Annotated in this window: 115 protein-coding genes and 2 pseudogenes (2 of these 117 only partly in view); 22 read left to right on the top strand and 95 right to left on the bottom strand. The window is 59.2% G+C overall.

Translation table 11 applies throughout. The annotated features are described in order from the left end of the window. From htpG to AC3IUE_RS08835, 3 genes are all read right to left on the bottom strand, one after another. A protein-coding gene (gene htpG / locus AC3IUE_RS08845) for a molecular chaperone HtpG (RefSeq protein WP_056744671.1) crosses the window boundary here: on the bottom strand, positions 1–1,456 show its 5' portion. Its footprint begins 449 nt before the window's first position; the window shows 1,456 of its 1,905 coding nt (coding positions 1–1,456); it begins with the start codon at positions 1,454–1,456; its stop codon lies beyond the left edge, outside the window. Positions 1,457–1,537: 81 nt separating this feature from the next. Continuing rightward, positions 1,538–1,990 (bottom strand): PaaI family thioesterase, encoded by a 453-nt coding sequence (locus AC3IUE_RS08840; protein WP_046048032.1) that lies wholly within the window; start codon positions 1,988–1,990, stop codon positions 1,538–1,540. Further along, the gene (locus AC3IUE_RS08835) at positions 1,987–2,463 is read right to left on the bottom strand and encodes a PaaI family thioesterase (RefSeq protein WP_223430800.1); all 477 of its coding nucleotides are present in this window, start codon (positions 2,461–2,463) and stop codon (positions 1,987–1,989) included. The genes AC3IUE_RS08840 and AC3IUE_RS08835 overlap by 4 nt, the downstream gene beginning before the upstream one ends. 159 nt (positions 2,464–2,622) lie before the next feature. Between AC3IUE_RS08835 and AC3IUE_RS08830 the strand changes: the two genes are divergently transcribed. Continuing rightward, positions 2,623–2,856, top strand: coding sequence for a hypothetical protein (locus tag AC3IUE_RS08830; RefSeq protein WP_056744000.1), 234 nt, complete (start codon positions 2,623–2,625; stop codon positions 2,854–2,856). A gap of 79 nt (positions 2,857–2,935) precedes the next feature. On the opposite strand, the gene AC3IUE_RS08825 is transcribed toward AC3IUE_RS08830, so the two are convergent. The 12 genes from AC3IUE_RS08825 to sdhC form a co-directional block, all read right to left on the bottom strand. After that, the gene (locus tag AC3IUE_RS08825; RefSeq protein ID WP_056743998.1) at positions 2,936–3,337 is read right to left on the bottom strand and encodes an MAPEG family protein; all 402 of its coding nucleotides are present in this window, start codon (positions 3,335–3,337) and stop codon (positions 2,936–2,938) included. After that, entirely contained in the window at positions 3,337–4,074 is a 738-nt protein-coding gene (locus tag AC3IUE_RS08820; protein ID WP_046048036.1) for a DUF599 domain-containing protein, read from the bottom strand. Before AC3IUE_RS08820 ends, AC3IUE_RS08825 begins: the two co-directional genes overlap by 1 nt. Positions 4,075–4,234: 160 nt before the next feature. After that, positions 4,235–5,548, bottom strand: a complete 1,314-nt coding sequence (gene brnQ / locus AC3IUE_RS08815) for a branched-chain amino acid transport system II carrier protein (RefSeq protein WP_056743996.1) — start codon at positions 5,546–5,548, stop codon at positions 4,235–4,237. Between the two features lie 431 nt (positions 5,549–5,979). Next, positions 5,980–6,861, bottom strand: a complete 882-nt coding sequence (sucD, locus tag AC3IUE_RS08810; RefSeq protein WP_008148605.1) for a succinate--CoA ligase subunit alpha — start codon at positions 6,859–6,861, stop codon at positions 5,980–5,982. Further along, positions 6,861–8,027, bottom strand: a complete 1,167-nt coding sequence (gene sucC, locus AC3IUE_RS08805; protein WP_008148602.1) for an ADP-forming succinate--CoA ligase subunit beta — start codon at positions 8,025–8,027, stop codon at positions 6,861–6,863. The genes sucD and sucC overlap by 1 nt, the downstream gene beginning before the upstream one ends. A 200-nt stretch (positions 8,028–8,227) precedes the next feature. Then, positions 8,228–9,664, bottom strand: coding sequence for a dihydrolipoyl dehydrogenase (gene lpdA, locus AC3IUE_RS08800; RefSeq protein ID WP_150655142.1), 1,437 nt, complete (start codon positions 9,662–9,664; stop codon positions 8,228–8,230). A gap of 110 nt (positions 9,665–9,774) precedes the next feature. Continuing rightward, positions 9,775–10,995: a 2-oxoglutarate dehydrogenase complex dihydrolipoyllysine-residue succinyltransferase gene (odhB, locus tag AC3IUE_RS08795; RefSeq protein WP_046048039.1), complete on the bottom strand. Its 1,221-nt coding sequence runs from the start codon at positions 10,993–10,995 to the stop codon at positions 9,775–9,777. A gap of 42 nt (positions 10,996–11,037) precedes the next feature. Next, positions 11,038–13,869, bottom strand: a complete 2,832-nt coding sequence (locus AC3IUE_RS08790) for a 2-oxoglutarate dehydrogenase E1 component (protein WP_095130078.1) — start codon at positions 13,867–13,869, stop codon at positions 11,038–11,040. Positions 13,870–14,131: 262 nt separating this feature from the next. Then, positions 14,132–14,836, bottom strand: a complete 705-nt coding sequence (locus AC3IUE_RS08785) for a succinate dehydrogenase iron-sulfur subunit (protein ID WP_056743991.1) — start codon at positions 14,834–14,836, stop codon at positions 14,132–14,134. An 11-nt stretch (positions 14,837–14,847) separates the two neighbouring features. After that, a complete protein-coding gene (gene sdhA, locus AC3IUE_RS08780; RefSeq protein ID WP_056743988.1) occupies positions 14,848–16,623 on the bottom strand; it encodes a succinate dehydrogenase flavoprotein subunit in 1,776 nt (591 codons plus the stop codon). 3 nt (positions 16,624–16,626) lie between these two features. Further along, entirely contained in the window at positions 16,627–16,995 is a 369-nt protein-coding gene (gene sdhD / locus AC3IUE_RS08775) for a succinate dehydrogenase, hydrophobic membrane anchor protein (RefSeq protein ID WP_008148589.1), read from the bottom strand. Beyond that, positions 16,989–17,363, bottom strand: a complete 375-nt coding sequence (gene sdhC, locus AC3IUE_RS08770) for a succinate dehydrogenase, cytochrome b556 subunit (protein ID WP_082555868.1) — start codon at positions 17,361–17,363, stop codon at positions 16,989–16,991. Before sdhC ends, sdhD begins: the two co-directional genes overlap by 7 nt. 363 nt (positions 17,364–17,726) lie before the next feature. Here sdhC and gltA point away from each other — a divergent pair, with 363 nt between their 5' ends. Then, entirely contained in the window at positions 17,727–19,016 is a 1,290-nt protein-coding gene (gene gltA / locus AC3IUE_RS08765) for a citrate synthase (RefSeq protein ID WP_008148584.1), read from the top strand. A gap of 541 nt (positions 19,017–19,557) precedes the next feature. Here gltA and AC3IUE_RS08760 read toward each other — a convergent pair. The 3 genes from AC3IUE_RS08760 to AC3IUE_RS08750 all read right to left on the bottom strand — a co-directional run bounded on the left by AC3IUE_RS08760 (position 19,558) and on the right by AC3IUE_RS08750 (position 22,583). After that, positions 19,558–21,216 carry a cation acetate symporter gene (locus AC3IUE_RS08760; RefSeq protein WP_046046329.1) on the bottom strand — a complete coding sequence of 553 codons (1,659 nt, stop codon included), beginning with the start codon at positions 21,214–21,216 and terminating at the stop codon, positions 19,558–19,560. After that, positions 21,213–21,524, bottom strand: coding sequence for a DUF485 domain-containing protein (locus AC3IUE_RS08755; RefSeq protein WP_008148580.1), 312 nt, complete (start codon positions 21,522–21,524; stop codon positions 21,213–21,215). The genes AC3IUE_RS08760 and AC3IUE_RS08755 overlap by 4 nt, the downstream gene beginning before the upstream one ends. A gap of 207 nt (positions 21,525–21,731) precedes the next feature. Beyond that, complete coding sequence (locus tag AC3IUE_RS08750; protein WP_129442276.1) at positions 21,732–22,583, bottom strand: glycine betaine ABC transporter substrate-binding protein; 852 nt, start codon at positions 22,581–22,583, stop codon at positions 21,732–21,734. Positions 22,584–22,881: 298 nt separating this feature from the next. Between AC3IUE_RS08750 and AC3IUE_RS08745 the strand changes: the two genes are divergently transcribed. Beyond that, positions 22,882–24,477, top strand: coding sequence for a glycoside hydrolase family 17 protein (locus AC3IUE_RS08745; protein ID WP_489266785.1), 1,596 nt, complete (start codon positions 22,882–22,884; stop codon positions 24,475–24,477). A gap of 114 nt (positions 24,478–24,591) precedes the next feature. Here the strand turns inward: AC3IUE_RS08745 and AC3IUE_RS08740 are convergent, their stop codons facing one another. Continuing rightward, positions 24,592–24,960 carry a hypothetical protein gene (locus AC3IUE_RS08740; protein WP_489266783.1) on the bottom strand — a complete coding sequence of 123 codons (369 nt, stop codon included), beginning with the start codon at positions 24,958–24,960 and terminating at the stop codon, positions 24,592–24,594. 224 nt (positions 24,961–25,184) lie between these two features. On the opposite strand from AC3IUE_RS08740, the gene AC3IUE_RS08735 reads away from it, so the two are divergent. After that, the gene (locus tag AC3IUE_RS08735; RefSeq protein WP_056745040.1) at positions 25,185–26,483 is read left to right on the top strand and encodes a serine/threonine protein kinase; all 1,299 of its coding nucleotides are present in this window, start codon (positions 25,185–25,187) and stop codon (positions 26,481–26,483) included. Then, positions 26,476–27,264, top strand: coding sequence for an MlaA family lipoprotein (locus AC3IUE_RS08730; protein WP_056745038.1), 789 nt, complete (start codon positions 26,476–26,478; stop codon positions 27,262–27,264). Before AC3IUE_RS08735 ends, AC3IUE_RS08730 begins: the two co-directional genes overlap by 8 nt. Positions 27,265–27,426: 162 nt before the next feature. On the opposite strand, the gene AC3IUE_RS08725 is transcribed toward AC3IUE_RS08730, so the two are convergent. Further along, positions 27,427–28,341 (bottom strand): DUF808 domain-containing protein, encoded by a 915-nt coding sequence (locus AC3IUE_RS08725; protein ID WP_056742048.1) that lies wholly within the window; start codon positions 28,339–28,341, stop codon positions 27,427–27,429. Positions 28,342–28,475: 134 nt separating this feature from the next. Here AC3IUE_RS08725 and AC3IUE_RS08720 point away from each other — a divergent pair, with 134 nt between their 5' ends. Next, positions 28,476–29,081, top strand: a complete 606-nt coding sequence (locus AC3IUE_RS08720) for a TetR/AcrR family transcriptional regulator (RefSeq protein ID WP_046046335.1) — start codon at positions 28,476–28,478, stop codon at positions 29,079–29,081. A 113-nt stretch (positions 29,082–29,194) separates the two neighbouring features. Here the strand turns inward: AC3IUE_RS08720 and AC3IUE_RS08715 are convergent, their stop codons facing one another. Next, positions 29,195–29,653: an REP-associated tyrosine transposase gene (locus AC3IUE_RS08715; protein ID WP_489266780.1), complete on the bottom strand. Its 459-nt coding sequence runs from the start codon at positions 29,651–29,653 to the stop codon at positions 29,195–29,197. 215 nt (positions 29,654–29,868) lie between these two features. Continuing rightward, a complete protein-coding gene (locus AC3IUE_RS08710; protein WP_008145573.1) occupies positions 29,869–30,309 on the bottom strand; it encodes a GlcG/HbpS family heme-binding protein in 441 nt (146 codons plus the stop codon). 266 nt (positions 30,310–30,575) lie between these two features. On the opposite strand from AC3IUE_RS08710, the gene gcl reads away from it, so the two are divergent. The 6 genes from gcl (at position 30,576) to AC3IUE_RS08680 (ending at position 38,237) form a co-directional block, all read left to right on the top strand. Next, positions 30,576–32,351, top strand: coding sequence for a glyoxylate carboligase (gcl, locus tag AC3IUE_RS08705; RefSeq protein ID WP_489266777.1), 1,776 nt, complete (start codon positions 30,576–30,578; stop codon positions 32,349–32,351). Positions 32,352–32,495: 144 nt separating this feature from the next. Beyond that, positions 32,496–33,278 (top strand): hydroxypyruvate isomerase, encoded by a 783-nt coding sequence (gene hyi / locus AC3IUE_RS08700; protein WP_046046339.1) that lies wholly within the window; start codon positions 32,496–32,498, stop codon positions 33,276–33,278. A 168-nt stretch (positions 33,279–33,446) separates the two neighbouring features. Next, positions 33,447–34,340 (top strand): 2-hydroxy-3-oxopropionate reductase, encoded by an 894-nt coding sequence (locus AC3IUE_RS08695; RefSeq protein ID WP_489266775.1) that lies wholly within the window; start codon positions 33,447–33,449, stop codon positions 34,338–34,340. Positions 34,341–34,490: 150 nt separating this feature from the next. Continuing rightward, positions 34,491–35,771, top strand: coding sequence for a glycerate kinase type-2 family protein (locus tag AC3IUE_RS08690; protein WP_461997458.1), 1,281 nt, complete (start codon positions 34,491–34,493; stop codon positions 35,769–35,771). Beyond that, positions 35,761–37,176: a pyruvate kinase gene (pyk, locus tag AC3IUE_RS08685; protein WP_095127745.1), complete on the top strand. Its 1,416-nt coding sequence runs from the start codon at positions 35,761–35,763 to the stop codon at positions 37,174–37,176. Before AC3IUE_RS08690 ends, pyk begins: the two co-directional genes overlap by 11 nt. Positions 37,177–37,322: 146 nt before the next feature. Further along, positions 37,323–38,237 carry an urea transporter gene (locus AC3IUE_RS08680; RefSeq protein WP_489266772.1) on the top strand — a complete coding sequence of 305 codons (915 nt, stop codon included), beginning with the start codon at positions 37,323–37,325 and terminating at the stop codon, positions 38,235–38,237. 17 nt (positions 38,238–38,254) lie between these two features. Here AC3IUE_RS08680 and AC3IUE_RS08675 read toward each other — a convergent pair whose 3' ends face one another. Together AC3IUE_RS08675 and AC3IUE_RS08670 are read right to left on the bottom strand one after the other, a co-directional pair. Next, positions 38,255–39,070 carry an alpha/beta hydrolase gene (locus AC3IUE_RS08675; protein ID WP_489266770.1) on the bottom strand — a complete coding sequence of 272 codons (816 nt, stop codon included), beginning with the start codon at positions 39,068–39,070 and terminating at the stop codon, positions 38,255–38,257. A 61-nt stretch (positions 39,071–39,131) separates the two neighbouring features. Further along, the gene (locus AC3IUE_RS08670; RefSeq protein ID WP_489266768.1) at positions 39,132–41,705 is read right to left on the bottom strand and encodes an autotransporter family protein; all 2,574 of its coding nucleotides are present in this window, start codon (positions 41,703–41,705) and stop codon (positions 39,132–39,134) included. A gap of 217 nt (positions 41,706–41,922) precedes the next feature. Here AC3IUE_RS08670 and AC3IUE_RS08665 point away from each other — a divergent pair, with 217 nt between their 5' ends. Together AC3IUE_RS08665 and AC3IUE_RS08660 are read left to right on the top strand one after the other, a co-directional pair. Continuing rightward, positions 41,923–42,747, top strand: a complete 825-nt coding sequence (locus AC3IUE_RS08665) for an ion transporter (protein WP_056742057.1) — start codon at positions 41,923–41,925, stop codon at positions 42,745–42,747. A 100-nt stretch (positions 42,748–42,847) separates the two neighbouring features. Next, entirely contained in the window at positions 42,848–43,846 is a 999-nt protein-coding gene (locus AC3IUE_RS08660) for a sulfate ABC transporter substrate-binding protein (protein WP_033056035.1), read from the top strand. A 191-nt stretch (positions 43,847–44,037) separates the two neighbouring features. On the opposite strand, the gene AC3IUE_RS08655 is transcribed toward AC3IUE_RS08660, so the two are convergent. Further along, a complete protein-coding gene (locus tag AC3IUE_RS08655) occupies positions 44,038–44,667 on the bottom strand; it encodes a hypothetical protein (protein WP_489266765.1) in 630 nt (209 codons plus the stop codon). Positions 44,668–44,903: 236 nt separating this feature from the next. On the opposite strand from AC3IUE_RS08655, the gene AC3IUE_RS08650 reads away from it, so the two are divergent. After that, complete coding sequence (locus tag AC3IUE_RS08650; RefSeq protein WP_489266763.1) at positions 44,904–46,109, top strand: MFS transporter; 1,206 nt, start codon at positions 44,904–44,906, stop codon at positions 46,107–46,109. A gap of 100 nt (positions 46,110–46,209) precedes the next feature. Here AC3IUE_RS08650 and AC3IUE_RS08645 read toward each other — a convergent pair. After that, a pseudogene (locus AC3IUE_RS08645) lies at positions 46,210–46,458 on the bottom strand (type II toxin-antitoxin system HicB family antitoxin); the annotation flags it as partial. Positions 46,459–46,546: 88 nt separating this feature from the next. Here AC3IUE_RS08645 and AC3IUE_RS08640 point away from each other — a divergent pair. The 5 genes from AC3IUE_RS08640 to AC3IUE_RS08620 all read left to right on the top strand — a co-directional run bounded on the left by AC3IUE_RS08640 (position 46,547) and on the right by AC3IUE_RS08620 (position 49,600). After that, the gene (locus AC3IUE_RS08640; protein ID WP_461997453.1) at positions 46,547–46,672 is read left to right on the top strand and encodes a hypothetical protein; all 126 of its coding nucleotides are present in this window, start codon (positions 46,547–46,549) and stop codon (positions 46,670–46,672) included. Positions 46,673–46,722: 50 nt separating this feature from the next. Continuing rightward, positions 46,723–47,442, top strand: a complete 720-nt coding sequence (locus tag AC3IUE_RS08635; protein ID WP_489266760.1) for an SDR family oxidoreductase — start codon at positions 46,723–46,725, stop codon at positions 47,440–47,442. Between the two features lie 146 nt (positions 47,443–47,588). Beyond that, positions 47,589–48,476: a LysR family transcriptional regulator gene (locus tag AC3IUE_RS08630; RefSeq protein WP_489266758.1), complete on the top strand. Its 888-nt coding sequence runs from the start codon at positions 47,589–47,591 to the stop codon at positions 48,474–48,476. A gap of 84 nt (positions 48,477–48,560) precedes the next feature. Continuing rightward, positions 48,561–49,028, top strand: coding sequence for a helix-turn-helix domain-containing protein (locus AC3IUE_RS08625; protein WP_489266756.1), 468 nt, complete (start codon positions 48,561–48,563; stop codon positions 49,026–49,028). Beyond that, positions 49,025–49,600 (top strand): VapC50 family PIN domain-containing toxin, encoded by a 576-nt coding sequence (locus AC3IUE_RS08620; RefSeq protein ID WP_489266754.1) that lies wholly within the window; start codon positions 49,025–49,027, stop codon positions 49,598–49,600. The genes AC3IUE_RS08625 and AC3IUE_RS08620 overlap by 4 nt, the downstream gene beginning before the upstream one ends. Before the next feature lie 39 nt (positions 49,601–49,639). On the opposite strand, the gene phnP is transcribed toward AC3IUE_RS08620, so the two are convergent. From phnP to ccmA, 23 genes are all read right to left on the bottom strand, one after another. After that, positions 49,640–50,389, bottom strand: coding sequence for a phosphonate metabolism protein PhnP (phnP, locus tag AC3IUE_RS08615; protein ID WP_489266752.1), 750 nt, complete (start codon positions 50,387–50,389; stop codon positions 49,640–49,642). Then, on the bottom strand, positions 50,380–50,949 hold the full coding sequence (gene phnN / locus AC3IUE_RS08610; protein ID WP_489266750.1) for a phosphonate metabolism protein/1,5-bisphosphokinase (PRPP-forming) PhnN: 570 nt from the start codon (positions 50,947–50,949) through the stop codon (positions 50,380–50,382). Before phnN ends, phnP begins: the two co-directional genes overlap by 10 nt. Beyond that, entirely contained in the window at positions 50,949–52,094 is a 1,146-nt protein-coding gene (locus AC3IUE_RS08605; protein WP_489266748.1) for an alpha-D-ribose 1-methylphosphonate 5-triphosphate diphosphatase, read from the bottom strand. The genes phnN and AC3IUE_RS08605 overlap by 1 nt, the downstream gene beginning before the upstream one ends. Further along, positions 52,084–52,803 (bottom strand): phosphonate C-P lyase system protein PhnL, encoded by a 720-nt coding sequence (phnL, locus tag AC3IUE_RS08600; RefSeq protein WP_461997447.1) that lies wholly within the window; start codon positions 52,801–52,803, stop codon positions 52,084–52,086. The genes AC3IUE_RS08605 and phnL overlap by 11 nt, the downstream gene beginning before the upstream one ends. Positions 52,804–52,831: 28 nt before the next feature. Beyond that, entirely contained in the window at positions 52,832–53,641 is an 810-nt protein-coding gene (gene phnK, locus AC3IUE_RS08595) for a phosphonate C-P lyase system protein PhnK (protein ID WP_452627637.1), read from the bottom strand. Next, the gene (locus tag AC3IUE_RS08590) at positions 53,638–54,510 is read right to left on the bottom strand and encodes an alpha-D-ribose 1-methylphosphonate 5-phosphate C-P-lyase PhnJ (protein WP_489266745.1); all 873 of its coding nucleotides are present in this window, start codon (positions 54,508–54,510) and stop codon (positions 53,638–53,640) included. Before AC3IUE_RS08590 ends, phnK begins: the two co-directional genes overlap by 4 nt. Then, a complete protein-coding gene (locus AC3IUE_RS08585) occupies positions 54,503–55,579 on the bottom strand; it encodes a carbon-phosphorus lyase complex subunit (protein ID WP_489266743.1) in 1,077 nt (358 codons plus the stop codon). The genes AC3IUE_RS08590 and AC3IUE_RS08585 overlap by 8 nt, the downstream gene beginning before the upstream one ends. Next, entirely contained in the window at positions 55,579–56,178 is a 600-nt protein-coding gene (phnH, locus tag AC3IUE_RS08580; protein ID WP_489266741.1) for a phosphonate C-P lyase system protein PhnH, read from the bottom strand. The genes AC3IUE_RS08585 and phnH overlap by 1 nt, the downstream gene beginning before the upstream one ends. Beyond that, complete coding sequence (gene phnG / locus AC3IUE_RS08575; RefSeq protein WP_489266739.1) at positions 56,178–56,639, bottom strand: phosphonate C-P lyase system protein PhnG; 462 nt, start codon at positions 56,637–56,639, stop codon at positions 56,178–56,180. Before phnG ends, phnH begins: the two co-directional genes overlap by 1 nt. An 11-nt stretch (positions 56,640–56,650) precedes the next feature. Further along, positions 56,651–57,355 (bottom strand): phosphonate metabolism transcriptional regulator PhnF, encoded by a 705-nt coding sequence (phnF, locus tag AC3IUE_RS08570; RefSeq protein ID WP_489266737.1) that lies wholly within the window; start codon positions 57,353–57,355, stop codon positions 56,651–56,653. Positions 57,356–57,391: 36 nt separating this feature from the next. Next, a complete protein-coding gene (gene phnE, locus AC3IUE_RS08565) occupies positions 57,392–58,174 on the bottom strand; it encodes a phosphonate ABC transporter, permease protein PhnE (RefSeq protein ID WP_461997441.1) in 783 nt (260 codons plus the stop codon). Positions 58,175–58,341: 167 nt separating this feature from the next. After that, entirely contained in the window at positions 58,342–59,358 is a 1,017-nt protein-coding gene (gene phnD, locus AC3IUE_RS08560; RefSeq protein ID WP_489266735.1) for a phosphonate ABC transporter substrate-binding protein, read from the bottom strand. 43 nt (positions 59,359–59,401) lie between these two features. After that, a complete protein-coding gene (phnC, locus tag AC3IUE_RS08555) occupies positions 59,402–60,235 on the bottom strand; it encodes a phosphonate ABC transporter ATP-binding protein (RefSeq protein ID WP_452627645.1) in 834 nt (277 codons plus the stop codon). Positions 60,236–60,546: 311 nt separating this feature from the next. Then, positions 60,547–60,951 (bottom strand): hypothetical protein, encoded by a 405-nt coding sequence (locus tag AC3IUE_RS08550; RefSeq protein WP_056742060.1) that lies wholly within the window; start codon positions 60,949–60,951, stop codon positions 60,547–60,549. Between the two features lie 14 nt (positions 60,952–60,965). Beyond that, positions 60,966–62,168 carry a c-type cytochrome biogenesis protein CcmI gene (gene ccmI / locus AC3IUE_RS08545; protein ID WP_489266732.1) on the bottom strand — a complete coding sequence of 401 codons (1,203 nt, stop codon included), beginning with the start codon at positions 62,166–62,168 and terminating at the stop codon, positions 60,966–60,968. Then, entirely contained in the window at positions 62,161–62,634 is a 474-nt protein-coding gene (locus AC3IUE_RS08540; RefSeq protein WP_008145552.1) for a cytochrome c-type biogenesis protein, read from the bottom strand. The genes ccmI and AC3IUE_RS08540 overlap by 8 nt, the downstream gene beginning before the upstream one ends. After that, the gene (locus AC3IUE_RS08535; RefSeq protein ID WP_033056022.1) at positions 62,631–63,167 is read right to left on the bottom strand and encodes a DsbE family thiol:disulfide interchange protein; all 537 of its coding nucleotides are present in this window, start codon (positions 63,165–63,167) and stop codon (positions 62,631–62,633) included. Before AC3IUE_RS08535 ends, AC3IUE_RS08540 begins: the two co-directional genes overlap by 4 nt. Beyond that, positions 63,164–65,152, bottom strand: coding sequence for a heme lyase CcmF/NrfE family subunit (locus AC3IUE_RS08530; RefSeq protein WP_461997438.1), 1,989 nt, complete (start codon positions 65,150–65,152; stop codon positions 63,164–63,166). The genes AC3IUE_RS08535 and AC3IUE_RS08530 overlap by 4 nt, the downstream gene beginning before the upstream one ends. Before the next feature lie 3 nt (positions 65,153–65,155). After that, positions 65,156–65,611 (bottom strand): cytochrome c maturation protein CcmE, encoded by a 456-nt coding sequence (gene ccmE, locus AC3IUE_RS08525; protein ID WP_056742064.1) that lies wholly within the window; start codon positions 65,609–65,611, stop codon positions 65,156–65,158. Beyond that, positions 65,608–65,784 carry a heme exporter protein CcmD gene (ccmD, locus tag AC3IUE_RS08520; RefSeq protein ID WP_008145547.1) on the bottom strand — a complete coding sequence of 59 codons (177 nt, stop codon included), beginning with the start codon at positions 65,782–65,784 and terminating at the stop codon, positions 65,608–65,610. Before ccmD ends, ccmE begins: the two co-directional genes overlap by 4 nt. Beyond that, the gene (locus AC3IUE_RS08515; RefSeq protein WP_111451896.1) at positions 65,781–66,536 is read right to left on the bottom strand and encodes a heme ABC transporter permease; all 756 of its coding nucleotides are present in this window, start codon (positions 66,534–66,536) and stop codon (positions 65,781–65,783) included. The genes ccmD and AC3IUE_RS08515 overlap by 4 nt, the downstream gene beginning before the upstream one ends. Before the next feature lie 74 nt (positions 66,537–66,610). Further along, a complete protein-coding gene (gene ccmB, locus AC3IUE_RS08510) occupies positions 66,611–67,279 on the bottom strand; it encodes a heme exporter protein CcmB (RefSeq protein ID WP_008155797.1) in 669 nt (222 codons plus the stop codon). Further along, positions 67,276–67,911: a cytochrome c biogenesis heme-transporting ATPase CcmA gene (gene ccmA / locus AC3IUE_RS08505; RefSeq protein WP_046046360.1), complete on the bottom strand. Its 636-nt coding sequence runs from the start codon at positions 67,909–67,911 to the stop codon at positions 67,276–67,278. Before ccmA ends, ccmB begins: the two co-directional genes overlap by 4 nt. A gap of 197 nt (positions 67,912–68,108) precedes the next feature. Between ccmA and fliK the strand changes: the two genes are divergently transcribed. Continuing rightward, a complete protein-coding gene (fliK, locus tag AC3IUE_RS08500; protein ID WP_489266727.1) occupies positions 68,109–69,683 on the top strand; it encodes a flagellar hook-length control protein FliK in 1,575 nt (524 codons plus the stop codon). After that, positions 69,680–70,009 carry an EscU/YscU/HrcU family type III secretion system export apparatus switch protein gene (locus tag AC3IUE_RS08495; protein WP_056742067.1) on the top strand — a complete coding sequence of 110 codons (330 nt, stop codon included), beginning with the start codon at positions 69,680–69,682 and terminating at the stop codon, positions 70,007–70,009. The genes fliK and AC3IUE_RS08495 overlap by 4 nt, the downstream gene beginning before the upstream one ends. A gap of 124 nt (positions 70,010–70,133) precedes the next feature. On the opposite strand, the gene AC3IUE_RS08490 is transcribed toward AC3IUE_RS08495, so the two are convergent. The 46 genes and pseudogenes from AC3IUE_RS08490 to pseG all read right to left on the bottom strand — a co-directional run. Continuing rightward, positions 70,134–70,526: a DUF2802 domain-containing protein gene (locus tag AC3IUE_RS08490; protein ID WP_056742068.1), complete on the bottom strand. Its 393-nt coding sequence runs from the start codon at positions 70,524–70,526 to the stop codon at positions 70,134–70,136. After that, entirely contained in the window at positions 70,527–71,012 is a 486-nt protein-coding gene (locus tag AC3IUE_RS08485) for a chemotaxis protein CheW (protein WP_008155806.1), read from the bottom strand. 88 nt (positions 71,013–71,100) lie between these two features. Next, entirely contained in the window at positions 71,101–71,985 is an 885-nt protein-coding gene (locus tag AC3IUE_RS08480; protein ID WP_489266723.1) for a CheW domain-containing protein, read from the bottom strand. A 1-nt stretch (position 71,986) separates the two neighbouring features. Further along, positions 71,987–72,775, bottom strand: a complete 789-nt coding sequence (locus tag AC3IUE_RS08475) for a ParA family protein (RefSeq protein WP_046046365.1) — start codon at positions 72,773–72,775, stop codon at positions 71,987–71,989. 43 nt (positions 72,776–72,818) lie between these two features. Continuing rightward, positions 72,819–73,709: a flagellar motor protein MotD gene (gene motD / locus AC3IUE_RS08470; RefSeq protein ID WP_008155811.1), complete on the bottom strand. Its 891-nt coding sequence runs from the start codon at positions 73,707–73,709 to the stop codon at positions 72,819–72,821. 15 nt (positions 73,710–73,724) lie between these two features. Further along, a complete protein-coding gene (locus AC3IUE_RS08465; protein ID WP_056742071.1) occupies positions 73,725–74,465 on the bottom strand; it encodes a flagellar motor protein in 741 nt (246 codons plus the stop codon). Further along, entirely contained in the window at positions 74,465–75,595 is a 1,131-nt protein-coding gene (locus tag AC3IUE_RS08460) for a protein-glutamate methylesterase/protein-glutamine glutaminase (RefSeq protein WP_461997435.1), read from the bottom strand. Before AC3IUE_RS08460 ends, AC3IUE_RS08465 begins: the two co-directional genes overlap by 1 nt. Before the next feature lie 49 nt (positions 75,596–75,644). Next, the gene (locus AC3IUE_RS08455) at positions 75,645–77,888 is read right to left on the bottom strand and encodes a chemotaxis protein CheA (RefSeq protein ID WP_461997434.1); all 2,244 of its coding nucleotides are present in this window, start codon (positions 77,886–77,888) and stop codon (positions 75,645–75,647) included. A 37-nt stretch (positions 77,889–77,925) separates the two neighbouring features. Then, a complete protein-coding gene (locus AC3IUE_RS08450; protein WP_046046370.1) occupies positions 77,926–78,714 on the bottom strand; it encodes a protein phosphatase CheZ in 789 nt (262 codons plus the stop codon). Positions 78,715–78,744: 30 nt separating this feature from the next. Continuing rightward, entirely contained in the window at positions 78,745–79,116 is a 372-nt protein-coding gene (locus AC3IUE_RS08445) for a chemotaxis response regulator CheY (protein WP_003183998.1), read from the bottom strand. Between the two features lie 167 nt (positions 79,117–79,283). Then, positions 79,284–80,024: an RNA polymerase sigma factor FliA gene (fliA, locus tag AC3IUE_RS08440; protein WP_007894214.1), complete on the bottom strand. Its 741-nt coding sequence runs from the start codon at positions 80,022–80,024 to the stop codon at positions 79,284–79,286. Continuing rightward, positions 80,021–80,851 (bottom strand): flagellar synthesis regulator FleN, encoded by an 831-nt coding sequence (gene fleN / locus AC3IUE_RS08435; RefSeq protein WP_008001746.1) that lies wholly within the window; start codon positions 80,849–80,851, stop codon positions 80,021–80,023. The genes fliA and fleN overlap by 4 nt, the downstream gene beginning before the upstream one ends. Positions 80,852–80,967: 116 nt before the next feature. After that, the gene (gene flhF / locus AC3IUE_RS08430; protein ID WP_033055998.1) at positions 80,968–82,296 is read right to left on the bottom strand and encodes a flagellar biosynthesis GTPase FlhF; all 1,329 of its coding nucleotides are present in this window, start codon (positions 82,294–82,296) and stop codon (positions 80,968–80,970) included. Positions 82,297–82,307: 11 nt separating this feature from the next. Next, positions 82,308–84,437, bottom strand: coding sequence for a flagellar biosynthesis protein FlhA (flhA, locus tag AC3IUE_RS08425; protein WP_056742074.1), 2,130 nt, complete (start codon positions 84,435–84,437; stop codon positions 82,308–82,310). A 236-nt stretch (positions 84,438–84,673) separates the two neighbouring features. After that, positions 84,674–85,327 (bottom strand): hypothetical protein, encoded by a 654-nt coding sequence (locus AC3IUE_RS08420; RefSeq protein WP_489266716.1) that lies wholly within the window; start codon positions 85,325–85,327, stop codon positions 84,674–84,676. Positions 85,328–85,504: 177 nt separating this feature from the next. Next, positions 85,505–86,644 (bottom strand): flagellar biosynthesis protein FlhB, encoded by a 1,140-nt coding sequence (flhB, locus tag AC3IUE_RS08415; RefSeq protein WP_056742076.1) that lies wholly within the window; start codon positions 86,642–86,644, stop codon positions 85,505–85,507. Between the two features lie 3 nt (positions 86,645–86,647). Next, positions 86,648–87,430, bottom strand: a complete 783-nt coding sequence (fliR, locus tag AC3IUE_RS08410; protein WP_056742077.1) for a flagellar biosynthetic protein FliR — start codon at positions 87,428–87,430, stop codon at positions 86,648–86,650. Between the two features lie 3 nt (positions 87,431–87,433). After that, complete coding sequence (gene fliQ / locus AC3IUE_RS08405) at positions 87,434–87,703, bottom strand: flagellar biosynthesis protein FliQ (RefSeq protein ID WP_007948918.1); 270 nt, start codon at positions 87,701–87,703, stop codon at positions 87,434–87,436. After that, entirely contained in the window at positions 87,700–88,458 is a 759-nt protein-coding gene (fliP, locus tag AC3IUE_RS08400) for a flagellar type III secretion system pore protein FliP (RefSeq protein WP_489266713.1), read from the bottom strand. Before fliP ends, fliQ begins: the two co-directional genes overlap by 4 nt. After that, the gene (fliO, locus tag AC3IUE_RS08395) at positions 88,458–88,904 is read right to left on the bottom strand and encodes a flagellar biosynthetic protein FliO (RefSeq protein ID WP_489266711.1); all 447 of its coding nucleotides are present in this window, start codon (positions 88,902–88,904) and stop codon (positions 88,458–88,460) included. The genes fliP and fliO overlap by 1 nt, the downstream gene beginning before the upstream one ends. Then, on the bottom strand, positions 88,905–89,363 hold the full coding sequence (fliN, locus tag AC3IUE_RS08390) for a flagellar motor switch protein FliN (protein WP_008151080.1): 459 nt from the start codon (positions 89,361–89,363) through the stop codon (positions 88,905–88,907). Positions 89,364–89,435: 72 nt separating this feature from the next. After that, the gene (fliM, locus tag AC3IUE_RS08385; protein WP_008024584.1) at positions 89,436–90,404 is read right to left on the bottom strand and encodes a flagellar motor switch protein FliM; all 969 of its coding nucleotides are present in this window, start codon (positions 90,402–90,404) and stop codon (positions 89,436–89,438) included. A 9-nt stretch (positions 90,405–90,413) separates the two neighbouring features. Next, a complete protein-coding gene (gene fliL, locus AC3IUE_RS08380; RefSeq protein ID WP_489266709.1) occupies positions 90,414–90,914 on the bottom strand; it encodes a flagellar basal body-associated protein FliL in 501 nt (166 codons plus the stop codon). Positions 90,915–91,147: 233 nt separating this feature from the next. After that, positions 91,148–92,509: a flagellar hook-length control protein FliK gene (locus AC3IUE_RS08375; protein WP_489266707.1), complete on the bottom strand. Its 1,362-nt coding sequence runs from the start codon at positions 92,507–92,509 to the stop codon at positions 91,148–91,150. Positions 92,510–92,592: 83 nt separating this feature from the next. Continuing rightward, a complete protein-coding gene (locus tag AC3IUE_RS08370) occupies positions 92,593–92,961 on the bottom strand; it encodes an Hpt domain-containing protein (RefSeq protein WP_150655104.1) in 369 nt (122 codons plus the stop codon). Between the two features lie 30 nt (positions 92,962–92,991). Next, entirely contained in the window at positions 92,992–94,698 is a 1,707-nt protein-coding gene (locus AC3IUE_RS08365) for an ATP-binding SpoIIE family protein phosphatase (protein ID WP_489266705.1), read from the bottom strand. Positions 94,699–94,703: 5 nt separating this feature from the next. Beyond that, on the bottom strand, positions 94,704–95,003 hold the full coding sequence (locus tag AC3IUE_RS08360; RefSeq protein ID WP_046046382.1) for an STAS domain-containing protein: 300 nt from the start codon (positions 95,001–95,003) through the stop codon (positions 94,704–94,706). A 206-nt stretch (positions 95,004–95,209) separates the two neighbouring features. Then, a complete protein-coding gene (gene fliJ, locus AC3IUE_RS08355; RefSeq protein WP_033055981.1) occupies positions 95,210–95,659 on the bottom strand; it encodes a flagellar export protein FliJ in 450 nt (149 codons plus the stop codon). A gap of 6 nt (positions 95,660–95,665) precedes the next feature. Further along, positions 95,666–97,024 carry a flagellar protein export ATPase FliI gene (gene fliI / locus AC3IUE_RS08350; RefSeq protein WP_056742084.1) on the bottom strand — a complete coding sequence of 453 codons (1,359 nt, stop codon included), beginning with the start codon at positions 97,022–97,024 and terminating at the stop codon, positions 95,666–95,668. Further along, positions 97,014–97,823, bottom strand: a complete 810-nt coding sequence (fliH, locus tag AC3IUE_RS08345; protein ID WP_056742085.1) for a flagellar assembly protein FliH — start codon at positions 97,821–97,823, stop codon at positions 97,014–97,016. The genes fliI and fliH overlap by 11 nt, the downstream gene beginning before the upstream one ends. A 7-nt stretch (positions 97,824–97,830) precedes the next feature. Further along, positions 97,831–98,850, bottom strand: coding sequence for a flagellar motor switch protein FliG (gene fliG / locus AC3IUE_RS08340; protein ID WP_007948903.1), 1,020 nt, complete (start codon positions 98,848–98,850; stop codon positions 97,831–97,833). Then, positions 98,843–100,630, bottom strand: a complete 1,788-nt coding sequence (fliF, locus tag AC3IUE_RS08335) for a flagellar basal-body MS-ring/collar protein FliF (RefSeq protein WP_056742086.1) — start codon at positions 100,628–100,630, stop codon at positions 98,843–98,845. The genes fliG and fliF overlap by 8 nt, the downstream gene beginning before the upstream one ends. Before the next feature lie 14 nt (positions 100,631–100,644). Then, on the bottom strand, positions 100,645–100,974 hold the full coding sequence (fliE, locus tag AC3IUE_RS08330) for a flagellar hook-basal body complex protein FliE (protein ID WP_489266702.1): 330 nt from the start codon (positions 100,972–100,974) through the stop codon (positions 100,645–100,647). A 250-nt stretch (positions 100,975–101,224) separates the two neighbouring features. Further along, complete coding sequence (fleR, locus tag AC3IUE_RS08325; protein ID WP_489266700.1) at positions 101,225–102,610, bottom strand: sigma-54-dependent response regulator transcription factor FleR; 1,386 nt, start codon at positions 102,608–102,610, stop codon at positions 101,225–101,227. A gap of 5 nt (positions 102,611–102,615) precedes the next feature. After that, positions 102,616–103,821 (bottom strand): sensor histidine kinase, encoded by a 1,206-nt coding sequence (locus tag AC3IUE_RS08320; RefSeq protein ID WP_489268768.1) that lies wholly within the window; start codon positions 103,819–103,821, stop codon positions 102,616–102,618. Positions 103,822–103,949: 128 nt separating this feature from the next. Continuing rightward, on the bottom strand, positions 103,950–105,425 hold the full coding sequence (locus AC3IUE_RS08315) for a sigma-54 dependent transcriptional regulator (RefSeq protein WP_056742090.1): 1,476 nt from the start codon (positions 105,423–105,425) through the stop codon (positions 103,950–103,952). A gap of 173 nt (positions 105,426–105,598) precedes the next feature. Next, a complete protein-coding gene (fliT, locus tag AC3IUE_RS08310; RefSeq protein ID WP_056742091.1) occupies positions 105,599–105,895 on the bottom strand; it encodes a flagellar protein FliT in 297 nt (98 codons plus the stop codon). Between the two features lie 10 nt (positions 105,896–105,905). Further along, positions 105,906–106,301 carry a flagellar export chaperone FliS gene (fliS, locus tag AC3IUE_RS08305; protein ID WP_056742092.1) on the bottom strand — a complete coding sequence of 132 codons (396 nt, stop codon included), beginning with the start codon at positions 106,299–106,301 and terminating at the stop codon, positions 105,906–105,908. Between the two features lie 130 nt (positions 106,302–106,431). Next, the gene (gene fliD / locus AC3IUE_RS08300; RefSeq protein ID WP_489266697.1) at positions 106,432–107,829 is read right to left on the bottom strand and encodes a flagellar filament capping protein FliD; all 1,398 of its coding nucleotides are present in this window, start codon (positions 107,827–107,829) and stop codon (positions 106,432–106,434) included. Between the two features lie 83 nt (positions 107,830–107,912). Then, positions 107,913–108,278, bottom strand: a complete 366-nt coding sequence (locus tag AC3IUE_RS08295) for a flagellar protein FlaG (RefSeq protein ID WP_056742096.1) — start codon at positions 108,276–108,278, stop codon at positions 107,913–107,915. Positions 108,279–108,351: 73 nt separating this feature from the next. After that, positions 108,352–109,206, bottom strand: a complete 855-nt coding sequence (locus tag AC3IUE_RS08290) for a flagellin domain-containing protein (RefSeq protein WP_489266694.1) — start codon at positions 109,204–109,206, stop codon at positions 108,352–108,354. 272 nt (positions 109,207–109,478) lie between these two features. Further along, complete coding sequence (locus tag AC3IUE_RS08285; RefSeq protein WP_056742098.1) at positions 109,479–109,748, bottom strand: hypothetical protein; 270 nt, start codon at positions 109,746–109,748, stop codon at positions 109,479–109,481. Continuing rightward, positions 109,745–111,037: a motility associated factor glycosyltransferase family protein gene (locus AC3IUE_RS08280; protein ID WP_489266692.1), complete on the bottom strand. Its 1,293-nt coding sequence runs from the start codon at positions 111,035–111,037 to the stop codon at positions 109,745–109,747. Before AC3IUE_RS08280 ends, AC3IUE_RS08285 begins: the two co-directional genes overlap by 4 nt. Positions 111,038–111,134: 97 nt before the next feature. After that, on the bottom strand, positions 111,135–112,061 hold the full coding sequence (locus AC3IUE_RS08275) for a ketoacyl-ACP synthase III (protein WP_056742101.1): 927 nt from the start codon (positions 112,059–112,061) through the stop codon (positions 111,135–111,137). 229 nt (positions 112,062–112,290) lie between these two features. Next, the gene (gene pseI, locus AC3IUE_RS08270; protein WP_489266690.1) at positions 112,291–113,343 is read right to left on the bottom strand and encodes a pseudaminic acid synthase; all 1,053 of its coding nucleotides are present in this window, start codon (positions 113,341–113,343) and stop codon (positions 112,291–112,293) included. Positions 113,344–113,413: 70 nt separating this feature from the next. Next, positions 113,414–113,549: pseudogene (gene pseG, locus AC3IUE_RS08265) on the bottom strand (UDP-2,4-diacetamido-2,4,6-trideoxy-beta-L-altropyranose hydrolase) (its annotated part continues 953 nt past the right edge of the window); the annotation flags it as partial.

Raw genomic sequence — 113,549 nt, 5'->3', positions numbered from 1 at the left:
AGCTCTTGCCGTCGAAGTCGCTGAGGTAGCTCATCAGCCACTCGTCGATGCGGTCGGTCAGCAGCAGCACTTCGATGCCTTTCTTGCGGAAGACTTCCAGGTGCGGGCTGTCTTTAACCGCCTCGAACTTCTCGCCGGTCAGGTAATAAATCTTATCCTGACCTTCCTTGGCGCGAGCCAGGTATTCGGCCAGACCCACCACTTGCTCGCCTTCTTTACCGTTGGTCGATGCGAAACGCAGCAGGCCAGCGATTTTCTCTTTGTTGGCGAAGTCTTCTGCCGGGCCTTCTTTCATGACCTGGCCAAAGTTTTTCCAGAAGCTCTTGTATTGCTCAGGCTCGTTCTTCGCCAGCTTTTCCAGCATGTCGAGAACGCGCTTGGTCAGCGCCGACTTCATGGAATCGATGATCGGGTCTTTCTGCAGGATTTCCCGCGACACGTTCAGCGACAGGTCGTTGGAATCGACCACGCCTTTGATGAAGCGCAGGTACAGCGGCAGGAACGACTCTGCCTGATCCATCACGAACACACGCTGCACGTACAGCTTCAGGCCTTTCGGCGCTTCGCGCTGGTACAAATCGAACGGAGCACGGGCCGGCACGTAGAGCAGCGAGCTGTATTCGAGCTTGCCTTCGACCTTGTTGTGGCTCCAGCTCAGCGGGTTCTCGAAGTCGTGAGCGACGTGTTTGTAGAACTCCTGGTATTCCTCGTCTTTCACTTCAGTGCGAGGACGAGTCCACAGGGCGCTGGCGCGGTTGACGGTTTCCCATTCAACGGCCGGTTGCTCTTCGCCTTCAACGGCGGCCACTTCTTTCGGCAACTCGATCGGCAAAGCGATGTGGTCGGAGTACTTCTTGATGATGTTGCGCAGACGCCAGCCATCGGCGAATTCGTCTTCACCGGATTTCAGGTGCAGGACGATACGGGTGCCGCGCTCGGCTTTATCAACGGTGGCAACTTCAAAATCGCCTTCACCCTTGGACGACCAGTGCACGCCTTCGCTGGCAGCAGCACCGGCACGACGGCTGAACACGTCGACTTTATCGGCGACGATGAATGCAGAGTAGAAACCCACACCGAATTGACCGATCAGGTGCGAGTCTTTTTTCTGATCGCCGGAGAGATGTTTCATGAAATCGGCAGTGCCGGATTTGGCGATAGTCCCCAGGTGGGTGATCGCATCTTCACGGCTCATGCCGATGCCGTTGTCTTCGAGGGTGACGGTTTTAGCGTCCTTGTCGAAGCTCACACGGATTTTCAGTTCGGCGCCACCTTCCAGCAACTCAGGCTTGGACAGGGCTTCGAAACGTAATTTGTCGACAGCGTCAGAGGCGTTCGAGATCAATTCGCGAAGGAAAATTTCCTTGTTGGAATACAGCGAATGGATCATGAGGTGCAGCAGCTGCTTCACCTCGGTCTGGAAGCCCAGGGTTTCCTTTTGAGTTTCCACACTCATGGTCATCAAACTCCAATCAGATGGCAGTGGCCGCGACCTGAAGGGTCGGCGGCGGGTTGTCATCAAAGTTGGGGGCTGAGTTCAGGATTTCAAGGGCTCTTCAATTTTGAAATGAGCGCGGGCTGTGGCAATCGGTTCTGCTTCAGTGCTTTGCCAGGCCGTAATCGCAACGTTGGCGACCCGGCGACCCTGCCGACACACCTGGCATCTGGCCCAGGTGTCGCGAAACTGCCCGGCGCGCAAATAGTCGAGGGAGAAATCGATGATCTTCGGCACACCCGGCGAACCGGTGAAAATCAGCAGGTGCAGCGCTGCGGACAGCTCCATGAACCCGGCAATCACACCACCATGGATCGCCGGCAATAAAGGGTTACCAATGTTGTCCTTGTTGGCCGGCAAGCGAAACAGCAGGTCATCCCCCACCCGCGAACATTCGACGCCAATCAGTTTGGCGTAGGGAATCAGGTGCAGCAGCGAGGCGTAGTCGCCCTGCTCATGTGCCTGCTGAAGTTGTTCCTTGAAGGAATCGGTCATTTCGCACCTCCGGCGATGACGCCGCCAAAGCCTTTGGTGCCTTTGATGGCTTTGCCCATGCGCATGAAGGTGCCCACTACATGGGCGATGGGCTGCTCGGGATCGTCCTGATAGGCGAAACCGCGAGCAAAGATCACATCTGTGGTCACCCGGTAGCACTGGGCAAAACCGTAGACATCTTTATGCGGCTCGGCGGCGTGCATGTAGTCGATGCGCAGGTCGAGGGTCGGACAAACTTCGAACTCGGGCAGCACGCAAAGGGTGGACATGCCGCAAGCCGTGTCCATCAGCGAGGTCAGCGCCCCGCCATGAATAACGCCGGTTTGCGGGTTGCCAACAATTTGCGGACTGTACGGCAGGATGACCGTTAGTCCATCACCGCTGGCGCTGTGAACCCGCAGCCCAAGTACCTGACAATGTCGCAGCGCGGATAGAAATCGTGTAGCGCGCTCAAAAACGGGGTTTTCGGCCATTTTGATAAAAACTCTTCTTAATGTTCAGGCAACGCACTAGGTGTTTTTAGTAAAAGTTCCCGTCGGAATAAACTTATATATCTGTATGAATTGAGGAACTTAACGCTATGGGTTGCGCTCGAAAGGCCAGTAGATAATATCCACCAGGAGAAACACCCCATGCGTAAGACTTTAGCTATTGCCTTGATGTTGACCGCTTCCCTCGGTCTCGCAGCCTGCGGTAAAAAATCCGAGGACAAAGCTCAAGATGCTAACCAACATGCCGAACAAGCTCAGCAAGACATGAGCAAAGCTCAGGATAAAGTGAACGACGCGGCGAAAGAAAACGCCGAAGCCGCCAAAGATCAGGCTGAATCGAACGAAGCAGCCACAAAAGAAGCACCTAAAAACTAAAACAGTTTTTAGCGTGATAAAGAAAACCCGCCACGTGCGGGTTTTCTTTTGCCTGATGTTTTTGTTTGCAATGCAGGCGCTACAGCAAAATAGTTCTAAAAGTCGGACTAATCATCAGCAGCAACGAACACACTAGTCCGACGAACCATACCAGGCTCCGCTGCCACGCCAGATCAACCCAATAGCACAGCAAATAAATGATTCGCGTGATCACAAAGATGATTGCCAGCAAGTCGATCAGCCACCCCGCCGTCTGCGTGGTGTGCGCCATCAACACCCCCACCGCGAACAGAATGAACGCCTCAAAACAGTTTTGATGAGCCGCCAACGCACGGGCACCAAAGTCAGTCAGTTGCGCCTGTTGCTGACGCGGCAGATGGTTGTCATAACCGCCCTGGTCATTCATCGCCCTGGCGACTGGAATCCTCGCCACATAAATCAGCAGTGCGCTGATAAATACACACCAGAACGGAATACTCATCAAACAGCCTCTTTAATCGCCTCGGGCAATGGCGCCTCTGTAGGTGTATAGACCATCACGTCGAGAACGTCGGAATGAAACTCCCGGCGATACAACACCAGCACCACGCCGGTACTCATCAACATGAACAACCACGGGCTGACGAACCAGGCCAGCATGGTCATGCCGAAGTAGTAGGAGCGCAGTCCGAAGTTGAACTGGTTGGCGGCCATGGAAATGACGCGGGCCGCCCGGGCTGCAAAGGCTTTGCGCTCTTGTTCGGAAACGTGACGCTCACCGACCATAGGCGCCGAGCCCACCAGAATGGCCGCAAAGTTGTACTGGCGCATGCACCAGCTGAACGTAAAGAACGCATAGACAAACACCAGCGCCAGGCACAGCAATTTGATTTCCGACATCCCCTGGGATGCCTGTTGCACCATCGGGATATCCGCCAACAACGACACCGCCCGTTCGGAGGCGCCGAGCACCGTGAGAATGCCGGCCAGGATAATCAGTGTGCTGGAGGCGAAGAACGAGGCGTTGCGCTCCAGGTTACCGATCACGCTGGCGTCAGCGATACGGTTGTCGCGCAACAGCATGCGGCGCATCCAGTCTTCACGATAAAGGTGCAGCACGCTGGCCAGGCACGCGGTGTCGCGGCCCTTCCACGTCGCATAACGGGTGTAACCGCCCCAGCAGATGACGAACCAGAGCGCGGCGAGGATGTGGATCATGTTGGCGTGGATGAACGACATGCAGGTCCTTGTGATGTGTTTGGCAAAAGCAATGTAGTGCTTCGACGTTAGCTCAAGGAAAAAGACACTGCACCGACTCCAAAAAAAATGCCCCGTATCGATTGATACGGGGCATTTCCATGTGTGTTCACAGCCCGCTTGTGGCGGGTCATGAAGCGGCTTAAGCCAGCGCTTCTTCGCGCTTGCCCAGCAGGCGATCGCAAGCCACCGCGACAACCAGAGTCATGACCGACGGCACCAGCCAGGCCAGGCCTTGTTCGCTCAGCGGCAGGTGAGACAACTGAGTCGGCATCCAGTCCGCCAGACCCGCGCCTTTGAGGGCGTCGATCAGGCCGAAAATGAACGACACCAGCATCACCGGACCGACGATGCGGCCCTGCTCATGCCAGAAGTCCTTGCAGAAGCTCAGGGCGACCAGGGCAATGCACGGCGGGTAGATCGCGGTCAGCACCGGGATCGAGAACGCAATCAGCTTGGTGAGGCCCAGGTTGGACACCAGCAGGGAGAATGCGGCCAGGATGATGACCAATGTCTTGTAGGACAACGGCAGCACACGGCTGAAGTATTCGGCGCAGGCGCAGGTCAGACCCACCGCCGTCACCAGACAGGCCAGGGAAATCAGCACCGCCAGAAAACCGCTGCCCAGAGAGCCGAAGGTGTGTTGCACGTAAGCGTGCAACACCGCTGCACCGTTGGTGGCACCCGCGGCCACTTCATGGCTGCCCGAACCGAGACGGAACAGGCTGACGTAAACCAGCGCCAGACCCACGCCGGCTATCAGCCCGGCGATGATCGCGTAACGGGTAATCAACACCGGCGATTCGACGCCGCGGGAGCGGATCGCATTGACAATGACAATGCCAAACACCAGCGCGCCCAGGGTATCCATGGTCAGGTAACCATTGATGAAGCCTTGGGAGAACGGTGCCGCCACGTATTCCGGGGTGGCCACGCCGACTTCACCGGCCGGCAATGCAAACGCTGCGATGCCGAGCGCGGCCAGGGCGATGATCTTCAGCGGCGCGAGGAAACGTCCTACGGTATCCAGCAGACGACCCGGATAGAGCGAGATGAAGAACACCAGTAGGAAGTACACCGAGCTATAGAGGAACAGCGCCAGCGGGCTCTCGCCGGTCAGCGGCGCCAAGCCGACTTCGAATGACACGGTGGCGGTGCGCGGTGTCGCGAACAGCGGGCCGACAGCGAGGTAGCACGCGGCCGCCAGCAGGCCACCGGCGACTTTGCCGATTGGGCTGCTCAAGGCATCCATGGCGCCACCGACCTTGGCCAGCGCGACGACGGTGATCACCGGCAGACCGACCGCGGTGATCAGAAAGCCCAGCGCCGCCATCCAGACATTTGGACCGGACTGCAGACCGACGATAGGCGGGAAGATGATGTTGCCAGCCCCGACAAACAGGGCAAACGTCATAAAACCAAGTGCCAGGATGTCCTGGCCTTTCAACACTTTCATTAAGGAAATACCACACTACTGAATCGGAATTTAGAGAGGGATTTCCCTGAGGGGTGAGGGAAATGCTGTCGGTCCGTATAGGACTGACCCGTTTAGCGCGTAGCAACCTTGTGGGCCGCGGACGCAAAAATGGCTGCTAGCCTAACGAATTTGCCCGACAAACGCACTGTTAGGGTGCGATCTATCCGATACGCGACATTTCCGTGTCGCGTTTTTGCATGTAATTGGTCAGCGTCTATAAGTCCGTCTTCGCGAGCAGGCTCGCTCCCACAGGAGATCTTCAATGGACACTCCATTTGTGAACACCCGAGATCAAGTGTGGGAGCGAGCCTGCTCGCGAAGGGGCCGGCACTAACAACACACATGCCGGAAACGACAAAGGCCACCCGAAGGTGGCCTTTGTTTGGTGAAACGTCAGATAAGCGCGAGGCTTACTTGATCGCCCAACCGGTCAGCTCGGACAAAGCCTTGCCGATGTCTGCCAGCGAACGCACGGTTTTAACGCCTGCGTCTTCCAGGGCAGCAAACTTCTCGTCTGCAGTGCCTTTGCCGCCAGAGATGATTGCGCCAGCATGGCCCATGCGCTTGCCCGCAGGGGCAGTCACACCAGCGATGTAGGAAACAACCGGCTTGGTCACGTGTGCCTTGATGTAGGCAGCCGCTTCTTCTTCAGCCGAACCGCCGATCTCACCGATCATCACGATCGCTTCGGTCTTCGGGTCTTCCTGGAACAGCTTCAGGATGTCGATGAAGTTCGAGCCTGGGATCGGGTCACCGCCGATGCCGACGCAAGTCGACTGACCGAAACCGGCGTCAGTAGTTTGCTTAACAGCTTCGTAGGTCAGGGTGCCGGAACGGGAAACGATACCGACCTTGCCTGGCAAGTGAATGTGACCTGGCATGATGCCGATCTTGCATTCGCCTGGAGTGATCACGCCTGGGCAGTTAGGACCGATCAGGACTACGCCCAGCTCGTCGCACTTGACCTTGGCATCCAGCATGTCCAGGGTAGGAATGCCTTCAGTGATGCAAACGATCAGCTTGATGCCGCCGAATGCTGCTTCCAGGATGGAGTCCTTGCAGAAAGGAGCTGGAACGTAGATCACGCTGGCGGTGGCGCCAGTGGCAGCTACAGCGTCTTTCACGGTGTTGAACACTGGCAGACCCAGGTGCTCGGTGCCGCCTTTACCAGGAGTTACGCCACCAACCATCTTGGTGCCGTATTCGATGGCTTGCTGGGTGTGGAAACTACCTTGCGAACCGGTAATACCCTGGCAGATAACTTTGGTGTCTTTATTGATCAGGACGCTCATTATTTGCCCTCCGCAGCTTTGACAACTTGTTGAGCAGCGTCGGTCAGGCTGGTAGCAGCGATGATGTTCAAACCGCTTTCTGCCAGTACTTTAGCGCCCAGCTCAGCGTTGTTGCCTTCAAGGCGAACAACAACCGGGATTTTCACGCCGACTTCTTTCACAGCGCCGATGATGCCTTCGGCAATCATGTCGCAACGAACGATGCCGCCGAAGATGTTGACCAATACTGCAGCGACGTTAGTGTCGGACAGGATGATCTTGAACGCTTCGGTAACGCGTTCTTTGGTAGCACCGCCGCCCACGTCGAGGAAGTTGGCTGGTTTGCCGCCATGCAGGTTGACGATGTCCATGGTACCCATGGCCAGGCCAGCACCGTTGACCATGCAACCGATGTTGCCTTCCAGCGCTACGTAGTTCAGTTCGAACTTGGCAGCGTGCGCTTCGCGCGGATCGTCTTGCGACGGATCGTGGAAAGTTTTCAGCTTAGGCTGACGGTACATGGCGTTGGCGTCGATGTTGATCTTGGCGTCGAGGCAATGCAGATCGCCGTCAGCCTTGATCACCAGCGGGTTCACTTCCAGCAGAGCCAGGTCGTGATCCTTGAACAGCTTGGCCAGACCTACGAAGATCTTGGCGAACTGAGCAACTTGCTTGCCTTCCAGACCCAGCTGGAATGCCAGCTCGCGACCCTGGAATGGCTGAGCGCCAACCAGTGGATCGATAGTGGCCTTGAGGATTTTCTCAGGGGTGTCGTGAGCGATTTTCTCGATGTCCACGCCACCTTCGGTGGAAGCCATGAACACGATGCGACGGCTCGAACGGTCAACGACAGCGCCCAGGTACAGCTCTTTAGCGATATCAGTGCACGATTCAACCAGGATCTTGGTGACTGGCTGACCATTGGCATCAGTCTGGTAAGTCACCAGACGCTTGCCCAACCACTGTTGAGCGAATGCTTTGGCGTCTTCTTTGCTGCGAACCAGCTTAACGCCGCCCGCTTTACCGCGACCACCTGCGTGAACCTGGGCTTTGACAACCCATTCGGTCCCGCCGATTTTGTCGCACGCTTCTGCTGCTGCTTCCGGGGTGTCTACGGCGAAACCCTGGGATACTGGCAGGCCGTATTCAGCGAACAGCTGCTTACCCTGATACTCGTGAAGATTCATGCTTATTACCGTCTTCGTTAGGTACTGCGCATTCGGTGCTGCACTTGTTCAAGTGCCGCACCACCTGTGACTGCTGCTTGCGTAGGTGTTCCGGATAACCGGTGAGACTACGCAAGGCTGCGTCCGGCGGACATTCCGCGGTGAGTCTTGCACGCAAGGCTCACGACGGGCCTTCCGCCGTGGTTTCTTATTGTCTTGTCTTAACGCTTCTTGCGGTTGGCAATGTGGATGGCGCCGCCATTCACAGCCAGAGCTGCTTCGTGCAAGGCTTCAGACAGGGTCGGATGGGAGAAAACCATCATGCCCAGGTCTTCAGCGCTGGTGCCGAATTCCATACCGATCGCGCCCTGCTGAACCAGTTCTGCAGCGCTCGGGCCAATCACGTGGACGCCCAATACGCGGTCAGTCTTGGCATCAGCGATGACTTTCACGAAACCGCCGGTATCGTTGGCTGCCATGGCACGGCCACTGGCTGCGAACGGGAAGGTGCCAACGTTAACTTCAACGCCTTCAGCCTTCAAGGTCTGCTCGGTTTTGCCGACCCACGCGATTTCCGGGTGAGTATAAATAACAGACGGGATCAGGTCATAGTTGATTTGGGCTTTGTGGCCCTTGATGCGCTCAACCACCATGATGCCTTCTTCGGACGCCTTGTGCGCCAGCATCATGCCGCGAACCACGTCGCCGATCGCGTAAACGCCCGGCACGCTGGTTGCGCACTGGTCGTCAACGAAAACGAAGCCACGTTCGTCGATGTTCACACCGCTGTCAGCAGCCAGCAGCTCGGTGGTCACCGGACGGCGACCAACGGCAACGATCAGCTTGTCGAACGTGATGTTCTGTTCGCCATTGGCATCGGTGTAGTTCACGACAACTTCGTTGCCGTTCACTTTGGAACCGGTAACGCGAGCGCCCAGCTTGATGTCCAGACCTTGTTTGGTCAGGGTCTTGTAGGCTTCTTTGGAAACGGCGTCGTCAGCTGCTGGCAGGAACTTCTCCAGCGCTTCCAGAACAACCACTTCGGAACCCAGACGGGACCAGACCGAACCCAGTTCCAGACCGATCACGCCAGCGCCGATCACGCCCAGACGCTTAGGTACGGCTTGAAATTCCAGTGCGCCAGTCGAATCGACGATCACGTTCTGGTCAACCGGAGCCGGTGGAATGTCGATCGGACGCGAGCCCGAAGCCAGAATCACGTTCTCGGCTTCGATGATTTCGACGGTGCCGTCTGGCTTGGTCAGCTCGACTTTCTTGCCGGCCAGCAGTTTGCCGTGGCCTTGCAGGGAAGTAACGCCGTTCGCCTTGAACAGGGTAGCAACGCCAGAGGTCAGGCCTTTGACGATGTTGGCTTTACGGCCAACCATTGCCGCCACGTCCATGGTCACGCCAGCGTGATTGATACCGTGGATCGCGAAGCCTTCTTTGGCTTCCTTGTACTTCCAGGAGCTGTCCAGCAGCGCCTTGGATGGAATGCAGCCGACGTTCAGGCAAGTACCGCCGAGGGCCAGTTTGCCTTCCTTGTCGGTGTATTTCTCGATGCAGGCAGTGGAGAGGCCCAGTTGCGCTGCTTTAATGGCAGCCACGTAGCCGCCAGGGCCCGCGCCAATCACTACCACGTCGAATTTCTGAGTCATGTGTCATTCCTTCTCGAATCAAACCGGACGGGCCCTTTTGAGGACCGTCGTGGGACGAAGCTGGTCATTACAGAAGGGCCGTCCATCACTGGGCGGCCCGTGCAACGAAATCAGATATCCAGCAGCAAACGAGCCGGGTCTTCCAGCAGGTTCTTGATGGTAACCAGGAAGGTCACAGCTTCTTTGCCATCGATCAGACGGTGATCGTAGGACAGAGCGAGGTACATCATCGGACGGATAACAACCTGACCGTTGATCGCCATAGGACGCTGCAGAATGTTGTGCATGCCCAGGATGGCCGCTTGCGGCGGGTTGACGATCGGGGTCGACATCATCGAACCGAAAGTACCACCGTTAGTGATGGTGAACGTACCGCCGGTCATCTCGTCCATCGACAGTTTGCCGTCACGAGCCTTCTTGCCGAAGGTGGCGATGCCGCCTTCGATTTCAGCCAGGCTCATCAGTTCGGCGTTACGCAGAACCGGTACAACCAGACCGCGGTCGCTGGAAACAGCAACACCGACGTCAGCGTAGCCGTGATAAACGATGTCAGCACCGTCGATCGAAGCGTTGACCGCAGGGTAGCGTTTCAGCGCTTCGGTGGCAGCCTTGACGAAGAACGACATGAAGCCCAGGCGCACGCCATTGTGGGACTTCTCGAACAGGTCCTTGTACTTCGAACGCAGCGCCATGACTTCGGTCATGTCGACTTCGTTGAAAGTGGTCAGCATCGCCATGTTCGATTGAGCTTCAACCAGACGCTTGGCAACGGTGGCCCGCACGCGGGTCATCGGTACGCGCTTCTCGATGCGATCGCCGGCAGCGAACACTGGAGCAGCAGCGGCAGGAGCAGCTGCCTTGGCTGGCGCGGCAGCCGGAGCGGCTTTCTTGGCAGCTACAGCGGCAACAACGTCTTCCTTGGTCACACGACCGCCTTTGCCAGTGCCGGCAACGGAAGCGATGTTGATACCGTTTTCTTCAGCCAGCTTGCGAGCAGCCGGTGCAGCAACAGGATCATCTTCGCCTTCAGCGGCTGGAGCAGCAGCTTGTGCAGCGGCCGGAGCAGCGGCAGCAGCTGGAGCGGCAGCAGCGCCGCCCGCTTCGATGGAGCCCAGGACTTCGTCGGACAGAACGACGTCGCCTTCGTTCTTGACGATCGCGCCCAGCACGCCATCAGCGGTGGCCAACACTTCCAATACGACTTTGTCAGTTTCGATGTCGACGATCAGGTCATCGCGCTTGACGGCGTCGCCCGGCTTTTTGTGCCAGGTGGCAACGGTGCCATCGGCAACCGATTCCGGGAAAGTGGGGGCTTTGATTTCGATAGCCATTATCTGTGGGTCCTTAAATTCGGTTTCAGGTGCGCGAAGGCGTTAAACAGTAAAGGCGTCTTGCAGCAGTTTTTCCTGCTGCTCAGCGTGCATCGATGCATAACCACAAGCAGGTGCAGCAGAAGCATCACGGCCCGCGTACTCGAGTACGAGCGACTTGTTGTGATTGCCAACGATGCGGCGCATGTGGTGTTGGCTGCAGTACCAGGCACCCTGGTTCATCGGCTCTTCCTGACACCAAACGATATGTTTGAGGTTGGTGTACGGAGCCAGGACTTCGTTCAAGTCGTCCTCAGGGAATGGGTACAGCTGCTCGATACGCACGACGGCGATGTCGTCACGACCTTCGGCACGGCGTTTTTCCAGCAGGTCGTAGTAGACCTTGCCGCTACACAGAACAATGCGCTCGACCTTTTTCGGGTCTTGAACATCGATTTCCGGAATAACGGTCTGGAACGAACCTTCGGCCAGATCTTCCAGGGTCGAGATGGCCAGTTTGTGACGCAACAGCGACTTCGGAGTCAGTACGATCAACGGCTTGCGCAGCGGGCGAATCACCTGACGACGCAGCAAGTGGTAGATCTGAGCCGGCGTAGTCGGGACGGCGACCTGGATGTTGTGCTCGGCGCACAGCTGCAGGTAACGCTCCAGACGAGCCGAAGAGTGCTCCGGACCCTGACCTTCATAACCGTGCGGCAGCAGCATGGTCAGACCGCAGAGACGGCCCCACTTGTGCTCGCCACTGGTGATGAACTGGTCGATAACCACTTGGGCACCGTTGGCGAAGTCGCCGAACTGGGCTTCCCAGATCACCAGCGCCTCAGGCGTGGTGGTCGAGTAACCGTATTCGAACGCCAGCACGGCTTCTTCGGACAGGAACGAATCGTACAGGTCGAAACGTGGCTGGCCCTTGTACAGGTTTTGCAGCGGGACGTAGGTACCCGCGTCTTTCTGGTTGTGCAAGACAGCGTGACGGTGCGAGAACGTACCGCGACCGATGTCCTGACCCGTCATGCGAATCGGGTGACCTTCGAACGCCAGGGTCGCGTACGCCATGGTTTCGGCGTAACCCCAGTTGATCGGCAGGCCGCCGGCTTGCATTTTCTGACGGTCTTCGTAGATTTTCGAGACCTGGCGCTGAACCACGAAGCCTTCCGGAATTTCCAGCAGCTTGGCGGACAGTTCCTGCAAGGTTTTCAGATCGAAGCGAGTGTCGTGACGCGCGGTCCAGGCGTGGCCCAGATACGGACGCCAGTCCACGAACAACTCTTTGTTCGGCTCTTTGACCAGGCTTTTTACAACATGCAGACCGTTGTCCAGCGCATTGCGATATTCGTCGACTTTCGCCTGAACACGCTCTGCGTCCAGCACACCGCCCTGAGTCAGACGATCGGCATACAGTTCACGGGTGGTGCGCTGTTTGGTGATCTGCTGATACATGATTGGCTGGGTGCCGCTTGGCTCGTCGGCCTCGTTGTGGCCACGGCGACGGTAGCAGACCAGGTCGATCACCACGTCACGCTTGAACTGCATGCGGTAGTCGATGGCCAGCTGGGTCACGAACAACACAGCTTCCGGATCATCACCATTCACATGGAGGATCGGCGCCTGGATCATCTTCGCAACGTCGGTCGCGTACTCGGTGGAACGCGAGTCCAGCGGGTTGCTGATGGTGAAACCGACCTGGTTGTTGATCACGATGTGCACGGTGCCGCCGGTCTTGAAACCGCGGGTCTGCGACATCTGGAAGGTTTCCATGACCACACCCTGACCGGCGAATGCCGCGTCACCGTGGATGGAGATCGGCAGAACCTTCTCACCGGTAGGGTCGTTACGACGATCCTGACGGGCGCGAACCGAACCCTCAACCACTGGAGATACGATTTCCAGGTGGGACGGGTTGAACGCCATGGCCAGGTGAACTTCGCCGCCAGTGGTCATCACGTTGGACGAGAAGCCCTGGTGATATTTAACGTCACCGGAACCCAGCTCGACCTTCTTCTTGCCTTCAAACTCGTCGAACAGCTCGCGCGGGTTCTTGCCGAAGGTGTTGACCAGCACGTTCAGACGACCACGGTGGGCCATGCCGATAACGATTTCCTTGGTGCCGTAGGAACCGGAACGCTGGATCAGCTCGTCGAGCATCGGAATCAGGCTTTCGCCGCCTTCCAGACCGAAACGCTTGGTACCCGGGTATTTGGTACCCAGGTATTTTTCCAGGCCTTCGCCGGCGGTCACGCGCTCAAGCAAGTGGCTCTTGATGTCGGCGGAGTACGTCGGACGGCCGCGCACGCTTTCCAGACGCTGCTGGAACCACTGGCGCTGCTCGGAATCGGTGATATGCGTAAATTCAGCGCCGATGGTGCGGCAATATGTCTGCTGCAACGCTTCGTGAATTTCGCGTAGGCTCGCCTCCTCTTTGCCGATGAACAGGTCGCCGGCACGGAAGGTCGTATCAAGATCGGCATTGGTCAAGCCGTAATGATTGATCGACAGGTCTGCAGGTGCAGGACGCTGCCACAGCCCCAGCGGGTCAAGCTGGGCTGCCTGGTGGCCACGCATACGGTAGGCCTGGATCAATCGCAGCACTTCAACTTGCTTCTTCTCGTGCTCACTGCTCACGCTGCCGGCGGAAACCGGTTGGGCGCGGCGCTGGTTCTTTGCCAGCAAGACGAAATGATCGCGAATTGTGGAGTGCGAAACATCGGTGGCAGTGTTGCCGTCAGCAGGCAACTTCTGGAAGTAGGTGCGCCACTCTTCTGGCACAGCGTTAGGGTCGTGCAGGTAGAGCTCGTAGAGCTCTTCCACATAGGCAGCGTTACTACCGGATAGGTAGGCGCTGTTCCACATGCGCTGCATCACGCTTTCTTGCATGCTTGGTCACCCTCGGTTAGGGGAACACCACCGGCGTCGACACCGAGCACGCTTGCAGAAGTCCGAATGCAGCGACTAAAACAAGCCACTTAGGATCACGCTGATAGTCCGGGTACCAGCCCGGATGCCCCTGCTTGTCTCATTTCTTCAAAATAAGAGCCGCAGCCTTATAAGCTGCTGCTCAGGTTAAAACTACGGCGCCGGTTGAAGCCTGCGCCGTAGCATCTACGGGTACAGCAGTCCTACGGGTACAGCAGCTGAATCACACGCCGCTTTGCAGCAGCATGTTACGTACGTGACCGATGGCCTTAGTCGGGTTCAGGCCTTTCGGGCAGACGTTGACGCAGTTCATGATCCCGCGGCAGCGGAATACGCTGAACGGGTCATCCAGCGAAGCCAGACGCTCGGCAGTCTTGGTGTCGCGGCTGTCTGCCAGGAAGCGATACGCTTGCAGCAGAGCAGCTGGACCCAGGAACTTGTCCGGGTTCCACCAGAAGGACGGGCAAGAGGTCGAGCAGCAAGCGCACAGAATGCACTCGTACAGACCGTCAAGCTTTTCACGCTCTTCAGGGGTCTGCAGACGTTCGATGGCCGGAGCCGGCGTGTCGTTCTGCAGGTATGGCTTAACCTTTTCGTATTGCTTGTAGAAGATGCTCATATCGACGACCAGGTCACGGATTACCGGCAAACCTGGCAGAGGACGAACGATCAGCTTGTTACCTTTTACGACAGCGGACAGCGGCGTGACGCACGCCAGACCGTTTTTGCCGTTGATGTTCATGCCGTCGGAACCGCAAACACCTTCACGGCAAGAGCGACGATAGGAGAAACCTTCGTCCTGCTCTTTGATCAGGGCCAGCACGTCCAGCACCATCAGGTCTTTACCACCGGTATCGACCGTAAATTCCTGCATGAACGGCGCAGCGTCCTGATCAGGGTTGTAGCGATAAACACTGACTTGCAACATGGCGGCCACCCTTAATAAGTCCGAATCTTAGGTTCAAAAGTCGGAACAGTCTTCGGCGAGAAGTTCACAGCACGCTTGGTAACGCGCTTGTCACCCGGGAAGTACAGGGTGTGGCACAGCCAGTTTTCGTCGTCGCGGTCTTCGTAGTCTTCACGGGCGTGAGCGCCGCGGGACTCTTTGCGGATCTCTGCAGCGATGGCGGTAGCTTCGGCCACTTCCAGCAGGTTCTGCAATTCCAGCGCTTCGATACGAGCAGTGTTAAACGCCTGGCTCTTGTCGTTGATCTTGACGTTGGCGATACGGCCACGCAGATCAGCCAACTGAGCAATACCCTTCTGCATGTATTCGCCGGTACGGAATACACCGAAGTAGTTCTGCATGCAGCTTTGCAGCTCTTTACGCAGGGTAGCGACGTCTTCGCCTTCGGTACGCGAGTTCAGGCCATCGAGACGTGCCAGGGCAGCGTCGATGTCGGACTGGCGAGCGCGGGTGTAGTCGACACCTTCTTTCAGGGTCTGTTCCAGGAACAGGCCGGCTGCACGACCGAATACCACCAGGTCGAGCAACGAGTTGCCGCCCAGACGGTTGGCACCGTGAACCGATACGCAGGCCACTTCGCCTACTGCGAACAGGCCCGGGATGATCTGGTCAACGCCGTTTTCATCCTGAGTGATTGCCTGACCGTGAATGTTGGTCGGCACGCCGCCCATCATATAGTGGCAGGTTGGAACGACCGGAATCGGCGACACGGCTGGATCGACGTGGGCGAAGGTCTTGGACAGTTCCATGATGCCTGGCAGACGGCTGTGCAGAACTTCTTCACCGAGGTGATCGAGTTTCAGCATTACGTGGTCGCCATCCGGACCGCAACCGTTGCCGGCGATGATTTCTTTAACCATCGAGCGAGCAACAACGTCACGACCCGCAAGGTCTTTGGCGTTCGGAGCATAACGCTCCATGAAACGCTCGCCGTGCTTGTTGATCAGGTAACCGCCTTCACCGCGGCAACCTTCAGTCACCAGTACACCGGCGCCGGCGATGCCGGTCGGGTGGAACTGCCACATTTCAATGTCTTGTACCGGCACGCCAGCACGCAGAGCCATGCCGACGCCGTCACCGGTGTTGATCAGGGCATTGGTGGTGGACGAGTAGATACGACCTGCACCGCCAGTCGCCAGTACAGTGGCGTTAGCGCGGACGTAGGAAGTTTCGCCGGTTTCGATGCAGATGACGATCATGCCGACAAAGGCACCATCTTCGTTCTTCACCAGGTCGACGCCGTAGTATTCGTTGAGGAATACGGTGCCGGCCTTGAGGTTGGCCTGGTACAGGGTGTGCAGCAGTGCGTGACCGGTACGGTCGGCAGCGGCGCACGTACGGGCAGCCTGGCCACCTTTACCGAAGTCTTTCGACTGACCGCCGAACGGACGCTGATAGATGCGGCCTTGTTCGGTACGGGAGAACGGCAAGCCCATGTGCTCGAGCTCGAAGACCGCTTCCGGGCCTACGGAACACATGTATTCGATAGCGTCCTGGTCACCGATATAGTCGGAACCCTTGACGGTATCGTACATGTGCCAGCGCCAGTCATCGTTCGGATCTGCCGAGGCGATGGCGCAGGTGATGCCACCCTGTGCGGATACAGTGTGCGAACGAGTCGGGAAAACCTTGGTAACTACGGCAGTCTTGTGACCACCTTGTGCCAGCTGCAGAGCAGCGCGCATGCCAGCACCGCCGCCGCCAATGATGATGGCGTCGAACGAAAGCGTATTAACTGTAGTAGACATGAATCAGATACCCCAAAGAATCTGCACACCCCAGACGAAGTAGGCGAACATCGCAACGCCGCATACTGCCTGGAAGAGGAAACGTACTGCAGTCGCGGACTTGCCGAACGCCATTGGCGTCAGGTAGTCGGTCGCGATGGTCCACATGCCGACCCAGGCGTGAGCGCCGAGGGCAACGAGGGCCAGGAGACTGAAAATACGCATCCAGTTGCTTGCGAACAGTTCATGCCATTGGGCGTAGCCGATGCCAGGATGGGCAACGACGTATCCGATCAGGAAGATGAAGTAAGCCGCGAGAACGACCGCAGACACACGTTGTGCCATCCAGTCATAGAGGCCCGAACGCGACAGGTTCGTGACGTTAGTTACCATATCCAAACTCCTGCCAGAACGATTACCACCACGGAAACGGCGATAACGATTTTCGAGCCCAGTTTGCCGCCTTCAAGCGACTCGCCGATGCCCATGTCCATCATCAAATGGCGCACGCCGGCAACCAGGTGATACAGCAAGGCGGACAGGATGCCCCAAATCACTAGCTTGGCTAGCGGACTGGTCAGACACGCTTTCACCTGACCGAAGCCTTCTTCCGAGTCGAGCGACTTGTCCAATGCATAAAGCATGATGGCCAGGCTGACAAAGAGGATGATTCCGGAGATTCGGTGAAGAATGGACGTGTAAGCAGTGACTGGGAGTTTGATGGTCCTTAGGTCTAGGTTTACAGGTCGTTGGCTATTCACGGCTTTTTTTCACACTGAAGAGCCCCTAACAATCAGGGCAAAGTTGTTGGGGAGTGCACTGGTCAGGTACCCACCACCCAGGGAGTGCGACCCCCAGTAAAGCAGGCCCAAAAGCCCCTGGCGGTCGGAGGCCGAGTATAGACAGTTAGGCTACTAATGACAACGCAATCGCCTTCCCCTAATAGCTCATTGCACAAGTCGTATAAAAGGCGTAAATGGCAGTCAATTTCGAGGAAAAAGTCCGGTTAAAGCCTTCTGGAGCAAGACTTTAGGCAAATTGACATTCGAATTTATCTCACTATAGTGGTGCGGGCCCTGCGTGGGGGGTCTGTCTGATGATTTCAAGCATAAATAGGAGGCCACATGGCTGACAAAAAAGCGCAGTTGATCATCGAGGGCGCAGCCCCCGTCGAGCTGCCCATTTTAACCGGCACCGTTGGTCCCGATGTTATCGATGTTCGGGGCCTGACGGCCACGGGCCGTTTCACCTTTGACCCTGGTTTCATGTCGACAGCTTCCTGCGAGTCGAAGATCACCTATATCGACGGCGACAACGGCATCCTGCTGCACCGCGGCTACCCGATCGAACAGCTGGCTGAAAAGTCGGACTACCTGGAAACCTGCTATCTGCTGCTCAACGGCGAATTGCCGACCGCAGAACAGAAGGCCCAGTTCGTCAGCACCGTGAAAAACCACACCATGGTTCACGAGCAGCTGAAGACGTTCTTCAACGGTTTCCGTCGCGACGCCCACCCGATGGCCGTCATGTGCGGCGTAGTCGGCGCCCTCTCGGCCTTCTACCACGACTCCCTGGACATCAATAACCCGCAGCATCGCGAAATTTCCGCGATCCGTCTGGTTGCCAAGATGCCGACCCTGGCAGCGATGGTTTACAAGTACTCGATGGGGCAACCCATGATGTACCCGCGCAACGACCTGACGTACGCGGAAAACTTCCTGCACATGATGTTCAACACCCCGTGCGAGATCAAACCGATCAGCCCGGTACTCGCCAACGCCATGGACAAGATCTTCATCCTCCATGCGGACCACGAGCAGAACGCATCGACTTCCACCGTACGCCTGGCCGGTTCTTCGGGTGCCAACCCGTTCGCCTGTATCGCTGCCGGCATCGCTGCACTGTGGGGCCCTGCCCACGGCGGCGCGAACGAAGCTGTTCTGACCATGCTCGATGAAATTGGCGATGTATCGAACATCGACAAGTACATCGCCAAGGCCAAGGACAAGAACGATCCGTTCAAACTGATGGGCTTCGGTCACCGGGTTTACAAAAACCGCGACCCACGCGCAACAGTCATGAAGCAGACCTGCGACGAAGTGCTGAAAGAACTGGGCATCACCAACGATCCGCAACTCGAACTGGCCATGCGCCTGGAAGAGATCGCCCTGACCGACCCGTACTTCATCGAACGCTCGCTGTACCCGAACGTCGACTTCTACTCGGGGATCATCCTCAAGGCGATCGGCATTCCAACCAGCATGTTCACCGTGATCTTCGCTTTGGCGCGGACCGTCGGCTGGATCTCCCACTGGAAAGAAATGCTCTCCAGCCCGTACAAGATTGGCCGTCCGCGCCAGTTGTACACCGGCTACGAGTCGCGTGACATCACCAAGCTGGAAGACCGCAAATAAGACCTGTCTTGCGATAACGTCTTAAAGTTGCACCGGGAACGGCCTCTATTTATATAGAGGCCGTTTTTGTTTGTGCGATGAACCTGTTCGTTCCCACGCGGAGTGAACGATGAGTGAGCGGCGGGCTGTTGATCTGGCTTTTGCTTTTGATGTTGATCCTGCTTTTGATCTTTCGCCCCTTCGGCAGGCCGAGCGTAGGTGTTCATCAGGGGGTTAGGCGCGCAGCGCCGTGCGGCGAAGCCGCACACATCGAGAGGAGGTCGTCGCGAAGCAGACCGTAGGCGATGCCCCCCTGATGGACACCGTAGCGAGGGAACACTGAGCTTTAGCGAAGTGCCGTACGCCGGGGCGAAGCGTTTTGCTTACTTTTGGGCGTCTGCAAAAGTGAGTCGCTGTAAAAGCGAAACCATAATCAGCCGTTACAGAAGAAACGGATATGTACTCAGTCAACAAGGGCCGATAACCGCCCAACAAAAAATGCCCCGATCTCTCGACCGGGGCATTTCTGTTTAACGCAGCTTATATAGCCAAGCCTGAAGCCTTAGTGAGCAACCGCCCCACTCGCCCCCAAACCAGTCTGCGAACGAACAAACTGAGGGAAGAACAGCGCCCGCTCATTGTCAGCCGCAGTCGACTTGTCAGTGATCGAGAAGAACCAGATCCCGATAAACGCAATGGCCATGGAGAACAGCGCCGGGTACTCATACGGGAAGATAGCCTTCTCGTGATGCAGGATCTGCACCCAAATGGTTGGCCCAAGCACCATCAAACCAACGGCACTGATCAGACCCAACCAGCCACCGATCATCGCACCACGCGTGGTCAGCTTCTTCCAGTACATGGAAAGCAGCAGCACCGGGAAGTTACAGCTCGCCGCGATAGAGAACGCCAGGCCCACCATGAACGCGATGTTCTGGCTTTCGAACAGAATGCCCAGACCGATCGCCAACACACCCAGACAGATGGTGGTGATTTTCGAGACGCGGATCTCGTCCTTGTCGTTGGCCTTGCCCTTCTTGATCACGCTGGCGTAAAGGTCGTGGGACACCGCTGTAGCACCCGCCAGAGTCAGACCGGCAACGACTGCCAGAATGGTTGCGAACGCGACTGCCGAGATGAAGCCCAGGAAGATACTGCCACCGACCGCGTTAGCCAGGTGCACCGCCGCCATGTTGTTGCCGCCCAACAGCGCGCCAGCCGCATCTTTAAAGGCAGGGTTGGTGCTGACCAGCAGAATCGCGCCGAAGCCGATGATGAACGTCAGGATGTAGAAGTAGCCAATGAAGCCAGTTGCATACAGCACGCTCTTGCGAGCTTCTTTCGCGTCACTCACGGTGAAGAAGCGCATCAGAATGTGCGGCAGGCCAGCGGTACCGAACATCAGCGCCAGGCCAAGCGAGAATGCCGAGACCGGATCTTTCACCAGGCCGCCCGGGCTCATGATCGCTTCACCTTTAGGGTGAACCTTGATCGCCTCGGAAAACAGCAAGCTGAAGTCGAAGTTGACGTGTTTCATGACCATCAGCGCCATGAACGTAGCACCGGACAGCAGCAACACGGCCTTGATGATCTGCACCCAAGTGGTCGCCAGCATGCCGCCGAACAACACGTACATGCACATAAGGATACCGACCAGGATCACGGCAACGTAGTAGTCGAGACCGAACAGCAGCTGGATCAGCTTGCCGGCACCGACCATTTGCGCGATCAGGTAGAACGCCACCACCACCAGCGAACCGCAAGCGGACAGCGTGCGGATCTGGGTTTGCCCAAGGCGGTAGGACGCCACGTCGGCAAAGGTGTATTTACCCAGGTTACGCAGGCGCTCGGCGATCAGGAACAGAATGATCGGCCAGCCCACCAGAAAGCCGATCGAGTAGATCAGACCGTCGTAACCGGAAGTGAACACCAGGGCGGAAATACCCAGGAAGGACGCCGCCGACATGTAGTCACCGGCAATCGCCAGACCGTTCTGGAAGCCGGTGATCTTGCCACCCGCCGCATAGTAGTCAGCCGCCGAATTGTTGCGCTTGGAAGCCCAGTAGGTGATGCACAGGGTCAGGCCAACGAACGCGACGAACATCAGGATCGCGGAAACGTTGAGCGGTTGTTTGTGCACTTCGCCGGTCAGGGCTTCACCCGCCCAGGCGCCAGGTGCAAAGGCTGCGATGCTCAATAGAGCCATTAGACGCCGGATCATTGCTGAGCCTCCTTGAGAATCGCATTGTTCAGGTCGTCGAATTCGCCATTGGCGCGTCGTACGTAGATTGCAGTCAGGATAAAGGCCGAGAGAATCAGCCCGACACCAATCGGTATCCCCCAGGTAATCGAAGACTCGGGGCTGATTTTCGCCCCCAGAATATGCGGCCCGTAAGCAATCAAAAGGATGAATCCGGAGTAAAGCCCTAGCATGATCGCCGAAAGAATCCAGGCGAACTTTTCTCGCTTACTAACCAGCTCCTTGAAGCGCGGGCTGTTTTGAATCGAGAGGTAAATGCTGTCGTTCATTGTTTTTATCCTCGCAGCACAGATGAAGTTGGAACGTTATCCACTCTATGCGGCTACGGAACTGGTTCCAGACGACCTTAGTATTAGAACGACATGACAGAATCGCCATTTCCCGGCATGCATTAAATAAATGGGGAAAAACAAAAGGCCCCTTGGCAAATATGCCAAGGGGCCTTGAGAAGTGCTGAGCAGACGCGTCAGCTCAAATCATTTGGTCCAGTCTGCAACGCGTTCCGGGTGTTTGGCCACCCAATCCTTCGCGGCGACTTCAGGTTTGGCACCATCCTGAATGGCCAACATGACTTCGCCGATTTCGTCTTTCGACGCCCACTGGAAGTTCTTCATGAACTTGGCAACTTCCGGAGCCTTGGTTGCCAGTTCTTTGCTGCCGATGTTGTTTACGGTTTCAGCCGCGCCATAAACGCCTTTCGGGTCGTCCAGGAAGCGCAGTTTCCACTTGGCGAACATCCAGTGCGGCACCCAACCGGTAACGGCAATGGATTCGTTTTTCTTCTCGGCACGGGTCAGCTCGGCAATCATGCCGGCGCCGGAACTGGCCTTGAGTTGATAGCCGGTCAGATCGTAGTCCTTGATCGCCTGCTCGGACTTGAGCATTACACCCGAACCGGCGTCGATGCCGACGATACGACCTTTGAAGCTGTCGTCGGTTTTCAGATCGGCAATACTTTTAGCTTTGACGTACTCCGGCACGATCAGGCCAATTCTCGCGTCCTTGAAGTTCGGACCGTAATCGACGACTTGATCTTTATTCTTGGTCCAGTATTCACCATGAGTCACAGGCAGCCACGCAGACATCATGGCATCGAGTTTGCCAGTGGCCACGCCCTGCCACATGATCCCGGTGGCAACTGCTTGCAGTTTCACGTCATAACCGAGTTTCTGCCTGATCACTTCAGCGGCCACGTTGGTCGTGGCGACACTGTCCGACCAGCCGTCGACATAACCGATAGTCACTGCCTTGCCTTCGGCGCTGGCTACAGTAGAACTGATCGCCAGCACCAAAGCGGCACCTGCGCCCAAGAGTCGTCGCATCTTCATCGTTACTTCCCCGAAAGTGCTGCGCTCGACGGATGCCGAGTCGCGTCAACGTATTGTTATGGTGCACAGCGCCCCCATCACGCCCACCGCAAACTCGTCCGAATATCAGCGATTTATCTATGAGAGCACTGATGCGTCGATAATCAACCCCAAGACAATGGCGACCTTCTCTGCCAGCGACCTCAAGGCATCGAGAAACGACATCAGAACGCCATTAATCTAGACCACCGGAAGTCCGCTCGCCAATCCGCCCAAACTTTGCATGTCAAAAGTATGCAGGCCACCAAGCACGCGGCAAATGAAGGTAACATGCGCGGCTTTGCTCCCAGACGGCCTGACCATGCCCGCGACATCCCGCTTTCCTTTTTTTGCTTATCTATTCGCCTGCCTGCTGGGGCTTTTTGCCCTGGGTGGCTTCTGGTACGGCCTCGGTAAACCAGTGGTGCTGCCGGACGTAGCCAGCGCGACGCATAAGCTGCAATGCGCCTCCTACACCCCGTTCGACAAGGATCAATCACCGTTCGATCAGCCGTTCAAGCTGCGCCCCGAGCGCATGGATGCCGACCTCGCGCTGCTGGCCAAAAGCTTCGAATGCATCCGCACCTATTCCATGACCGGCCTCGAGGCCCTGCCCGACCTGGCGCGCAAGCACGGGCTGAAACTGATGATCGGCGCCTGGGTCAACAGCAACCCGGTGGACACCGCCAAGGAAGTCGACCTGCTGATCGCCTCGGCCAACGCCAACGCGGACGTTGTGACCTCGGTGATCGTCGGCAACGAAACCCTGTTGCGCAAGGAAGTCACTGGCGCGCAACTGGCCAAGCTCATCAGTAAAGTCAAAAGCCAGGTCAAACAACCTGTCACTTACGCCGACGTCTGGGAGTTCTGGCTCAAGCACCCGGAAGTCGCCCCGGCGGTGGATTTCCTGACCATCCATTTGTTGCCGTACTGGGAAGATGACCCGTCGAACATCGATGCCGCCCTGCAGCATGTGGCCGAAGTACGTCAGGTGTTCGGCAACAAGTTCGCACCCAAGGACGTGATGATTGGCGAAACCGGCTGGCCGAGTGAAGGCCGTCAGCGTGAAACCGCCCTGCCGAGCCGGGTCAATGAAGCCAAGTTCATTCGCGCCTTTGTCATCATGGCGGAGCAGCAAGGCTGGCATTACAACCTGATCGAAGCCTTCGACCAGCCGTGGAAACGCGCCAGCGAAGGTGCGGTTGGTGGTTACTGGGGGCTGTTCGATGCCGATCGCCAAGACAAGGGCGTGCTCGCCGGTCCAGTGTCGAACGTGCCTTACTGGACGCAGTGGCTGGTGGTGGGTGGTTTGATCTTCCTCGGCACACTCATCCTCGGTGGACGTGTCCGCAGCACTCGCGCAGCGCTGGTTCTACCGCTGCTCGGCGCGCTGGCCGCCTGCTCGATTGGCGCCTGGGGCGACCTGGCCCGCGTCACTACGCGGTTTACCAGTGAATGGTTGTGGGTCGCTTTGCTGACGGCGTTGAACGTGTTGGTGCTGGCCCATGCGGCACTGACCCTGAGCGCTCGCACTGGCTGGCGCGGACGGGCGTTCAATGCGCTGGAACGTCGGGCGGGCTGGTTGCTCGCTGTGGCCGGGTTTGCCGCTGCGGTGACGATGCTGGAGCTGGTGTTCGATCCGCGTTATCGCAGCTTCCCGAGTGTTGCATTCATCCTGCCGGCGCTGGTCTATCTGTGCCGCCCGGTGAGCGTGGCGCGTCGGGAGATTGCCCTGCTGACCTTCATCATCGGTGCCGGCATTGCGCCGCAGCTTTACCGTGAAGGGTTGCAGAATCAGCAGGCCTGGGGTTGGGCGCTGGTGAGTGTGTTGATGGTTGCAGCGTTGTGGCGCAGTTTGCGGGTTCGCAAGGGGTAATTTTTCAGCGCCCCTACCGGCCTCATCGCGAGCAAGCTCGCTCCCACACTGGACCGCATCTATCATGAGAACGCGGTCAAATGTGGGAGCGAGCCTGCTCGCGAAGACTGACCATCAGACGCTGCGGGAAGCCCGGACCAACCGCAATCCAGCAATCACCACCGCAAAAACAGCCAAAGTCGTGTTGTACAACGCCAACGCCGGAAACCCAAACACCAGCGCCAGCACGGCCAACCACCACCCTGCCCGGCCCTGCAGCACAAAACCAATAACGGCTGCCGCCAATGCCGCGAAGCCCAGGACATTGAAGTGAATCATCAGGCCCAGGCTCGAACGAACCTGGCATTCCCAGCGACTCGCTTCGTCCACGCAGATGCCGACCCATTGAGCATCCTCCATGAAGCCATAACGCGCGCCATAACTGGCGGCCAGCCATAACGGCAGGAGAACGAGCAGCAGAATCACAGGCAGACGGCGGGACATGAAGCACTCCAATAAACGAAAACGGCGGCCAGCTTAATCCCCCGCCAGCGGTTAGCAAACGCATGTAAGAGATAATTGGTCACGCAATCGCTGCAAAGTGTATCGTCCAGCTACTATTACTCCGAAATTAGGCCTGATTGGTGCCGATCCATGGCACTTTGGCGCAACCCCCGTGGTCATAGCCTGCGAACTTCATTTGGCACCTTTCTCTAAGGGATCTAGTCATGCTCCGTTCCTTGCGCTTCGCCGCCCTGTTTGGCGGCCTTATTTTGAGTGCGTCCGCACTGGCCGTCGATATCGACGCTGCCAGCTATGGCTACCCTTTGACTAACCCGTTCGAGGCGACCATCGCGACGACACCGCCGGACCTGCGCCCGGAGTTGCCGCTGGACGATGACATCAATCAGGAAACCCGCAGCGTCAGGTTACGCCCGGAGCGTGAGTTCGATTTGCCAGACAACTTCTGGCCGGTGAAGAAACTCACCTACCGCATCGCCACCCAGGATAAAGCCGCACCACTGATCTTCCTGATCGCCGGCACCGGCGCACGCTACGACAGCAGCCTTAACGAATACCTGAAGAAGCTCTACTACAAGGCCGGCTACCACGTGGTGCAACTGTCGTCGCCCACCAGCTTCGACTTCATGAGCGCCGCCTCACGCTTTGCCACGCCCGGTATCACCAAGGAAGACGCCGAAGACATGTACCGGGTGATGCAGGCCGTGCGGGCACAAAACCCGCATGTGGACGTTACCGATTACTACCTGACCGGCTACAGCCTGGGCGCCCTGGATGCGGCGTTCGTCGCGCACCTGGATGAAACCCGCCGCAGCTTCAACTTCAAGAAAGTCTTGCTGCTCAACCCGCCGGTCAACCTCTACACCTCGATCACCAACCTCGACAAGCTGGTCCAGACCGAGGTCAAGGGCATCAACAACAGCACAACGTTCTATGAACTGGTGCTGAACAAACTGACCCGCTACTTCCAGCAGAAAGGCTACATCGACCTCAACGATGCCCTGCTCTACGACTTCCAGCAGTCCAAGCAGCACCTGAGCAACGAACAGATGGCCATGCTGATCGGCACTTCGTTCCGTTTCTCGGCAGCCGACATTGCCTTCACCTCGGACCTGATCAACCGTCGCGGCCTGATCACTCCACCGAAATACCCGATCACCGAAGGCACCAGCCTCACGCCGTTCCTCAAACGCGCGCTGCAGTGCGACTTCGACTGCTACATCACCGAGCAAGTCATTCCGATGTGGCGCGCCCGTACCGACGGCGGCAGCCTGCTGCAACTGATCGACCAGGTCAGTTTGTATGCACTCAAGGATTACCTGCACGACAGCCCGAAAATCGCCGTCATGCACAACGCCGACGACGTGATTCTCGGCCCTGGTGACCTTGGTTTCCTGCGCAAGACCTTTGGCGATCGCTTGACCGTTTATCCACTGGGCGGCCATTGCGGCAACCTTAATTACCGCGTCAACAGCGACGCCATGCTGGAGTTCTTCCGTGGCTAAATACCTCCTGCTTATCGCAGCGCTACTCTGCGCAGGCGTCGCCAATGCCGACAACAGCAAAGCCAACGCACCGGTTGTGATTGACAGTGACGGCTTCAAGGAGCCGCTGAGCAAACTCAAATTCAACCCGGGGCTGGATCAGCGCGAGTTCGAACGCTCGACGCTTAGCGCGCTGGCCGTCTACGACCCGCTGGAAGAGTGGAACCGCCGCGTCTACCACTTCAACTACCGCTTCGACCAATGGGTGTTCCTGCCAGTGGTCAATGGCTATCGCTACATCACCCCGAGTTTCCTGCGCACCGGCGTCAGCAACTTCTTCAACAACCTCGGTGATGTGCCGAACCTGATGAACAGCCTGCTGCAGTTCAAGGGGCAGCGCTCGATGGAAACCACCGCACGCCTGCTACTCAACACCACCATCGGCATCGCCGGCTTGTGGGACCCGGCCACCGCCATGGGTCTGCCGCGCCAGAGCGAAGACTTCGGCCAGACACTGGGCTTCTACGGTGTACCCGGCGGCGCCTACTTCGTGTTGCCGATCCTCGGACCTTCGAACATCCGCGACACCGGCGGCCTGGCGGTCGATTTCACCGCAGAGTCGGCGATCAACTTCCTGAACGTCTCCGAAGTCAGCGAAAACCATCCGGAAATCTGGGTCCTGCGTGGTATCGACAAGCGCTACCAGAACAGCTTCCGCTATGGCCAGCTGAACTCGCCATTCGAGTACGAGAAAGTGCGCTACGTGTACACCGAGTCGCGCAAGTTGCAGATCGCCGAGTAATTCATCGGCAACAAAAAAGGCCATTCGATGCAGATCGAATGGCCTTTTTCATGTCAGTCACAAATCGAATGTGGGAGCGAGCTTGCTCGCGATGAGGCCATAACATTCAACATCTATGCTGACTGACAGGCCGATATCGCGAGCAAGCTCGCTCCCACAGGTTTAGCCTTTCACTGCTTTCCAGAGTTTGCCGGCAACCATCACACCCGCCAACACCACCGCCCCCGCCACAATCCCCGCCACCGCATTCAGCAACGTCGGCACGATAAATCCGGCACCACCCGCCCCTGCGCTGACACTCTCAATCCAGTGATGAACCACCGGCACGCCGTGGGTGAGAATTCCGCCACCCACCAGGAACATAGCCGCCGTGCCGATCACCGACAGGCTTTTCATCATGTACGGAGCCGCACGCAGAATCCCGCTGCCAATGCTTTTGGCCATCTGTCCAGGCTTCTGGGTCAGCCACAAGCCGAGGTCGTCGAGTTTGACGATGCCGGCCACCAGGCCATACACACCGATGGTCATGACGATGGCAATGCCCGAAAGCACGATGACTTGTTGGGTCAGCGAGGCATCCGCCACGGTGCCCAGGGTGATTGCGATGATTTCTGCAGAGAGAATGAAGTCGGTGCGGATGGCGCCTTTGATCTTGTCCTGCTCGAACGCCACGAGATCGACCGCCGGATCAGCCACGGCCTCGACCAGCTCTGCATGCTCGGCCTGGTCTTCCGCCTTGCTGTGCAGGAATTTATGGGCCAGTTTCTCGAAACCTTCAAAACACAGGTAAGCGCCGCCGATCATCAACAACGGTGTGACCAGCCAGGGAATGAACGCACTGATGGCCAACGCTGAGGGCACCAGGATCAGCTTGTTGAGAAACGAGCCCTTGGCCACCGCCCACACCACCGGGATTTCCCGCTCGGCACGCACACCGGAAACCTGTTGGGCATTGAGCGCCAGATCGTCGCCGAGCACGCCAGCAGTCTTCTTGGCGGCCATTTTGGTCATCAACGCCACATCGTCGAGTACCGCGGCAATGTCGTCGATCAGCAACAGCAAACTGCTTCCTGCCATGAATCAGGTTTCCTTCTTGAATGAATGCCGCGCAGCATAACGCGGCCGGGTACCGCACGGGGCATTCTTGAGCGCCGCGCGAGGCCGGTGCTACCATGCGCAACCGCCAGAACAGGCAAGGAACCCCCTGGTTTATGAGCACCATCCGCGAGCGCAACAAAGAACTGATCCTGCGTGCCGCCAGTGAAGAATTTGCCGACAAGGGCTTCGCTGCGACCAAAACCAGTGACATCGCAGCCAAGGCGGGATTGCCCAAGCCCAACGTCTACTACTACTTCAAATCCAAGGAAAACCTCTACCGCGAGGTCCTGGAAAGCATCATCGAACCGATTCTGCAGGCCTCGACACCGTTCAATGCCGACGGCGTGCCCAGTGAAGTGCTGAGCGGCTACATCCGCTCGAAAATCCGCATCTCCCGCGACCTGCCCTTCGCCTCCAAGGTGTTCGCCAGCGAAATCATGCATGGCGCGCCGCACCTGAGCGCTGATCTGGTTGAACGGCTCAACGGCCAGGCCAAGCACAACATCGACTGCATCCAGACCTGGATCGACCGCGGCCAGATCGCCCCGATCGACCCCAACCACCTGATGTTCAGCATCTGGGCCGCGACCCAGACCTATGCCGACTTCGACTGGCAGATTTCCGCGGTGACCGGAAAGGCCAAGCTCGATGAGGCCGACTATGAAGCGGCGGCGCAGACCATTATCCGGTTGGTGCTCAAGGGGTGTGAGCCGGACTGATACACCGCGGCGCCCTCTTCGCGAGCAAGCCCGCTCCCACATTGGATCTTCGGTGTTCACGAATCCCCTGTGGGAGCGGGCTTGCTCGCGAAGGGGGCAACGCGGTCCTGAGACTAAAGCCAAATGGCATCCCACAGCGAATAGTCGCCAAGCTTCTCCACCAGCCCCGCCCGCAATGGGTTGGCGACAACGTATCGAGCAAACTTCACCAAATCTTCCTCTCGCCGCACCGCATGATCATGAAAGCTCTGCTGCCAAAGACTGCCTGCCCTGCCAGTGGCGGCATTGATTGCTCGAGTACTTAACGATTTGGTCTGGCACATCAACTGGCCCAGCGACCCTTTTTGCAACTGGACAAGCCAATGAAAATGATCAGGCATGACGACAAAGGCCAAAGAGTCGGCAAACCCTTGGTCCTGTGCTTGTTTGAATTGGTGTACGACCAATCTTCCCAACGTGAAATCCCTGAAAACCGGCTCCCGCTTCAGGGTATTGGCAGTCAGGAGATAGATCCTGTTTTGCTCGGCATAGCGGCCGATTCGCAGGCGATGCGAAGCTGACAGTTCAGGCATTCCTTTGCCTTCTCTAACGATGAATTCATGAGAAGGCTAGACCTGCGAATGCTTGAGGGTGCGGCAGACTTTTAGCTGGATGTGTCCGGGAGATTGCCTTCGCGAGCAAGCCCGCTCCCACAGTGGGTTGGCGGTGTTCACACAATTTGTGTCCACCACCGAACCAGTGTGGGAGCGGGCTTGCTCGCGAAGGCGGTAGATCGGTCACTACATAATCAAGCAGTCACCCCCGCATCCGCCCGCAACCCCAACGCCTCAATCGCATTGATCGCACATTGCTCATCAACATCGGATAGATCCCCGCTGATACCCACCGCCCCCAGCACGTTCCCGTCCTGATCCCGAATCAATACACCGCCCGGTGCCGGCACAACGCTGCCCTGCCCCAGACTGTTCAAAGCGGCGATAAACGCCGGTCGTTGTTGTGCGTCCAGCGCCAGCAGGCGTGAGCCTTTGCCCAGGGCGATGGCGCCCCAGGCTTTGCCGATGGCGATCTGCGGGCGCAGCAGGCTGGCGCCGTCTTCACGCTGCAGGGTGACCAAGTGTCCACCCGCATCCAGTACTGCGATGGTCAATGGAGCCGCCGAGATTGCACGCCCTGCGGAGATAGCCTGATTGGCCAGGTTGACTGCGACTTTCAAGGTTAAAGCGCTCATGGTGCCGTCCTCATTTTGTTATAGGGAAAGCTGCTGGACTGCGTTGTGTTCAGAAGTCCGATGCAACAAATAGAACACAATGAGTTATTTTTTTGTATACAATAATTTTCGAAAAGCGCCACATGCGACGAAAAGCCACAGTAGATAGGGCTTCCGACGAATGAAACGTCCGCTTGAGAAAATGGATTGACCTGCGCCGTCCGCCGTGAATACACTCTGCGCAAAGCCACTTGTATACAATTACAAAACGTAAGAGGCACAAAACCATGAGCAAAATGAGAGCAATCGAAGCCGCCGTTCTGGTGATGCGCCGTGAAGGGGTTGATACCGCTTTTGGCATCCCCGGCGCCGCGATCAACCCGCTGTACTCCGCCTTGCAGAAGGTCGGTGGCATCGATCACGTCCTTGCTCGCCACGTTGAAGGCGCCTCGCACATGGCCGAGGGCTACACCCGCACCAAGGCCGGCAATATCGGCGTGTGCATCGGCACTTCCGGCCCGGCCGGTACCGACATGGTCACCGGGCTCTACAGCGCCTCGGCCGACTCGATCCCGATTCTTTGCATTACCGGCCAGGCACCCCGCGCCCGTATGCACAAGGAAGACTTCCAGGCTGTCGACATCACCTCGATCGTCAAGCCAGTGACCAAGTGGGCAACCACCGTCATGGAACCGGGCCAGGTGCCTTACGCGTTCCAGAAAGCCTTCTACGAAATGCGCTCCGGCCGTCCAGGCCCGGTGCTGATCGATTTGCCGTTCGACGTGCAGATGGCTGAAATCGAATTCGACATCGACGCCTACGAACCACTGCCGCTGGCCAAGCCAACCGCTAACCGCGTGCAAATCGAGAAGGCGCTGGCCATGCTCGACCAGGCCGAGCGTCCGTTGCTGGTGGCCGGTGGCGGCATCATCAATGCCGACGCCAGCGAGTTGCTGGTGGAGTTTGCCGAGCTGACCGGTATCCCGGTGGTCCCGACCCTGATGGGCTGGGGCACCATTCCGGACGATCACCCGCTGATGGTGGGCATGGTTGGCTTGCAGACTTCGCACCGCTACGGCAACGCGACCATGCTCAAATCCGACATGGTGCTGGGTATCGGTAACCGTTGGGCCAACCGTCATACCGGTTCGGTCGACGTGTACACCGAAGGCCGCAAGTTCATTCACGTCGACATTGAAGGCACTCAGATCGGCCGCGTGTTCACCCCGGACCTGGGCATCGTTTCCGACGCCGCTGCCGCGCTGACCGTGTTGATCGAAGTCGCTCGCGAATGGCAAGCCGCCGGCAAGCTGAAAAACCGCAGCGCCTGGCTGCAAGACTGCCAGCAGCGCAAATCCAGCCTGCAGCGCAAGACTCACTTCGACAACGTGCCGGTCAAGCCGCAACGCGTTTACGAAGAGATGAACCAGGTGTTCGGCAAAGACACGTGCTACGTCAGCACCATCGGTCTGTCGCAGATTGCCGGCGCGCAGTTCCTGCACGTCTACAAACCGCGTCACTGGATCAACTGCGGTCAGGCAGGTCCTCTGGGCTGGACCATTCCTGCAGCGCTGGGCGTGGTCAAGGCTGATCCGACCCGTAAAGTTGTGGCGCTGTCGGGCGACTATGACTTCCAGTTCATGATCGAAGAGTTGGCGGTGGGCGCGCAGTTCAAGCTGCCGTACATCCACGTGGTGGTGAACAACTCGTACCTGGGGCTGATTCGTCAGGCTCAGCGCGGTTTCGACATGGATTACTGCGTGCAGCTGTCCTTCGACAACCTGAACGCTCCGGAACTCAACGGTTACGGTGTCGACCACGTCGCCGTCGCCGAAGGCCTGGGCTGCAAGGCGCTGCGTGTGTTCGAACCGAGCCAGATCCAGCCTGCCCTGCGCAGGGCTCAGGATCTGATCGAAGAGTTCAAGGTGCCGGTGATCGTCGAGATTATTCTGGAGCGTGTGACCAACATTTCCATGGGCACCGAGATCAACGCCGTCAACGAATTCGAAGACCTGGCGCTGGTCGGCAACGACGCGCCAACCGCGATTTCGTTGCTCGATTAAGTTGACCTGATACCTGTAGCAGCTGCCGAGGCACGAGGCTGCGTTGCGTGTCCGCAGGACCGCCGTCGGGGGCCGCTTCGCAGCCCAACGCAGCCTCGTGCCTCGGCAGCTGCTACAGGCACCTATTTTTAACGGGAGACAACCATGCCGCGTTTCGCAGCCAACCTGTCCATGCTGTTCACCGAGCAGGATTTTCTTGCCCGTTTTGAAGCTGCCGCCAAGGCCGGCTTCAGTGGTGTCGAATACCTGTTCCCTTACGATTTCAGCTCTGCCGAGATCAAAGCCAAGCTCGATGCCAATGGCTTGACCCAAGTGTTGTTCAACCTGCCGGCCGGTGACTGGGCCAAGGGCGAACGCGGTATCGCGTGCCTGCCGGACCGGGTTGAAGAGTTCCGCGCCGGTGTCGACCTGGCGATTGCTTACGCGAAAGTGTTGGGCAACACCCAGGTCAACTGCCTGGCCGGTATTCGTCCACAAGGCATCGACGATGCCACCGTGGAAAAAACCTTCGTCGCCAACCTCAAATACGCCGCCGACAAGCTGCAAGCGGCGGGTATCAAACTGGTGATGGAAGCGATCAACACCCGCGACATCCCGGGTTTCTACCTGAACAACACCGCGCAAGCCCTGTCGATTCGCGAACAGGTCGGCAGCGCCAACCTGTTCCTGCAATACGACATCTACCACATGCAAATCATGGAGGGCGACCTGGCCCGCACCATGGCTGCGCACCTGGGCGAGATCAACCACATCCAGTTGGCCGATAACCCTGGGCGCAACGAACCGGGCACCGGTGAGATCAACTACCGCTTCCTGTTCGAACACCTGGACCGCATCGGTTATCAGGGTTGGGTTGGCTGCGAATACAAGCCGCTGACCACCACTGAAGCAGGTCTGGGCTGGCTCAAAACCCACAACGCAATCTGACGCAGTTCCCCTGTAGGAGCGAGCCGGCTCCGGGCGGCGTTCCGACGATGAGGCCAGCACATTCAACATTGATGTTGCCTGACATACCGCTATCGCGAGCAGGCTCACTCCTACAAAAAGCTACGCCCCCTATTTGCTTGAGCAACACAAAAACAAGAGGATTTTCTCATGGCTAAAATCGGATTTATCGGCACCGGCATCATGGGCCACCCAATGGCGTTGAACCTGCAGAAAGCCGGTCACAGCCTGTTCCTGTCGGCACACCACGACCCTGCACCTGCTGACCTGATTGCCGGTGGCGCCGTCGCCCTGGCGAACCCGAAAGAAGTCGCGCAAGAAGCTGAATTCATCATCGTCATGGTGCCGGATACCCCGCAGGTCGAAGACGTGCTGTTCCGCGTCGACGGTATTGCGGCCGGTGTTGGCAAAGGCAAAGTCGTGATCGACATGAGCTCGATCTCGCCAACCGCCACCAAAGCCTTCGCTGCCAAAATCAACGAAAAAGGCGCTCAGTACCTCGACGCGCCAGTGTCTGGCGGTGAAGTCGGCGCCAAGGCCGCGACCCTGAGCATCATGGTCGGCGGCGATGCCGATGCCTTCGAACGCGTTCTGCCGCTGTTCCAGGCGATGGGCAAGAACATCACGTTGGTGGGCGGCAACGGCGACGGTCAAACCGCCAAAGTGGCTAACCAGATCATCGTGGCGCTGAACATCCAGGCCGTGGCCGAAGCCCTGCTGTTTGCTTCGAAAAACGGTGCCGATCCAGCCAAGGTCCGTGAAGCGCTGATGGGCGGTTTCGCATCCTCGAAGATCCTCGAAGTGCATGGCGAACGCATGATCAAAGGCACCTTCGACCCAGGCTTCCGCATCAGCCTGCACCAGAAGGACCTGAACCTGGCCCTGGCCGGCGCACGCGAGCTGGGCATCAACCTGCCGAACACCGCCAACACCCAGCAAGTGTTCAGCACCTGCGCGGCGATCGGTGGCAGCAACTGGGACCACTCGGCGCTGATCAAGGGCCTGGAACACATGGCGAATTTCTCGATTCGCGATAACAAGTAAGCCCTGCCTGAACCTGTGGGAGCTAGCCTGCTAGCGATGAAATCAACGCGGTGTGTCTGATAGACCTCAGCGCCTGAATCGCCAGCAGGCTGGCTCCCACAAGGATCCGAGTTGCTCCAACCCCAATAACAAGAAATCCGGGAGCCCGCCATGTCGGTCAATCCGCAACAATTCCTGCGCGAGCTGTTTGCCACAGCCATCGACGCGGCCCATCCGCAGCAAGTCCTCGAAGCCCATTTGCCCAAAGATCGCAGCGGTCGGGTAATCGTCATCGGCGCCGGCAAAGCCGCCGCGGCCATGGCTCAAGTGGTGGAGCGTTGCTGGCAGGGTGAAGTATCAGGTTTAGTGGTGACACGTTACGGTCACGGCGCCCCGTGTGAAAAAATCGAAGTGGTCGAAGCCGCTCACCCGGTGCCTGATGCTGCCGGTCTGGCAGTGGCCAAACGCGTATTGGAACTGGTCAGCAATCTGACCGAAGACGACCGCGTGATCTTCCTGCTCTCGGGCGGTGGCTCTGCCCTGCTGGCGTTGCCCGCGGCCGGCATCACCCTGGCCGACAAGCAGTCGATCAACAAAGCCCTGCTCAAATCCGGCGCCACCATCGGCGAGATGAATTGCGTACGCAAGCACCTCTCGGCGATCAAGGGTGGCCGCCTCGGCAAAGCCTGCTGGCCTGCCACTGTTTATACCTATGCGATTTCGGATGTACCGGGCGACCTCGCCACGGTCATCGCCTCCGGCCCTACCGTGGCCGACCCGAGCACCTCCGCCGAAGCGCTGGCGATCCTCAAGCGCTACAACATCGAAGTCCCGACCTCGGTGCGCAACTGGCTACAGAGCCCGGAATCAGAGACGGTCAAACCCGGCGATCCGAGCCTGGCGCGCAGTCACTTCCAGCTGATCGCTCGTCCACAACAGTCGCTTGAAGCCGCTGCGGTGAAAGCGCGTCAGGCCGGTTTCAGCCCGCTGATCCTCGGCGACCTGGAGGGCGAATCCCGCGAAGTAGCCAAGGTTCACGCCGGTATCGCCCGTCAGGTCGTGTTGCACGGTCAACCATTGGCGGCGCCTTGCGTGATCCTCTCGGGCGGTGAAACCACGGTCACCGTCCGCGGTAATGGCCGTGGCGGACGCAACGCCGAATTCCTGCTGAGCCTGACCGACAGCCTCAAAGGCCTGCCCGGTGTCTACGCGCTGGCCGGCGACACCGATGGCATCGATGGCTCCGAAGACAACGCCGGCGCAATCATGACCCCGGACAGCTACGCCCGCGCCGCCGCCCTCGGCCTGAGCGCCAGCGACGAGTTGGACAACAACAATGGCTACGGCTATTTCGAGGCGCTGGACGCGCTGATCGTCACTGAGCCGACCCGCACCAACGTCAACGACTTCCGTGCCATCCTGATTCTCGAGAGCCCTAAAAATGACGCCTGACAAGAAGGTTAAAATCCTCGCCACCCTCGGTCCTGCCACTAACGGGATCGACGACATCCGTGAGCTGGTGCAGGCCGGGGTCAACATCTTTCGCCTGAACTTCAGCCATGGCGATCACGCCGACCACGCTCAGCGCTATCAGTGGATTCGTGAAGTCGAGCGCCAGCTGAATTATCCGCTGGGCATTCTGATGGACCTGCAAGGCCCGAAACTGCGGGTCGGCAAGTTCGCCGAGGGCAAGGTGCAACTGCATCGCGGTCAGGCGCTGCGTCTGGATCTTGACCCGACGCCGGGCGATGAACGCCGGGTCAACCTGCCTCACCCGGAAATTATCGCCGCACTCGAGCCGGGCATGGACCTGCTGCTGGACGACGGCAAGCTGCGCCTTCGCGTGGTGACAAAGTACTCCGACGCCATCGACACCACCGTGCTCAATGGCGGCGAACTCTCGGACCGCAAAGGCGTGAACGTGCCGCAAGCGGTGCTGGAACTGAGCCCGCTGACCGCCAAGGACCGTCGCGATTTGAGCTTCGGTCTGGAGCTGGGTGTGGACTGGGTCGCGCTGTCGTTTGTGCAGCGCCCGGAAGACATTCGCGAGGCGCGCGATCTGATCGGCGACAAAGCATTTTTGATGGCCAAGATCGAGAAACCATCGGCGGTGACTCAACTGCGCGAGATCGCCGAATTGAGCGACGCGATCATGGTCGCTCGCGGTGACTTGGGCGTGGAAGTACCGGCCGAAAGCGTGCCGCAGATTCAGAAAAACATCATCACCATCTGCCGTCAGCTCGGCAAACCGGTGGTGGTGGCGACGCAGATGCTGGAGTCGATGCGCTTCTCCCCTGCCCCGACCCGTGCCGAGGTGACCGACGTTGCCAACGCCGTGGCCGAAGGTGCGGATGCGGTGATGCTGTCGGCGGAAACCGCGTCCGGCGAGTACCCGCTGGAAGCTGTGCAGATGATGAGCAAGATCATTCGTCAGGTGGAAAATGGTCCGGACTATCAGGCGCAACTGGATGTGAGCCGGCCTAAGGCTGAGGCGACTGTTTCCGATGCGATCAGCTGCGCGATTCGTCGCATCAGCAATGTGCTGCCGGTGGCGGTGCTGGTGAATTACAGCGAGTCCGGCACCTCGAGTTTGCGTGCGGCGCGGGAACGGCCAACGGTGCCGATCCTCAACCTGACGCCGAACCTGCAAACCGCTCGCCGGTTGACGGTGGCGTGGGGCGTGCACTCGGTGGTCAACGATCGGCTGCGGCAGGTGGATGAGGTGTGCTCGACGGCGCTGGAGATTGCCCAGGCGCAGGGCATGGCCAAGCGTGGCGACACGTTATTGATCACGGCGGGTGTGCCGTTTGGGCAGCCGGGGTCGACTAACTCTTTGCGCATAGAGACGCTGATTTAGCGCCCATACCGGCCCCATCGCGAGCAGGCTCGCTCCCACAGTGGATGTGTGGTGTTCACACATCCATCAGCTGAACAAAGATTCAGTGTGGGAGTGAGCCTGCTCGCGATGCAGGCAACTCGGTCCCTTTGACACACAGATAAAAAATGCCTGCCAACCACTTCAACACCCACTGCCCCGACTGGGCCACTGCCCTGCTCAACGGCTTCAGCCAGATCTTTCTCCAGCGCCATCCGCTGTGCGGTCTGCTGTGCCTGTTGGCCATTCTTTTCACCGCGCCCGCCCTGCTCGGCGGTGCACTGCTGGGCGGTGTCGCCGGGTTGCTCACCGCGCAACGACGCGGCTATGCCAAGGCCGATCGACAGGCCGGGCTCTTCAGTTACAACGGTGTTTTGCTCGGTTTGCTGCTGAGCCTCTACTTCCCGTGGTCAGCGATGTTGCCGCCGCTGATCATCGCCGCGGGCGGCCTGAGCGCGATGTTCACTCAACAGTGGCTCAAACGCGTCCGGGTCAGCCAATACCTGCCTGCCTATACGGCGCCCTTCGTGGGGCTGGGCTGGTTGCTGCTGTGCTTCGCCACGCCCTCGACAAATGCGCACTTGATCGAAATCAATACGCTGAACATGCTCGCCGCACCACTGAAAGGCCTCGGCCAGGTGATGTTCCTCGGTCATCCGCTGGCCGGTGCGATGATTGCCGTGGGTTTGCTGATCGCTGATCGCCGCGCATTCTGCTGGGCGTTGTTGGCGTCTGTCGCGGGCATGGGCTGGAGCATGCTGCATCACGACTTCTATACCGCATTGATCGGCCTCGGTGGCTATAACGCCGTACTCGCTGCCCTCGCCTTCAGCTCGCAGCGCCAGAAGCCTTGGCTGCCCCTGGTCGGTATTGCATCAGCACTGTTGCTGACGCCGGTGTTTGCCGCCATCGGTCTGCCAACGCTGACCGCGCCGTTCATCCTCGCCTGCTGGCTGATCCGTGCCGGTAATCGAGTGCTACGCCAGACCGCTGTCGACAGTGCGCCTTGTGCTATTGAGCGCCAAACCAAGGGTGGCGCCTGAAATGGCTGAATCTGCATTCAGCGCAATGGGTCAGTCTTGCAAGCCAATGGCAGATCCGACCGCGCGCCCCAACTTTCATCGTATCCCTGATCGTGGGTGGCGAGGGTTTCGACGACTTCCAGGCAGTTGCCCTGAAGCTGCGTGATGTAGGCCTGAATCATTTGAGGCGGTACGACCTTGTCATTCAAACCGATGAAATGACGCTGCGGCAGCGCACGCAACTTGTCGCGAAACTCCAGAGGTGTCACCGGCTTCGAGAATGGCGCGAGCTGCATCAGCTTCGCCCACTTTACAGGGTCGAGATTCCCGGCAATCGTTTGCACCTGAGTGACGTCGTTACGAGAACCCGCAAGGATCAAGGCAATCGCCGCGCCGCCCGAGTATCCGACCAGTTCGAACTGCTCCACGGCAAAGCGACTTTTCAGACGATCAAGGGCCGCGTTCATGCTCTCTATGACCAATGAATTGAAACGACCGGAAGTCCACAGATCAGTGTTGCAGCCCGGTGATGTCACGAACTGACAAGGGCGCGCCAGATAGGCACTGGGCCCCCGATCTTCAGCGGCCAGTCTCGCCATCAAGGACACGCGAGGGGTCGGATCGATACTCGGTTGAGACCGTGTCGCCCACGCCCGACCATCGCCTTCAATGTAGACACGCAGGTGCTTGTAGCCCCCTGGTGGCGGGAGCAAGGCCATGAGTGTGTAAGGTGAACTATCGAGCGTGCCAGGAGTAAGCGAAGAGCCTTGGCTTACCGCCTGCAAATCGACTTTACCCGCGCAACCGCTGAGCCCGAGTAACCCGAAGCCGATGGCGGCCAGTGCTTTAAACATGGTTTTAACCTGTTGATCAGACGCAACGGTCCGCCAGCGCGAACCGTTGCAATCCAGTCGATCAAAAAGCGTAGCGCGCTTCAAGGGTAAAGGTGTCGGCGTTAAAACCGGTCTTCGCTTGATAGCTGTAATGGGTTCCCAGGGTTAGAGCATCAATTTGATACTTCACCCCTAAGCGACCTTCATAACTATCACGTACCGGACTGGCTCCCGAGACAATGAAAGGCGAGCCTCCCAAGGTGAAACTGGAGGTCTGATTGATCTGGTCACCGATGAAGTCATGGTAAGCCATCACGCTCGCTTCAGGTGTAAGGGTGCCATTGAACAATGGCACGTCAGCGGCCATTCGCAACCCGGCACCCAGCTCGCCAATTTCGAAGCGCTGGGCATTGGAGTGCAGGGCGGCCGAAGAGCCATGCTCATTAAAGCTGTCCAGCTGAATATTGGTGTAACGTGCGGCGACACGCGGTTCGACAATCAGTTGGTCAGTGAGTTTGAAGGTATAACCGCTCAAGGCGCTCAGAGCCCATGCGTCACTGTTGTAGCTGGCTTTGGCCACGCTGTCGGCGATATAACGTTTGCTGTCATTGTCATTGCGCCCGTAACTGAGGCTGCCATCGACAAACCAGTTGCGCAGATCCCAGCTACCGTACAGCGTCAATGCGCTGCCCTGTACATCGGTTTTATTTCCGGTGTCGGAAGTGACGTTAGTGTTCAGATACGAATAGGCCAGACCCACGGTGGAATTGGCATTCAGTTTGCCATCTGCCCCGACCGCAATACCGCTGCTGTTGGCCGAGTAACCGGCGACTGCATCACGGCTGTCCTGATCCTGATTGCTGCTCAACCCCTGAACCCATACGCCGGTTTCTGCCAGCGAATCTCCTGATGAGAGCCCCGAGCGCAGACCGGACACGCGGTTGCTGATCGCACCATTCATCATCGCCTGACCCGACACTGCCGCATTGACCGCCCCACCGCTGACTTCCGGAGCCAGTTGCTCACCGAGCTTTGCCAGTTCCTCTTGGGAGGAGGCGCTGGCAAAGGCTTTGAAGACCGCATCATCACTGTTCAATTGCCCCAGCGGGCCATTCTTGAAGCGATTGAGGATCACGCGGGTGCTGCTGGAGGTGCCGATGCTCCCCTGCTCTTCATCCACCTGACTGTCACTTTTCAGTGTGACCAGAGCGTTGACGGTCTGGGCATCGGTTGTATAGCTGGCGACGTTCAACAACGAGGACGAACTGGTGACGCTTAACCCGTTGTTCTGCAGGCTGCCGGCCTTGACCAGTGTGTATTGAGTGCCGGCAGCGGTCGGCGTGAAATCACCTGGTTTGGCATTCAATGTCACTTGGGAGGACTGGGCGAAGGTGGCCTTGCCGTCCACCGTCAAATAAGGCGTACCGGGTGTGACGCGATCCGAAAGCAACATATCGATGCCACTGTTGGCACCGACGTTCAGGTCACCGGTAATCACGACCCCCTGATTTTGCAGATTCAGAGAGCCCGACGTCACAGAAACCGTGCTATCGATTTTGCTACCGGTGTAATTGGCCTGACCCGCGACATTCACCCCATTGAGGTTGAGCAGATCGCCCTTGATCGCACCGCCGGTCCAGTTCAGTTGCGCCAACCCTGCGCCATCGATGGCCGCCGCATGATTGCTGCGAATTTCGCCACCTTGCTGGTTGATCTCGAACGCTGATGTCTGGTCCGCATCGACCCGGATCGCAACACCGTCCGCAGTGATATTGCCGGCGTTGATAATGCCCCGAGCGCCAGACACAGCATTTTGCGTGAAAGTGGCCCCCCTGAGCTTGATGCCAACGGCGTCTGCACCCGATGCCTCAATAGTCCCGGTGTTGAGCAAATAATCGACTGAACCATCCCAAAACACGATAGCCTCGGAGTTCTTGCCAACGCTCATGATCGAGCCGCTGTTCTCGATCCTCAACGCGCTGGTTTGGGTCTCGACGTGAAAAGCGGAGGCGTTCTGACCCGTGGCACGAATCGTTCCTGAGTTGAGCAGCCTGCCGGCGATGCTCACGGGAAGCACGCCATGGGAATCCAGAATCAGCCCCGTGGCATAGTTACCCTGCACATCGACAACACCGCTGTTGATCAGATCGCCGCCAATAGTGGTCCCATGGAGGTAGATACCCTCAGGCTCGCCATAGATATTGGCTCCCGATGCCTGGGTGATGGAGACAGTCCCGGCGTTGATGACATTGCCGGTGATAGTGGTATTGGCGATCTCGATTCCCTCAGCGTTATTCACGTTGGAAAGAGAAAGCTTGCCGGCATTGATGAAGTCACCCTGAATGTTGCTGCCGCTGGTGTTGCGGAAACTGACATCCAGTCCGATCCCGGTCACCGTCGCGCCTTGAGCGTCGAAATTGAAGTCGCCCCGGTTAATGAGTGAGCCCGCGACGGTGTTCTGGAAGAACGTGACACCCGTTTTGTCCGTGTTGCTCTGGCGGGTCCGTTGCCCGGTCAGAGTCAAGGTTTCACTGAGGGTTTGACCACTCCAGTCCTTGAAACCCTGGCCCAGGTCGTACTCGCTGGCAAATACCTGAGCGGTCGAAGCGCTGACAACCATTGCCAGCAGGCTTTTCTTGAAAAACTGACTATCCATATCGCTTCCGTGTGGTTTTGAAACCCATCGCCTGAAATCTGGGCAGCACATCGAGACAAAGGTTCTGTTCTGTGGGAAGTCGATATATCGACGAGATAATCAATTTCTTAAGCCATGAACGACTAAAACCGGCTGAACACGGCGTACCTGGCGTCCCGCTTGCGCAATCCTCGCCAATCACCCAGGCTTCTCTGATTTTCGGCTTGGGCAAGACCTTATGGAAAGCAACAACGACTGGCGCCATCGCCTCTACGTCATGATTTTCCAGAGCGACACAGTGGCTGGGCGGCGCTTCGACGGCATCCTGCTGTTGATCATCCTCGCCAGTATTGTGATCGTGATGCTCGACAGCATCGACGCAGTTCACCAGAACTACGCCAACGTGCTGGCGTACATCGAGTGGGGCTTCACGGTCATCTTCGCCATCGAATACGGCCTGCGGCTGTACTGCTCACCCAAGCCGTTGCGCTACGCGTTCAGCTTTTATGGGCTGGTGGATTTGCTGGCGATCGTGCCCGGCGTTCTTGCGTTGTACTACGCCGATGCGCAGTACCTGCTGATTATCCGGATCATTCGGATGCTGCGGATTTTCCGCGTGCTCAAGCTCAGTCCGTACCTCAAGCAAGCCAACTATCTGATGTCCGCATTGCGCGGTAGCAAGCAAAAGATCGTGGTGTTTCTAGTCAGCGTCTGCACCCTGGTGACGGTATTTGGCACCTTGATGTATGTGATCGAAGGCCCGGAGCACGGCTTCACCAGCATTCCCAAAGGCATCTATTGGGCTATCGTCACGCTGACCACCGTAGGCTTTGGCGACATCGTGCCGAAGACGCCGCTGGGTCAGGTGATTTCGTCGTTGGTGATGATCACTGGTTACTCGATCATCGCCGTGCCGACAGGGATTTTTACTGCCGAACTGGCCAACGCGATGCGCGGCGAACAACTGCAACACGACTGCCCGGTGTGCAAGAAAAACAGCCACGAACATGGCGCAGCATTCTGCTCACGGTGCGGTAATCAGCTATTCAAGAAAATGGAATAAGCAAAGTGCTTTTTAATCTTTAAAGGACTATGCGAGCCCCGTTATAGTCGCGGGCAAATTGCCTCACTTTTAAATAAAACTTAAGAACAAGGACTGCGCAGTGAAAAAACTCTTTGGCGCCTCACTTCTGGCCGCTGGCCTGGCACTGACCAGCATGGCTCAGGCCGCACCGACCCTGCTTAACGTTTCCTACGACGTGATGCGCGATTTCTACAAGGACTACAACACTGCCTTCCAGAAACACTGGCAAGCCGAGCACAACGAAAACATCACCCTGCAGATGTCCTTCGGCGGCTCCAGCAAACAGGCGCGTTCGGTGATCGATGGCCTGCCGGCTGACGTCATCACCATGAACATGGCCACCGACATCAACGCCCTGGCGGACAACGGCAAACTGGTCCCGGACAACTGGGTCACCCGCCTGCCGAACAACAGCGCGCCGTTCACCTCGGCCACCGTGTTCATCGTCCGCAAAGGCAACCCGAAAGCCCTGAAAGACTGGCCCGACCTGCTCAAGGACGGCGTGCAGGTGATCGTGCCAAACCCGAAAACGTCGGGTAACGGCCGCTACACCTACCTCTCGGCCTGGGGTTACGTACTGAAAAACGGCGGTGATGAAAGCAAAGCCAAAGACTTCGTCGGCAAGCTGTTCAAACAAGCGCCGGTGCTGGATACCGGTGGCCGCGCCGCCACTACGACCTTCATGACCAACCAGATTGGTGATGTGCTGGTGACCTTCGAAAACGAAGCGGAAATGATTGCCCGTGAATTTGGTCGTGATCAGTTTGAAGTGATCTACCCAAGTGTTTCCGCCGAAGCCGAGCCGCCAGTGTCGGTGGTCGACAAAACCGTCGACAAGAAAGGCACCCGCGCTGCGGCCGAGGAATACCTGAAGTACCTGTGGTCGCCGGAAGGTCAGGAGATTGCGGCGGCGAACTACCTGCGTCCGCGTGATCCGGCGGTGTTGGCCAAGTACACCGATCGCTTCCCGAAAGTGGATTTCCTTTCGGTAGAGAAGACCTTTGGTGACTGGCGGACTGTGCAGAAGACCCACTTCAATGATGGCGGGATCTTTGATCAGATCTACAGCGGTCAGTAATTCCTGAGCCCCACGAAAAAGGCGACCTGAGAAGGTCGCCTTTTTTGTGCCTGAACACAAAACTCGTGTTCACTGAAGATCCCTTGTAGGAGTGAGCCTGCTCGCGATAGCGGAGTGTCTTCAACATTGATATCGACTGACACTCCGCTATCGCGAGCAGGCTCACTCCTACAGGGGTTTGCGCCAAGCAGTTACATCGGGGGTGTCACGCCGTCCTTGCCCGCCGAAATCGACTGAGCCGTCAGCGTCCCATCAGCACTCTGCGTCACAAACGTCACAATCTTCACCCCCACCTTCAGCAAACTGCGATCCCCCGGCACGAGGTTCACGATCGGCACATCTTCCGGCACCAGAATCTTCTGCTGACCGCCCTTGTAGTTGACGGTCAAAACCCGGCCGTTGCTAACGACCAAATCACCGACGCTGCCATTGGTCATGCTGCTGCCCTTGGCCAAATCAAACGGCCGATGTCCATCACCGCTACCAGCCAGTTCCGGCGGGAAGACATGGACTTCCAGTGCCTTGAGGGTTCCGTCCTCCTGCGGTATGGCAGCCGAGCCGATGTAGCTGCCGGGTTTGATGTCTTCAATATTCGCCAGGGTGACGGCGCGGACTTTGGTGTCCTTGGTCAGGTTGATCACCACGTTTTCACCGCTGTTGACGTGGACTTTCAGCACGTCGGGGCTGACCCCGGTGATTTCGCCGCGAACGCCGATGCGCATGCCTGGCGCGTCAGCAGCCTGGGCAATACCTGCCGTGAACAAGCCGATCAAGGTAACCACTGAAGCGCCGCGAATCAGGTGACGAAACATCGCATTCATGAAAGTGCCTTCCGTTTTATGAAACGTGAAGAGAGAACATAAGCACGCTATCGAACAGGATGTAAGTGAATGTATCATCGGACCTCGATATTTTGACGCAAGGCTCCTCGATGGACATCACACACGTCCGTCACTCATTCCGCAACGGAATGATTGCTATCACTCCAAACCCTCTTCTGCTCATTCCGATAGCCCTTTAGCCTGCGCGCATTCTCTTTTGCTTAGCGAGACCCGTTATGAACCCAGCGACCCAGGTGCCCCATGGCGCCGCGACAATGACCCGAGGCATGGTGCTGCTGTTTGCCTTCTGCTGCGGCGCCATCGTTGCCAACATTTACTACGCCCAACCGATCATCGGCCTGATCGCACCTGACATCGGCCTGACCAGCACCATGGCCAGCCTGATCGTTTCTCTGACCCAGATCGGTTACGCGCTGGGTTTGTTCTTCCTGGTGCCACTGGGTGATCTGCTGGAAAACCGTCGCTTGATGATCATCACCACGGTGGTGGCGATTGCCAGTCTGTTGGGCGCTGCGTTCACCGATCAGCCAAACGTGTTTTTGCTGATCTCGTTGCTGGTGGGGTTCAGTTCGGTGTCGGTGCAGATCCTGATTCCACTGGCCGCGCATCTGGCACCGGAAGAGTCTCGTGGCCGTGTGGTCGGCGGGATCATGGGCGGTTTGCTGCTGGGAATTCTGCTCGCTCGACCTGTATCCAGCGTGGTGGCTGACCATTTTGGCTGGCGTGCGATGTTTGTGATTGCAGCGGTGCTGATGGCGGCGATCAGCATCGTGCTGGCGCTGACGATTCCCAAGCGTCAGCCTGATCACAGCGCTTCATATGGTCAGTTGCTGGGCTCTCTGTGGACCCTGTTGCGTCAACAACCGGTGTTGCGTCAGCGCGCGTTTTACCAGGGGTGCATGTTCGCGACGTTCAGCCTGTTCTGGACCGCCGTGCCGCTGGAACTGGCGCGCAATCATGGCTTGTCGCAAACCCAGATTGCGATCTTCGCCCTGGTCGGGGCCATCGGCGCCATCGCTGCCCCCATTGCCGGTCGACTGGCCGATGCTGGCCACACCCGCATTGCTTCACTGCTGGCCCTGCTGTTCGCCAGCCTGAGCTTCCTGCCCGCCTTCATCCATCCGGTCTACAGCGTCATAGGCCTCGCGGTCACCGGCGTGGTGCTCGACTTCTGCGTGCAGATGAACATGGTCCTCGGCCAACGCGCGGTCTACGCCCTCGACGCCAAAAGCCGCAGCCGCCTGAATGCGTTGTACATGACCAGCATTTTTATCGGCGGCGCGTTTGGTTCTTCGATAGCCAGTGCGGTGTATGAGCACGGTGGCTGGTTGTGGATCGTGATTGTGGGTAGCGCGTTTCCGCTGTTGGCGTTGTTGCGGTTTTTGGGTGTTTCGGAGAGGCGTTCGTTGGCAACGGCTTAAGGCTCCAAAAGCTTTGCCGGATCGTCGCCCGGACAAGCCTCTCTCCTGCCAAGGGGGGCGGCTTGCCCGGATTGATGTATAGCAGATTTTCCGCGCCTCAAATCTTCAACATTCCCCAACCTCTGCCTGCGAATTCCGGATTGTCCCGATGTGTGTTTACTGACGTCGGCAATGGGATCTGCAAACCTTCCGCACGTATCTTTTGTAGCAAGATCTGCACGATTTCGATGGCTGCGTCATACGCCTCCTCAAACGTATCCCCAGCGGTCACCGCACCCGGGATGTCAGGTATTTCAATACCGGTTGCAGTTCTCTCATCTCCCCACTCGATAATGATTGGATAGTGCACAGCGGTCCCTCCAGCGAAGCATCACCTTAATGAAGCGCCACTCGACCATAGATACCGGACAGGGTCAGTTCACGTTGTTTTTCAGGATGTGAATGCCCCCATTCCAGCGCGTTGTTTGATCGGTCAGGATGGCCTGATCCGTTACGCCGAGGTCAACCCGGATTACACTCAGCGTCCTGAGCCTGACGCGATGCTGGATGCGATTCGCGGCTGAACCGATCAAATGCCGCCTGAGCCGCGGCATGTTCTTTCAAGGAGTGTGTAATGACCCGACGTACCTTCCTCATCACCGGCGCCAGCAAAGGCATCGGCCGCGCGGTCGCCGAGCATCTGGACCGCGCAGGTCATCGGGTGGTCGGAATCGCCCGATCGCCCGACCTGAGCTTTCCCGGCATTCTGTTTCCGCTGGATCTGAGCGACAGGGCACTGACTCAGGAAGTGCTGGCGGAGCTGGCCAGGACTTACGAATTTGATGGGCTGGTGAATAACGTCGGTCTGGTGCGCCCGCAGGTGCTGGGGGAAATCGACCTCGACACGTTCGACGACGTGATGCGGGTCAACCTGCATTCGGCCTTGCAGGCCACTCAGGCACTGCTGCCGAGCATGCGCGCCAGGGCCTGGGGTCGGGTGGTGAACATTTCCAGCCTGACTGTGCTGGGTATTACGCAGCGCACTGCATACGCGGCGGCCAAAGCGGCGTTGATCAGCTTCACGCGATCCTGGGCGTTGGAACTGGCGCAAACCGGCGTAACAGTGAACGCCGTGGCCCCGGGGCCGACCGAAACCGAACTGTTTCGCGCCAACAACCCACCGGGCAGCGAAGGTGAAGCGCGGTATCTGGCCGGCGTGCCGATGGGGCGGCTGGGGCAACCGCAGGAGATCGCGGCGGCGATTGCGTTTTTGTTGTCCGAGCAGAGCGGGTTTATCACCGGGCAAACCTTGTTTGTCGACGGCGGCGCGTCCATCGGCAAAGCCGCGTTCTAACTGAACACACCAATCCCTGTGGGAGCGAGCTTGCTCGCGATGGCGGACTAAACCTCACATCTCTTTTGGATGTGCCGCCATCATCGCGAGCAGGCTCACTCCCACAGGGGATTTCCTAAAGCCATCAGACTGCACAAGGGCTTCGAATGGACCGCCTCGCCGCAATGGAAACCTTCGTCTACGTCGTGGAAACCGGCTCGTTTTCCGCCGCCGCCCGGCGCCTGAATATCGGCCAACCCGCCGTGTCGAAAGCCATTGCGCAACTCGAATCACGCCTGGCCGTGCGACTGCTGTTGCGCTCGACCCGAGGCCTGACGCCCACCGAGGCCGGCCTGGCGTTTTTCGAACGCGCCAAGCGTGCCATCGAGGAGTCCGATGAGGCCGACAACGCCGCCCGCGGTGCCGCCAGCGGGCTGACCGGCAACCTGCGCATTTGCGCCGCCGTGACTTTCGGCCGAATACATATCGTGCCGCACCTCGGGCCTTTCCTCGATCAGAATCCAGACTTGAACATCGACCTGATGCTCGACGACCGCAATATCAATCTGGTCGAAGAAGGCGTCGACATCGCCTTGCGCATGGGCGCCCTGAGCGATTCCGGCCTCACCGCCCGCAAGATCGCCGAATGCCGGCGTGTAGTACTCGGCACGCCAGCCTATTTCGAAAAACATGGCGAACCCACCTGCCCGGCTGACCTGTGCAAACATCAGGCAGTGGTCTACGCCCTGGGCGGCGGCGCTAACTGGCAATTTCACAACGCGAGCGAAGAACAGTCTGTGATCATCAGTGGCCGAATTCGCGTCAGCGCCGCCGAAGGATTGCGTGAAGCGGTCCTCGCCCACCAGGGGCTGACCATGGCCTCCGAATGGATGTTTGCCCCGGAACTGGCCAGTGGTGCAGTCAGGGAAGTGATGACGGATTGGACCCTGTCGAACCAGGATTTGTGGGCGGTGTTTCCTACCGGAAGAATGGCCAGCGCGAAGGCTCGGGCGTTTGTGGAGTATGTGCACGGGTTGTTGGTGAAAGAAGCCTGACGTTTCGATTATTTCGTTTATTGCGATTTTCGATTAATTCGAATAGCCTGCCAGCTTCGATTATTCAGAATATTGGAAACCGCCATGTCACCTGTCATCCACCCTGCAATCACCTTGCCTATGGAGCGCGAAGTCAAAGCTGCCATCGAGGGTCAGCGCGCCTTGGCGGCCTACCTGGCGACTCGATTCGAAACCCAGCACATCCAGATTTTTGATGAGCGCAACGAAGCCCATACCGTCGAGCTGCCCACCTCGGCACTTCGCTTACTCGTCGACATTTTGGCAGAACTCGCGGCGGGCAACGCCGTCAAGGTGGTTCCGGTTCACGCCGAACTCACTACCCAGGAAGCAGCAGACCTGCTCAACGTCTCACGTCCGCACCTGATCAAACTGCTCGAATCCGGCGACTTGTCCTACCACAAAACCGGCAAGCACCGACGTGTGCGCTTCGCCGATTTGATGGACTATAAAAACCGGCGCGACACTGCCAGCGAGCAAGCAATGACGCTTCTCGCGGAGCAGGCACAAGCGTTAAGGACAGGATACGAGTGAGACATTCCACTTTCACCGCTGTATATGACGCCTGTGTTTTATACCCCGCTCCCTTGAGAGATTTTCTGATGTGGCTTGCGCTCTCCGGGCGGTTCAGAGCGAAATGGACTTTGGAGATCCATAACGAATGGAAACGTAATCTGCTCAAAAACCGACCGGATCTTACCGCGCACCAACTGGATCGAACCTCTGAACTAATGGATCAGGCGCTTCCCGATGCTTGTGTAACGGGTTACGAAAGATTGATCGAAGGACTGACGTTACCCGACGTCGATGATCGACATGTGCTGGCTGCCGCCATTTGCTGCAATGCCAACGTCATTGTGACCTTCAACCGCAAAGACTTTCCGTGCACAGCATTGGTCCCGTTCGGTATCGAGGCTCAGCATCCCGACGAGTTCGTCGAGAATCTCTTCGACCTGGACCGGACCGCCGTGATTGCGGCGGCCCAGCGCCAGCGTAAGCAGCTGAAAATGCCACCGATGGATGTCGACACGTATCTCGGGCTTCTGTCGCGTCAGGGCCTTATTCAATCGACCAAGGCATTGACCACCTACCGGACGTTGCTCTGAACGCCTTTCGTTGACCACGGTCATTGCGTCTACCATTCGCTACAAAACGCAACCATCCAAAGCCACCGTAACCCTGGGCGGCAACTCCCCCCCATGCTCCAGCAACCACGCATCCAGCGTATGCCCGACGTGCGTCAACACCGCCGACACCGGTTGCAAGTCTTCGATACACCGCAACGCCAGCGTCAGATCATTGTGGTTACGTGGCACCTGAGGTTGTGGCGGCATTGAGCAGTCGAGGACCAGCAGGTCCAGCGGTACTTGTTGCAGCCATTCAGCAGTGGACGGTGGCAAGCCCACGGTGTCGGTCAGGTAGGCGATCCTTCGTCCCTCTCCTTCCAGCACATAACCGAGGGTCGGTCTGGAGTGTTGCAGCGGTAACGCTGTGACAATGAGGCCACCAAACTGGCGGGTTTCAAAAGGGCTGAACGGTTGGCTGAAATCGAGAATGCCGGGGTGTTTGTAGAGGTCGGCCAGGCCTTCCGGGTCCACCGGACCGTGAACCGGAATCACCAGTCCCTGGCCCCAGCGTAAGTGCAGCAGGCCTTGGGCGTGATCGGCGTGGTAGTGGGTCTGGAAAATGCCGTTGAAGCTGCGAGGCGGGAAGCGTTCGGTCAGGTCGGGCAGCCCGCTGTCGATCAGCCAGCGCTGGTCGCCGCATTCGATCAGCGCGCTGCACGGTCGACGCCTGAGTCGTTCATCGTTGCGGGCATGAGTGCAGGCCACGCACTCGCAGCCGTAGACCGGCACCTGCCGGGCGTCACCGGTCCCCAGTAATGTCAGGCGCATACGCAATGCTCGTCGATGCAGGCCAGCAGGCGTTCGACCGTGCGCTCCAGCGCTGCAGAGTTATCCAGCAGGTGCACTGCCGGACCGTGATCGGTCAGCAGACGCTCACTGAAACGGGCATTGCGCGCCAGTCGCTGATCAATCTCGCTCACAGATTCACGCCCACGCGCCAGCAGTCGCTGGCGCAATACGGCTTGATCGACGGTCAGCAACAGCACCAACGCGTCTGGATATCGCTGGCGGGTTTGCGGCAGATGAGCGCGCGAACCGTTGACCAGCACGTCCCGTCCCGCTGCCAGCCAGTCGTCGATTTCCCGTGGAATGCCATAGAACAAACCATTGGCGTGCCAGCTCAGGGCAAACGCACCCTGAGCCTCCAGCTCGGCGAACTGTTCGGGGCTGACGCCGTGCGCCGCCTCGCCCACCGCTTCTGCCGAGCGGGTAATGACCCGCCGCACGATGCGACAGCCGCGTTCGGCCAACGGTGTGCGTGCGGCATCCAGCAGGCTGTCCTTGCCCGAACCTGAAGGTCCGATGAGATAGATCAACCTGCCGGCCATCAAAATACCCTCTTCGCTTGGCGCCACACTTGTTGCACCACCGGCAGCCCGTCCTGGCTTCTGGCTTGCACCAGGTCCGCGCGCAGTCCGACGGCGATTTCGCCGCGATCATTCAAACCCGCCGCCCGGGCCGGGGCCAGGCTGACCATGCGCACTGCGTGGGCCAGATCACACGAGTTGTCCTGGGCTGCCAGCGCAAACACCGCTTGCAGGAGGCTGGCCGGGTAGTAATCACTGGAAAGGATATCCAGCAACCCTTCAGCAGCCAGGTCGGCGGCGGCGACGTTACCCGAGTGCGAGCCGCCGCGCACGATGTTCGGTGCGCCCATCAGCACTTTCATGCCTTGCTGCTGGCTTCCGCGCGCCGCCTCAACGGTGGTCGGGAATTCGGCGATGGTCATGCCATATCGCGCGGACTCTTCGACATGCGCGAGCGTCGCGTCGTCATGGCTGGCCACCGACAGGCCCCGCGCCAGGCAATGCTCGACAATCGCCGCACGATAGCGCTCGCTGTACTGCCGGGAGTTGGCCATCTGCAAGGTGATGAATTCATCCATCTGCGTCGTGGTCAGGTGGTACTTGCCCATGTAGTACTCACGGTACTTGGACTCCAGCACGAATTGACGCTGGCCCGGCGAGTGGTCCATCACCGACACCAGTTGCACCAGCGGATGCTCCACCAGGTCGCGGAACACACTCAAGGTGTCCGGATGGCACAACTCGCAACGCAGGTGCAGACGGTGTTCGGCGCGGGTCAGCCCGGCGTCGGAGGCACTGGAGATTGCTTCCAGCATCGCCGGCAATTTCTGCATGCGATTGCCTTTGGGGTTCACGTCACCGATGGACACCGCGTCGAACACCGTGGTGATGCCGGCCGCGATGATCTGCGCATCATGGCTGAGCACCGCCGAAATCGACGGCCAGTCCACGCCGGGACGCGGGGTCATGTGGCGTTCGAGGTTGTCGGTGTGCAGTTCCACCAGCCCCGGCAACAGGAAATCACCGTTGAGGTCCTGGGCTTGAGGCAACCGGCTCAGGCCTTCGGCGACGTCAGCGATCAAGCCGTCGCGCAACAGCACGCTGCCAAGGAACACGCGGTCAGCGGTGACCAGTTGGGCATTGCTGAGGATCTGTTCAACGGGCATCGGCGTATTCCTCTTGGTTCACAGCGGCGGGTGTCATATCGAGATGGCGGTCGGCAACCGCCTCGCGGGCGGTGCGGTCGTGGAAGATGCCAATCAAGGCGGCACCGGCAGTTTTCGCTTCGTTCATCAGTTCCAGCACCACCTGGCGATTGATGTCGTCGAGGGACGCTGTCGGTTCGTCGAGCAACATCACCGGCCACCCCACCATGAAGCCGCGGGCGATGTTGACCCGTTGCTGCTCACCACCCGAGAAGGTGCCGGGCGCCAATTGCCACAGACGCTGCGGAATGTTCAGGCGGCTGAGCAGCAATTCGGCCCGCGTCTGCGCCAGTTCTTTCGACCAGCCACGGGCCAGGGCCGGCTCCATCACTACGTCCAGGCAGGCCACGCGCGGAATCACCCGCAGGAACTGACTGACGTAGCCCAAGGTGCGCTGACGCACCTGCAGAACGTCGCGCGGTTCGGCGCCCACCAACTCCAGCCACTGGCCGTCGTGCTGCACGCGAATGCTGCCGCCCGCCGGCAGGTAGTTGCCGTACAAGGTGCGCAGCAAGGTACTTTTACCGGCGCCGGACTGACCGTGCAGCACCAGGCACTCACCGGCTGCCACGGTGAAATCGACCCCGCGGAGCACGTTCAGGACCACGCCGTGTTGCTGGTGCAAGGTGAAGGTTTTCGAGAGGTCACGGACCTCGATCAAGGTATTCATCGCTCGGTTTCCACAGTTGAACGGGGCTTCACGGCTGCAACACCGAAGACACCAGCAGTTGCGAATAAGGGTGCTGCGGATCGTCGAGGACCTGATCGGTCAGGCCGGTTTCCACCACCCGTGAGCGGCGCATCACCATCAGTCGGTCGGCCAGCAAACGGGCGACCGCCAGGTCGTGAGTGACGATCACCACCGCCAGGTCCAGTTCACGCACCAGGCCACGGAGCAAATCGAGCAAGCGCGCTTGCACCGACACATCGAGGCCACCGGTGGGCTCGTCCATGAACACCAGGCGCGGGCTCGACACCAGATTGCGAGCAATTTGCAGCCGCTGTTGCATGCCGCCCGAGAACGTCCGGGGTAAGTCGTCGATGCGCTGCGGGTCGATTTCCACCTGGCTCAGCCAGTCGATGCCTGCCCCGCGCAATTGCTGGTAATTGCGCACGCCTTGGGCCATCAGACGCTCGCCGATGTTGGCGCCGGCCGACACGCCCATGCGCAAGCCGTCGCGCGGGTTCTGTTCGACAAAGCCCCATTCGGTGCGCAACAACGTCCGGCGCTCGGCTTCGCTGGCGCTGTACAGGTCCAGCCATTGGCCCTGTTTGTCGCGGTAACCGATGCTGCCGCGCTGCGGTGGCAGGCGTCCGCTGAGCAGCGACAACAAGGTCGATTTGCCCGAGCCGGACTCACCGACAATCCCCAGCACTTCACCGGGATACAGGTCGAAGCTGACGTCCTGACAACCCTTTTCCGGGCCATACAGCAGCGACAGATTGCGCACCTGCAACAGCGGCTCGGCCGTGGTCACGGACAGATCATTTTTCAGCGCCTGGTTCATTGGTCCTGCTCCTGCTGGCTGACGCGCTGGGCGCAGTAATAGGTGTCGGAACAGACGAAGCTCTGGGTGCCGGCGTCGTCGAGAATCAACTCATCGAGGAAAGAGTCAGCGCTGCCGCAAATGGCGCAGCACTCCTCCCATTTCTGCGCTTCGAAGGGGTGATCCTCGAAGTCGAGGCTGGTGACTTTGGTGTACGGCGGCACCGCGTACAGGCGTTTTTCCCGGCCGGCACCGAACAGCATCAACGCCGGGCTCATGTTGAGTTTCGGGTTGTCGAATTTGGGGATCGGCGACGGGTCCATCACGTAGCGTTCATCGACCATCACCGGGTAGGCATAAGCGGTGGCGATGTGGCCGAAGGTGGCGATGTCCTCGTACAGCTTGACATGCATGACCCCGTAATCATTGAGGGCGTGCATGGTTCGGGTCTCGGTTTCCGACGGTTCGATAAAGCGCAGCGGCTCGGGAATCGGCACTTGGTAGACCATGATCTGATCGGCGAGCAACGGGGTTTCCGGGATGCGGTGACGGGTCTGGATCACTGTCGCGTCCGGTGTGCTTTCAGTTGTCGCAACGCCAGCGGTGCGAGCGAAGAAGCGGCGGATCGACACCGCATTGGTGGTGTCATCCGCGCCCTGGTCGATGACTTTGAGCACGTCGTCGGCACCGAGAATCGCGGCGGTCAATTGCATGCCGCCGGTGCCCCAGCCGTAAGGCAGCGGCATCTCGCGGCCACCGAACGGCACCTGGTAGCCGGGGATCGCCACGGCCTTGAGCAAGGCGCGACGGATCATGCGTTTGGTCTGTTCGTCGAGGTAGGCGAAGTTGTATGCCGAGTCGCGGGTTGACGCCTGGCTCAGGTCATTCATGGCTGTGGCCCTCGGCCGGCTTGCGCAGTTTGCGGATCAGTTCCAGTTCGGCCTGGAAGTCCACGTAGTGAGGTAACTTGAGGTGCGACACAAAACCGGCAGCCTCGACGTTGTCGCAGTGCATCAGCACGAATTCTTCCTGCTGCGCCGGTGACACGATCTCTTCGTTGAACTCGCCGGCCCGCAGCGCGCGGTCGACCAGCGCCATGCCCATGGCCTTGCGCTCGGCATGCCCGAAGGCCAAACCGTAGCCGCGAGTGAACTGCGCCAGCTCGGTGGCCGAGCCGACAAACTGGTTGACCATCTCGCACTCGGTGACTTCGATGCTGCCCAGATTGATCGGGAAACCCAGTTCTTCGGGGTCGATCCAGACCTCGACGTCACCGATGCGAATTTCCCCGGCGAACGGGTGGTTGCGGCCATAACCGCGTTGCGTGGAATAACCCAGCGCCAACAGAAAACCTTCATCTCCACGGGCCAGTGCCTGCAAACGTTCGGCGCGGCTGGCCGGCAGCTCCAGCGGGTCGCGGGTGATGTCGGCGACGCTGTCGCTGTTGTCGGACTCGTTCTTGATCAAGCCTTCCTTGGCCAGCAAACCCAAGACTCGCGGGCACGGTTCGAGGCTGGCGTTTGGCGTGATCTGCGGCCCCGGGTATTCGCCCTCGGCGAGCAAGGCAAAGTCCAGCAAGCGATGGGTGTAATCGAAGGTCGGCCCCAGCAGTTGCCCGCCCGGCACATCCTTGAAGGTCGCGGACAGGCGCCGGCTGAGCTGCATGTCGGCCGTATCGATCGGCAGGCTCGGGCTGAAACGCGGCAACGTGGTGCGATAGGCGCGCAGCAGGAAGATCGCTTCCACCAGGTCGCCCGCCGCTTGCTTGATCGCCAGTGCGGCGAGCTCTTCGTCGTACAGCGAGCCCTCGCTCATCACCCGCGCCACGGCCAGCGGCAGTTGCTGGCGGATTTGCTCGACGCTCAGTTCTGTGACCAAGGTATCGCCCCGGCGTTTTTTCGCCAGTAGACGGTGGGCATTGTCGATGGCCTGTTCGCCACCCTTGACGGCTACGTACATCAGGCACGCTCCTGTTCTGCGTGGGCGACCCGCGTGCTGCGCGGCAGGCCGATAAGGTCATGGCCGGCGGCGAAAAACAGATCCAGCCCACGGGGGAATTCGTTGCGTTGTTCACGTTCGCGCCAGACGCGGTCGGGCAGCGGCAGGCGGACCACGTGTTCGGCCTCGATCCCCGGTCCGCGCCAAGCCAACCCTTCCCCGCCGTCGAGCAATGGCAGTTGAACCAGCAAGGTGCAGGACTGATCCGGGTAGCGATCATTGCCACTGTCGAAGCCGCTGAGGTCGAGCAAGTCGGCGTCGGCGAGCAAGGCAAACCGTGCGCTCTGCCGATCTTCGGTGAGCGGACAGCCGCAGTGGAACGCCAGGTTGGCGCGGATCACCGGTGTGTCGAAGGACGGCGCCAGCCACAGCGGCGTGTCGACATCCAGCAGCGCCAGGCACAACGCGTAGGTGGCCGGCGCCAGCCCTTCGATGCCTGGAATGTCGTGCAATGTCTGGATCAATCCGGGGCCGGCCAGCGCCTTCAGTGCCGCGCGAAAACCACGTTGGGCATCCAGCACCGGGTCGGTGAAGGCCGGTTGCAACAGCTGTGCGCTCATCAGTTTTCTCCTCGCACGAGGGTGAAGAATTCGACTTTGGTGGCGGCGGTTTCTGCCGCTTTCTGCGCCCGGCGTTCGGCCTGGGCGGTCGCCAACGGCGTGATCATTTCCGCCAGCCAGTGACGCTGTTGCGCGCCCTGCAAATGCGCGTCGGCCAGCGCCGCCAGTTCGGCGTGGACCTTGTCGCGCCCCGCCAGGTAGCTGAAGCCGGTACGACCGTCGGCCAGACGCACCACGCAGCGGGTCACGCTCATTTCGCCGACGTTGAACGGCGCACCGTTGCCGCCCATGCGCCCACGCACCAGGGTCATGCCGATTTCCGGCGCGCGGATCAGTTGGTATTCGACGTCGCGCAACGCCGCTTCATGGGGCTGTAGTTCACTGCGTCGGGCGCGGGCCAGCACGCCGATCCAGTGTTGCCGTTCGGCATGAGGAGCAAGGCCGTGAATTGAGTTATGCATTGAGTTCTCCATCAGGTGACGACCTGGTACTGGAAGCGATCCGAACGGCTGGTGGACTGGGCCAGCTCCACCGGGTGGCCGTCGCGGTCGCGGGAAAGGGTGAACACACTCAGCGCCGGCAAGTGCCGGGGCATCATCAGCAACGCGGCTTCGTCGCGGCTGGGCAAACGGGCGCCGATCAGGCTCAAGGTGCGGGTCAGCGGCATGTCGCGTTCGCTGAGGTATTGGCGCAATGAACCGCCGGTGTAGTCCGCCAGCAACGGCGCGTGACTGGCGCAGTAGCGATGACGGATCAGGCTGACCGGCTGGTGATCGAGCTTGCGCAGGGTTTGCAATTCGATCATCGGCGCCATCTCAGCGATGCCCAGGTGTTGCGCTTCTTCACGGCTGGCGAAGCAGTAGCGGCGCTTGAGCAATACCGCCTCAACGCCGAGCCCCTGTGCGGATAACGACTGGCTGTAAGCGCTGTCGGCGGCCATCGGATAAATCAGCGGCCGCTCCAGCACTTGCGTGCCTTTGCCCTGGCGGCGCAACAGGCTGCCTTCGAACACCAGCTCATCGATGGCGCGGCGCAAGGTATGGCGGTTGACGCCGAAACGTTCCGCCAGCTGGACCTCGGCCGGCAGAAAGTCCCCGGCCGAATAATCCGCCAGCTCACGGCGCAGGATGTCGGCCAATTCGCGGTACACCGGCTCATCTTGTCTAGACAACTGCATGCTTAAAAAAAGCGCCCAGGGGCACCCCTCCGAAATTCAGATGAACTGCTTGCGCAGGCGTTGCGACAGGATGTCGATCAGGCTCACCACGACGATGATCACCAGCAAGACCGCGCAGGTCTGGACAAACTGGAAGGCGCGGATGTTCTCCCAGAGAATCACCCCGATGCCGCCGGCACCGACCATTCCCACCACGGTCGCCGAGCGCACGTTGGCTTCGAAGCGGTACAGCGCGTAGGACACCCACAGCGGCATGACTTGCGGAATCACCCCGTAGATCACCTCTTGCAAGGCACTGGCTCCGGTGGCGCGAACCCCTTCGACCGGGCCCGGATCAATCGCCTCCACGGCTTCGGCGAACAGCTTGGCGAGTACCCCGGTGGTGCTGATCCACAGCGCCAGGACACCGGCAAACGGCCCGAGCCCGACCGCCACGACGAACAACATCGCGAAGACCATTTCGTTGATCGAACGGAAGGCGTCCATGACCCGGCGCAGTGGTTGGTGAATCCACCACGGCGTGATGTTTTCAGAACAGAGAATGCCCAGCGGCACCGAGCAGACAATCGCCAGCACCGTGCCCCAGAGGGCGATTTGTACGGTGACGATCATTTCCTTGAGGTACGCGCGCCATTCATGAAAGTCCGGCGGGAAGAAATCCGCGGCGAAGGTCGCCATGTTTCCCGAGTCGCGGTACAGCGCCATCGGGTTCATCTCGGCGCCGTGCCAGGCCCAGGTCAGCAAGACCAGGAACAGGCCCCAACCGAGGTACTGCGGCCAGGTGCGCTTGCCGACAGCTTCAGCGTGAAGAGTGGTCATGAGGTTTCTCTTAAAAAGCGTTCAAAGAGGCGATGCACAATTCATGGCGGGTACAAAAAACTGTAGGAGTGAGCCTGCTCGCGATGGCGGTGTGTCAGCCGACATCGATGTTGCATGTGCCACCGCTATCGCGAGCAGGCTCACTCCTACATGGACCGCGTCGTGTATCAGCCAGCGTTTGCTGCGCTCTTCTCAGTGTTGGTTTTTTCCAGCAAGGTCAGGCGCTCTTGCAGCTTGGCCAGCTCCGCATCAATCTCCGCCAGGCGCTTGGCCTTGTCCGCCGCTTCCAGCTTGGTGTCGGCATTGACGGTGGTGCGTTGCTTGAACAGCTCAAGCTGACGGATCGGCAGCAATTGGTCGTCGTTCGACTTCAGGAACTTGCCCAACTGCATCCCCGCGAGTACGGCTTTCTCGGATTCGGTGTCGCCGTAACTGAAGATGAAATCGCGGATCTTGGTCTTCTCGCTGTCGCTCAGGGCCTTGCTCCACACCAGCGGGTCGGCGGGGATCAGCGGCGATTTCCAGATCACTTTGAGCAGCGCGGCCTTGTCCGGCTGGGTGACGGCCAGGCGATCCCAGCTTTCCGTGTTGAAGGTCGCGACATCCAGTTGCCCTTTGGCCACGCTCAAGGCGTTGACCTCATGGCTGGAGTTGAGGGTGCGTTTGAACGCGGTGGCGGCATCGACGTTGTTCTTGGCGAACACGTAGTAGCCCGGCACCAGATAGCCAGAAGTGGAGTTAGGATCGCCGTTGCCAAAGGTCAGGTTCTTCGCGTTTTTCAGCATGTCGTCGACGGAGTTGATCGGGCTGTCCTTGCGCACGATCAGCACGCTCCAGTAGCCGGCGGCGCCGCTGGCGGCTGCGGTCTGGGCGAAGATCTCGCCGTTGGAACGGTCCACCGCCTCGATGGCGGCCTTGTTGCCCAGCCAGGCCACGTCGACCTTGTTGAAGCGCATGCCCTGGATCAGGCCGGCATAGTCAGAAGCAAACGTGGCATTGATTTTCAGGCCCGTCTTCTTCTGCATGTCATCCAGAAATGGCTGCCAGATGCTCTTGAGGTTCTGCGAAGACTCGGTGGACATGATGCCGAAGTTGATGGCTTTTTCTTCAGCCTGGGCAGTACCCAGCACACAGCTGGCGAGTAGCGCGGCGCCAGCAAAAACGCGACCGATACGGTTCAACATGGAATTGATTCCTTGGAGTGCGTCGTTGGAAAAATGAGTGTGTTCAACCGCGCGCCAGTACCAGCCGGGGCGCAGGTTCGGGACGGCGGGCCTGGTCGGAAAACATCAGGCTGGTGTCGATGTCGGCACCGTACAAATCGTTGAGGAACTGACTGTTCAGGTCGGCGGCGAGACCATCGAAATGAATCCGTCCACCCTTGAGGGCCACGGCACGCGGGCAATAACGAGTGGCGTAATCCACCTGATGCAGGGTCACGACCACGGTTTTGCCGTCGCGACGGTTGATGTCGGCGAGGATTTCCATGACCTTGCGCGCCGACTCCGGGTCGAGGGAGGCAATCGGTTCATCGGCCAGAATCACTTCGGCACGCTGGGTCAGGGCTCGGGCAATCGCCACGCGCTGCTGTTGGCCGCCGGACAAGGTGGAGGCGCGCTGAGCCGCCAGATCGGCCAGGCCGACGCGGTCCAGGGATTCGAGGGCGAATTGCTTTTCCTGGGCATTGAACAGGCTCAGATTGCCGCGCCAGCGTGGCATCCGGCCCAGGCAACCGAGCAGCACGTTATCGAGCACGCTGAGGCGGTTGACCAGGTTGAACTGCTGGAAGATGTAGCCGATGTCGGCACGCAAGCGACGCACCTTGCCATTCAGCCGTCCGGACGCCTGAACTTCCCGCCCCAGCACTTTAACGCTGCCTCCATTGCTGCGATCGCAACAGGCCAGGCCCGCGAGGTGCCGCAACAAAGTGGACTTGCCGGAGCCGGAAGCGCCAATCAGCGCCACCATCTCACCGGTGGCGATGGTGAGTTCGAGGTCGACCAGTGCGGTCTTGCGCGCAAAGGTCTTGTTCAGATGATCGACATGGATAGCTGCGTTCATGGGCTTCTCTGTCTGGTTGAACAGCCGTCCATGGCCGTTTTGAAGTTCAACCGACTTTAGGCGTGGGCTGTGTCAGCCCTATGACTTGCACATGTCGCTGGATGGGCCATTTGATTAAGGTTTTGTGAAAGGTTGAGTTCTGAAAAACACCGCCCCCCTGTGGGAGCGAGCTTGCTCGCGATAGCGGAGTGTCAGGCACAGTTGATGTCGACTGACACGGCCTCATCGCGAGCAAGCTCGCTCCCACAGGGGTTGGGGTGAATCGTGAATTTCAGCGGGCACAAAAAAGGCGACCCGAAGGTCGCCTTTGTTTACTGCCCGAATTGCCGTCCCAACCCGCCCGGCACGCCATGGATGTCTGTCTCTTCCCATGGCCCGTTCGGGCTGATCGACCGGCTCCAGCCGTTATCCCAGCGGTAGTACGTACGCTGGCGGTAGAAGGTGTTGGTCTGATCATCGAGAACGTACACGCCGAGCTTGGCATCCCAATGGCTGTTGCCACCCGGCGGCGGCGCGAAGCTCGCGGAGGTGCGTGGCAGCGGTTTGGCGGGCTTGGCCGGAATGCCCGGCTTACCCGGTGTCGGTGTCGTGGACGGCGTCGGACGCGGCTGCGACGGCGGGATCGGTGGCAGCCGTTCAGGCTGCTGCGGTTGGACCACGCAAGCGCTTAACCCCAAAACCATACTGAGCAGGGTGATACGAGCGATGGCGGTCATAGTGGCGATTCCTGTCATTTGTCCGGGCTGTCGATGGTCAGTGTTTGCTGCGCGGTGGTGCTGCTGGCCAGAGGCTGGCTGCGACCGATCCATTCACCGGCAGTGGGTTTGCCGGCGCGGGAGATGCGTGCAACCAGTTGGACTTCAGGGAAGTTCGACAGTTTCAACTGCGGCATCATTGCGTCGGCGTCGCCCAGTTCAACGGTCGCCGGCAAGTCGGCCACGGTCAGCCGTTTGGCGGCCAATGGCGCAGGAGGCCCTGCGGTGGCGCGGGCGAAAATGAATACGCTGTCGCCGGGCTGGACCTTGGCTTTCAGCTCTGGCGCCAGATCCACGCGCACCTTGAGCAGTGCCGCCACCTTGGCGGCGGGCGCCTGGGCCACCTTGCCGCCGCTGGCTTCGAGTTTCTCGGTGGCCCGAGTGATGCCGCCTTGCAGCGCGGCGCGGGAACTGTCCTCCGGTGGCAGTTGCACCAGCAGGCGATTCCAGTAGTCGATGGCGTCCTGATAACGCTGGCTTTCAAAGGCAGCAATACCGAGCAAGCCAAGGCTGGTGACTTCTTTCGGATCGGCTTTCAGCGCTTCGTCGGTCAGGGCCTGAACCTTGTCCGACCACTTCTTGCCGTCGGCAAAGTACTGGGCCTGAGCCCATTGGCCCAACAGTTCCGGCTGACGGCCGGCCAGGTTCACCGTGCGTTCGAAGATCTTCGCCGCATCGCCAGGGCGATCCTGAGCCATATAAGTACGACCGAGGAAATACAGGCCTTCTGCCGAATCCGGCTGAGCCTCGACCGCGCGCTCCAGGCGACGGGTCATCTCTTCCATCGACTGCGGCGCCTGGGAGAATTCGCGGGTCAGTTCGACTTTGTCGCTCGCCCCGAAATGCAGGTACAGGCCAAGACCCAACACCGGCACCAGAATCGCCGCCAGCAAGGGCCACGGCTTGCCCAGGCGGGATACGCGCGGCGCCTCGACGCCTTCAGTGTCAGCGAGCAATTCACGGGCGGCTTCGGCGCGACCGGTGTCCATTTGCACGGCGTCGAGAACGCCCTCTTCCTGCTGAGTCTGCAACTCAGCCACGCGCTCCTGATACAGCGCGACGTTCAGGGCCGTACGATCTTCCTCAAGCTGGGCGCGGCGGCCACGCAGAACAGGGATCAGCAGAAAACTCAGGGCAACCAGAAGTAGCAGACCTGCAGCGAGCCAGAAATCAATCATTCTTGGTTTTATCCAACAGGTGGTCGAGGCGCTCACGCTCCTCGGCGGAAAGCTCATCCTTGGTGTCAGCGCGTTGCACGCGACGACGGCGGACGATCACGGCGATGATCACAAAACCGCCCAGCAACAGGCCGGCAGGGCCGAACCAGAGCACAGCAGTCTTGGCGTTCAGAGCGGGTTTGTAGCGGACGAAATCACCGTAGCGGTCGACCATGAAGTCGATGATCTGCTGATTGTCCTTGCCCTCGCCGAGCATGCGAAAAATCTCTTTGCGCAGGTCGGCGGCGATCGGTGCATTGGAATCGGCAATGTCCTGATTCTGGCACTTGGGGCAACGCAGCTCTTTGGTCAGCTCGCGAAAACGCTCGCGATCACCTTCTTTGGCGAACTCGTAGGTGTCGATGGCCGCGTGCGCCACGCCGGCCATGCTCAAACCCAATACCGCGGCGGCTATCCAGCGCTTCATGGCTTGGCCTCATCAACCAGCGCCTGATACTTGGCGGCCAGTTTTTCGCGCCAGACCTGTTCGTCGATCACGCCAACGAACTTGTCGCGGATGATGCCCTTGGCGTCGATGAAGAAAGTTTCCGGAGCGCCGTAAACGCCGAGGTTCAGGCCCAGGGTGCCTTCATCGTCACGAATATCCAGCTGATACGGATTGTGAAACTCCACCAACCACTTCAAGGCGTCAGCGTTGACGTCCTTGTAGTTGATGCCGTAGATCACCACGCCTTTCTCGGCCAGTTTGTTCAGCACCGGATGCTCGACCCGGCAGGAAATGCACCAGGTGCCCCAGACGTTAACCAGCGCTGGTTTACCCAGAATATCGGCCTTGGTCAGGGTTTTGTCGCCCTGCACGGCCGGCAGGGAAAACTCCGGGAACGGCTTGTTGATCATCGCCGAAGGCAGCTCGGCCGGGTCCAGATAGAGCCCGCGATAAAGGAAAACAGCCACCACCAGAAAAATCACCAGTGGCAACAGCATCAACCAACGTCTCATGCCGTGGCTCCCGTCATGCCCAGTGCTTCACGCACACGGCTATTCACCTTGACCCGGTAACGGCGATCCAACGCCGCCAGCAACCCGCCCAAACCGGTGAGCAGACCACCGAACCAGATCCAGCGCACGAACGGTTTGACGTGGACGCGAACGGCCCAGGCGCCATCGCCCAACGGTTCGCCGAGTGCGACGTAGAGGTCGCGGGTGAAACCAGCGTCGATCCCGGCTTCGGTCATCACCGAGTTCTGCACGGTGTAGAGGCGTTTTTCCGGGTGCAACACGCTGACTTCCTTGCCGTCGCGGATCACCCGAACGGTGCCCTTGTCGGAGGTGAAGTTCGGGCCTTCGAAGTGCTTGGCGCCTTCGAACACGAAGTGGTAACCGGCCAGGTCCATGGACTCACCCGGCGCCAGACGCAGGTCGCGCTCGGCACTGTTCTGGCTCGACAGCACGACGCCGAGGGCACACACGGCGATGCCGAGGTGAGCGACCTGCATGCCCCAATAACTGCGGGTCAGGGTCGGCAGGCCTTTGATCAGGCCTTTGTGGCGAGTCTTGTCGAAGATGTCACGTACACCGGCCAGCAACACCCAGGCCGCGAGCATGAACGTCGCGATCACCGCCCAGTTGAAATCGCCATAAGCAACACCCGCTACCACGGCTAAAGCGGCGCTGCCGAGCAACACCGGCGTCAGCATGCTCAACAGCCATTTGACTGGCGTGTCTTTCCAGCGCACCAGCATGCCGACCGCCATCACCATCATCAGCAAGGCCATCAACGGAATGAACAGTGCGTTGAAGTACGGCGGGCCGACCGACAGCTTGGCGCCGGTCATCGCATCGAGAATCAGCGGATACAAGGTGCCGAGCAAAATCATCGAGGCCGCCACCACCAGCACCAGGTTGTTACCCAGCAGCAGAGTTTCCCGGGACCAGAGGTTGAAGCCAACGTGGCTCTTCACCACGGGAGCGCGCAGGGCAAACAGCGTCAGCGAGCCACCGACCACAAACAGCAGGAAGATCAGGATGAACACACCGCGCTCAGGGTCGGACGCAAAGGCGTGAACCGACGTCAGCACGCCGGAACGCACGAGGAAGGTCCCCAGCAAGCTCAGCGAGAAGGCAGCGATGGCCAGCAACACGGTCCAGCTCTTGAACACGCCACGTTTTTCCGTGACCGCCAACGAGTGAATCAGCGCCGTACCCACCAGCCATGGCATGAAGGAGGCGTTTTCCACCGGATCCCAGAACCACCAGCCGCCCCAGCCGAGTTCGTAGTACGCCCACCATGAACCGAGGGTGATGCCGATACCGAGGAAGGCCCAGGCGACGATGGTCCACGGACGGGACCAGCGGGCCCACGCCGCATCAAGACGACCGCCCAGCAGTGCAGCGATGGCGAACGCGAACGCCACGGAGAAACCGACATAGCCCATGTACAGCATCGGCGGATGAACGATCAGGCCGATGTCTTGCAGCAGTGGGTTGAGGTCACGACCGTCCGCAGGAATCTGCGGCAGGATCCGTGCAAACGGGTTGGACGTGAGGATCAGGAACAGCAGGAAACCCGTGCTGATCATACCCATCACCGCCAGTACGCGAGCCAGCATCACTTGCGGCAACTGCCGGGAGAACACCGACACCGCGAAGGTCCAGCCGCCGAGGATCAACGCCCACAGCAGCAACGACCCTTCGTGAGCGCCCCACACCGCGCTGAACTTGTAGTACCACGGCAACGCGCTGTTGGAGTTGCTGGCTACATAGGCGACGGAGAAATCGTCGGACATGAAGGCGTAAGTCAGGCAACCGAAGGAGAACAGCAGAAACGCGAACTGCCCCCAGGCGGCCGGTTGGGCGAGGCTCATCCACAAGCGGTCACCGCGCCAGGCACCAAGCAACGGCACCACGGCCTGAACCAGCGCGAAACACAGCGCCAGAATCATGGCCAGATGGCCGAGTTCAGGAATATAGAGTCCAGACGTCATCGATCAACCCTCCTTCGCGGGCGTTGGAGCAGATTGACCGCTGTCTTTCAAAGCCTTGGTCACTTCTGGCGGCATGTACTTCTCGTCGTGCTTGGCCAGCACTTCGTCGGCCACCACCACGCCGTCGGCGTTGAGCTTGCCCAGGGCAACGATGCCCTGCCCTTCGCGGAACAGGTCCGGAAGGATGCCGCGGTAGCTGATGGTCACGGATTTACTGAAGTCGGTGACGACGAATTTCACGTCCAGCGAATCGCCGGAACGTTGCAGCGAACCTTTCTCGACCATGCCGCCAGCGCGGATCCGCGTGTCTTGCGGGGCTTCGCCGTTGGCGATCTGGGTCGGGGTGTAAAACAGATTGATGTTCTGCTGCAGGGCGCTCAGGGCCAGGCCGACGGCAGCACCGACACCGACCAGGATCGCGAGAATGATGATAAGACGCTTTTTGCGCAGCGGATTCACTTGCCGTTCTCCCGGCGCAAACGACGCGCCTCTTGTTGCAGATACCGCTTGCGGGCCAGGATTGGCGCCGCCACGTTGAGGGCCAGCACCGCCAGGCAGATGCCATAGGCTGACCAGACATACAGGGCATGATGGCCCATGGCGAGGAAGTCGCCGAATGAAGCAAAACTCATCGAGCGGCCTCCAGACTGTTCTGCACTTCGGCCTTGACCCAACTGGCGCGGGCTTCGCGCTTGAGCACTTCAAGACGCATGCGCAGCAGCAACACCGCGCCGAAGAAACAGTAGAAACCCAGCACCGTCAGCAGCAGTGGCAGCCACATCTCGGCGGGCATCGCCGGTTTTTCGGTGAGGGTGAACGTCGCGCCCTGGTGCAGGGTGTTCCACCACTCCACCGAGTATTTGATGATCGGGATGTTGATCACGCCGACAATCGCCAATACCGCGCAGGCCTTGGCGGCACTGTCACGATTGCTGATCGCGTTGCCCAGCGCAATAAGACCGAAGTACAGAAACAGCAGAATAAGCATGGACGTAAGTCGTGCATCCCAGACCCACCACGAACCCCAGGTCGGTTTGCCCCAGATCGCGCCGGTGACCAGCGCCACGGCGGTCATCCAGGCGCCGATGGGCGCCGCGCATTGCAGGGCGACGTCAGCCAGCTTCATCTTCCACACCAGCCCGACGATGCCGCACACAGCCAGCATCACGTAGATGGACTGGGCCAGCATGGCGGCCGGAACGTGGATATAAATGATGCGAAAGCTGTTGCCTTGCTGGTAGTCCGGCGGCGCGAAGGCCAGGCCCCACACTACACCAACGCTGATCAGCAGCAACGCCGCGACACTCAGCCACGGCAGCAGTTTGCCACTGATGCCGTAAAACCATTTGGGCGAGCCGAGCTTATGAAACCAAGTCCAGTTCATTACTGTTTCCATCACGGTTGCTCTTCGCTATGAAGAGCCAGGGTCTTTACTGATCAAATTTTGACCAGACCTCATTATTCGCCGACGCTGATCTTCAGGCCAGCAGCTATTGCAAAAGGTGTCAGTGTTATCGCCAGAGCGGTCAGGCTACCAAGCCACAGGAGATAACCGGTCGCCGGCATGCCCTGCAATGCCGCCTGCAAGGCGCCACTGCCGAGAATCAACACCGGGATGTACAACGGCAGGATCAGCAGCGCCAGCAACAGGCCACCGCGCTTCAATCCCACCGTCAGGGCTGCGCCCACCGCACCGAGCAGGCTCAGCACCGGTGTACCCAGCAACAACGAAAGCAGCAACACCGGCAGACAGGCGGTTGGCAAACCGAGCATCAATGCCAGCAATGGAGCGAGCAAAACCAGTGCCAGGCCAGAGAAGGACCAGTGTGCCAGTACCTTGGCCAAAACCAGAAGAGGCAGGGGGTGCGACGAAAGGACCCACTGTTCAAGCGATCCGTCTTCGAAATCACTGCGGAAAAGCCCGTCCAGCGAGAGCAAAACCGATAAAAGGGCCGCTACCCAGACCAGTCCCGGAGACAAGGTTTGCAACAATTGAGACTCGGGTCCGACCGCCAACGGGAACAGGGAAACCACGATCGCGAAGAATACCAGCGGATTGGCCAGTTCCGCAGGACGGCGGAACAGCAATCGGGCCTCACGGGCGACCAACAGGCCGAAAACACTCATACGGCCCAATTCCCCAGATCAATATCGCGATAGCCGGCCGGCATCCGGGTCAGCGTGTGGTGAGTGGTCAAGACCACCATGCCACCGCGCTCGCAGTGTGCGGCCAGGTGTTCTTCGAGTTGCGCCACGCCTTGTTTGTCGAGCGCGGTGAACGGTTCATCGAGGATCCATAGCGGCGGGCATTCCAGGTACAACCGCGCCAACGCGACCCGGCGTTGCTGCCCGGCAGACAGCGTGTGGCAAGGAACATCCTCGAAACCGCGCAGTCCGACCGCCGTCAGCGCCTGCCAGATCGCCTCATGGGAGGCCGGTTGATGCAAGGCGCACAGCCAGCTCAGGTTTTCTTCCGGCGTCAGCAGATCCTTGATCCCGGCGGCATGGCCGATCCACAGCAGGTTGCGCGCCAGCTCAAAGCGTTGCTCGTTCAACGGCTGGCCGTTGAGCAGCACCTGACCGGCAGTCGGCTGCATCAGACCGCAAAGCAGACGTAAAAGGCTGGTTTTGCCACTGCCGTTGGGGCCGCTGATTTGCAACATTTCGCCACTGGCCAGTCTCAATTCGAGATTTTCGAAGAGCAGCCGAAGGTCTCGCTCACAGGCGAGGGCAACGGTTTGCAGGACAGGACTGGTCAAGAGATCACGGGCCTTTTGGGTTCAAGTCGGCAGTGGAGCGGCCGTTAAAGATATGCAGGATAAATGCATTGGCGGCCCGTTCTAAGGAGCTGGATCAAGTATTTGAAATGTTTTCAGCGCCCCGGATACAACGGGGCGGCATTATACATGCCATGCCCTACTCTAAAGAGGGCAATTTCCTCAGGTTGTGACCGCGTATGACAGGCGAAATGAACATCCTCCCGCTACCGCAGACCACCCCCGCGACTTCGCGGCCGCTGGTGGTGAGTGGCGACCTGCTGAAGTTACTGACGCCGATGGAGGGCCTGATCACTGCGGGCCAGACCGCCAAGGCCGAAGTGCTGTCGCTCAAGCAGGCGGATCAGACCTTTCAACTGTTGCTCAAGGTCACCCTCGACAGTGGTCGTCAGACCACGGTCCAGGCCACCAGCACCCAGCCGCTGCCTCAGGGCACCAGCCTGGCGATCACCCAGCCGTCGGCGGGTAATCTGGCCGTCACCGTGCAACAGGCCATCGCCTCCAGCGTTGCCACCCTCACCCGTATCGACACCGCGCAACTGCCGGTCGGCACGCTGCTGCAAGGCAAAGTGCTGACCTCCCAGGTGTTGCCGCAGGTGCCGGGCCAGCCGACGGTGTTCCGCTCGATGGTGAGCTTGCTCAACACCGCGTTGAGCGGCAGCACCCTGAGCATCGACAGCCCGACGCCGCTGCGCATCGGCACCTTGCTGAGCGCGCTGGTGCAGGACACCCAGACGCTGAAGTTCGTGCCATTGAGCAGCCGCCAGGAGCAATTGGCAGTGACCCAACAACTGGTCAGCCAACAGAGCCGCCAAGGCTCGCTGGATGGCCTGCTCAAACTCCTGCAAAACCTGCCGTCCTCGAATCAGACGTCCAGCGATCTGCGTGCTGCCGTCGACAAGTTGCTCGCCGGCCTGCCCGATGTTCAACAACTCAGCACGCCAAAGGGGCTGGCCCAGGCACTGGCCAATAGCGGGCTGTTCCTTGAAGCCAAACTGCTCAGCGGTCAGAACCCGACACTGGCCCCGGACATGAAAGGCGATCTGCTCAAGCTGATCGCACAACTGACGCCCGGCCTGCCGGCCAACACCAATTTGAACGCGATCATTGCCGCCAACACACTGGCCCAGGCCATGCCGAACTTTGTACGCAGCGCCCTCGGCATGCTCGGTCAGGTCAGCGCCAAACCGCAGCCAACCAGCTTCCCGCTGCCCGAGCGTCTACTCCAAAGCATGGACGGCGAAGGCGATCTCGAGCACTTGCTGCGTTTGGCAGCAGCGGCCGTTTCGCGCCTGCAAAGCCATCAGTTGTCGAGCCTGGAACAGACCGGCGTGACTGACGACGGTCGGTTGATGAGCACCTGGCAACTGGAAATCCCGATGCGCAATTTGCAGGACATCGTGCCGTTGCAGGTCAAGTTCCAGCGCGAAGAAGCGCCCGAGAAGGAACAGCAGAACGAACGCCGCGACGAGCGCGAACCCAAACAACAATTGTGGCGAGTGGACCTGGCGTTCGACATGGAGCCCTTGGGCCCGTTGCAGATTCAGGCACAACTGATCAAAGGCAGCCTGTCCAGCCAGCTGTGGGCCGAACGCCCTTACACCGCCAGCCTGATCGAAAGTAACCTGGCCGAACTGCGCCTGCGTCTGCTGGCGTCCGGCCTGAATGTCGGCGATCTCGATTGTCACCTCGGCACACCGCCACAAGGCCCCCAAACTCGCCTCGAACAACGCTGGGTCGACGAAACCGCATGAAAAACCCCAACACCCCGCGCCAGGCCATCGCCCTCAAGTACGACGGTAACCACGCCCCTACCCTCACGGCCAAAGGTGACGAAGCACTGGCCGAAGCCATTCTGAAGATTGCCCGCGATTATGAAGTGCCCATCTACGAAAACGCCGAGTTGGTGAAGCTGCTGGCGCGGATGGAATTGGGGGAAAGTATTCCGGAGGAGTTGTATCGCACGATTGCGGAGATTATTGCGTTTGCGTGGAATTTGAAGGGTAAGTTTCCCGAGGGGCAAGATCCGGATGCGCCGATGGTCGAGAAGGACATTACCGATCGCGGCGACGACTATTGATGATCGTTCCCACGCTCCGCGTGGGAATGCAGCCCGTGACGCTCCGCGTCACATTCAACAGCGGAACGCGGAGCGTCCCAAGAGGCATTCCCACGCAGAGCGTGGGAACGATCTTGGGTAGGCGTCAGTTCTTGTGAAGCTTACTCATCAACTCCGCCTCAGCCTGGGTCAACCCGCAAGACTGAGTCAGTTCATCGACGCTCGCGCCCATCCCGACCAGTTTTGCCGCCTGGGCAAACGACAGGCTCGACGGATCGCGCTGTTCCAGCTGAGCCAGTTTGTCCGGCAACGGGCCAACCACTGCGCGCAGTTCATGCAGGTCTTCACCCATGCGCACGTTGCCGCTCTGGTAGTCCTCGACGCGCTTGGCCAGGTCCTTGATGCGCTGATCGCGCAGCGCATCGCCCTGAGCCTGCTGCGCGGCGATCAGTCGTTGGCCTCGTATGTACGCCAGAAACATCGCCAGCGTGCCTGCCCAAAAGAGGAACAGGACAATGACCGCTACCTCAAGAATCAATCAGATGTTCTCCAGGTCCGACCATTCTTCTTCGCTCATCATCTTGTCCAGCTCGACCAGGATCAGCAGTTCGTTGTTCTTGTTGCACACGCCTTGAATGAACTTGGCGGACTCTTCGTTACCGACGTTCGGCGCGGTCTCGATTTCCGACTGACGCAGGTAAACCACTTCGGCCACGCTGTCGACCATGATCCCGACGACTTGCTTGTCGGCTTCGATGATGACGATACGGGTGTTGTCGCTGATCTCGGCATTCATCAGGCCGAAGCGCTGACGGGTGTCGATCACGGTGACTACGTTACCGCGCAGGTTGATGATGCCCAGCACGTAGCTCGGGGCACCGGGGACCGGGGCGATCTCGGTGTAACGCAGGACTTCCTGAACGCGCATCACGTTGATGCCGTAGGTTTCATTGTCCAGTTTGAAGGTTACCCATTGCAGGATCGGATCTTCAGAACCTTTTGCATTCGTCGCTTGATTACTCATACCCTGACCCCTCGAAAAACCGCTTCTGGCGGTGTGTGTTCTGTTGGCGGCATTCAACAATGCCGTCGCATACTTGTTATGTCGGCAGCTATGTCGGTTTGTGTAGCGGCTTGATGCCACCCATGTGCTTTGCCCCGCCGCTGGCGATCAACTCGGCCAGGGCGGAAACGTCCAGCAGCGCACACATGTGCTCAATCACCGTGCCGGCGAGCCATGGCCGCTGACCTCGATGACTTCTCCATTTGATTTCGTTCGGGTCCAGGCGCAATGAGCGGCTGACCTGATGCACCGCCAGCCCCCACTCGTAGCCTTGAACCGAAATAACGTATTGCAGGCCCTGGCGGAAATCGTCGCGGTAGCGGTCAGGCATGACCCAACGCGCGGTGTCCAATACTTTCAGGTTGCCGGCCTGGCTTGGCAGGATCCCGAGGAACCACTCCGGCTGACCGAACAGCGGTGTCAGCTCGTGACCGGCCAAAGAATAAATCGAGCCCAGGCACACCAGCGGCACGGCCAGGGTAAGCCCGGCGACATCGAACAACAGGCATTCGAACGGTTCGGCGGCCCAGGACGGACGACCATCGGTTTCCACTGGTGGTGGCGTGTTGCTCGGTGGCAGGTGGACGTCGACCACCGGCGGCACCAGGGCTTGCAGCAACGGTGCGATGGTCGATACCGGCGCGAGAACCGGCGCTGGTGCGTCGATCACGGCTACCGGTGCTTTCGCCACGGGCGCTGCTACCGGTGCGGCAACCACGGCGGGTTTCTGCGCATCGCGAGCCTGCTCTTCGAGCACCGCTGCCTGGAACTCGTCCAGCGCAGCTTCAACTTCGACCGCTTCAACAACCTCAACGATTTCAACCAGCGCTTCGATTTCCGGCGGCAACTCTTCAGTCGCCTCCATCAGCAAGCTGTCCAGATAGGACTGCAGCGCGAGTTGCGGGCGCGAGGTGATTTTTACCGGGCGGTTCATCTCACGCCACCTGCGGGACAAGTTGTGCGGCCAGCAGGTGCTTGAGCAGTGCGCGGTACGCGAGAACACCACGGCTCTTGCCGTCGAACTGCGAAGGCGTCACGCCGGCCCGGCTGGCATCGCGCAAGCGGGTATCGACCGGGATGTAGCCCTGCCAGATTTCTTCCGGATACTTGTCGCGCAACACCCGCAGCGTGCCGAGGGACGCCTGCGTGCGGCGGTCGAACAAGGTCGGCACGATGCTGAACGGCAGCGCCTGTTTACGCGAACGGTTGATCATCGCCAGGGTATTGACCATGCGCTCCAGGCCTTTGACCGCCAGGTGTTCGGTCTGCACCGGAATCACCAATTGCTGGCTCGCCGCCAAGGCATTGACCATCAGCACGCCGAGCAACGGCGGGCTGTCGATCACGGCGTAATCGAAGTCCTGCCAAAGTTGCGCCAGGCTCTTGGCAATCACCAGGCCCAGGCCACTCTGCCCCGGCGACTGGCGCTCGAGGGTCGCGAGTGCGGTGCTCGACGGCAACAGCGAAATACTCTCGTGGCTGGTGGGCAACAGCAACTGACCGGGCAAGCCTTGCGGCACACTGCCCTTGTGCAGGAACAGGTCGTAGCTGCTGTGTTCCAGGCTGTCGGGGTCGTAACCGAAGTAGCTGGTCATGGAGCCGTGGGGGTCGAGATCGACCACAACCACGCGCTTGCCCGCCTCGGCCAGCAAACCGGCTAAAGCGATAGAGGAAGTGGTTTTACCAACACCACCCTTTTGATTGGCGACTGCCCAGACTCTCATTCGGATTGTTCCTCCCGGTCGAAATGGTCGACCGAGGAAAAGCTCAACGTATTAATGCGGGTGACGGAGAATTGACGGCACTCTCTCGTCCCGGCGACTTGACCGGGGTCGGTGCAGTTTGTGTGCCAGCACGCTTCAACGCGGCATCCGGTTTCGCATTGGCGGTTCCGGTGCCCGTGAGGCTGCGGCGTACATCGAGATTTCGTGACACCACCAGCACCACCCGACGGTTACGCGCCCGGCCCTCGGCAGTGGCGTTGTTGGCCACTGGCTGGAACTCGCCGTAACCCACCGACGCCAGACGACCGGGGTTCACACCCTGCATCGCCAGCATGCGCACGATGCTCGCCGAACGGGCCGAGGACAGCTCCCAGTTGGTCGGGTACTGCGCGGTGCGGATCGGTTGATCGTCAGTGAAGCCTTCGACGTGAATCGGGTTGTCGAACGGCTTCAGAATCGCGGCAACCTTGTCGATGATGTTGAACGCGATGTCGCTGGGCATGGCGTCGCCGCTGCCGAACAACAGGCTGGAATTGAGTTCGATCTCAACCCACAGCTCGTTGCCGCGAATGGTCATCTGGTTGGAGCTGATCAGGTCGCCGAACGCGGCGCTGATGTCGTCGGCGATGCTTTTGAGCGGATCGCTGGCACCCGCGATACCGGCGTCGACCTGCTCGGCGTCTTTAACCAGCGGCTTGGCCGGGGTCACGGTCTTCGGCCGCTCGTCACCGATCGGGATCGGCTTGAGGGCACGGTCGGAGTCGGTGAAGACCCCGATCAACGCCTCGGAAATGACCTTGTACTTGCCTTCGTTGATCGAAGAGATCGAGTACATCACGACGAAGAAAGCGAACAGCAACGTAATAAAGTCGGCGTACGAAACCAGCCAACGTTCATGGTTTACATGTTCTTCAGGTTGCCGACGACGAGCCATAGTCCATTACCCCCATCAATCCATGAAGCCCTGAAGCTTCAACTCAATAGAGCGAGGGTTTTCACCTTCGGCGATCGACAGAATGCCTTCCAACAACATTTCGCGATAACGCGACTGCCGCAAAGCGACGGACTTGAGTTTGGCGGCAATCGGCAGCAGCACCAGGTTGGCACTGGCCACGCCGTAGATGGTCGCGACGAAGGCTACGGCAATGCCGCTACCCAGCTGCGATGGATCGGCCAGGTTGCCCATCACATGGATCAGGCCCATCACCGCACCGATGATGCCGATGGTCGGCGCGTAGCCACCCATGCTTTCGAAGACTTTGGCGGCTTCGATGTCGCGGCTTTCCTGGGTGTAGAAATCCACTTCCAGGATGCTGCGGATCGCTTCCGGCTCGGCGCCATCCACCAGCAGTTGCAGGCCTTTGCGCGAGTAGTTGTCCGATTCGGCGTCGGCTACTCCTTCCAGGCCGAGCAGGCCTTCCTTGCGCGCGGTCAGGCTCCAGCTGACGACGCGATCAACGCCACCGGCGAGGTCGATGCGCGGAGGAAACAGGATCCAGGCCAGAATCTGCATGGCGCGCTTGAAGGCGCTCATCGGCGCCTGCAACAGCGCCGCACCGATGGTCCCACCGAGTACGATCAACGCCGCCGGGCCGTTGGCCAGGGCGCCGAGGTGGCCGCCTTCAAGGTAGTTGCCGCCAATGATGGCGACGAACGCCATGATGATCCCGATGAGGCTTAAAACATCCATCAGATACAAGCCTCGACCAGATGCTTGCCAATATCGTCCAGGCCGTACACCGCATCGGCGAGTTCGGCTTTGACGATGGCCATCGGCATGCCGTAGATCACGCAGCTGGCTTCATCCTGAGCCCAGATCGAGCTGCCGCCCTGCTTGAGCAGACGCGCGCCTTCGCGACCATCGGCGCCCATGCCGGTCAACACAACCGCCAGAACTTTGTCACCGTAAGTCTTGGCCGCGGAACCGAAGGTGATGTCCACGCACGGCTTGTAGTTCAGACGTTCATCGCCCGGGAGGATTTTCACCGCGCCACGGCCGTCGATCATCATTTGCTTGCCACCCGGCGCCAGCAACGCCAGGCCCGGACGCAGGATGTCGCCATCCTCGGCTTCCTTGACGCTGATGCGACAAAGCTTGTCCAGACGTTCGGCGAAGGCCTTGGTGAAGGCGGCTGGCATGTGCTGGATCAATACGATCGGAGCGGGGAAATTGGCCGGCAATTGGGTCAGAACCCGCTGCAGGGCAACCGGACCACCAGTGGACGTACCAATGGCGACCAGTTTGTAAGCTTTGCGTTTCGGCGCGGGCGACGACGAGGCCGGGGCGTGCGTACGCGCCGGAATCGGAGCCGGTGCCGGACGCGCAGGCGCGCTGCTGCCGTAGCTGCTGACGCTCGAAGGTGCAGGCGTCGGGGCGGGTGCGGCGACAGGTGCCGGAGCGCTGTAGGTGTTGGCGCGACGGTTACTGCGCGAGATGCTGAGAATCTTCTCGCACAGCAGTTGCTTGACCTTCTCCGGGTTGCGGGAGATGTCTTCGAAATTCTTCGGCAGGAAATCCACCGCGCCAGCGTCCAGCGCGTCGAGGGTTACCCGAGCGCCTTCGTGGGTCAGCGAAGAGAACATCAACACCGGCGTCGGGCAGCGCTGCATGATGTGCCGCACCGCCGTGATGCCATCCATCATCGGCATCTCGTAGTCCATGGTGATCACGTCTGGCTTGAGGGCCAGCGCCTGATCAATCGCCTCTTTTCCGTTGGTCGCCGTGCCGACGACCTGGATATTCGGATCCGCTGAAAGAATTTCCGAGACGCGGCGGCGGAAAAACCCCGAATCGTCCACCACCAGGACTTTAACTGCCATAAACACTCCGTTAGACGGAGCGAGGCTCAGTCGCCCCGCTCCACCAGAATCAAATACGCCGTGCGGCGTAACGCTTGAGCATGCTCGGAACATCGAGAATCAGCGCAATGCGGCCGTCACCGGTGATGGTGGCGCCGGACATGCCCGGGGTTCCCTGGAGCATTTTGCCCAATGGCTTGATGACCACTTCTTCCTGGCCCACCAGTTGATCGACGACGAAGCCGATCCGCTGAGTGCCCACCGAAAGGATCACCACATGGCCTTCGCGCTGCTCTTCGTGAGCGGCGGAGCTGACCAGCCAGCGTTTGAGGTAGAACAATGGCAGCGCCTTGTCCCGCACGATCACCACTTCCTGGCCGTCCACGACGTTGGTGGTCGACAGGTCGAGGTGGAAGATTTCGTTGACGTTCACCAGCGGGAACGCAAACGCCTGGTTGCCCAGCATGACCATCAGCGTCGGCATGATCGCCAGGGTCAACGGGACCTTGATGACGATCTTCGAGCCCTTGCCCTTGGTCGAATAGATATTGATGGTGCCGTTGAGCTGGGCGATTTTGGTTTTCACCACGTCCATGCCCACGCCGCGTCCGGAGACATCGGAAATTTCGGTCTTGGTCGAGAAGCCCGGCGCGAAGATCAGGTTGAAGCAATCGGATTCGCTGAGGCGATCCGCTGCATCCTTGTCCATCAAGCCTTTCTTCACGGCAATGCCGCGCAGAACATCGGCGTCCATGCCCTTGCCGTCATCGGAGATCGACAGCAGGATGTGGTCGCCTTCCTGTTCAGCGGACAGGATCACCTTGCCGCTGCGAGGCTTGCCCATCGCTTCGCGCTCGGCCGGCTCTTCAATACCGTGGTCGACCGAGTTGCGCACCAAGTGGACCAGCGGGTCGGCCAGGGCCTCGACGAGGTTCTTGTCGAGGTCGGTTTCTTCGCCGACCAGTTCCAGGTTGATCTCTTTCTTGAGCTGACGAGCCAGGTCGCGAACCAGACGCGGGAAACGTCCGAAGACCTTCTTGATCGGTTGCATCCGGGTCTTCATGACCGCGGTTTGCAGGTCGGCCGTGACCACGTCGAGGTTCGACACGGCCTTGGACATGGCTTCGTCGCCGCTGTTGAGGCCCAGACGGACCAAGCGGTTACGCACCAGTACCAACTCGCCAACCATGTTCATGATTTCGTCGAGACGCGCGGTGTCGACCCGCACGGTGGTCTCGGCTTCGCTGGCCGGCTTTTCCGGTGGCGGTGCGGCCGGCGCACGGGCCGGAGCCGGTGCTGCAGCAGCGGCAGGCTTCGGCGCTTCGGCTTTAGGCTCGGGCGCTTTGGCTACAGGTTTCGCAGCCGGTGCTGGCGCCTTGGCGACAGGAGCAGAAACCACTGCGCCAGTGCCAACCTCGGTGAACTTGCCTTTGCCGTGCAATTCGTCGAGCAGCGACTCGAACTCGTGATCGGAGATCAGATCGCCGCCAGCCGCTTTAGCGGTTGGCGCAGCCGGGGCCGGGACCGCAGCAATGGCCGATTCCAGCGCATCAACGGCAAAGTTACCCTTGCCGTGCAACTGATCGAGCAGTGCTTCGAACTCGTCGTCGGTGATATCGGAGCTGTCGCCTGCCGCTTTCGGGGCAGCCGGTGCGGCTGGCGCCGGGGCTACCGCATCGACGGCGAACTGGCCTTTACCGTGCAGTTGATCGAGCAACGACTCGAACTCGGCATCGGTGATTTCGTCGCTGGCCGCCGCATTGCTGCTCGGCGCTGGCACAGCTGCCGGGGCTTCTGCCTGAGCCTTGACGGCGTTCAGCGAGTCCAGCAGTTGTTCGAATTCGTTATCGGTGATGTCACCCGATTCGCTCTCGGCGGCAGGTTCTTCCACCACCTCGGCGACCGGTGCCGTTTCATCGGCGGTTTGCGGCTCGGCCAGACGGGCCAGTGCCGCAAGCAATTCTGGCGTGGCAGCCGTGATCGGGCTGCGTTCGCGGACTTCGGTAAACATGCCGTTCACCGCATCCAGCGCTTCGAGAACCACGTCCATCAGTTCCGAGTCGACGCGGCGTTCACCCTTGCGCAGGATGTCGAACACGTTCTCGGCGATGTGACAGCACTCCACCAGCTCGTTGAGCTGGAGGAAGCCGGCGCCTCCTTTTACAGTGTGAAAACCGCGAAAAATTGCATTGAGCAAGTCCGCATCGTCTGGTCGGCTTTCAAGCTCGACCAGCTGTTCGGACAGTTGCTCTAGAATCTCGCCGGCCTCAACCAGGAAATCCTGAAGGATCTCTTCATCGGCGCCGAAGCTCATTAAGGGGGTGCTCCTAAAGGTCTAAAAACCTAAAAACCTAAAATCCAAGACTGGATAGCAAATCGTCCACATCGTCCTGACCGGACACAACGTCTTCTCTTTTATCGGCATGAATCTGCGGACCTTCACCCTGAGAGAGATGTTTTTGCGGATCTTTTTCTGCAAGCATCGCTTCACGGTCATGTTCGATGCCCGCAAAGCGGTCCACCTGACTGGCCATAAGCACGAGCTTGAGCAGGTTGCTTTCAACTTCGGTGACCAATTGGGTCACGCGCTTGATCACCTGACCGGTGAGGTCCTGGTAATCCTGAGCGAGCAGAATGTCGTTGAGGTTGCTCGACACAACGCGATTGTCTTCGCTGCTGCGTGTCAGGAAACCGTCGACTCGCCGGGCCAGCTCGCGGAACTCTTCAGCCCCGACTTCGCGACGCATGAACCGTCCCCAGTCGGTGCTCAAGGCCTGGGCTTCGTTGCTCAGGCCGTTGACCAGCGGCGTGGCGTTTTCCACCAGGTCCATGGTGCGGTTGGCAGCCGCCTCGGTCAGCTTGACCACATAACCCAGACGCTCGGTGGCATCCGTGATCTGCGAGACTTCCTCGGCTTGCGGCATGTGCGGGTCAATCTGGAAATTGACGATCGCGCTATGCAGCTCGCGAGTGAGCTTGCCCACTTCCTGATACAGGCCACGGTCACGGGTCTGATTGAGCTCATGGATCAGTTGCACAGCGTCGCCGAACCTGCCTTTTTCAAGGCTTTCGACCAGTTCGACCGCGTGTTTTTTCAGAGTCGATTCGAAATCGCCCTGTGAAGACTCGTTATGCTCCATAGCTCCCCCGTGGCGCAGTGGCTTCGCACATCAACCGATGCGTTCGAAAATCTTCTCGATTTTTTCTTTTAACGCCTGGGCCGTGAAGGGCTTGACCACATAGCCGTTAACACCGGCCTGGGCTGCCTCGATGATCTGCTCGCGCTTGGCTTCAGCGGTCACCATCAGCACCGGCAGGTGCTTGAGCTTTTCATCGGCACGCACGTGGCGCAGCAGGTCGATACCGGTCATGCCAGGCATGTTCCAGTCTGTTACCAGAAAGTCGATGCTGCCGCTGTTGAGAACCGGAATGGCAGTAGTGCCATCGTCGGCCTCGACTGTGTTGGTGAACCCAAGGTCACGCAACAGGTTTTTAATGATCCGCCGCATCGTTGAGAAGTCATCAACGATGAGGATTTTCATGTTCTTGTCCAATTCGACCTCCAAGCAGTCTTAAACGCGCCCAGCACCTGGACGCGCCATTTCAATCAATCCGGCAAAGCACTCAATGACTGTCTGGAGCACAACAGATCGGGACCGGTAAGGTTCAACACCCCACCCGCCGCGTTCGCAGTGTCCCCACACTGCCTTCAGCGCGCTCGCCACTCCCCCAAACGCCCCCGCAAACGGGCCGCGCACTGGCTGTGTAACTGGCTGACCCGAGATTCGCTGACCCCCAGGACCTCACCGATTTCCTTGAGATTCAACTCTTCGTCGTAGTACAGCGCCAACACCAGTCGCTCACGCTCCGGCAAATTGGCAATCGCGTCCGCCAGCGCCGCCTGGAAGCGTTCATCTTCCAGATCGCGTGACGGCTCGAGATGAGCACTGGCGCCATCCTCGTGCAGCCCTTCGTGTTCGCCGTCCTGCAACAGATCGTCGAAACTGAATAACCGGCTGCCCAGGGTGTCGTTCAAAATCCCGTAATAATCGTCGAGACTCAATTGGAGTTCGGCCGCAACCTCGTGATCTTTAGCGTCACGGCCGGTTTTAGCTTCAATAGAGCGAATTGCGTCGCTGACCATCCGGGTATTGCGGTGGACCGAACGTGGCGCCCAGTCCCCCTTGCGTACTTCATCGAGCATCGCGCCACGGATTCGAATGCCCGCGTACGTCTCGAAACTCGCGCCTTTGCTGGCGTCGTATTTGGTCGACACTTCAAGCAGGCCAATCATTCCGGCCTGGATCAGATCTTCCACCTGGACACTGGCCGGCAGACGCGCCAGCAAGTGGTAGGCAATGCGTTTAACCAGTGGCGCGTAACGCTCGATCAGCTCGTACTGCGCGTCACGTGCCGACTTCTTGTAGAGGTTGTAGCCACTGGCTGTCATAGCACAGGTCCTGCGGTTTGTTGCACGAGGCGCTCGACGAAAAACTCCAGGTGCCCACGCGGGTTGGCAGGCAGCGGCCAAGTATCGACCTTCTGTGCAATGGCCTTGAACGCCAGTGAGCACTTGGACCGCGGAAAGGCTTCGTAGACGGCGCGCTGCTTCTGCACGGCCTTGCGCACACTTTCGTCGTAAGGCACCGCGCCGACGTATTGTAAGGCGACGTCAAGGAAGCGATCCGTGACCTTGGTCAACTTGGCGAACAGGTTGCGACCTTCCTGCGGGCTCTGGGCCATGTTGGCCAGGACGCGGAAGCGGTTCATGCCGTAATCGCGGTTCAGCAGTTTGATCAGTGCGTAGGCATCTGTGATCGAGGTCGGTTCGTCGCAGACCACCAGCAAGACTTCTTGCGCTGCGCGAACGAAACTGACGACCGAGTCACCAATGCCCGCAGCGGTGTCGATCACCAGCACGTCGAGGTTGTCGCCGATATCGCTGAACGCCTGGATCAGGCCGGCGTGTTGCGCCGGGCTTAAATGAACCATGCTCTGTGTGCCGGACGCGGCCGGGACGATGCGAATGCCGCCAGGGCCCTGCAACAGTACGTCGCGCAGCTCACAGCGGCCTTCGATCACGTCGGCCAAAGTACGTTTGGGTGTCAGTCCCAGCAGGACGTCGACGTTCGCCAGCCCCAGATCAGCGTCCAGCAGCATGACGCGCCGGCCGAGCTCAGCTAGAGCCAGGGACAAGTTCACTGACACGTTAGTCTTCCCGACGCCACCTTTGCCGCCGGTCACCGCGATCACCTGTACGGGATGCATGCTGCCCATGAATTTTCTTTACCTTGTCTTACTTAGACGGAGGCCACATTACTGGCTGCGCGTTCACTAACTGAACAATGCATGGCAGACCATCGATGTAGGTACAAAAACTGTTCATTAATACCTCAGCCGACCTGCTTGGTCGGGCTGTGGTAAATATCAGCGAACATGTCAGCCATGGCTTCTTCGCTGGGTTCTTCTTGCATTTGCACGCTGACGGCGCGACTGACCAACTGATGACGACGCGGTAGATGCAAATCATCCGGAATCCGCGGGCCATCGGTCAGGTAGGCCACCGGCAATTCATGACTGATGGCCAGGCTCAACACCTCGCCCAGACTTGCCGTTTCATCCAGTTTAGTCAGGATGCAGCCAGCGAGCCCACAACGCTTGTAACTGTGATAAGCGGCCGTTAGAACCTGCTTCTGGCTGGTGGTTGCCAAAACCAGATAATTTTTCGATTTGATGCCACGACCGGCCAGGCTTTCGAGCTGCATGCGCAGTGCCGGATCGCTGGCCTGAAGGCCTGCGGTATCGATCAGCACCACGCGTTTGCGCAGCAACGGCTCCAGCGCCTGCACCAACGATTGGCCCGGATCGACATGCGTCACCGACACATTGAGGATCCGGCCCAACGTCTTGAGTTGTTCCTGAGCACCAATTCGATAGCTGTCCATGCTGACCAGCGCAATATTCTGCGCGCCGTACTTGAGCACGTAACGGGCCGCGAGCTTGGCCAGAGTGGTGGTCTTGCCCATGCCGGCAGGGCCGACCATGGCAATCACGCCGCCCTCTTCCAGAGGCTCGACTTCCGGTGTGACGATCATCCGCGCCAGGTGTGCCAGCAACATGCGCCAGGCCTGACGAGGTTCTTCAATATCGGTAATCAGCGCCAGCAGATCGCGCGACAACGGGCCGGACAGACCGATGCGTTGCAGGCGACGCCAAAGATTGGCCTGGGCCGGACGGCTGCCTTGCAGCTGATTCCAGGCCAGGGAGCCGAGTTGCACTTCCATCAGTTCGCGCAGGCTGTTGAGTTCGAAACGCATCGAGTCGAACGCCCGTGGGTCGACGCCACCAGAGGCAGGTGCCGCAGCCGGTGCAGGACGACGGGGTTCGGTGTAGGTCGGCTCGATCAACGGCTCGGCGGCGGTCAGTGGCAGGCCGGCGAACAATTGGCGATTGGTGGACTTATCGCTCTCGCCATCGCTGCGCAGGCTCAATTCAGCCTGGGCGGTGACGATCCGCGATTGGGTCTTGCGCAGCTCGTCTTCGAGTTCCATGTTCGGAACGCGCGGAGCCAGCGCCGACAACTTGTAATCCAGGGCAGCCGTCAGCTCGACACCACCGGCGATCCGGCGGTTGCCAATGATGGCGGCATCAGCGCCCAGCTCATCACGAACCAGTTTCATGGCCTGACGCATATCGGCGGCGAAAAAACGCTTAACTTGCATAAACCACTACCTCAGCCGTTGGGCCCTACTGTCGCAACGATGGTCACTTGCTTGTTGTCAGGAATTTCCTGGTAAGCCAACACATGCAAACCCGGTACTGCCAATCGGCCGAATCGCGACAGCATCGCGCGAACCGGACCGGCTACCAGCAGAATCACCGGCTGACCTTGCATTTCCTGACGCTGCGCCGCATCAATCAACGAGCGTTGCAGTTTCTCAGCCATGCTTGGCTCCAGCAGAACACCCTCTTCCGAGCCTTGTCCTGCCTTCTGAAGACTATTGAGCAATATTTGTTCCAACCTTGGCTCCAGCGTGATAACTGGCAGCTCCGACTCAGTCCCTACAATGCTTTGGACGATTGCGCGGGATACGCCGACGCGCACCGCGGCCACCAGCGCGGCAGTATCTTGACTCTTGCTGGCGTTGTTTGCGATGGCTTCGGCAATGCTGCGAATGTCCCGTACGGGCACCTGTTCGGCCAGCAATGCCTGCAATACTTTGAGCAACTGCGACAGAGACACCACACCCGGCACCAGCTCTTCGGCCAGTTTTGGCGAGCTTTTGGCCAACAATTGCATGAGTTGCTGCACTTCTTCGTGACCGATCAACTCGCTCGAGTGCTTGTACAGAATCTGGTTCAAGTGGGTTGCCACTACCGTACTGGCATCGACCACGGTGTAACCGAGGGATTGTGCCTGGGCACGCTGACTGACTTCGATCCAGACCGCCTCCAGACCGAAAGCCGGATCTTTGGCGGTAATGCCGTTGAGCGTACCGTAGACCTGCCCCGGGTTGATCGCCAGTTCGCGGTCCGGGTAAATCTCCGCTTCCGCCAGGATCACCCCCATCAGGGTCAGGCGGTAGGCACTCGGCGCCAAGTCGAGGTTGTCACGGATATGCACAGTCGGCATCAGGAAGCCCAGGTCCTGGGACAGCTTCTTGCGCACGCCCTTGATCCGCGCCAGCAATTGACCACCCTGATTGCGGTCCACCAGCGGAATCAGCCGGTAGCCGACTTCCAGGCCGATCATGTCGATCGGAGTGACGTCGTCCCAGCCAAGCTCCTTGGTTTCCTGAGCGCGAGCCGGTGATGGCAGCAGTTCCTGTTGACGCTTGACCTCTTGCAGGGCCTGAACCTTGACCACGTTCTGCTTCTTCCAGAACAGGTACGCGCCGCCAGCCGCCAGGGCTGCCATGCTGAGAAAGGAGAAATGCGGCATGCCCGGCACGAGGCCCATCACCGCCATCAAACCCGCCGCTACCGCCAACGCTTTGGGCGAAGCGAACATCTGGCGATTGATCTGCTTGCCCATGTCTTCCGAACCGGAAGCACGGGTCACCATGATCGCTGCAGCTGTAGATAAAAGCAGTGATGGCAATTGCGCCACCAAACCGTCACCAATCGTCAGCAATGCGTAAACCTTGCCGGCGTCGGCGAAGCTCATGTTGTGCTGGAAGATACCGACCGCCATGCCGCCGATCAGGTTGATGAACAGAATCAGCAGGCCGGCAATGGCGTCACCGCGAACGAACTTGCTGGCACCGTCCATGGAACCGTAGAACTCGGCTTCCTGGGCCACCTCCATCCGGCGCAGTTTGGCCTGGTTCTGATCAATCAGCCCGGCGTTCAAGTCGGCGTCGATGGCCATTTGTTTACCGGGCATCGCATCGAGGGTGAAACGTGCACTCACCTCGGAAATCCGCCCGGCACCCTTGGTCACCACGACGAAGTTGATGATCATCAAAATCGCGAAGACGACGATACCGACCACGTAGTTACCGCCGATCACCACCTCGCCGAAGGCCTGGATCACCTTACCGGCGGCGGCATGGCCGTCCTGGCCGTGGAGCATCACCACCCGCGTGGAGGCCACGTTCAGCGCCAGTCGCAGCAACGTCGCCACCAGCAGAATGGTCGGGAACACCGCAAAATCCAGCGGCCGCAACGCGTAAACACAGACCAGCAAGACGACGATCGACAACGCGATGTTGAACGTAAAGAACACGTCCAGCAGGAACGGCGGCACCGGCAACATCATCATCGCCAGCATGACCAGCAGCAACAACGGCACACCCAGATTGCCCCGACTTAAGTCGGCAACGTTTGTGCGAGCACTGTTGAATAACTGAGAGCGATCCACCGGTATTCCCCGTTCCTTTAAAGCAAACTTTTTGACGCCTGAAGCAGGCGCAGAGCGGCTACTGCAAGAAGCCTTCCAACTTTTGCCGAGGCGGGGAATAGAGGGATCTATTGAGCATTTGTAGCAGCTGTCGAGCGCTCGAGGCGGGATCGCGCTCTACGAACTCCTCGTAAGGTTTTACGACTGCTTCGCAGCCGGACGCAGCCTCGCAGGCTCGACAGCTGCTACAAGAGGGATTAACGCGCCGTCAGAATCTGCTCTTTGTGGATCGGGCCGAAATGAAGCGCCTTGCCGACCATGTACTGCGTACCTCTAAGCATTTGAAGACCTTCCACCTCTACAAAATCCTCCTCTGCGTAACCGAGCACCACGATGGTTATAAGTGTCTTCTGACCAGGATGCCCCAGCATGAGGTTAAGCGCCCACTGAAAGGGAATGACCGGCAGGTCTTCGACGTTGATCTCACGCTTGTTCTCCCAACGAAAGTCCTTGCGCGCGACAACTTGCAAACGGCCATCGACCACACTGAATTGAGGTTTGTGGTAACGATCCTGCAGCTCTTCAGTTGACCACTCATCCACGTAATTACGCGAGTGCGTGAAGACATCGAACAACGCGTGGTTATCACCAATATTCCCAGCAGCGTCGAAGAACTGATTGTAACTAGCGTGGTAGCCGAACCCGTCCAGTTCGGGGCGAATCGCATTGACAGGGTTGCTCAGATAACCCGGAATATAGGCATTGGCCATCTGCACAAAATGCGTAAAGTCCAGCGTCATGTCGAACGTAGCCGAGTAACTGATCGTGCGCTCGAGCCGATCCTCCTCCAGGACTCCCGAAACAAATTCCAACGCCATCCCTTGAAGTTTTCTGTATTCATGTTCTGCCATGACCGTAACCTCAAATGCCTGAATGAACGCCCATCCATAGTGATCAATTCACTCATTGAACGACCATGACAAGGACATCGAACGGGAGAATTCCCGAGGCCATGACAACGCTTAAGAGGAAGTGTGTCTACTGTCATAACTAACAGGTACACGGCGTTTTCAGACGGACGGTGGCGCTCAGGAGTCGCGCCGCAAATCCGGCGGAATCGGCAAATCGCCCTTGAGCGGATCCGGGCGTTTGCCCTTGCCGGCGCGATGCTGGCGGATCTGGTAGACGTAAGCGAGTACCTGGGCGACGGCAAGGTAGAGCCCGCCAGGGATTTCCTGATCAAGTTCGGTGGAGTAGTAGATCGAACGCGCCAGTGCCGGCGACTCAAGCAGCAGCACTTCGTTGGCCACAGCGATTTCACGGATCTTCAAGGCCAGGAAGTCGCTGCCCTTGGCGATCAGCATCGGCGCCCCACCCTTGTCTGGATCGTACTTGAGCGCTACGGCGTAGTGGGTCGGGTTAGTGATGACCACATCGGCGTCGGGAATCGCCGCCATCATCCGGCGCTGCGACATGTCGCGCTGCAGCTGGCGAATCCGTTGTTTAACCTCTGGCTTCCCTTCCTGATCCTTATGTTCGTCACGCACTTCCTGCTTGGTCATCAGCAGTTTCTTGTGGCTTTCCCAAAGCTGCACCGGCACGTCCACCGCTGCAATGATGATCAGCCCGCAGGCCATCCACAAAGCGCTCCAGCCCACTATTTGCAGACAGTGGATGATCGCAAGCTCCAACGGCTCGTGCCCAATGCGCAACAGGTCGTCGATGTCCGACAACAACACCTTCAGGGCCACCGTCAGGATGATTAAAAACTTCGCAAACGCCTGGAGCAGGTCCACCAGCGCCTTCGTCGAAAACATCCGCTTGAGGCCGGCGGCAGGATTCATCCGACTGAACTTCGGCGCCATGGAGCCAGCCGAAAAAAGCCATCCCCCCAGGGAGACAGGCCCAATCAATGCAGCCAACACCAGGGTAATCATGATCGGCTGAATCCCCAGCAAAGCAATCAGCCCTGAGTTCATCAGGTAGGTACTCATGGAGCGCTGATCGAGGATGACTTCACGCGGCAGGGAAAAATTCATCCGCATCACATCCATCAGATCCTGCGCCAGCGCCCCGCCGAAAATCAGCAGCGCACCGGAACCGGCCAACATGATCGCCAGCGTATTGAGTTCCTTGGAGCGCGCAATCTCGCCCTTCTCACGGGAATCAGTTTTACGCTTCTCCGTGGGGTCTTCTGTTTTGTCCTGACCGCTTTCGCTCTCAGCCATGACTCAGCGCGCCTGTGCCAGTTCGCGTAAAAACTGCAAGGCCTCGGAGGCCAGCGGTTGATACTGATTGAGAATGTCCGCAAGCCCCACCCAGAGGATGTACATCCCGAGCACCAGGGTCAGCGGGAAGCCGATGGAGAAGATGTTCAGCTGCGGCGCCGCCCGGGTCATGATGCCAAACGCAATGTTGACCACCAGCAGCGCGGTGATCGCTGGCAGCACCAGCATTAAAGCAGCCCCGAGGACCCAACCGAGTTTGCCGGCCAGCTCCCAGTAATGATTGACCATAAACCCGCTACCGACCGGCAGCGTGGTGAAGCTTTCGGTGAGGACTTCGAACACCACCAGATGGCCATTCATCGACAGGAACAACAACGTCACCAGCATGGTGAAGAACTGCCCGATCACCGCCACCGACACGCCGTTGGTAGGATCGACCATCGACGCGAAGCCCATACCCATCTGAACGGCGACAATTTGCCCGGCGACCACGAAGGCCTGGAAGAACAGCTGCAAGGAGAAACCCAGCACCGCACCGACGAGGATCTGCTCGGCAATCAGCAGCAGCCCGCTCAAGTCCAGCGCATTGACCGGCGGCATCGGCGGCAGGCCAGGGGCGATGACCACGGTAATGGCCACTGCGAAAAATAGACGGACCCGCCTGGGCACCAGGGTCGTACCGAAAACCGGCATGACCATCAACAACGAACCGACGCGAAACAGCGGCAACATAAACGCCGCCACCCAGGTACTGATCTGGGTATCGGTCAGCTGGAGTAGCGACATGGTTTAGCCGATGACCTGAGGAATACTGCCGTACAACTGCAGGATGTATTCCATGAAAGTCTGCACCAACCACGGACCGGCGACGATCAGCGTCACCAGCATCACCAGCAGGCGCGGCAGGAAGCTCAGGGTCTGTTCGTTGATCTGCGTAGCGGCCTGGAACATCGCCACCAACAGGCCCACGAGCAAACTCGGAATCACCAGCACCGCAACCATCATGGTGGTCAGCCACAGCGCTTCCCGGAAGATGTCTACCGCAACTTCTGGCGTCATGGCGATACACCGCCGAAGCTGCTCGCCAGCGTACCGATGATCAACGCCCAGCCATCCACCAGCACGAACAACATGATCTTGAATGGCAGGGAAATGATCAGCGGCGAGAGCATCATCATACCCATGGCCATCAGCACACTGGCCACGACCAGGTCGATGATCAGGAACGGAATGAAGATCATGAAGCCAATCTGGAACGCGGTTTTCAGCTCGGAGGTAACGAACGCCGGAACCAGAATCGTCAGCGGCGCCTGATCCGGCGACGCGATATCAGTGCGTTTGGACAAGCGCATGAATAACTCCAGATCGCTAGTGCGAGTCTGGGCCAGCATGAAGTCCTTGATCGGCACCTGAGCCTTGGCCACGGCGTCTTGAGCGGTGAGTTTCTCCGCCAGATACGGCTGCAAGGCATCCTGATTAACGCGGTCGAATACCGGCGCCATGATGAACAGGGTCAGGAACAGCGCCATGCCCGTGAGGATCTGGTTCGACGGCGTTTGTTGCAAGCCGAGGGCCTGACGCAGGATCGAGAAGACGATGATGATCCGGGTGAAACTGGTCATCAGCATGACGAACGCCGGGATAAAACTCAGCGCAGTCATGATCAGCAGGATTTGCAGGCTGACCGAGTATTCCTGAGCGCCGTTGGCATTGGTGCCCAGGGTGATTGCCGGGATCGATAACGGATCGGCGGCGAACGCCAGCGGCGCGGCCAGCATCAGGGCCAGCGTGAAGATGATGCGTAGCGCACCCATTACTTCTTATCCTTATGATCCTTGCCCATCAGCTCCATCAGGCGCTGGGCAAACTCGGGGGTCGCTTTTTCAGTCCCGCTGGGCACTTGCACCGGCTCCTTGAGCACGTGCAACGCGGTGATGGTGCCGGGACTCAAGCCAAGCAGAATCTGCTCGTTGCCGACCTGCACCAGCATCAGACGATCACGCGGGCCCAGCGAGCGAGAACCGATCAGCTCGATCACCTGCCCTTTGCCGGCCGGCCCGGCCTGTTGGACCCGGCGCAGCAACCAGGCGAGGAAGAAGATCAACCCCAGCACCAGCAGCAAACCGAACACCAACTGCGTCAATTGCCCGGCCACACCGCTGCTGACAGCAGGCACGGCGGCCGCAGTAGCGGTCGCTACCGGCTCGGCTGCCAGAACACTGAACGGCAACGCCAGCACAAACCCCAGTACCTTTTTCACTCAGCGCAACTTCTTGATGCGTTCGCTTGGGCTGATCACGTCGGTCAGGCGGATGCCGAACTTCTCGTTGACCACCACCACTTCACCGTGAGCGATGAGCGTGCCGTTGACCAGCACGTCCAGCGGTTCACCGGCCAGACGATCGAGCTCGATCACCGACCCCTGGTTAAGCTGCAGCAGGTTGCGGATGTTGATGTCAGTGCTGCCGACTTCCATGGAAATCGACACCGGAATGTCGAGGATCACGTCCAGGTTAGGACCGTCCAGGGTGACCGGATCGTTGTTCTTCGGCACGCTGCCGAACTCTTCCATCGGCAGACGGTTGGACGGCGAACTGGCGGCGTCGGCGGCCAGCAAGGCGTCAATGTCGTCCTGCCCGGCGTCGCCGGTTTCTTCCAGGGCCGCAGCCCATTCATCGGCCAGCGCCTGGTCGTCCTGGGTGTTCATATCGTTAGCCATCAATTTGTCCTCGGCGGGCATCCATTCAATCAGGAGCCGTCAGTTAAAAGCACAGGGGGTTTGGAGCGCCGGTCAGCGGCGCTCGATCGGCTCGATCACTTGCAACGCGAGGTTGCCTTTGTGCGACCCCATCTTGACCTTGAACGCAGGCACGCCGTTGGCGCGCATGATCATCTCTTCCGGCATCTCGACCGGGATAATGTCCCCCGGCTGCATGTGCAGAATGTCCCGCAGGCGCAACTGGCGACGGGCAACCGTGGCACCGATCGGTACGTCAACGTCCAGCACGTCCTGGCGCAAGGCGTTAACCCAGCGTTCGTCCTGATCGTCGAGGTCCGACTGGAAGCCGGCGTCGAGCATTTCGCGTACAGGTTCGATCATCGAATACGGCATGGTCACGTGCAGATCACCGCCACCGCCATCGAGTTCGATGTGGAAGGTCGACACCACAATGGCTTCGCTCGGGCCAACGATGTTGGCCATGGCCGGGTTCACTTCCGAGTTGATGTACTCGAAGTTCACTTCCATGATCGCCTGCCAGGCTTCCTTCAAATCGACGAAGGCCTGTTCCAGCACCATGCGCACCACACGCAGTTCGGTGGGGGTGAATTCACGCCCTTCGATCTTCGCGTGACGGCCGTCGCCGCCGAAGAAGTTGTCCACCAGTTTGAACACCAGTTTGGCGTCAAGGATGAACAACGCGGTGCCGCGCAACGGTTTGATCTTGACCAGGTTGAGGCTGGTCGGCACGTACAGCGAGTGCACGTATTCGCCGAACTTCATCACCTGCACGCCACCGACGGCAACGTCCGCCGAGCGGCGCAGCATGTTGAACATGCTGATGCGGGTGTAACGGGCGAAACGCTCGTTGATCATCTCCAGGGTCGGCATGCGTCCACGGACGATGCGATCCTGGCTGGTCAGGTCGTAGCTTTTGACACTGCCGGGTTCAGCAGCGGTATCGGTCTGTACCAGACCATCGTCGACGCCATGCAACAGCGCATCGATCTCATCCTGGGACAGCAGGTCCTGCACGGCCATGTCGTGTTCCTACTGCAGTACGAAATTAGTGAAAAGCAACTGCTCGATGACCACTTTGCCGAGTTCTTTCTGCGCCACTTCCTGGACGCTGGCCGTGGCTTTCTGACGCAACATTTCCTGGCCAACCGGCGACGCCAGCGTGGCGAAGTCTTGCCCGGAGAACAGCATGACCAGGTTATTGCGGATGACAGGCATGTGAACTTTGAGCGCTTCCAGATCGGCTTGATTGCGACCCTGCATGGTGATGCTCACCTGCATGTAGCGCTGACGACCGTTCTGGTTGTAGTTGGCCACGAAGGCCGGAGCCATGGGCTCGAAAATCGCTGGCTGCTTGCCGACCGGGGCGGTTTCAGCCGAGGCGGCAGGCTTGCTCTGGGCGCTGTGCATGAAGAACCAGGTCGCTCCCACGGACAAACCGATCGCCAGCAGCAGGGCCACCACGATCACAATGATCAGCTTGAGTTTGCCTTTGGTTGCGGGGTCTTTTACTGCTGCTTCGCTCTTCGCCATGCCAATAATCCGTCACTATTCGGGTTTTCACAGTCGCACGGCAAGGCAAGAGCAAGTGTTATGCCAGAAGTGTCTGAAGGAAGATGGGTGGAATGGCTGTCATTGAAGAACACGGTAAATCCACTGTGGGAGCGAGCCTGCTCGCGAAGGCGTCGTGTCAGTCAACATCAATGAGGCTGACACACCGCTTTCGCGAGCAGGCTCGCTCCCACAGGGTTTGGTGCCTGATTTGATCAGGCGTAGTAGTCGACGGCGCTGGAGCCGATGACGCTGGTGGTGCTGGCCGCTACTTCGGCAGCTGTTGGCGCAAGCTCTTCGCCCATGGAATCGAGACGACCACCGCTGGTGTTAGTGCGTCCGCCCTGGCCTTGACCTTGTTGAGCCTGTTCCTGCCCTTGGCCCTGCCAGCCACGGGACTGGTCGGACACATTGACGTCAACCTGGCCCATGCCCTGCTGCGCAAACATGTCACGCAAGCGATGCATCTGCCCGTCCAGCGCTTCGCGAACACTTGGATGGGCGCTCATGAACGTCACCTGGGTCTGCTGATCCGGAACCATGTTCACCCGAATGTCCAGGCGCCCCAGCTCAGCCGGTTGCAACTGGATGTCGGCCGCCTTGAGATTGGCACTGGACAGGTACATGACCCGGTTCACTACTTCTTCGGTCCAGCCGCTCTGATGCATGGCGATCGGTTGATTCACCGGCAATGCGTTGGCGGTTTTCGGCGTGGCCGCCTGGGTCAGTGCCGCCAGACGGTTGGCGAAATCGTCGACCCGGGTATCGCTACTCGCGGACTTCAGGTCCTTGAGACCATCATCGATAAGACCACCGAAGGCCTTGTCGCCGCCCTGGCCGGTACTGTCCTTGTCGGCTTGCACATCGAGCATGCTCGCCATGCCTGCGGCGAAGGTCTGCGCCGAGGTTGACTCGCCGTCGGCCTGGGCCTGGGCCGAGGTCGGTGCCGCTTTGGGCTGAGCCTGACTCGTAGCCGAAATATGGCCGCCCTGCTCCATGGCCATGCGCACGGCCGGCAACGCATCGAGAGGATCCGCTTCGGGATCGAAATCGGTGTCAGTGCTTGCAACAACCGGAGTCGTTGCCGCCGTCACAGCCACCTCGACCTGCGGTTGTGGGGTGACTGCAACGGACGGAGCTGCCGGCACCGGCGCTGGCACCGCAGGTTGTACTGCCTGCATCAACGCAGGATCCAGCGTCGGGTCAACGGGTGCGGCATCGGCAACCGGCGCCTGCGCAGTATCCGACCCGTCATCGCTGGCGGCCTCGTCGTCAGCCTGCGCCGGCTTATCGGCGGGCAAGGATTTGCCGCTATCGGCAACCGCAGGTTCCGGGGCGGCAGACTTGTCGTTGCTGACGTCCTTTTTATCGGGGCTGTCCGGCGTTTTATCGCGTATCGGCTTGGCCGATCCATCACCCACCACAGAGGGTTTGCTCCGGGCTTGATTGGCGTAGACCTGAGCGAAGCTGGATGCCTTGTCCCCAGGCTCAGCGGCCAGCGCCGGTGTATTGGCGGAAGCGGCTTGAGTCTTGGCCTGCGCGGCGGCCTGAAGAAGCATATTGGGGGTAACGGGCATGGAACGGTCTCCGCTGCACTGGGATCGTAGGTACAGTTGACGGAGATTATTGCAAAGGTCGCGCCAGGTTTGAGTGACAGGCGCTAAAAGCGCCGGACGGTCTCATTGGCAGAGAGGGAACGCTGACGCTCGGCCTCATAGAGCGGCCGGACAAACGCAAATTCGTCATCAATTTCGCCCACCAGTTTTTCAATGCCGGCGAGACTTTTTTGCTTGGCGCGTTGCTCCAGCTCATGGCACAACTCAGCCAGGCGAATGGCGCCCATGTTACTGCTGCTGCCCTTGAAGCTATGGGCAGCATTCATGAGCTGCGCAGCATCTTCAGCCTTTCGCAAGATGCGCAAACGCTCTTCGGAATCGGCGAGAAAGGTATCCAGCAACGTCGGATACTCATCCTCCATGACCTCTTGCAACGCGTTCAGCACGTCGCGGTCCAGGTGTGTGTCAGCCACTTGCTCACTCCTTGATCAAGAATGCGTGGATTATGCCAGAGCCTCCCAGAAAAACTCCACGCGGGCACTTCGACCATCGTCGGACCAACTCGCATTGTGGCCCAGCTGACGGATCAGACTGACGCCACGTCCCGACAGACGGACACCATCCACGGGCCGCTCCATCACCCGCGCGACATCGAAACCCTTGCCACTGTCTTCAACCCGAACAGTCAGGCACCCGCCCTCGCCCTTGGGTGTCACCTGCAAATGCACCCGCACGAAGCCGTCCTGCAACTCGTCCAGGCGTGTATTGCGTTGTTGATAATAGCGAGTGAAACCCGAGGCATCGCGCTTGAGACTCGAATCCAGCCCCAGCACCCCATGTTCCAGGGCATTGGAATACAGTTCGGCCAACACACTGTAAAGCGCCCCACTCTGAGCCCGCAGACCGTGGACCTCAAGCAGCAATTGCAGAAGATACGGCAGCGGATTGAAGCGTTTGAGCGTGGCGGCGCGAAATTCGAAACTCACTGACCAGTCCAGCGGGCAGGACTGACCACTGTCGGAATACACCAGCGCCGGCGGGCTCAGTTGTGCGGCCTCCAGCAGACTGACCTCGACCATGCTCACGTCATCACGGGCCTCGCCGCGAAAGTCCCGCAACGCCTGCTCGATCTCTTCAAACAACTCATCAGGCTGACGATTGGCCGCAAACACCTGCTGCAAGCGCTCCACACCAAACAACTGTTCGTTGGCATCGCAGGTATCGATCACCCCGTCGGACAACAGGAAGACCCGATCCCCGACCGCCATCGGAAACACCTCGGTGCGATCCTCAAAGGACTGCGGGCTCAGCACGCCGAGCGGCAAATGCCGAGCCGTCAGCGGCGTTCGCTCACCGCTGGCGATGCTGTGCAGATAACCGTCCGGCATCCCGCCGTTCCAGACCTCCACCGAACGTCGCTGAAAACTCAGGCACAGCAGCGTTGCACAACAGAACATGTCCACCGGCAGGATGCGCTTGAGCTTGGCATTCATCTCGCGCAGGGTTTCGGACAGGCCGTAACCCTTGGCGGTCATGCCATAGAAGACTTCGGCCAGGGGCATGGCACCGACCGCGGCCGGCAAACCGTGGCCGGTAAAATCGCCGAGCAGCACATGCATGTCGCCAGCCGGGGTGAACGCGGCCAGCAGCAGATCGCCGTTGAACAACGCATAGGGCGATTGCAGGTAGCGGATATTGGGTGCATTCAGGCAGCCGGAGTGGGCCACCTTGTCGAACACGGCCTTGGCCACGCGCTGCTCGTTGAGCAGGTACTCGTGGTGCCTGGCGATCTGATCGCGCTGCTGCAACACCGTGGCCTGCAACCGTCGCAAGCGGTCCATCGCCTTGATCTTGGCGCCGAGGATCACCTGGTTGTAGGGTTTTGCCAGAAAGTCGTCGCCCCCGGCCTCCAGACAGCGGGCCAGCGCTTCGCTTTCGGTCAGCGAGGTGAGGAAGATGATCGGCACCAGGGTTTCCCCTGCCAATACCTTGATCTGCCGCGCCGACTCGAAACCGTCCATCACGGGCATCATCGCGTCCATGAGCACCAGTTGCGGCCGTTGCTGGCGAAACGCTTCAACGGCTTCGGCACCGTTGGCGGCCGTCAGCACCTCATGCCCCTGGCGACGGACGATGGTCGACAGCAGCATGCGATCAGCCGCGCTGTCTTCGGCGATCAGGATCGTCAGCGGTTCGAACGGCGACTGCATGCCGTTCAACTGATGTCGAACAGTTTGTCGAAATTGGAAATGGCGAGGATCTTCTTCACGTCGGTACTGCTGTTGACGACGCGAATATCGGAATTGTCGCCACCAGCGTGATCACGCAGCAAGAGCAACATGCCCAGCGCTGAACTGTCGAGGTAGGTCGCTTCTTTCAAGTCGACGACAACTGCGGAGAGCTTCTTGTCCTCATAGGACTCACGAAATTCCTGATGCTTGGCGAAATCGAATCGTCCCTTGACCGATATCGTCAGCTTTTGACCATCTTGGGAGACTTCTGTAACAACTGGCATTTAACGGCTTCCTTGTCATTGGTGAACGTACGTGTACAAGGTTTAGCACTTGGCGGAGGCGGGAGCAAGGCTGGAAAACTGTGGCGTCTTTAAGTACGCCTTCGCGAGCAGGCTCGCTCCCACAGGTTGACCGCATTCACCCGAAAGAACGCGACCCCTGTGGGAGCGAGCCTGCTCGCGAAGAACGATAACGCAGGCCAGCTGATTCAATAAGGATCCTGGCGCGGCAACCGCTGGGACAACTCGTCCAGCAGCTTTTGCTCGCGCCGGTCTTCCAGCCGCCGCGCCTCATCCATGTAGCGCAACACCAGTTTGCGCAAGCCTTCGACCCGGGCAAACGCCTGCTGCCAGGATTCCCGCGCCTTGTTCAGGTTGTTTTGATGCCATACCAGGCTTTGTCGCTGCTGGTCGATGGCGGTACCCAGTTGCGCCAGGAAGCCTTGATAACCCAGCAGCCATTGGCCAGACACGCCACTGCTGCCGCGCACGATCCACTGCTCTTGATAGTCGAGACGAAAGGCTTCGAGGTCGGCGAGTTTGCTTTCGGCCAGACGGACTTGCCCCTGAAAGTGCCCCAGACGCAGGACCGCGGTTTTCTCGGCCTTTTCGGCCATTTCGACCACGGGGGCCAGGCGCGAGGCTCGGCTCTGGGCCATGGCCGGTTAGCCGCCGGCCGCGGGAGCGAAAATCGTGCCGAGATAGGCTTCGCTTTCGCCCAGGCTGATGCTGTCGTTCAGGCCCTGGCGCAGGTATTTCACCAACTGCGGTTGCAGGGAGATCGCCAGGTCGGTTTCCCGATCACCACCGGCCACATAGGCGCCGACGCTGATCAAGTCACGACTCTGCTGATAACGCGACCACAGTTGCTTGAAATACTGGGCGCGCATCATGTGTTCCGGCGTAACCACCGACGGCATGACCCGGCTGATGGACGCTTCGATATCGATGGCCGGGTAATGACCTTCCTCGGCCAGGCGCCGGGACAGCACGATGTGCCCGTCGAGCACGCCTCGCGCGGCGTCGGCAATCGGGTCCTGCTGGTCATCGCCTTCGGACAGTACGGTGTAGAACGCGGTGATCGAACCGCCGCCCTTCTCCGCGTTACCGGCCCGCTCCACCAGTTTCGGCAGTTTGGCGAACACCGAGGGCGGATAACCCTTGGTCGCTGGCGGCTCGCCGATGGCCAGGGCGATTTCCCGCTGGGCCTGGGCGAAACGGGTCAGGGAGTCCATGAGCAACAGGACGTTCTTGCCCTTGTCGCGGAAATACTCGGCGATTCGTGTGCAGTACATCGCAGCGCGCAGACGCATCAGCGGCGCATCGTCCGCCGGGGACGCCACCACCACCGAACGCTTGAGCCCTTCTTCGCCGAGGATGTGCTCGATGAATTCTTTAACCTCACGACCCCGTTCACCGATCAGCCCGACGACGATGATGTCGGCCTCGGTGAAGCGGGTCATCATGCCCAGCAACACACTCTTGCCCACGCCCGTACCGGCGAACAGGCCAAGACGCTGACCGCGACCGACCGTCAACAAACCGTTGATGCTGCGAATACCCACGTCCAGCGGCTCGCTGATCGGTTCACGCTTGAGCGGGTTGATGGTCGGGCCGTCCATCGGCACCCAATCTTCGGCCTTCATTCCGCCCTTGCCGTCCAGCGCGCGACCGGCGCCATCGAGCACCCGCCCGAGCATGCTCATGCCCATCGGCAGACGACCGGTATCAGCCAGAGGAACCACACGGGCACCGGGCGCGATGCCGGCAACGCTGCCGACCGGCATCAGAAACACCTTGCTGCCAGAGAAGCCCATGACTTCGGCTTCGACCTGCACCGGATGATAACTGTCGTCGTTGATGACCATGCAGCGGCTGCCCATGGCGGCGCGCAAGCCCTCGGCCTCGAGGGTCAGGCCGACCATGCGCAGCAAGCGACCTTCAAGGATCGGCGCGCCTTCCAGCGCCGTGGCCTCGGCGTAGCTGCCGAGGCGCTTGGCGAAGCTGGTGCGATCAAGGCGCATCGGGAACGTCCAGATCTGGTTCGACCGGCGCGACCGCTGGCTTGTCGCTGATTGGCAGTTCCAGGCTCAGATCCGGTTCGGCCGGGTGCAAAGCCTGTTCGTGCAATTGATCGAACAGCTTGTCCATAACCCGCGCAACGCGGGTTTCGACCGTGGCGTCGATACGGCTGTGTTCAGTCTCGACCCGGCAACCGCCGGGCAACAACGCCTCGTCCTCGACGATGCGCCAGGTTTCTTCATGGCGTTCGCGCAGGGCTTTGACCTGTTCGAAATCTTGCGGATTGATGTACAGCCGCACATTGCCCACGCCCAGCGGCAAGAGCTTGAGGGCTTCACGCATGACGTGTTCGATCTGCGTCGAGTCGATGGCGAGTTCGCGCTGAATCACCTGTTTGGTGATGTGCTGCACCAGGTCGACCAGGGACTTTTCGATCAAGGTGTCCTGCTCGGCGATAGGCTCGAACAAATGCCCCATCAACTGCTCCAGAGCGGCAATCTTGGCGGCCAGGGCCACCTCGGCTTCCTGACGGACCTTGAGCGTGGCGCTGTGGAAACCTTCCTTTTCGCCCGTGGCGAAGCCTTCGTTGTAGGCCTCCTGGCGAATGCTTTCGAGTTCTTCGAGGGTCAGTGGCTGGACTTCATCCAGTGGCACTTCTTCCATTTCCGGCGGCTCGGGCTCAGGTTCCGGCTCGGGTTCCGGCACGAACGGATCGAAACTGGGCAACGACCAGACGTCGAAACCAGCGACGTCCTTGCCGCGGATCAGGTCGGTGTTGGACTCATCATGTTTGGACGACATAGTGACCTTAGATCATCTCTTCGCCGCCCTTCCCGCCGAGAACGATTTCTCCGGCTTCGGCCATACGGCGGGCAATGGTGAGGATTTCTTTCTGCGCGGTTTCCACGTCGCTGACGCGCACCGGGCCTTTGGCCTCGAGGTCGTCGCGCAACAGTTCGGCCGCCCGTTTGGACATGTTCTTGAAGATCTTCTCTTTGACGCCTTCGTCCGAACCCTTGAGGGCCAGCACCAACACGTCGGAGGACACTTCGCGCAGCAGCGCCTGAATGCCGCGATCGTCGACATCGGACAGGTTGTTGAACACGAACATGAGGTCTTCGATCTGACCGGACAGGTCTTCGTCGACTTCGCGAATCGAGTCCATCAGCTGACCTTCGATCGAGCTGTCGAGGAAGTTCATGATATCCGCCGCGCGCTTGATGCCACCCAAGGTGGTGCGCGAGGCATTCGAGTTGCCGGAGAACTGCTTCTCGAGAATCTGGTTGAGTTCTTTCAGGGCCGCAGGCTGCACGGTATTCAGCGAGGAAACCCGCAGAATGATGTCCAGACGCACCTTGTGGTCGAAGTTACCCAGCACTTCGCCCGCCTGGTCCGGATCGAGATACGCCACCACGATCGCCTGGATCTGCGGGTGCTCGTAACGGATCACGTCGGCGACGGCGCGCGGCTCCATCCACTTCAGGCTGTCGAGGCCACTGGTGTTGCCGCCCAGCAGGATGCGGTCGATCAGGCCGTTGGCCTTGTCTTCGCCCAGGGCCTGGGTGAGCATTTTGCGCACGTAGTCATCGGAGCCGACGCCGAGGCTGGTCTGGTCGCCGACGATGTCGACGAACTCGCTCATCACCTGCTCGACCTGCTCGCGGTGCACGTTACCCATTTGGGCCATGGCCACACCCACACGCTGGACCTCTTTAGGCCCCATGTGGCGCAGCACTTGGGCGGCGTCGGTAGAACCCAGGGACAGCAGCAGAATCGCGGCTTTGTCGACCTTGGACAGTTTGGCGGCAACGGCTCGGTTATCACTCATCTGCGTTAATCCACTCTTTCACGACCTGGGCCACGCGACCCGGATCTTCTGCCACCAGACTCTTGATTGCGTTCAACTGTGCGTCATAGCCTTCGCTCGGGCTCGGCAGCAGAATGCTGGTCGGGCCACCGAGACTGACGCGGTCGTTGGCCAGTTCGCCGTCCAGGCCGCCCATGCCACCCAGCTCGACGTCGCTGCCCAAGCCTGCAAACTGCTTGCCTTTGCCGCCACCGGTGATGTTGTTGAGCACCGGACGCAGCACACCGAACACCAGCACCAGGATGAACAAGACACCCAGCACTTGCTTGACGATGTCCCAGAACCACGGCTGGGAGTAGAACGGAATTTCGGCAATCACTTCACCGCGCTCGGCGGAGAACGGCATGTTGATCACGCTGACGCTGTCGCCACGGCTGGCGTCGAAGCCGACGGCATCCTGTACCAGGCGAGTGAAGCGCGCCAATTCATCGGCGGTCCACGGCGCACGAGTGGTTTCACCGTTGGCCGCGTTGATCTTGACCTGGTCATCCACCACCACCGACACCGACAGGCGATTCAAACGGCCCTGCTGTTGTTTGGTGTGGCTGATGGAGCGGTCGAGTTCGAAGTTCTTGGTAGATTGTTGACGCTTGTCCGCCGGGTACGGTGCAAGCATAGGCTGGCCGGTGGCCGGGTCCATGATTTGCTGACCGTTGGCATCCAGCAGTGGCTGGCCTGGCTGCACCATGCCGGCCGACGCGGTAGCGCCACCGGTGGTTTGCGGAGCGGAGGCAGGCGACGGCGGCTGGTTGCTCAGGGCTCCCGGCACACCTTGCGGGCCATTGCTGGCGGTACGTTGTTCGTTGACCGACTGCTCGCTGCGCAACGCCGGTTGGTCCGGGTTGAATTGCTCGGAGGTCGACTCGACGGCACTGAAATCCACATCGGCCGAGACTTCGGCTTTATAGCGATCGTTGCCCAGCACCGGTTGCAGAATGTTGTGCACGCGCTGAGTCAGCATGCTTTCCATGCGACGGCTGTAATCGAATTGCTTGCCGGCCATGGTCAGTTCGGAATTTTCCGCCTGATCCGACAGCAGGTTGCCCTTCTGGTCGACGACAGTGATCTGGGATTTACTGAGTTCGGGAACGCTGGTGGCCACCAGGTTGATGATCGCCAGTACCTGGCCAGGCTCCAGCGAGCGGCCGGAGTACAGTTCCACCAGAATCGAAGCGCTCGGCTTGCGCTCGTCACGCACGAACACCGAACTTTTCGGAATCGCCAGGTGCACGCGGGCACCCTTGACGTTGTTCAGGCTGGAAATGGTGCGGGCCAGTTCGCCTTCGAGACCACGACGATAACGGGTCGCTTCCATGAACTGGCTGGTGCCCAGGCCCTGGTCCTTGTCGAGAATTTCAAAACCGATGTTGCCGTCGCTGGGAGTGACACCAGCGCCCGCGAGTTTGATTCGCGCACGGGAAAGGTCATCGGCCTTGACCAGCAAGGCACCGGAGTTCGGTTCAACGGTATAGGGAATGTCGGCTGCGGCCAGGGTATCCATGACCTGTTTGGCGTCCATACCGGCAAGACTGCCGTACAGAGGCCGGTAGTCCGGCTGCTGGGACCACAACACCACGGCAAAGCCAATCGCCACGCTCGCAGCCAGGCCGACCAACAGGCCTACCTGACGCAACATGGTCATCTCGGAGAGGTTTTCCAGGAAAGACAACCCGAACAGCGGCGGCTTGCCGTCTATTGGAGTGGCCTTGGCCGGAACATTATCGGCGACTGCTTCTGCCATGACTCAAATCGTCCTTAAACCGGCATCTGCATGATGTCTTGGTATGCCTGAACCAGCTTGTTACGTACTTGGGTCAACGCTTGAAAAGACACGCTGGCCTTCTGCGAAGAAATCATCACGTCCGTCAGGTCGACGCCGCTCTTGCCGATCTCGAAGGCACTGGCCAACTGACTGGACGCCTGCTGCGTCTCGCTCACTTTATTGACGGCCTGACCGAGCATGTCGGAAAAGCTGCTGCCACCCACTTCAGGAACAGCGGCAGTCGATTTCGACGCAGACATGGCATCCATTTGCATGGAACGCATATCTAACATCAATCGATTAAATTCAATACCTTGGCTCATGGTCTACTCTCTCTGGCGACCCGCAATTTTTTGACACTCACTCGGCGGGTAGTGAGGTGTTAGCAACAAGGGTGCCAGCTCCGTGGCCGCTCCAAACAAAAGCCTATCGGTCCATGATTCACCACAAAACCATTGTGGGAGCGAGCCTGCTCGCGATGAGGGTGTGTCAGTCGACATTTATGTGCCTGATACGCCGCCTTCGCGAGCAGGCTCGCTCCCACATTTAGATCGGCGTTACTTGCGTCAACTTTCAGGTGGCGAACAGGTACGCTTCCACGTCCATGCCGGCGTCGCGCATCTGCGCCAGCTTGTAACGCAGGGTGCGCGGACTGATGCCCAAGCGCTCGGCGGCTTCTTTGCGACGGCCGCGTTCGGAGCGCAAGGTGTCGATGATCATCTGGAACTCACGGCGACGCAGGTCATCACCCAGCGCCCCGCCTGACTCGGACTCGACCTCCACGGTTCGCACGGACGCAGGCACCAAGGCTGGCAACGGCGCACAGGCGACCGGCCCGGCCAGACAGAAATCCTCAGGCTGTATCAATCCGCCCTGCTGCAGGATCAGCGCCCGCTGAATCGCGTTATCCAGTTCACGCACATTACCCGGCCACGGATAACCGATCAGGCACGCCTGAGCCTCAGGCGACAGCCTTGCCGCGGCATGCTTCATTTTATTGACGTACTTGGCCAGCAGACGCTCGGCCAATGGCAGGATGTCGGCGGTACGTTCGCGCAACGGACGCCAGGCCAGCGGAAACACCGACAGGCGATAGTAAAGGTCTTCGCGAAAACGCCCCGCCGCCACTTCACCCGCCAGGTCACGGTTGGTGGTTGCCACGACCCGAATATCCAGCGTGATCGGCTTGCGGGCGCCGACTCGCTCAACTTCGCGCTCCTGCAATACTCGCAGCAACTTGGCCTGGAGCCCGTGAGGCATTTCGGAAATTTCGTCGAGCAGGATGGTCCCGCCATCAGCCTGTTCAAACTTGCCGGCCTGCGCCGCGATGGCGCCGGTGAACGAGCCCTTTTCATGACCGAACAACGTGGCTTCGAGCATGTTGTCGGGGATGGCTGCGCAGTTGATCGCAATGAACGGCTGACTGGCGCGGTGAGAGTGCTGATGGATGTAACGCGCCAGCACTTCTTTACCGGTCCCGGACTCACCGGAGATCAACACCGTGGAATCACTGCGCGCCACCCGAGCAGCCAATTCCAGCAATTGCGCACTGGCCGGCTCGAACGCTACAGGCCCCTCACCCTCGGCCGCACCGAGACTGCCCAGCGCATGACGCGCCACCAGATCGAGCAATGCCTTGGGCTCGAACGGTTTGACCAGGTAATCCGCCGCGCCCTGGCGCATCGCATCGACCGCCCGCTCCACGGCACCGTGAGCTGTCATCAGCAACACCGGCAACTGCGGCTGACGAGTGCGCAGCAATCCGAGCAGTTGATGGCCGTCCATGCCCGGCATGTTGACGTCACTCAGCACCAGGTTGAACGCCTCATTACCAACCGCCGCCAGCGCTTCTTCTGCCGAGCCTACCGCCGTGTAGTCGTGCCCCGCGAGCAGCAGCGTATCCGCCAGTGCTTCGCGTAGCGCGCGGTCATCCTCGACCAGTAAAACCTTGATTGCCATGTCCTTCACTCCGCTCTCTGAGCGTGGGGCTTTTCACCGGAAAAAAGCGGCAGGATGACCTGCGCGCAAGTGCCGCGACCCAGCCGCGAGCGCAGCTGCAATTCTCCCTGATGGGCACGGGCCACAGCCTTGACCACGGTCAGGCCAAGGCCGGTCCCAGTGGTTTTAGTGGTAAAAAACGGCTCGCCGAGTCGTGCCAGCACTTTCGTGTCGATGCCACTGCCGCTGTCACTGACAGAGACGCGCAAATTGTCGTCACGTGTATAGAGGTGGACCTTCAAGCGGACGTCACCGGCGCTGGCCTGGATGGCGTTCTCGATCAGGTTCAGGATCGCCCCGACCAGCGTGTCACGATTGCACAGCAATTCACCTGCGTGACTGTCGCACTGCCAGCGAATCGGCAGGTCCTGCACATGGGTCAATGCTGCCGCCTGCAGCGACTGCATCAGCACTTTGGGTGTGACACGATCGGTCAGCGGCAGCTCGCCGCGCGCAAACACCAGCATGTCGCGAACCTGATGTTCCAACTCATGCAGACGCTCTTTCAGGCGCCCGGCAAAACGCTGCTGGGTCTCGACCGGCAACGCTTGCTCAGTCAAATGACTGGCGTAGAGCAAGGCGGCGGACAAGGGGGTACGAATCTGATGAGCCAGCGACGCGACCATTCGACCGAGGGACGAGAGTCGTTCGTGGCGGGCCAACTGATCTTGCAGATGACGGGTTTCAGTCAGGTCGTTGAGCAACACCAACTGACCGGGTTCAGCATCCAGCGAGCGAGTGGAGATCGACAAACGCCGACCGTCCTTGAGCGAGATTTCGTGACCGTCGTCTTCACGGGGCGCAAAGCAGCGGGCAATGACATGGCGCCACAGCTCGCCTTCGAGGGGCAGACCGAGCAGTTCGCAGGCAGCGGGATTAGCTTCGCGCACGATGCCTTGGGCGTCGATGACGATGACACCGCCGGGCAACAGATCGAGGAGGTTTTGCAGCCGGTTGGCCAGGCGTTCTTTTTCCGCCAGTTCCTGCATGCGCTGAGCGCTGACCACCGCCAGCTCACCCTTGAGCTCGGTAACCCGGGCTTCGAGCATGCTGTAGGAATCGGTCAATTGGCTCGACATCTGGTTGAACAGTGCAAACGCCTGCTCAAGGCCAAGCCGGCTCGCCTGCTCTACGGACGACGGTTGTCCCGAAGCGTCAGGGACAGGAGACATCTGGGCGGCTTGGGGCATCGTGCTCTCTCGCTTGGCTGACCGTCAGTTAAACGGAACGTTGCGAGGGATGTAGCAATACCCGTGCCTAAAAAAAACCGCCTACAAATGAAGGACTTGAAAAACAGGCGTCAATCATCCGCCTGTTCATCACCGTCACGACGGCTCATGCCGTACTTGCGCATCTTTTCCACCAGCGTGGTGCGACGAATGCGCAGGCGTTCGGCGGCACGCGCAACGATGCCATTGGCATCATCCAGCGCCTGCTGAATCAGCCCTTGTTCCAGACCACCGAGGTAGTCCTTCAGGTCCAGACCTTCCGGCGGCAGCATGGCGCCGGCAGAGAAGTCAGGAGCATGACCGTTGATGGCCACGCGCTCTTCTAGATCGCTACGCAGGCTGTCGACCAACTGCTCGTCTTCATCGTCGACGTAACGGAATTTCTTCGGCAGCTCGACCACGCCGATCACCCCATACGGATGCATGATCGCCATGCGCTCCACCAGGTTGGCGAGCTCGCGGACGTTGCCCGGCCAGCCGTGGCGGCACAGCGACATGATCGCCGCGGAATTGAAACGGATCGACCCACGCTTCTCGTGCTCCATGCGCGAGATCAACTCGTTCATCAGCAGTGGAATGTCTTCGACACGTTCGCGCAGTGGCGCCATCTCGATCGGGAACACGTTCAGGCGGTAGTACAAGTCTTCGCGGAAGGTACCGACCTCGATCATGCTTTCGAGATTCTTGTGGGTCGCGGCAATGATCCGCACATCGACGCTCTGGGTCTTGTTGCTGCCCACGCGCTCGAAGGTGCGCTCCTGCAATACGCGCAGCAGCTTGACCTGCATTGGCAACGGCATGTCACCGATTTCATCGAGGAACAGCGTGCCGCCATTGGCCAGTTCGAAACGCCCGGCGCGGCTGGTGATTGCCCCGGTGAAGGCGCCCTTCTCGTGGCCAAAAAGTTCGCTTTCCAGCAACTCGGCCGGGATCGCCCCGCAGTTGACCGGTACGAACGGCGCGTCACGACGCTTGGAGTGATAGTGCAGGTTGCGCGCGACCACTTCCTTGCCGGTCCCGGACTCACCGAGGATCAGCACACTGGCGTCGGTGTCGGCGACTTGCTGCATCATCTGACGGACGTGTTGAATCGCCCGGCTGGTACCGACAAGACTGCGGAAAAGATTGGGTTCACGGTGACGGCCGCGCTCGCGGGCCTGGTCGTACATCTCGCGATAGACCTGGGCACGGTGCAGGGAGTCGAGCAGTTTGCTGTAGCTGGGTGGCATTTCGAGGGTCGAAAGCACTCGGCGACGCTGGTCTTCAGGCAAGTCAACGGAAGAATTATCGCCCATTAACAAAACCGGAAGGAACTCATCCCAGGTTGAGAGTGTCTTTAACAAGCCCACGAGTGCGCCAGGAGCATTGACCGTCCCGATGAGGACACAGATTACTTCTCGACTTGATGACAATGAGCCGACAGCCTGCTGCCAGTCATGGCTACCGCAGGGTAAATTTTCTTCGCCAAGAAAATTTAAAATCACCGCCAAGTCGCGGCGGCGGACGCTATCGTCATCAATCAGCAGAATTTTGGTTTCACGCCACATGCAATAGCAACTTCCCTAGTCAACTCAATGCCCAAAATGATGGGGCAAGCTAGACGCTTGCAGACACGTTATGCCTGTAGACGCCTGAAATCTGGAACCAGCCACTAGTTAAGTCAAAAAACCGTGCACAGTCAAATTTATGGCGCACTATGTTTGGATTAACCGAGGATTAATTAACCAAACAGATGGTAAACCTTTGCCGCGTTCTGTGCTTGGTGGATCTGCGACATCTCGTCAACTATCGCTTGCCGCTCCCCTGTCGCCGCCTCAAGAAGCTGTTTATACACCCCCAACAACTCCTCAAGATTGTCGCGCAACGCGGCCTCGTCCACCGAAGCTTCACTCAAGACGTCTTCCATGCAGGAACGGCAAGCCAGGTCCAATTCACCAATGGCTTCCCAGTTACGCTCGGCCAAAGCACCGACCAGGCCTTCACGGGTTTGTTCGATTCGCTGCAATACAAGACTCATGGTGATCTCCTTAAAACTGCGGACCCGGCTCGGCGATAGCATCCCAGCCTTCTTTGACCGTGCGAAGCAAATCGGCGACCTCATCCAGAATCGTTGAGTCATTCCGGATATTGGCGTCTGTCAGGCGCTTGATCATGTAGACATACAAATTGTCCAGGCTGCCGATCGAATCGGCAGCGTTCTCACGATCCAGACCTTCGCGCAGACCACCAACAATCCCAATAGCCTTGCCGATGGCCAGACCTTTGTTGGCGATTTCCTTGCGCTCCATCGCGCCTTTGGCCTGAGCGATACGATCCAGGCCACCTTCCATCAACATCTGCACCAGACGATGAGGGCTGGCTTCGGAAGTCTGAGCCTGGGCACCGATCTTCTGATACTGCCGAAGGGCTAACATCGGGTTCATGCTGTACCTCGTCACAACTCAAAAGTTTGTATAACCAGTGTATCGACGTCGCGTCAAAAAACTTTAGGCCAAAGCAAAAAAGCCCGGCACGCTTGAAAAAGCTGCCGGGCTTTTGTCGCTTTGACGTTTATTAACCGCTTTTTTGCGCGTTCATGGCTTCAAACATCGACTTGATGTTGTCCGCAGTCGCCTTGAGCTTGCCAACCAGGGTATCCATCGCGTTGTACTTTTTGCTCAATGCCTCAGTCAGCGAGGCGATGCGCGAGTCCAGGGCAATTTGCTGGTTGGACAGGTTACTCGTCACGTTGTTGAGGCTTTTCGTGCGCTTGTCCAGCAAACCGTCCGTGGTGACATAAGGATCAACCGCGGCGTTCATGCGCGCCAGCAGACCCGTGTCCCCGTTAAACAGTGACTGGATTTCCCCGCCCAGCTTCTTGTCATTCATGGCAGCGGTGAACTTGGTGGCGCTGAACTCCAGGGTTCCGTCGGCCTGCAGGGTATTGATGCCCAACTGCGAAAGTACCGACAATTTGCTGCTGGAGCCCGCCGGCACCGTCACCAATTCGTTGCGCACCGCCGACAGCAAAGCACGCGCCGTGGCATCACCGGTCAACGGCGCCGTCACCGTCAGGTTGCCATCGGCATCCTTGGTGGTCTTGGTCAGCGAGTTAACGGTTTTGACCAGATTGTTGTAAGAATCGACAAACGTCTGCAACGAGGCCTTGAGGCCATCCGTATTGGTTGCCACCGACACTGTGGACTTGCCGACACCCACCAGCGAGAAACTCAAACCACTGACAGCCTGGCCAACGGTGTTGGACTTGCTGGTCATGCTCATGCCATCGACCGTGAAGGCCGCATCATCCGCCAGCGCGGAAACATATCCGCCGCTGCCGGCAGTCATCGGCAGCTTGCCATCGGCAGCCAGCGAGGCAATCCCGCTGACGACAATGTCCGAGCCCTTGCCGGTGGTGGTCGAGCCGATAACCATGCGCGAACCACTGCCATCGTTGACGATGTTGGCACTGATACCATTGGCTTGCAGCTTGCTGTTGATGGCATCCCGGACGGTCTGCAGCGTGGAGTTCGCAGGTACGTCAACGGTGTAGTCAGTGCCATTCTGATTGATGGTCAACGTACCCACCGCAATAGCACTGCTAGCGCCACCGGCGAAGGTAGCCGTGGCGACTTTGGAACTGGTGGCCAGCTTGGTGACGTCAATAGCATAGTTGCCGGTGACGGCACTGTTGTCCGAAACAGCCGTGACAAATTTGGTATCGGACGAGGTCGCAGCAAAACCCAGAAACGCCGGGGTGGTTTTGCTGTTGAGGTTATTCATTGCGGTCTGATAGGCCTGCAGCGCAGACTTCAACTGACCCACTGCGGAAATCGAAGCCGTGTTGGCGGTCACCTGTTTGGTGATCTGGTTCTGCTTTGGCTCTTTATCTGCAGCCACCAGCGCCTTGACGATCGCTGCCGTATCAATACCGGAGCCCAGACCCAGACCCGGTAGAATTGGACTTGCCATGTGCTTCTCCCTTTCAGTTTGTCGCCGGTCTTTTGACCACTACAAAGCCCAAAAGAACGTAGCAACAAGTTTCATGCCAGTTGTCAGGCTTTAGTGCTGAACAACAGACTGCTCGCATCATTCAAACTATTGGCCAGCCTAAGGACTTCTTCGTTGGGGATCTGACGAACCACTTCACCGGAGTCACTGGCAATCACTTTGACCACTACTTTTCCAGAAGGCTCGTCAATCGAGAATTCCAGATTGCGCTTGACCGACTGAACAAATTTTTCAATTTCCTGGACGGCCATTTTCAGTTGGTCCCGTTCGGTTACCGCGTCCTTCTTTTCATCCTTGACCGGTGCCACGACAGCAGCATCGGCTCGAGGCTTCTGCGCTGGAGTATCAGCAACAGTCGTCGCTGGCTTCACCGCCGGATAAGACAAGTTCAGCTTCACGCTCATATCCATGTCCATCACCTCTTAAAGTAAAAAAGCGAGAGAGCACGACCAGCGCACTCCCCCGCCAAAACTCACCCAGCTATTACTGAAGCAGTTTCAGTACAGCGGATGGCAGTTGGTTGGCCTGGGCCAGAACTGCGGTGGAAGCTTGTTGCAGAGTTTGCTGCTTGGTCAGCTGAGCGGTTTCTGCTGCGAAGTCGGTATCCTGGATACGACCTTGAGCGGCAACGGAGTTCTCAGACATGTTCTGCAGGTTGTTGGTGGTGCTCTGGAAGCGGTTTTGTACAGCACCCAGGTCAGCACGAGTGTTGTTGATTGTCTGCAGGGCGGTATCGATTTTGTCGATGGCGGCCAGAGCAGCAGTGTGAGCAGCTGCGTCGCTGGTGCCGGAGATAGCGATGGTACCGGTACCCACACCCAGAGCACTGGCGGCGAAGCTGCTGCTCATTACAACGCTGATCTGCTGGTCTGCACCGGTCATTGCGCCAACCTGGAACTGCATGGTACCGGCGGAGCCGTCCAGCAGGTGCTTGTTGGTGCCGAAAGTGGTGGAAGTAGCGATACGAGTCAGTTCGTCGGACTTCGCAGAGAATTCCTTGTTCAGCGCAGCACGTTCAGAGGTGCTGTTCGAGTCGTTCGTGGCTTGCAGAGCCAGTTCACGCATACGCTGCAGGATGTTGGTCGATTCAGCCAGTGCGCCTTCAGCGGTCTGGGTGATCGAAACACCGTCGTTGGCGTTTTTGATCGCTACGGCAGAACCGGTGATCATGGTTTGCAGTTTGGTAGCGATTTGCAGGCCAGCAGCGTCGTCTTTAGCGCTGTTGATACGCAGGCCGGAAGACAGGCGAGTCATCGAAGTGCTGAGTGCATCGGAAGAGCGGTTCAGGTTCTTCTGAACAGCCAGCGAAGTAGTGTTGGTGTTTACGGTTAAAGCCATGACGAAATCCTCGTTGGTTGGGTACTGCGGCTTCCGGCCCTGGCAACCGCCGGGTGTGGCCTAGAGAACCTTCGTAATAGTTATCGTCGGGTTTGGGTGTTGCTTGAGGGGATTTTTGAAAATATTTGCCATCACACTGCCACCCCTCAGTAAACAAGGGGTTAGCGGGCGCAAGGAATGGAAAAGTGACGCCAGAAAAGCACCGCAGACTGTGAACTGGCTCACAGTCGCGGTGTAGAGAGCGGGGAAAAAGCAGAATCGACAGTTCGGGTTTAGCGCCCTTCAACCATTCTCAACAGCTCGACCACTTCATATTCCAGAAAGTCGGCCAGGCTCAACCAATCCTGACGCTCCTGACAGTCGAGCATGCTCATGAGCGTCTGCGCCCACTGTTGTTGCACTGAGGCCGTCGCCCCATCGAAGGTCGACATGCATTGGGCAAACAGATCGACCATCGCCACAGCGGCCTCGACATCGCGCCCCAGCCGAAACAATGAAGCGCACTGACCGGCGCTTGTACTGAACTCGACGACCTGACTCATTGCACGAACTCTGGATTGAACGTCGTACCGGCGATCATTGCGCCCGCCCGACTGCTATTGAAGAAACGCACCTGAGGATGCCCGCCGATGTAACGCTCCACCTCACACAGGTAACTCCGGAAATTGAGCTGTGTCTTTATTCGCTGCCCATTGCCGTCCAGTACCCAATTCTTGGCAACACCCAGCTGCGGCCCCAGTTGGCCGTCGCCCCAGCCAGCGTGGGTCTTGTTCATCGGAAAGGCGAAGTCGGCACCGAACAGGGTAATGCGCGAGCCGCCCATCTTGACCGCCAGATCGATGGCCGGATGAATCACGCTGCCACCGACAAACAACTCGGCTCGCAGGATCTGCTGGCGTATCTGGTTATAGATCGGACTGGCGGAGTAACCCACATAACGCTTGCCCTGCCAGGCTTCCAGCACTGAAGTATCGGTCATCGGCAAGTACACCAGCCGGGTGCCGGCCGAGTCCTGGGCAGGTAAATGGTAGGCGCTGATTTTCACATCGATGGTGACCACCACATCGGGCTTGATGCCCCGCTCCAGCAAAGGCCGATAGGCCGTGTCGACGCAGATGAACAACGGGCGATCGGCTTGCCCGCGGATTTCCCGCAGGCGCTGGAAATGCTGCTCCAGGCTCGGCCCGGTCGCGATGACGTAGATTTCCTCACCCACCCGTGTATCAAACAGCTCGGCGACATCGCTGTCCGTGCGTAGCAACGGGAGACTGACTTGCAAGCGTTCGACGATCTGCGGGTCGTCGGCCTTGAAGTCACGATTGTTAAAGCTCAGGTGTATTTCGCTGATCAGGCGATCGCGAATTTTTGCGTTGAAATCATCGGCCAGCACCAACTCCGACGGCAAGGCGAAAAACGGTAACTGGATTTCCGCCAGATCGCCGGCATACAGCAACTCAACTCTCGGATCGCCAAGCCACGGCTGTTGATCAAGCAATTGCAGCACCAGCGCAAACACCGCGCCGTTGAGGATGTGCACGTACAAACGCTCAAGCCCGGCGCGCGCCAGCAGCTCCATTTGCAGATCGCCAAGCCCGGTGCCGTAGACATGCACCACCGGACTGTCGGCGGGCAGGCTGTCGGCCTGAAGCCTGGCCTCACGGGTGCGGTCATGGCGACTGGTCAGCTGAATGCCATTGATACTCAGCGTCGAGCCCAGGCCTTCCACCAGCTCAGCCTGCAACAGGCTTGTGTTCTCAACCAGCAAGCGCGCAGACAGCATTGGCCAGCGATGCTGTATGACTTCGACGTTGCGCTCAAAGAACTCGCTCATGGAGCCTCGCTTTTCGTTCAGGCAAAAAAATAGCGCTCAAGGTTACACCTTGAACGCTTTTTTTGTGCCTGGCTTTCTTTGATTAAAAAGCCTGGAATCAAGGGCGATAGATGATCGCCGATCCCCAGGACAATCCAACGCCGAAACCGCTCAACGCGACGCGCTTCCAGTCAGAGTCCAGGACATGTTTTTCCAACAGCAACGGAATGCTCGATGACACCGTGTTGCCGGTCTCGACCATGTCCTTGATGAACTTCTCCGGTTCACCTTCAAAGCGTCGTGCCACCGCGTCGACAATCGCGGCACTGCCCTGGTGAATGCAGAATGCGTCGATATCGTCGGCCGTCAGGCCCGAGTCGCCCAGCAGCTCATGCAAATGCGCCGGGACTTTAAGCAGCGCAAAATTGAACACCTGACGGCCGTTCATGAAGAACACGCCATCGGTCACCTTCAGGTGCGGTGCACCGGAACCGTCGGTGCCGAACTTGGCCTTGCCCAACTGCCATGGCGCGTCTTCGCCCATCCAGGTGGCGGTAGCCGCATCACCGAAGAGCATGGTGGTGTTGCGGTCTTCCGGATCGACAATCTTCGAGTACGGATCGGCAGTCACCAACAGGCCATTCTTCAGGCCGGCGGCTTCCATGAACCCCTTGATCGCATAGATGCCATAGACATAGCCGGAGCAGCCCAGGGAAATATCGAACGCGGCGACGGTGGTCGGCAGTCCGAGTTTGTCCTGAACGATGGCCGCCGTGTGCGGCAGGCCTTCTTCGTCGCCGTTCTGAGTGACGACGATCAGTACGTCGATGGATTCACGTTTCAAATCGGGATTGTTGGCGAACAGCGCGTTGACTGCTTCGACACACAGGTCCGAGGTTTCCTGCCCGGCGTCTTTGCGTGGCAGAAAGGCCGAACCGATTTTGCCCAGGATGAATTCTTCATCCTTTTCGAATTTTGCACCTTGCGCGTAATTGTCCACGCCGGCTACAGGAACGTAGCTCGCAATGCTTTTTATGCCAATCATTACGGCTTCCCAATAATAAACAGCCCAATACCACCGCTCGCAACGAATCGAGGGGCGCCGACAAACAGAGAAAAATGTCGCCCCGAAGGAGCGACAGACGGGAAGAATAAAAGGCTATCACTGGGTCAAAAAGACACCAGGCGCCACCTCCCCAATTAATACAATACAGTGAAGATGCGCGTTATGACTCGCAGGTCACGCTATTTTGCCGAATCTGGCCGATAAGGCGTTATTCGACCAACGACCAATCCAGCGGCGTTCCGCGCTTGATGGCCTGGCGGGCGCGGCGGCCCAGAAGGCTTTCAGTGTGTTTGGGGGCTAACCCCAGACCAGGACGAATGGCCCGCAGATTGGCGGCGGTGAAGGGCTCGCCGGCCGCCATGTCCTGAGTCACATACAGCGAACGGCGATACACCACCGACTTGCGCTCGGCTTCCGTCACGCCGTAATGCACATGGCCCATGGCCTGCCAGGCGCGTTCGGTTTCGATCACCAGACTGGCCAGCTCCGCAGGCTCCAGAGAGAAACTGGCATCCACACCACCCGCCGCACGATCAAGGGTGAAATGTTTTTCCACCACCGTCGCCCCCAGTGCCACCGCGGCGACAGACACTCCGACGCCCATGGAGTGATCGGACAGGCCAACTTCACAGCCAAACAATTCGCGCAGGTGAGGAATCGTCCGCACGTTGCTGTTGGCTGGTGTCGCTGGGTAAGTGCTGGTGCACTTGAGCAACACCAGATCCCGGCAGCCGGCCTCACGAGCGGCACGCACGGTTTCGTCGAGTTCAGCGATGCTGGCCATGCCGGTCGAAATGATCAAAGGCTTGCCGGTGGCGGCGACCCGCCGAATCAGTGGCAGGTCGGTGTTTTCGAAACTGGCGATCTTGTAGGCCGGTACGTCGAGGCTTTCGAGGAAGTCCACCGCAGTGTCATCAAAGGGAGTCGAGAAGGCGAGCATGCCCAGCTCCTTTGCGCGGGCAAATATTGGCGCGTGCCATTCCCAGGGTGTATGAGCCTTCTCGTACAACGCGTACAGCGAAGAACCGGCCCAGAGGCTGTTCGGGTCCTTGATGAAGAACTCACCTTCGGACAGGTCCAGGGTCATGGTCTCGGCGGTGTAGGTTTGCAGCTTCAAGGCATGTGCCCCGGCCTTGGCTGCGGCCTCGACGATCTGCAGCGCCACGTCAAGGGACTGGTTATGGTTGCCACTCATCTCGGCAATGATGAACGGTGGCGCATCGGCACCGATGGTGCGATGGCCAATCTTGAAGCTAGTCATTGCGGTGATCCTTTAAAACGCGCGTGAACGCGCAATTACTCTGAGTGAAACCGGCCCCGAACAGCCGTCAGGCATCGTCCAGGGACGCCTTGCGAACCTGCAGTACCGCACCGGCGAGCGCTGCCGCAACCCGCTGCGCACCACGCCCATCGACCAGCTGCCGCGAGTGTTCGGCCAGACTCTGGCGTAACCCCTGATTGCCCGCG

It is taken from the genome of Pseudomonas sp. GL_093, from assembly GCF_057837605.1.
Note: the sequence above shows the minus strand (reverse complement) of the source record. Positions and strands in the feature narration are given on the sequence as shown.

Coding starts and splice junctions, on each gene's coding strand:
- fliH (WP_056742085.1), bottom strand. CDS start 97,823: ATGTCGTCCAAACATGATGAGTCCAACACCGACCTGATCCGCGGCAAG.
- motD (WP_008155811.1), bottom strand. CDS start 73,709: ATGGCTCGTCGTCGGCAACCTGAAGAACATGTAAACCATGAACGTTGG.
- fliS (WP_056742092.1), bottom strand. CDS start 106,301: ATGAACCCGATGTTAGCCCTTCGGCAGTATCAGAAGATCGGTGCCCAG.
- AC3IUE_RS08735 (WP_056745040.1), top strand. CDS start 25,185: ATGCTCCGTTCCTTGCGCTTCGCCGCCCTGTTTGGCGGCCTTATTTTG.
- AC3IUE_RS08550 (WP_056742060.1), bottom strand. CDS start 60,951: ATGACCGCCATCGCTCGTATCACCCTGCTCAGTATGGTTTTGGGGTTA.
- brnQ (WP_056743996.1), bottom strand. CDS start 5,548: ATGAAAGTGTTGAAAGGCCAGGACATCCTGGCACTTGGTTTTATGACG.
- fliN (WP_008151080.1), bottom strand. CDS start 89,363: ATGGCTAACGATATGAACACCCAGGACGACCAGGCGCTGGCCGATGAA.
- AC3IUE_RS08740 (WP_489266783.1), bottom strand. CDS start 24,960: ATGTCCCGCCGTCTGCCTGTGATTCTGCTGCTCGTTCTCCTGCCGTTA.
- AC3IUE_RS08275 (WP_056742101.1), bottom strand. CDS start 112,061: ATGATTGGCATAAAAAGCATTGCGAGCTACGTTCCTGTAGCCGGCGTG.
- AC3IUE_RS08745 (WP_489266785.1), top strand. CDS start 22,882: ATGAAGGTAACATGCGCGGCTTTGCTCCCAGACGGCCTGACCATGCCC.
- AC3IUE_RS08825 (WP_056743998.1), bottom strand. CDS start 3,337: ATGAGTATTCCGTTCTGGTGTGTATTTATCAGCGCACTGCTGATTTAT.
- flhB (WP_056742076.1), bottom strand. CDS start 86,644: ATGGCTGAGAGCGAAAGCGGTCAGGACAAAACAGAAGACCCCACGGAG.
- AC3IUE_RS08605 (WP_489266748.1), bottom strand. CDS start 52,094: ATGCCCGTTGAACAGATCCTCAGCAATGCCCAACTGGTCACCGCTGAC.
- AC3IUE_RS08590 (WP_489266745.1), bottom strand. CDS start 54,510: ATGAATGACCTGAGCCAGGCGTCAACCCGCGACTCGGCATACAACTTC.
- fliG (WP_007948903.1), bottom strand. CDS start 98,850: ATGAGTGATAACCGAGCCGTTGCCGCCAAACTGTCCAAGGTCGACAAA.
- AC3IUE_RS08665 (WP_056742057.1), top strand. CDS start 41,923: ATGGAAAGCAACAACGACTGGCGCCATCGCCTCTACGTCATGATTTTC.
- phnE (WP_461997441.1), bottom strand. CDS start 58,174: ATGACCACTCTTCACGCTGAAGCTGTCGGCAAGCGCACCTGGCCGCAG.
- AC3IUE_RS08785 (WP_056743991.1), bottom strand. CDS start 14,836: ATGTTGCAAGTCAGTGTTTATCGCTACAACCCTGATCAGGACGCTGCG.
- fliL (WP_489266709.1), bottom strand. CDS start 90,914: ATGGCGAAGAGCGAAGCAGCAGTAAAAGACCCCGCAACCAAAGGCAAA.
- ccmD (WP_008145547.1), bottom strand. CDS start 65,784: ATGAGTTTTGCTTCATTCGGCGACTTCCTCGCCATGGGCCATCATGCC.
- AC3IUE_RS08365 (WP_489266705.1), bottom strand. CDS start 94,698: ATGCAGTCGCCGTTCGAACCGCTGACGATCCTGATCGCCGAAGACAGC.
- AC3IUE_RS08285 (WP_056742098.1), bottom strand. CDS start 109,748: ATGAGTCAGGTCGTCGAGTTCAGTACAAGCGCCGGTCAGTGCGCTTCA.
- fliK (WP_489266727.1), top strand. CDS start 68,109: ATGACAGGCGAAATGAACATCCTCCCGCTACCGCAGACCACCCCCGCG.
- AC3IUE_RS08540 (WP_008145552.1), bottom strand. CDS start 62,634: ATGAAGCGCTGGATAGCCGCCGCGGTATTGGGTTTGAGCATGGCCGGC.
- AC3IUE_RS08455 (WP_461997434.1), bottom strand. CDS start 77,888: ATGAGCTTCGGCGCCGATGAAGAGATCCTTCAGGATTTCCTGGTTGAG.
- AC3IUE_RS08680 (WP_489266772.1), top strand. CDS start 37,323: ATGCCTGCCAACCACTTCAACACCCACTGCCCCGACTGGGCCACTGCC.
- AC3IUE_RS08755 (WP_008148580.1), bottom strand. CDS start 21,524: ATGAACGACAGCATTTACCTCTCGATTCAAAACAGCCCGCGCTTCAAG.
- AC3IUE_RS08450 (WP_046046370.1), bottom strand. CDS start 78,714: ATGGAGCATAACGAGTCTTCACAGGGCGATTTCGAATCGACTCTGAAA.
- AC3IUE_RS08420 (WP_489266716.1), bottom strand. CDS start 85,327: ATGGCAGAACATGAATACAGAAAACTTCAAGGGATGGCGTTGGAATTT.
- AC3IUE_RS08585 (WP_489266743.1), bottom strand. CDS start 55,579: ATGTACGTAGCCGTCAAGGGTGGCGAACAGGCCATCGACAATGCCCAC.
- AC3IUE_RS08480 (WP_489266723.1), bottom strand. CDS start 71,985: ATGAACCGCCCGGTAAAAATCACCTCGCGCCCGCAACTCGCGCTGCAG.
- AC3IUE_RS08670 (WP_489266768.1), bottom strand. CDS start 41,705: ATGGATAGTCAGTTTTTCAAGAAAAGCCTGCTGGCAATGGTTGTCAGC.
- AC3IUE_RS08750 (WP_129442276.1), bottom strand. CDS start 22,583: ATGAAGATGCGACGACTCTTGGGCGCAGGTGCCGCTTTGGTGCTGGCG.
- phnL (WP_461997447.1), bottom strand. CDS start 52,803: ATGAATACCTTGATCGAGGTCCGTGACCTCTCGAAAACCTTCACCTTG.
- AC3IUE_RS08485 (WP_008155806.1), bottom strand. CDS start 71,012: ATGAGTAATCAAGCGACGAATGCAAAAGGTTCTGAAGATCCGATCCTG.
- gltA (WP_008148584.1), top strand. CDS start 17,727: ATGGCTGACAAAAAAGCGCAGTTGATCATCGAGGGCGCAGCCCCCGTC.
- fliQ (WP_007948918.1), bottom strand. CDS start 87,703: ATGACGCCAGAAGTTGCGGTAGACATCTTCCGGGAAGCGCTGTGGCTG.
- AC3IUE_RS08695 (WP_489266775.1), top strand. CDS start 33,447: ATGGCTAAAATCGGATTTATCGGCACCGGCATCATGGGCCACCCAATG.
- AC3IUE_RS08835 (WP_223430800.1), bottom strand. CDS start 2,463: ATGGCCGAAAACCCCGTTTTTGAGCGCGCTACACGATTTCTATCCGCG.
- AC3IUE_RS08320 (WP_489268768.1), bottom strand. CDS start 103,821: ATGTCTCCTGTCCCTGACGCTTCGGGACAACCGTCGTCCGTAGAGCAG.
- AC3IUE_RS08375 (WP_489266707.1), bottom strand. CDS start 92,509: ATGCCCGTTACCCCCAATATGCTTCTTCAGGCCGCCGCGCAGGCCAAG.
- phnN (WP_489266750.1), bottom strand. CDS start 50,949: ATGGCCGGCAGGTTGATCTATCTCATCGGACCTTCAGGTTCGGGCAAG.
- fliI (WP_056742084.1), bottom strand. CDS start 97,024: ATGCGCCTTGATCGCACCAGCTTCGCCAAGCGCCTCGGCAGCTACGCC.
- AC3IUE_RS08630 (WP_489266758.1), top strand. CDS start 47,589: ATGGACCGCCTCGCCGCAATGGAAACCTTCGTCTACGTCGTGGAAACC.
- AC3IUE_RS08465 (WP_056742071.1), bottom strand. CDS start 74,465: ATGGATGTTTTAAGCCTCATCGGGATCATCATGGCGTTCGTCGCCATC.
- fliM (WP_008024584.1), bottom strand. CDS start 90,404: ATGGCCGTGCAGGACCTGCTGTCCCAGGATGAGATCGATGCGCTGTTG.
- sdhA (WP_056743988.1), bottom strand. CDS start 16,623: ATGTCTACTACAGTTAATACGCTTTCGTTCGACGCCATCATCATTGGC.
- AC3IUE_RS08475 (WP_046046365.1), bottom strand. CDS start 72,775: ATGAGAGTCTGGGCAGTCGCCAATCAAAAGGGTGGTGTTGGTAAAACC.
- AC3IUE_RS08655 (WP_489266765.1), bottom strand. CDS start 44,667: ATGAATGCGATGTTTCGTCACCTGATTCGCGGCGCTTCAGTGGTTACC.
- lpdA (WP_150655142.1), bottom strand. CDS start 9,664: ATGACTCAGAAATTCGACGTGGTAGTGATTGGCGCGGGCCCTGGCGGC.
- AC3IUE_RS08690 (WP_461997458.1), top strand. CDS start 34,491: ATGTCGGTCAATCCGCAACAATTCCTGCGCGAGCTGTTTGCCACAGCC.
- AC3IUE_RS08280 (WP_489266692.1), bottom strand. CDS start 111,037: ATGAGCGAGTTCTTTGAGCGCAACGTCGAAGTCATACAGCATCGCTGG.
- fliR (WP_056742077.1), bottom strand. CDS start 87,430: ATGTCGCTACTCCAGCTGACCGATACCCAGATCAGTACCTGGGTGGCG.
- AC3IUE_RS08715 (WP_489266780.1), bottom strand. CDS start 29,653: ATGCCTGAACTGTCAGCTTCGCATCGCCTGCGAATCGGCCGCTATGCC.
- sucD (WP_008148605.1), bottom strand. CDS start 6,861: ATGAGCGTCCTGATCAATAAAGACACCAAAGTTATCTGCCAGGGTATT.
- fleR (WP_489266700.1), bottom strand. CDS start 102,610: ATGGCAATCAAGGTTTTACTGGTCGAGGATGACCGCGCGCTACGCGAA.
- fleN (WP_008001746.1), bottom strand. CDS start 80,851: ATGGGCAGCATGCATCCCGTACAGGTGATCGCGGTGACCGGCGGCAAA.
- flhF (WP_033055998.1), bottom strand. CDS start 82,296: ATGCAAGTTAAGCGTTTTTTCGCCGCCGATATGCGTCAGGCCATGAAA.
- hyi (WP_046046339.1), top strand. CDS start 32,496: ATGCCGCGTTTCGCAGCCAACCTGTCCATGCTGTTCACCGAGCAGGAT.
- ccmI (WP_489266732.1), bottom strand. CDS start 62,168: ATGATTGATTTCTGGCTCGCTGCAGGTCTGCTACTTCTGGTTGCCCTG.
- fliA (WP_007894214.1), bottom strand. CDS start 80,024: ATGACAGCCAGTGGCTACAACCTCTACAAGAAGTCGGCACGTGACGCG.
- AC3IUE_RS08360 (WP_046046382.1), bottom strand. CDS start 95,003: ATGCCAGTTGTTACAGAAGTCTCCCAAGATGGTCAAAAGCTGACGATA.
- AC3IUE_RS08840 (WP_046048032.1), bottom strand. CDS start 1,990: ATGACCGATTCCTTCAAGGAACAACTTCAGCAGGCACATGAGCAGGGC.
- gcl (WP_489266777.1), top strand. CDS start 30,576: ATGAGCAAAATGAGAGCAATCGAAGCCGCCGTTCTGGTGATGCGCCGT.
- phnK (WP_452627637.1), bottom strand. CDS start 53,641: ATGAACCAGGCGCTGAAAAATGATCTGTCCGTGACCACGGCCGAGCCG.
- AC3IUE_RS08530 (WP_461997438.1), bottom strand. CDS start 65,152: ATGACGTCTGGACTCTATATTCCTGAACTCGGCCATCTGGCCATGATT.
- AC3IUE_RS08535 (WP_033056022.1), bottom strand. CDS start 63,167: ATGAGACGTTGGTTGATGCTGTTGCCACTGGTGATTTTTCTGGTGGTG.
- phnP (WP_489266752.1), bottom strand. CDS start 50,389: ATGCGCCTGACATTACTGGGGACCGGTGACGCCCGGCAGGTGCCGGTC.
- phnC (WP_452627645.1), bottom strand. CDS start 60,235: ATGAACGCAGCTATCCATGTCGATCATCTGAACAAGACCTTTGCGCGC.
- AC3IUE_RS08635 (WP_489266760.1), top strand. CDS start 46,723: ATGACCCGACGTACCTTCCTCATCACCGGCGCCAGCAAAGGCATCGGC.
- fliP (WP_489266713.1), bottom strand. CDS start 88,458: ATGGGTGCGCTACGCATCATCTTCACGCTGGCCCTGATGCTGGCCGCG.
- AC3IUE_RS08515 (WP_111451896.1), bottom strand. CDS start 66,536: ATGAACTGGACTTGGTTTCATAAGCTCGGCTCGCCCAAATGGTTTTAC.
- fliT (WP_056742091.1), bottom strand. CDS start 105,895: ATGAGTCTTGTATTGCAGCGAATCGAACAAACCCGTGAAGGCCTGGTC.
- AC3IUE_RS08460 (WP_461997435.1), bottom strand. CDS start 75,595: ATGGCAGTTAAAGTCCTGGTGGTGGACGATTCGGGGTTTTTCCGCCGC.
- AC3IUE_RS08675 (WP_489266770.1), bottom strand. CDS start 39,070: ATGTTTAAAGCACTGGCCGCCATCGGCTTCGGGTTACTCGGGCTCAGC.
- sdhD (WP_008148589.1), bottom strand. CDS start 16,995: ATGGTAACTAACGTCACGAACCTGTCGCGTTCGGGCCTCTATGACTGG.
- sucC (WP_008148602.1), bottom strand. CDS start 8,027: ATGAATCTTCACGAGTATCAGGGTAAGCAGCTGTTCGCTGAATACGGC.
- AC3IUE_RS08725 (WP_056742048.1), bottom strand. CDS start 28,341: ATGGCAGGAAGCAGTTTGCTGTTGCTGATCGACGACATTGCCGCGGTA.
- AC3IUE_RS08720 (WP_046046335.1), top strand. CDS start 28,476: ATGAGCACCATCCGCGAGCGCAACAAAGAACTGATCCTGCGTGCCGCC.
- AC3IUE_RS08760 (WP_046046329.1), bottom strand. CDS start 21,216: ATGATCCGGCGTCTAATGGCTCTATTGAGCATCGCAGCCTTTGCACCT.
- AC3IUE_RS08710 (WP_008145573.1), bottom strand. CDS start 30,309: ATGAGCGCTTTAACCTTGAAAGTCGCAGTCAACCTGGCCAATCAGGCT.
- AC3IUE_RS08315 (WP_056742090.1), bottom strand. CDS start 105,425: ATGTGGCGTGAAACCAAAATTCTGCTGATTGATGACGATAGCGTCCGC.
- phnF (WP_489266737.1), bottom strand. CDS start 57,355: ATGCAGTTGTCTAGACAAGATGAGCCGGTGTACCGCGAATTGGCCGAC.
- pseI (WP_489266690.1), bottom strand. CDS start 113,343: ATGACTAGCTTCAAGATTGGCCATCGCACCATCGGTGCCGATGCGCCA.
- phnG (WP_489266739.1), bottom strand. CDS start 56,639: ATGCATAACTCAATTCACGGCCTTGCTCCTCATGCCGAACGGCAACAC.
- AC3IUE_RS08495 (WP_056742067.1), top strand. CDS start 69,680: ATGAAAAACCCCAACACCCCGCGCCAGGCCATCGCCCTCAAGTACGAC.
- pyk (WP_095127745.1), top strand. CDS start 35,761: ATGACGCCTGACAAGAAGGTTAAAATCCTCGCCACCCTCGGTCCTGCC.
- ccmB (WP_008155797.1), bottom strand. CDS start 67,279: ATGAGTGTTTTCGGCCTGTTGGTCGCCCGTGAGGCCCGATTGCTGTTC.
- AC3IUE_RS08830 (WP_056744000.1), top strand. CDS start 2,623: ATGCGTAAGACTTTAGCTATTGCCTTGATGTTGACCGCTTCCCTCGGT.
- odhB (WP_046048039.1), bottom strand. CDS start 10,995: ATGGCTATCGAAATCAAAGCCCCCACTTTCCCGGAATCGGTTGCCGAT.
- AC3IUE_RS08295 (WP_056742096.1), bottom strand. CDS start 108,278: ATGGATATGAGCGTGAAGCTGAACTTGTCTTATCCGGCGGTGAAGCCA.
- fliJ (WP_033055981.1), bottom strand. CDS start 95,659: ATGGCCCAGAGCCGAGCCTCGCGCCTGGCCCCCGTGGTCGAAATGGCC.
- phnH (WP_489266741.1), bottom strand. CDS start 56,178: ATGAGCGCACAGCTGTTGCAACCGGCCTTCACCGACCCGGTGCTGGAT.
- AC3IUE_RS08290 (WP_489266694.1), bottom strand. CDS start 109,206: ATGGCTTTAACCGTAAACACCAACACTACTTCGCTGGCTGTTCAGAAG.
- fliD (WP_489266697.1), bottom strand. CDS start 107,829: ATGGCAAGTCCAATTCTACCGGGTCTGGGTCTGGGCTCCGGTATTGAT.
- AC3IUE_RS08650 (WP_489266763.1), top strand. CDS start 44,904: ATGAACCCAGCGACCCAGGTGCCCCATGGCGCCGCGACAATGACCCGA.
- AC3IUE_RS08820 (WP_046048036.1), bottom strand. CDS start 4,074: ATGTCGTTCATCCACGCCAACATGATCCACATCCTCGCCGCGCTCTGG.
- AC3IUE_RS08625 (WP_489266756.1), top strand. CDS start 48,561: ATGTCACCTGTCATCCACCCTGCAATCACCTTGCCTATGGAGCGCGAA.
- phnD (WP_489266735.1), bottom strand. CDS start 59,358: ATGTTGAACCGTATCGGTCGCGTTTTTGCTGGCGCCGCGCTACTCGCC.
- fliE (WP_489266702.1), bottom strand. CDS start 100,974: ATGAGCCAAGGTATTGAATTTAATCGATTGATGTTAGATATGCGTTCC.
- AC3IUE_RS08445 (WP_003183998.1), bottom strand. CDS start 79,116: ATGAAAATCCTCATCGTTGATGACTTCTCAACGATGCGGCGGATCATT.
- AC3IUE_RS08790 (WP_095130078.1), bottom strand. CDS start 13,869: ATGCAAGAAAGCGTGATGCAGCGCATGTGGAACAGCGCCTACCTATCC.
- fliF (WP_056742086.1), bottom strand. CDS start 100,630: ATGGCAGAAGCAGTCGCCGATAATGTTCCGGCCAAGGCCACTCCAATA.